Origin of the sequence: Aquiflexum sp. TKW24L (assembly GCF_023502205.1) — a bacterium.
Taxonomy (GTDB): Bacteria; Bacteroidota; Bacteroidia; order Cytophagales; family Cyclobacteriaceae; genus Cognataquiflexum.
On sequence record NZ_JAMFLG010000003.1, the window covers coordinates 57,672 to 173,014 of the forward strand.

Annotated in this window: 99 protein-coding genes, 1 tRNA gene and 1 pseudogene (2 of these 101 cut by a window edge); 57 read left to right on the forward strand and 44 right to left on the reverse strand. The window is 39.8% G+C overall.

The features are described from left to right. From pnp to bshB1, 5 genes are all read left to right on the forward strand, one after another. Nucleotides 1–1,872 carry the 3' portion of a polyribonucleotide nucleotidyltransferase gene (gene pnp / locus M3O96_RS03175; protein ID WP_249718699.1) on the forward strand. Its footprint begins 270 nt before the window's first position, so the window shows 1,872 of its 2,142 coding nt (coding positions 271–2,142); its start codon lies off the left edge, out of view; it ends in the stop codon at nt 1,870–1,872. A gap of 85 nt (nt 1,873–1,957) precedes the next feature. Next, nucleotides 1,958–2,821, forward strand: coding sequence for a sigma-70 family RNA polymerase sigma factor (locus M3O96_RS03180; RefSeq protein WP_113922161.1), 864 nt, complete (start codon nt 1,958–1,960; stop codon nt 2,819–2,821). 195 nt (nt 2,822–3,016) lie between these two features. Continuing rightward, on the forward strand, nt 3,017–3,961 hold the full coding sequence (trxB, locus tag M3O96_RS03185; protein WP_249718701.1) for a thioredoxin-disulfide reductase: 945 nt from the start codon (nt 3,017–3,019) through the stop codon (nt 3,959–3,961). A 9-nt stretch (nt 3,962–3,970) separates the two neighbouring features. Further along, nucleotides 3,971–5,005, forward strand: coding sequence for a peptidoglycan DD-metalloendopeptidase family protein (locus M3O96_RS03190; RefSeq protein ID WP_249718703.1), 1,035 nt, complete (start codon nt 3,971–3,973; stop codon nt 5,003–5,005). A gap of 37 nt (nt 5,006–5,042) precedes the next feature. Continuing rightward, nucleotides 5,043–5,759, forward strand: a complete 717-nt coding sequence (gene bshB1 / locus M3O96_RS03195) for a bacillithiol biosynthesis deacetylase BshB1 (RefSeq protein ID WP_249718705.1) — start codon at nt 5,043–5,045, stop codon at nt 5,757–5,759. A 22-nt stretch (nt 5,760–5,781) separates the two neighbouring features. Here bshB1 and pdxH read toward each other — a convergent pair whose 3' ends face one another. Then, nucleotides 5,782–6,417, reverse strand: coding sequence for a pyridoxamine 5'-phosphate oxidase (gene pdxH / locus M3O96_RS03200; RefSeq protein ID WP_249718706.1), 636 nt, complete (start codon nt 6,415–6,417; stop codon nt 5,782–5,784). A gap of 89 nt (nt 6,418–6,506) precedes the next feature. On the opposite strand from pdxH, the gene M3O96_RS03205 reads away from it, so the two are divergent. The 7 genes from M3O96_RS03205 to M3O96_RS03235 all read left to right on the forward strand — a co-directional run bounded on the left by M3O96_RS03205 (nt 6,507) and on the right by M3O96_RS03235 (nt 12,346). After that, on the forward strand, nt 6,507–7,076 hold the full coding sequence (locus tag M3O96_RS03205) for a YqgE/AlgH family protein (RefSeq protein ID WP_249718708.1): 570 nt from the start codon (nt 6,507–6,509) through the stop codon (nt 7,074–7,076). A gap of 54 nt (nt 7,077–7,130) precedes the next feature. Continuing rightward, nucleotides 7,131–8,984, forward strand: a complete 1,854-nt coding sequence (locus M3O96_RS03210; RefSeq protein ID WP_249718710.1) for a DUF349 domain-containing protein — start codon at nt 7,131–7,133, stop codon at nt 8,982–8,984. 183 nt (nt 8,985–9,167) lie between these two features. Further along, nucleotides 9,168–9,240 (forward strand) — tRNA-Thr (locus M3O96_RS03215). Nucleotides 9,241–9,291: 51 nt separating this feature from the next. Continuing rightward, nucleotides 9,292–9,588, forward strand: a complete 297-nt coding sequence (locus M3O96_RS03220; RefSeq protein ID WP_249718712.1) for a GIY-YIG nuclease family protein — start codon at nt 9,292–9,294, stop codon at nt 9,586–9,588. A 188-nt stretch (nt 9,589–9,776) separates the two neighbouring features. After that, nucleotides 9,777–11,357 (forward strand): phage tail sheath family protein, encoded by a 1,581-nt coding sequence (locus M3O96_RS22100; RefSeq protein ID WP_249718714.1) that lies wholly within the window; start codon nt 9,777–9,779, stop codon nt 11,355–11,357. Nucleotides 11,358–11,396: 39 nt separating this feature from the next. After that, nucleotides 11,397–11,849: a phage tail protein gene (locus tag M3O96_RS03230; protein ID WP_249718716.1), complete on the forward strand. Its 453-nt coding sequence runs from the start codon at nt 11,397–11,399 to the stop codon at nt 11,847–11,849. Nucleotides 11,850–11,854: 5 nt separating this feature from the next. Beyond that, the gene (locus M3O96_RS03235) at nt 11,855–12,346 is read left to right on the forward strand and encodes a phage tail protein (RefSeq protein ID WP_249718717.1); all 492 of its coding nucleotides are present in this window, start codon (nt 11,855–11,857) and stop codon (nt 12,344–12,346) included. A 34-nt stretch (nt 12,347–12,380) separates the two neighbouring features. Here M3O96_RS03235 and M3O96_RS03240 read toward each other — a convergent pair whose 3' ends face one another. Next, complete coding sequence (locus M3O96_RS03240) at nt 12,381–13,847, reverse strand: SLC13 family permease (RefSeq protein WP_249718718.1); 1,467 nt, start codon at nt 13,845–13,847, stop codon at nt 12,381–12,383. Between the two features lie 274 nt (nt 13,848–14,121). Continuing rightward, nucleotides 14,122–15,012, reverse strand: a complete 891-nt coding sequence (locus M3O96_RS03245) for an AraC family transcriptional regulator (RefSeq protein ID WP_249718720.1) — start codon at nt 15,010–15,012, stop codon at nt 14,122–14,124. Nucleotides 15,013–15,109: 97 nt separating this feature from the next. Between M3O96_RS03245 and M3O96_RS03250 the strand changes: the two genes are divergently transcribed. From M3O96_RS03250 to M3O96_RS03310, 13 genes are all read left to right on the forward strand, one after another. Further along, complete coding sequence (locus M3O96_RS03250) at nt 15,110–16,042, forward strand: alpha/beta hydrolase (protein WP_249718722.1); 933 nt, start codon at nt 15,110–15,112, stop codon at nt 16,040–16,042. Nucleotides 16,043–16,046: 4 nt separating this feature from the next. Next, complete coding sequence (locus M3O96_RS03255) at nt 16,047–17,345, forward strand: MFS transporter (protein WP_249718724.1); 1,299 nt, start codon at nt 16,047–16,049, stop codon at nt 17,343–17,345. A 3-nt stretch (nt 17,346–17,348) separates the two neighbouring features. Next, on the forward strand, nt 17,349–18,317 hold the full coding sequence (locus M3O96_RS03260; RefSeq protein ID WP_249718726.1) for a VOC family protein: 969 nt from the start codon (nt 17,349–17,351) through the stop codon (nt 18,315–18,317). 18 nt (nt 18,318–18,335) lie between these two features. After that, on the forward strand, nt 18,336–19,055 hold the full coding sequence (locus tag M3O96_RS03265; RefSeq protein ID WP_249718728.1) for a PIG-L deacetylase family protein: 720 nt from the start codon (nt 18,336–18,338) through the stop codon (nt 19,053–19,055). 11 nt (nt 19,056–19,066) lie between these two features. Then, nucleotides 19,067–19,684 (forward strand): 4-carboxy-4-hydroxy-2-oxoadipate aldolase/oxaloacetate decarboxylase, encoded by a 618-nt coding sequence (locus M3O96_RS03270; RefSeq protein WP_241143561.1) that lies wholly within the window; start codon nt 19,067–19,069, stop codon nt 19,682–19,684. Then, nucleotides 19,684–20,460 carry an NAD(P)-binding domain-containing protein gene (locus M3O96_RS03275; RefSeq protein ID WP_249718730.1) on the forward strand — a complete coding sequence of 259 codons (777 nt, stop codon included), beginning with the start codon at nt 19,684–19,686 and terminating at the stop codon, nt 20,458–20,460. Before M3O96_RS03270 ends, M3O96_RS03275 begins: the two co-directional genes overlap by 1 nt. A 5-nt stretch (nt 20,461–20,465) precedes the next feature. Then, on the forward strand, nt 20,466–21,551 hold the full coding sequence (locus M3O96_RS03280; protein ID WP_249718732.1) for a 4-oxalomesaconate tautomerase: 1,086 nt from the start codon (nt 20,466–20,468) through the stop codon (nt 21,549–21,551). 334 nt (nt 21,552–21,885) lie between these two features. Continuing rightward, complete coding sequence (locus tag M3O96_RS03285) at nt 21,886–22,116, forward strand: hypothetical protein (protein WP_249718734.1); 231 nt, start codon at nt 21,886–21,888, stop codon at nt 22,114–22,116. Between the two features lie 310 nt (nt 22,117–22,426). Next, nucleotides 22,427–25,873: a 1,3-beta-D-glucan phosphorylase, GH149 family gene (locus tag M3O96_RS03290; protein ID WP_249718735.1), complete on the forward strand. Its 3,447-nt coding sequence runs from the start codon at nt 22,427–22,429 to the stop codon at nt 25,871–25,873. Between the two features lie 69 nt (nt 25,874–25,942). After that, entirely contained in the window at nt 25,943–27,685 is a 1,743-nt protein-coding gene (locus M3O96_RS03295) for a glycoside hydrolase family 3 protein (protein ID WP_249718737.1), read from the forward strand. A 47-nt stretch (nt 27,686–27,732) separates the two neighbouring features. Further along, a complete protein-coding gene (locus tag M3O96_RS03300; RefSeq protein WP_249718739.1) occupies nt 27,733–28,998 on the forward strand; it encodes a glycosyl hydrolase family 17 protein in 1,266 nt (421 codons plus the stop codon). 74 nt (nt 28,999–29,072) lie between these two features. Continuing rightward, nucleotides 29,073–31,415: an MFS transporter gene (locus M3O96_RS03305; RefSeq protein WP_249718741.1), complete on the forward strand. Its 2,343-nt coding sequence runs from the start codon at nt 29,073–29,075 to the stop codon at nt 31,413–31,415. A 2-nt stretch (nt 31,416–31,417) separates the two neighbouring features. Further along, a complete protein-coding gene (locus M3O96_RS03310; protein ID WP_249718743.1) occupies nt 31,418–32,302 on the forward strand; it encodes a glycoside hydrolase family 17 protein in 885 nt (294 codons plus the stop codon). Nucleotides 32,303–32,523: 221 nt separating this feature from the next. Here the strand turns inward: M3O96_RS03310 and M3O96_RS03315 are convergent, their stop codons facing one another. After that, a complete protein-coding gene (locus M3O96_RS03315) occupies nt 32,524–32,757 on the reverse strand; it encodes a TSUP family transporter (protein ID WP_249718746.1) in 234 nt (77 codons plus the stop codon). Between the two features lie 120 nt (nt 32,758–32,877). Here M3O96_RS03315 and greB point away from each other — a divergent pair, with 120 nt between their 5' ends. Beyond that, nucleotides 32,878–33,393, forward strand: a complete 516-nt coding sequence (gene greB, locus M3O96_RS03320) for a transcription elongation factor GreB (RefSeq protein WP_249718748.1) — start codon at nt 32,878–32,880, stop codon at nt 33,391–33,393. A gap of 131 nt (nt 33,394–33,524) precedes the next feature. On the opposite strand, the gene M3O96_RS03325 is transcribed toward greB, so the two are convergent. From M3O96_RS03325 to M3O96_RS03335, 3 genes are all read right to left on the reverse strand, one after another. Then, nucleotides 33,525–34,409, reverse strand: coding sequence for a sulfite exporter TauE/SafE family protein (locus M3O96_RS03325; protein ID WP_249718750.1), 885 nt, complete (start codon nt 34,407–34,409; stop codon nt 33,525–33,527). A gap of 188 nt (nt 34,410–34,597) precedes the next feature. After that, nucleotides 34,598–36,346 (reverse strand): adenylate/guanylate cyclase domain-containing protein, encoded by a 1,749-nt coding sequence (locus M3O96_RS22105; RefSeq protein WP_249718751.1) that lies wholly within the window; start codon nt 36,344–36,346, stop codon nt 34,598–34,600. Between the two features lie 97 nt (nt 36,347–36,443). Further along, nucleotides 36,444–36,866: a hypothetical protein gene (locus M3O96_RS03335; protein WP_249718753.1), complete on the reverse strand. Its 423-nt coding sequence runs from the start codon at nt 36,864–36,866 to the stop codon at nt 36,444–36,446. 718 nt (nt 36,867–37,584) lie between these two features. On the opposite strand from M3O96_RS03335, the gene M3O96_RS03340 reads away from it, so the two are divergent. Then, on the forward strand, nt 37,585–37,905 hold the full coding sequence (locus M3O96_RS03340) for a hypothetical protein (protein WP_249718755.1): 321 nt from the start codon (nt 37,585–37,587) through the stop codon (nt 37,903–37,905). A gap of 23 nt (nt 37,906–37,928) precedes the next feature. Here the strand turns inward: M3O96_RS03340 and M3O96_RS03345 are convergent, their stop codons facing one another. The 9 genes from M3O96_RS03345 to M3O96_RS03385 all read right to left on the reverse strand — a co-directional run bounded on the left by M3O96_RS03345 (nt 37,929) and on the right by M3O96_RS03385 (nt 46,158). Further along, nucleotides 37,929–39,566: a M1 family metallopeptidase gene (locus M3O96_RS03345; RefSeq protein ID WP_249718757.1), complete on the reverse strand. Its 1,638-nt coding sequence runs from the start codon at nt 39,564–39,566 to the stop codon at nt 37,929–37,931. A 210-nt stretch (nt 39,567–39,776) separates the two neighbouring features. Further along, complete coding sequence (locus tag M3O96_RS03350; RefSeq protein WP_249718759.1) at nt 39,777–40,184, reverse strand: GAF domain-containing protein; 408 nt, start codon at nt 40,182–40,184, stop codon at nt 39,777–39,779. 154 nt (nt 40,185–40,338) lie between these two features. After that, complete coding sequence (locus tag M3O96_RS03355) at nt 40,339–41,853, reverse strand: serine hydrolase domain-containing protein (RefSeq protein ID WP_249718761.1); 1,515 nt, start codon at nt 41,851–41,853, stop codon at nt 40,339–40,341. 67 nt (nt 41,854–41,920) lie between these two features. Then, nucleotides 41,921–42,370 (reverse strand): RES family NAD+ phosphorylase, encoded by a 450-nt coding sequence (locus M3O96_RS03360; protein ID WP_249718763.1) that lies wholly within the window; start codon nt 42,368–42,370, stop codon nt 41,921–41,923. 23 nt (nt 42,371–42,393) lie between these two features. Beyond that, nucleotides 42,394–42,960, reverse strand: a complete 567-nt coding sequence (locus M3O96_RS03365; protein ID WP_249718766.1) for an antitoxin Xre/MbcA/ParS toxin-binding domain-containing protein — start codon at nt 42,958–42,960, stop codon at nt 42,394–42,396. Nucleotides 42,961–43,046: 86 nt separating this feature from the next. After that, nucleotides 43,047–44,150: a hypothetical protein gene (locus tag M3O96_RS03370; RefSeq protein ID WP_249718768.1), complete on the reverse strand. Its 1,104-nt coding sequence runs from the start codon at nt 44,148–44,150 to the stop codon at nt 43,047–43,049. Nucleotides 44,151–44,309: 159 nt separating this feature from the next. Further along, entirely contained in the window at nt 44,310–45,149 is an 840-nt protein-coding gene (locus M3O96_RS03375; protein WP_249718769.1) for an amidohydrolase family protein, read from the reverse strand. A 24-nt stretch (nt 45,150–45,173) separates the two neighbouring features. Then, entirely contained in the window at nt 45,174–45,659 is a 486-nt protein-coding gene (locus tag M3O96_RS03380) for a hypothetical protein (protein ID WP_249718771.1), read from the reverse strand. A 37-nt stretch (nt 45,660–45,696) separates the two neighbouring features. Next, on the reverse strand, nt 45,697–46,158 hold the full coding sequence (locus M3O96_RS03385; RefSeq protein WP_241143632.1) for a cold-shock protein: 462 nt from the start codon (nt 46,156–46,158) through the stop codon (nt 45,697–45,699). Nucleotides 46,159–46,430: 272 nt separating this feature from the next. Between M3O96_RS03385 and M3O96_RS03390 the strand changes: the two genes are divergently transcribed. Together M3O96_RS03390 and M3O96_RS03395 are read left to right on the forward strand one after the other, a co-directional pair. Further along, on the forward strand, nt 46,431–47,549 hold the full coding sequence (locus tag M3O96_RS03390; protein ID WP_249718774.1) for an XdhC family protein: 1,119 nt from the start codon (nt 46,431–46,433) through the stop codon (nt 47,547–47,549). Next, entirely contained in the window at nt 47,546–48,145 is a 600-nt protein-coding gene (locus M3O96_RS03395) for a nucleotidyltransferase family protein (RefSeq protein WP_249718776.1), read from the forward strand. Before M3O96_RS03390 ends, M3O96_RS03395 begins: the two co-directional genes overlap by 4 nt. On the opposite strand, the gene M3O96_RS03400 is transcribed toward M3O96_RS03395, so the two are convergent. Beyond that, the gene (locus M3O96_RS03400) at nt 48,142–49,287 is read right to left on the reverse strand and encodes a cysteine desulfurase family protein (RefSeq protein WP_249718778.1); all 1,146 of its coding nucleotides are present in this window, start codon (nt 49,285–49,287) and stop codon (nt 48,142–48,144) included. The genes M3O96_RS03395 and M3O96_RS03400 overlap by 4 nt on opposite strands. Nucleotides 49,288–49,375: 88 nt before the next feature. Between M3O96_RS03400 and M3O96_RS03405 the strand changes: the two genes are divergently transcribed. Continuing rightward, on the forward strand, nt 49,376–49,732 hold the full coding sequence (locus tag M3O96_RS03405; protein WP_249718780.1) for a hypothetical protein: 357 nt from the start codon (nt 49,376–49,378) through the stop codon (nt 49,730–49,732). Nucleotides 49,733–49,790: 58 nt separating this feature from the next. On the opposite strand, the gene M3O96_RS03410 is transcribed toward M3O96_RS03405, so the two are convergent. Then, a complete protein-coding gene (locus M3O96_RS03410) occupies nt 49,791–51,953 on the reverse strand; it encodes a xanthine dehydrogenase family protein molybdopterin-binding subunit (RefSeq protein WP_249718782.1) in 2,163 nt (720 codons plus the stop codon). Between the two features lie 2 nt (nt 51,954–51,955). Beyond that, complete coding sequence (locus M3O96_RS03415; RefSeq protein ID WP_249718784.1) at nt 51,956–52,414, reverse strand: (2Fe-2S)-binding protein; 459 nt, start codon at nt 52,412–52,414, stop codon at nt 51,956–51,958. Between the two features lie 339 nt (nt 52,415–52,753). Between M3O96_RS03415 and M3O96_RS03420 the strand changes: the two genes are divergently transcribed. Genes M3O96_RS03420 through M3O96_RS03435 form a run of 4 tightly spaced genes read left to right on the forward strand, consistent with a single transcriptional unit; the run spans nt 52,754 to nt 58,075 of the window. Further along, nucleotides 52,754–53,578 carry a DUF5675 family protein gene (locus M3O96_RS03420; RefSeq protein ID WP_249718785.1) on the forward strand — a complete coding sequence of 275 codons (825 nt, stop codon included), beginning with the start codon at nt 52,754–52,756 and terminating at the stop codon, nt 53,576–53,578. Further along, nucleotides 53,575–55,302 carry an N-acetylmuramidase family protein gene (locus M3O96_RS03425; RefSeq protein ID WP_249718787.1) on the forward strand — a complete coding sequence of 576 codons (1,728 nt, stop codon included), beginning with the start codon at nt 53,575–53,577 and terminating at the stop codon, nt 55,300–55,302. The genes M3O96_RS03420 and M3O96_RS03425 overlap by 4 nt, the downstream gene beginning before the upstream one ends. Beyond that, a complete protein-coding gene (locus M3O96_RS03430; protein WP_249718789.1) occupies nt 55,299–55,937 on the forward strand; it encodes a DUF4230 domain-containing protein in 639 nt (212 codons plus the stop codon). The genes M3O96_RS03425 and M3O96_RS03430 overlap by 4 nt, the downstream gene beginning before the upstream one ends. After that, nucleotides 55,934–58,075, forward strand: a complete 2,142-nt coding sequence (locus M3O96_RS03435) for a hypothetical protein (protein ID WP_249718791.1) — start codon at nt 55,934–55,936, stop codon at nt 58,073–58,075. Before M3O96_RS03430 ends, M3O96_RS03435 begins: the two co-directional genes overlap by 4 nt. A gap of 6 nt (nt 58,076–58,081) precedes the next feature. On the opposite strand, the gene M3O96_RS03440 is transcribed toward M3O96_RS03435, so the two are convergent. From M3O96_RS03440 to M3O96_RS03475, 8 genes are read right to left on the reverse strand one after another with little or no spacing between them, the layout of a single operon-like run. Then, a complete protein-coding gene (locus M3O96_RS03440; RefSeq protein ID WP_249718793.1) occupies nt 58,082–60,427 on the reverse strand; it encodes a GMC family oxidoreductase N-terminal domain-containing protein in 2,346 nt (781 codons plus the stop codon). Next, nucleotides 60,424–62,139 (reverse strand): metallophosphoesterase, encoded by a 1,716-nt coding sequence (locus M3O96_RS03445; protein WP_249718795.1) that lies wholly within the window; start codon nt 62,137–62,139, stop codon nt 60,424–60,426. The genes M3O96_RS03440 and M3O96_RS03445 overlap by 4 nt, the downstream gene beginning before the upstream one ends. Continuing rightward, nucleotides 62,129–63,559 carry a patatin-like phospholipase family protein gene (locus M3O96_RS03450; RefSeq protein WP_249718796.1) on the reverse strand — a complete coding sequence of 477 codons (1,431 nt, stop codon included), beginning with the start codon at nt 63,557–63,559 and terminating at the stop codon, nt 62,129–62,131. The genes M3O96_RS03445 and M3O96_RS03450 overlap by 11 nt, the downstream gene beginning before the upstream one ends. Beyond that, nucleotides 63,546–63,965: a DUF4345 family protein gene (locus tag M3O96_RS03455; protein ID WP_249718798.1), complete on the reverse strand. Its 420-nt coding sequence runs from the start codon at nt 63,963–63,965 to the stop codon at nt 63,546–63,548. Before M3O96_RS03455 ends, M3O96_RS03450 begins: the two co-directional genes overlap by 14 nt. Then, on the reverse strand, nt 63,962–64,339 hold the full coding sequence (locus tag M3O96_RS03460) for a patatin (protein WP_249718800.1): 378 nt from the start codon (nt 64,337–64,339) through the stop codon (nt 63,962–63,964). The genes M3O96_RS03455 and M3O96_RS03460 overlap by 4 nt, the downstream gene beginning before the upstream one ends. A gap of 51 nt (nt 64,340–64,390) precedes the next feature. After that, nucleotides 64,391–64,873, reverse strand: coding sequence for a hypothetical protein (locus M3O96_RS03465; RefSeq protein WP_249718802.1), 483 nt, complete (start codon nt 64,871–64,873; stop codon nt 64,391–64,393). Between the two features lie 26 nt (nt 64,874–64,899). Further along, nucleotides 64,900–65,784, reverse strand: a complete 885-nt coding sequence (locus M3O96_RS03470) for an acetoacetate decarboxylase family protein (protein ID WP_249718804.1) — start codon at nt 65,782–65,784, stop codon at nt 64,900–64,902. Between the two features lie 11 nt (nt 65,785–65,795). Then, on the reverse strand, nt 65,796–66,812 hold the full coding sequence (locus tag M3O96_RS03475) for an alpha/beta fold hydrolase (protein ID WP_249718806.1): 1,017 nt from the start codon (nt 66,810–66,812) through the stop codon (nt 65,796–65,798). A gap of 421 nt (nt 66,813–67,233) precedes the next feature. Here M3O96_RS03475 and M3O96_RS03480 point away from each other — a divergent pair, with 421 nt between their 5' ends. The 6 genes from M3O96_RS03480 (at nt 67,234) to M3O96_RS03505 (ending at nt 74,445) form a co-directional block, all read left to right on the forward strand. After that, nucleotides 67,234–67,677 (forward strand): hypothetical protein, encoded by a 444-nt coding sequence (locus M3O96_RS03480; protein WP_249718808.1) that lies wholly within the window; start codon nt 67,234–67,236, stop codon nt 67,675–67,677. Between the two features lie 211 nt (nt 67,678–67,888). Next, nucleotides 67,889–69,034, forward strand: coding sequence for a Gfo/Idh/MocA family protein (locus M3O96_RS03485; protein WP_249718810.1), 1,146 nt, complete (start codon nt 67,889–67,891; stop codon nt 69,032–69,034). A gap of 72 nt (nt 69,035–69,106) precedes the next feature. Continuing rightward, a complete protein-coding gene (locus M3O96_RS03490) occupies nt 69,107–69,610 on the forward strand; it encodes a DUF2911 domain-containing protein (RefSeq protein ID WP_349630829.1) in 504 nt (167 codons plus the stop codon). 93 nt (nt 69,611–69,703) lie between these two features. Then, the gene (gene hrpB, locus M3O96_RS03495) at nt 69,704–72,184 is read left to right on the forward strand and encodes an ATP-dependent helicase HrpB (protein ID WP_249718814.1); all 2,481 of its coding nucleotides are present in this window, start codon (nt 69,704–69,706) and stop codon (nt 72,182–72,184) included. Nucleotides 72,185–72,589: 405 nt separating this feature from the next. Beyond that, complete coding sequence (locus M3O96_RS03500) at nt 72,590–73,579, forward strand: NAD-dependent epimerase/dehydratase family protein (protein ID WP_249718816.1); 990 nt, start codon at nt 72,590–72,592, stop codon at nt 73,577–73,579. Next, complete coding sequence (locus M3O96_RS03505) at nt 73,576–74,445, forward strand: SDR family NAD(P)-dependent oxidoreductase (RefSeq protein ID WP_249718817.1); 870 nt, start codon at nt 73,576–73,578, stop codon at nt 74,443–74,445. The genes M3O96_RS03500 and M3O96_RS03505 overlap by 4 nt, the downstream gene beginning before the upstream one ends. Before the next feature lie 23 nt (nt 74,446–74,468). Here the strand turns inward: M3O96_RS03505 and M3O96_RS03510 are convergent, their stop codons facing one another. Next, the gene (locus M3O96_RS03510; RefSeq protein ID WP_249718819.1) at nt 74,469–75,086 is read right to left on the reverse strand and encodes a hypothetical protein; all 618 of its coding nucleotides are present in this window, start codon (nt 75,084–75,086) and stop codon (nt 74,469–74,471) included. 559 nt (nt 75,087–75,645) lie between these two features. Here M3O96_RS03510 and M3O96_RS22180 point away from each other — a divergent pair. Together M3O96_RS22180 and M3O96_RS03520 are read left to right on the forward strand one after the other, a co-directional pair. Continuing rightward, the gene (locus M3O96_RS22180; RefSeq protein WP_502798897.1) at nt 75,646–76,089 is read left to right on the forward strand and encodes a VLRF1 family release factor; all 444 of its coding nucleotides are present in this window, start codon (nt 75,646–75,648) and stop codon (nt 76,087–76,089) included. A 61-nt stretch (nt 76,090–76,150) separates the two neighbouring features. Next, complete coding sequence (locus M3O96_RS03520) at nt 76,151–76,741, forward strand: hypothetical protein (protein ID WP_249718821.1); 591 nt, start codon at nt 76,151–76,153, stop codon at nt 76,739–76,741. A gap of 224 nt (nt 76,742–76,965) precedes the next feature. Here the strand turns inward: M3O96_RS03520 and M3O96_RS03525 are convergent, their stop codons facing one another. Further along, entirely contained in the window at nt 76,966–77,136 is a 171-nt protein-coding gene (locus M3O96_RS03525; RefSeq protein WP_249718823.1) for a hypothetical protein, read from the reverse strand. 261 nt (nt 77,137–77,397) lie between these two features. Between M3O96_RS03525 and M3O96_RS03530 the strand changes: the two genes are divergently transcribed. Next, complete coding sequence (locus M3O96_RS03530) at nt 77,398–79,278, forward strand: CocE/NonD family hydrolase (protein ID WP_249718826.1); 1,881 nt, start codon at nt 77,398–77,400, stop codon at nt 79,276–79,278. Nucleotides 79,279–79,467: 189 nt separating this feature from the next. On the opposite strand, the gene M3O96_RS03535 is transcribed toward M3O96_RS03530, so the two are convergent. From M3O96_RS03535 to M3O96_RS03545, 3 genes are all read right to left on the reverse strand, one after another. Then, on the reverse strand, nt 79,468–82,104 hold the full coding sequence (locus tag M3O96_RS03535; protein ID WP_249718828.1) for a DNA gyrase/topoisomerase IV subunit A: 2,637 nt from the start codon (nt 82,102–82,104) through the stop codon (nt 79,468–79,470). Nucleotides 82,105–82,192: 88 nt separating this feature from the next. Continuing rightward, entirely contained in the window at nt 82,193–84,088 is a 1,896-nt protein-coding gene (locus tag M3O96_RS03540; protein WP_249718830.1) for a DNA topoisomerase IV subunit B, read from the reverse strand. A gap of 24 nt (nt 84,089–84,112) precedes the next feature. Beyond that, complete coding sequence (locus tag M3O96_RS03545) at nt 84,113–84,613, reverse strand: DNA topoisomerase IV (RefSeq protein WP_249718832.1); 501 nt, start codon at nt 84,611–84,613, stop codon at nt 84,113–84,115. Between the two features lie 124 nt (nt 84,614–84,737). Here M3O96_RS03545 and M3O96_RS03550 point away from each other — a divergent pair, with 124 nt between their 5' ends. Continuing rightward, on the forward strand, nt 84,738–85,988 hold the full coding sequence (locus M3O96_RS03550; RefSeq protein WP_249718835.1) for a sterol desaturase family protein: 1,251 nt from the start codon (nt 84,738–84,740) through the stop codon (nt 85,986–85,988). Then, nucleotides 85,981–86,376 (forward strand): hypothetical protein, encoded by a 396-nt coding sequence (locus M3O96_RS03555; RefSeq protein WP_249718838.1) that lies wholly within the window; start codon nt 85,981–85,983, stop codon nt 86,374–86,376. The genes M3O96_RS03550 and M3O96_RS03555 overlap by 8 nt, the downstream gene beginning before the upstream one ends. A gap of 239 nt (nt 86,377–86,615) precedes the next feature. Here M3O96_RS03555 and M3O96_RS03560 read toward each other — a convergent pair whose 3' ends face one another. After that, nucleotides 86,616–87,545 carry an ROK family protein gene (locus tag M3O96_RS03560; protein WP_249718839.1) on the reverse strand — a complete coding sequence of 310 codons (930 nt, stop codon included), beginning with the start codon at nt 87,543–87,545 and terminating at the stop codon, nt 86,616–86,618. Nucleotides 87,546–87,929: 384 nt separating this feature from the next. On the opposite strand from M3O96_RS03560, the gene M3O96_RS03565 reads away from it, so the two are divergent. Next, nucleotides 87,930–88,289: an arsenate reductase family protein gene (locus M3O96_RS03565; RefSeq protein ID WP_249718841.1), complete on the forward strand. Its 360-nt coding sequence runs from the start codon at nt 87,930–87,932 to the stop codon at nt 88,287–88,289. Here the strand turns inward: M3O96_RS03565 and M3O96_RS03570 are convergent. Continuing rightward, nucleotides 88,286–89,113, reverse strand: a complete 828-nt coding sequence (locus M3O96_RS03570) for a CvfB family protein (RefSeq protein WP_249718843.1) — start codon at nt 89,111–89,113, stop codon at nt 88,286–88,288. The genes M3O96_RS03565 and M3O96_RS03570 overlap by 4 nt on opposite strands. Before the next feature lie 151 nt (nt 89,114–89,264). Between M3O96_RS03570 and M3O96_RS03575 the strand changes: the two genes are divergently transcribed. After that, nucleotides 89,265–90,155: a 3-hydroxyacyl-CoA dehydrogenase family protein gene (locus tag M3O96_RS03575; protein ID WP_249718845.1), complete on the forward strand. Its 891-nt coding sequence runs from the start codon at nt 89,265–89,267 to the stop codon at nt 90,153–90,155. Between the two features lie 53 nt (nt 90,156–90,208). Then, on the forward strand, nt 90,209–90,826 hold the full coding sequence (locus M3O96_RS03580) for a deoxynucleoside kinase (RefSeq protein ID WP_249718923.1): 618 nt from the start codon (nt 90,209–90,211) through the stop codon (nt 90,824–90,826). 12 nt (nt 90,827–90,838) lie between these two features. Here the strand turns inward: M3O96_RS03580 and M3O96_RS03585 are convergent, their stop codons facing one another. After that, nucleotides 90,839–91,483, reverse strand: a complete 645-nt coding sequence (locus M3O96_RS03585; protein ID WP_249718847.1) for a DUF7255 family protein — start codon at nt 91,481–91,483, stop codon at nt 90,839–90,841. Nucleotides 91,484–91,491: 8 nt separating this feature from the next. Next, on the reverse strand, nt 91,492–91,953 hold the full coding sequence (locus tag M3O96_RS03590) for a DUF2452 domain-containing protein (RefSeq protein WP_249718849.1): 462 nt from the start codon (nt 91,951–91,953) through the stop codon (nt 91,492–91,494). A gap of 380 nt (nt 91,954–92,333) precedes the next feature. Between M3O96_RS03590 and M3O96_RS03595 the strand changes: the two genes are divergently transcribed. From M3O96_RS03595 to ggt, 3 genes are all read left to right on the forward strand, one after another. Beyond that, nucleotides 92,334–92,666: an Hpt domain-containing protein gene (locus M3O96_RS03595; protein WP_249718851.1), complete on the forward strand. Its 333-nt coding sequence runs from the start codon at nt 92,334–92,336 to the stop codon at nt 92,664–92,666. Nucleotides 92,667–92,765: 99 nt separating this feature from the next. After that, nucleotides 92,766–95,141 carry a S9 family peptidase gene (locus M3O96_RS03600; RefSeq protein WP_249718853.1) on the forward strand — a complete coding sequence of 792 codons (2,376 nt, stop codon included), beginning with the start codon at nt 92,766–92,768 and terminating at the stop codon, nt 95,139–95,141. Continuing rightward, on the forward strand, nt 95,131–96,837 hold the full coding sequence (gene ggt, locus M3O96_RS03605) for a gamma-glutamyltransferase (RefSeq protein WP_249718855.1): 1,707 nt from the start codon (nt 95,131–95,133) through the stop codon (nt 96,835–96,837). Before M3O96_RS03600 ends, ggt begins: the two co-directional genes overlap by 11 nt. A gap of 169 nt (nt 96,838–97,006) precedes the next feature. Here ggt and M3O96_RS03610 read toward each other — a convergent pair whose 3' ends face one another. Together M3O96_RS03610 and M3O96_RS03615 are read right to left on the reverse strand one after the other, a co-directional pair. Continuing rightward, the gene (locus M3O96_RS03610) at nt 97,007–98,392 is read right to left on the reverse strand and encodes an NAD-dependent epimerase/dehydratase family protein (protein ID WP_249718857.1); all 1,386 of its coding nucleotides are present in this window, start codon (nt 98,390–98,392) and stop codon (nt 97,007–97,009) included. A 1-nt stretch (nt 98,393) separates the two neighbouring features. Next, nucleotides 98,394–99,644, reverse strand: coding sequence for a protoporphyrinogen/coproporphyrinogen oxidase (locus M3O96_RS03615; protein WP_249718859.1), 1,251 nt, complete (start codon nt 99,642–99,644; stop codon nt 98,394–98,396). Nucleotides 99,645–99,794: 150 nt separating this feature from the next. On the opposite strand from M3O96_RS03615, the gene M3O96_RS03620 reads away from it, so the two are divergent. Beyond that, nucleotides 99,795–101,024, forward strand: coding sequence for a serine hydrolase domain-containing protein (locus M3O96_RS03620; protein ID WP_502798898.1), 1,230 nt, complete (start codon nt 99,795–99,797; stop codon nt 101,022–101,024). A 184-nt stretch (nt 101,025–101,208) separates the two neighbouring features. Here M3O96_RS03620 and M3O96_RS03625 read toward each other — a convergent pair whose 3' ends face one another. Both M3O96_RS03625 and M3O96_RS03630 read right to left on the reverse strand, forming a co-directional pair. Continuing rightward, nucleotides 101,209–102,588, reverse strand: coding sequence for a DEAD/DEAH box helicase (locus M3O96_RS03625; protein ID WP_249718861.1), 1,380 nt, complete (start codon nt 102,586–102,588; stop codon nt 101,209–101,211). Between the two features lie 11 nt (nt 102,589–102,599). Further along, nucleotides 102,600–102,944: a DoxX family protein gene (locus tag M3O96_RS03630; protein ID WP_249718864.1), complete on the reverse strand. Its 345-nt coding sequence runs from the start codon at nt 102,942–102,944 to the stop codon at nt 102,600–102,602. A 167-nt stretch (nt 102,945–103,111) separates the two neighbouring features. On the opposite strand from M3O96_RS03630, the gene M3O96_RS03635 reads away from it, so the two are divergent. Both M3O96_RS03635 and M3O96_RS03640 read left to right on the forward strand, forming a co-directional pair. Continuing rightward, complete coding sequence (locus M3O96_RS03635) at nt 103,112–104,140, forward strand: carboxypeptidase-like regulatory domain-containing protein (RefSeq protein ID WP_249718865.1); 1,029 nt, start codon at nt 103,112–103,114, stop codon at nt 104,138–104,140. After that, nucleotides 104,137–105,978 carry a gamma-glutamyltransferase family protein gene (locus tag M3O96_RS03640; RefSeq protein ID WP_249718867.1) on the forward strand — a complete coding sequence of 614 codons (1,842 nt, stop codon included), beginning with the start codon at nt 104,137–104,139 and terminating at the stop codon, nt 105,976–105,978. The genes M3O96_RS03635 and M3O96_RS03640 overlap by 4 nt, the downstream gene beginning before the upstream one ends. 28 nt (nt 105,979–106,006) lie before the next feature. Here M3O96_RS03640 and M3O96_RS03645 read toward each other — a convergent pair whose 3' ends face one another. Continuing rightward, on the reverse strand, nt 106,007–108,370 hold the full coding sequence (locus M3O96_RS03645) for an ABC transporter permease (RefSeq protein WP_249718869.1): 2,364 nt from the start codon (nt 108,368–108,370) through the stop codon (nt 106,007–106,009). A 266-nt stretch (nt 108,371–108,636) separates the two neighbouring features. Here M3O96_RS03645 and tyrS point away from each other — a divergent pair, with 266 nt between their 5' ends. After that, nucleotides 108,637–109,932, forward strand: a complete 1,296-nt coding sequence (gene tyrS / locus M3O96_RS03650) for a tyrosine--tRNA ligase (RefSeq protein WP_249718871.1) — start codon at nt 108,637–108,639, stop codon at nt 109,930–109,932. Between the two features lie 131 nt (nt 109,933–110,063). Here the strand turns inward: tyrS and M3O96_RS03655 are convergent, their stop codons facing one another. Beyond that, entirely contained in the window at nt 110,064–110,834 is a 771-nt protein-coding gene (locus tag M3O96_RS03655) for an SDR family NAD(P)-dependent oxidoreductase (protein ID WP_249718873.1), read from the reverse strand. Between the two features lie 396 nt (nt 110,835–111,230). Here M3O96_RS03655 and M3O96_RS03660 point away from each other — a divergent pair. After that, a pseudogene (locus M3O96_RS03660) lies at nt 111,231–112,244 on the forward strand (IS4 family transposase). Between the two features lie 157 nt (nt 112,245–112,401). On the opposite strand, the gene M3O96_RS03665 reads toward M3O96_RS03660, so the two are convergent. Further along, entirely contained in the window at nt 112,402–113,373 is a 972-nt protein-coding gene (locus M3O96_RS03665; RefSeq protein WP_249718874.1) for a YheT family hydrolase, read from the reverse strand. A 94-nt stretch (nt 113,374–113,467) separates the two neighbouring features. Between M3O96_RS03665 and M3O96_RS03670 the strand changes: the two genes are divergently transcribed. Then, nucleotides 113,468–114,811 carry an amidohydrolase gene (locus M3O96_RS03670; protein WP_249718876.1) on the forward strand — a complete coding sequence of 448 codons (1,344 nt, stop codon included), beginning with the start codon at nt 113,468–113,470 and terminating at the stop codon, nt 114,809–114,811. 145 nt (nt 114,812–114,956) lie between these two features. Here the strand turns inward: M3O96_RS03670 and M3O96_RS03675 are convergent, their stop codons facing one another. After that, on the reverse strand, nt 114,957–115,343 hold the 3' portion of the coding sequence (locus M3O96_RS03675) for a TIGR04283 family arsenosugar biosynthesis glycosyltransferase (protein WP_249718878.1). It continues 300 nt past the right edge of the window; the window shows 387 of its 687 coding nt (coding positions 301–687); its start codon lies beyond the right edge, outside the window; its stop codon occupies nt 114,957–114,959.

Sequence of the window (115,343 nt, forward strand, 5' to 3'; positions counted from 1 at the left end):
ATCTTGATCAGCCGAATCGTCGACAGAGCGATTAGACCTATTTTTCCAGATGATTACCATGCCGATACCCAAATCGCTATTACCTTAATGTCTGCTGACTCTGATGTTCTACCTGATTGCTTGGCAGGTCTTGCAGCATCAGCCGCCTTAGCTGTTTCTGACATTCCATTCAATGGACCGATTTCAGAAGTTAGAGTAGGTAAAATCAATGGAAAATTAGTTATCAATCCAACACCTACCCAGCTAGAGACAGCTTCATTGGAGTTTATAGTAGCCGGTTCTGAGGAATATATTCTGATGGTGGAAGGTGAAGCTAATGAAATCTCGGAAGATGAAATGGTGGAAGCCATGCAATTTGCCCATGAAGAAATCAAGAAACACTGCAAAATCCAGAAAGAATTGACTATTGCAGTAGGCAAAGAGAAGAAAAGAGAATATAGCCACGAAAAATCAGATTCAGGATTGTATGAAAAAATGCATGCTGAAGTATATGGTAAGTGTTACGATGTCGTTGGTAGATTAATAGCCAATAAGTCAGAAAGATATGATTTGATCAAAGCTGTTAAAGAAGAATTCGTTGCTTCTTTGGGCGAAGAGCATGGTTTTGAAGCAAGTTTGATAGGACCATATTTTTCCAAAATCCACAAAGAAGCTGCCAGGAACCTTACTTTAAATGAGAAAAAGAGATTGGACGGAAGAAGGCTGGATGAGATTAGACCAATTTGGTCAGTCATTGATTACTTGCCATCCGCCCATGGATCTGCAGTATTTACACGAGGTGAAACCCAATCCATTACCACTTGTACTCTTGGTACCAAGATGGATGAGCAGATGGTAGATGGCGCGATGATTTCAGGTTATAACAAATTTTATTTGCACTATAACTTTCCAGGATTCTCTACTGGTGAGGTAAAAATCAATAGAGGAGTTGGAAGGAGAGAAGTGGGTCATGGTAACCTAGCTATGAGAGCTTTGAAGAAAGTCCTTCCTTCAGGAGATGAAAATCCTTACACCATCAGGATAGTTTCTGACATCTTGGAATCAAATGGTTCATCTTCCATGGCTACTGTTTGTGCGGGCTCTTTGGCATTGATGGATGCCGGTATTCAGATCAAAGCTCCTGTCACAGGAATTGCAATGGGAATGATATCCGATGCCAAAACAGGAAAATATTCTATCCTTTCAGATATCTTGGGTGATGAAGATCATCTTGGAGATATGGATTTTAAAGTAACCGGAACGGAAAAAGGAATTACAGCTTGTCAGATGGATTTGAAAGTAGAAGGTCTTGACTACAGCGTTTTGAAAGAAGCTTTGTATCAAGCCAAAGAAGGTAGGCTTCATATTATGAATGAAATCAAAAAGACGATTTCAGCTCCTAAGCCGGACCTCAAGCCACATACTCCAAGGTCATTTATGATGAGTATCCCTAAAGAACTTATCGGAGCAGTAATCGGCCCAGGTGGTAAAGTCATTCAGGAAATCCAAAAAGATACCGGTGCGACTATCATCATTGAGGAAAAAGATAACATGGGAAAAATCAACATTTTCTCAAACAACCAAGAATCAATGAATGCAGCTATTTCAAGAATCAGGGCTATCGTAGCCATGCCTGAAATAGGTGAGGTTTATACCGGTAAAGTGAAAAACATCATGCCTTTTGGCGCATTTGTTGAATTCATGCCGGGTAAGGATGGACTGTTACATATTTCTGAAATCAAGTGGGAAAGACTTGAAAATATGGAAGGTGTTCTCGAACCGGGAGAAGAAATACAGGTTAAACTGATTGACGTAGACAAAAAAACAGGGAAGTTTAAGCTTTCTAGAAAAGTATTATTACCAAAACCAGAAAAATCTGACAAAAACGACTAAGTTCAATAGAGTATTTATTATTTTGAACTTTGTTTATTTGGATTCCTGTTATAAATCGAATAGTAACTGAAAATTATATTATTGAATGAGGCAGCTAAAAATTAGCAAACAGATCACCAACAGGGAAAGTCAGTCCCTTGATAAATATCTACAGGAGATTGGAAAAGTAGATCTATTGACAGCCGATGAGGAAGTGGTTCTTGCAAAAAGAATCCGAGAAGGCGACCAACTGGCATTAGAAAAACTTACAAAAGCCAACCTCCGATTTGTTGTTTCTGTAGCCAAACAATATCAAAACCAAGGTCTTTCATTGGGTGATTTGATCAACGAGGGCAACCTAGGTCTGATTAAAGCAGCCCAAAGATTTGATGAAACCAGAGGTTTTAAGTTTATTTCCTATGCAGTGTGGTGGATTAGACAATCGATTCTTCAGGCATTGGCTGAACAATCCCGAATTGTTAGGCTTCCTTTGAACAGGGTTGGATCTCTGAACAAAATCAGCAAGACATTCAGCGAACTTGAGCAAAAATTTGAAAGAGAACCTTCTCCAGAAGAATTGGCTGAAGTCCTCGAAGTGACTGCTGCTGAAGTGGTGGATACCATGAAAATTTCTGGTAGACATGTTTCCATGGATGCACCGTTTGTGCAAGGTGAAGAAAACAGCTTGTTGGATGTCCTTGAAAATGATGGGGATGAGAAGCCGGATGATGGCTTGATGACAGATTCCTTGAGAAAAGAAGTTCAGAGAGCGCTATCAACTCTTACCCAACGAGAGGCTGATGTCATTACACTATACTTTGGATTGAATGGAGAACATGCGATGACTTTGGAAGAAATCGGTGAAAAATTCAACCTTACAAGAGAGAGAGTGAGGCAGATTAAAGAGAAGGCTATCAGGAGGTTAAGACATACTTCTAGAAGTAAAACTTTGAAACCATATCTTGGATAATTGTCCACATTGGATTTGAATAATAAAAAAAGGGGATTTGTCCCCTTTTTTCGTTTAATTACCCCTATGAAGGGTTCAGAAAATTTAACTCTCTGAACTTCATGGCATAGACCACAATTAGGGAATTTTAACACCCATTAACTTTGTTGTGAAGGGTATTTTAACAAAATTTGCCAACTTCAAAAATTCAATCTAATGACATCTGAAATTGAAAGAATCAAAGTATTGATAATTGGATCTGGACCGGCAGGTTATACTGCGGCCATCTATGCATCAAGAGCTGGATTGAACCCCGTGCTTTACACAGGTGTACAACCTGGTGGCCAACTAACAATCACTACTGACGTTGAAAATTATCCGGGATATCCGGCAGGAATACAAGGTCCGGAGATGATGGAGGACTTTAGAAAACAAGCTGAAAGATTTGGTACCAAAGTCAGGTATGGGGTAGTGACCTCTGTTGATTTTGATTCCTTTCCACATAAAGTGATAGTTGACGACCAACTTGAAATCCATGCCGATACAGTTATAATTTCTACCGGTGCTTCGGCCAAATGGCTTGGACTGGAAAGTGAAACAAGGCTAAATGGGAGGGGAGTTTCCGCTTGTGCAGTTTGTGACGGGTTCTTTTTTAGAGGTCAGGAGGTAGCCATTGTAGGTGCAGGAGACACAGCCTGTGAAGAAGCTTCTTATCTGTCAAATATATGTAGCAAAGTCTACATGATCGTCCGAAGAGACGAAATGAGGGCTTCGCAAATCATGCAAAGAAGGGTTTTGAACAATCCTAAGATCGAAGTTCTTTGGAATACCGAAACGGAAGAAATCCTTGGCCAAGACGAGGTGACAGGAGTGAGGATATTTAACAATGTTACCAAAGAATCAAAAGAACTTAAAGTGACCGGGTTTTTTGTGGCAATAGGTCACCATCCAAACACTGATATTTTTAAGAATATTATTGATACGGATGAAAATGGTTACATCAAGACAATTCCGGGTAGCACTTGGACCAATAAGGAGGGTGTTTTTGCCTGTGGTGATGCCCAAGACCATATTTACAGACAGGCAGTAACTGCCGCAGGAACCGGTTGCATGGCAGCTTTGGATGCAGAAAGATACCTTGCTGCAAAAGAATCTGCATAATTTGGAAAAATGAAAATAAAAGGTCTCGGGATATTGATAGTTTTGTTTTTGGGCATGGGATCTATTCAATCCCATGCCCAAAATTTCCCAAAAATTATCAAGAAAAAATCTACCGAGAAACCCAAAACCAATCCATTAGCAAGAGATTTAAGGCTTTTTGACCCTGATAAATACCTTCAGGATATTACCCGATCTACGGATTCATTACTCTTCAAAGATTATGTTGAATTAAAGAAGCGATTGAGCATTATCGCTGAAGATACTATTTCACTGGATTGGGCTCCCACAAATCAATTGATTCAGATTTCCGAGCAGGTATTGATAGACAGTATCTGGGTTACAGCTTTTGAGTACTACTCATCTTGGGACAGTAAAAAAATCAATATTTATGATTTCAACCCCAAGGAATTCAAAGATACGGTTCAGATAAAATTATTTGATCCTTTTTTTGGAACTGATTGGAAAATGCCTTTAGATGAAACCCGAATCACATCCGAATTTGGATTTAGGAGGTACCGTTGGCATCATGGAACTGACCTTAAGCTGAATATCGGAGATCCTGTGTATAGTTCTTTTGATGGAATCGTTAGGATTAAATCTTATGATAGAAATGGTTATGGCTACTATGTCGTAGTCAGACATAAAAATGGACTAGAGACTCTTTATGGGCATTTATCCAAATTCAGGGTTGAAATAGGGCAGGAGGTAAAAGCAGGAGAATTAATAGGTTTGGGAGGGAGTACAGGGAGAAGTTCAGGCCCGCATCTTCATTATGAGATCAGGTATCAAGGCTTGTCCATCAATCCAACCGAGGTTTTTGATTTCAATCTGGGTAGCATCAAAGGGCAATATTATGACATTACCTCATCAAGTTTTGATCATGTGATCAAAACCCAACAGGCTGCATACCACAGGGTTCGAAGTGGCGAGACATTAAGTTCTATTGCCAGAAGATATGGAGTGAGAGTCAGTACACTGACCAGATTGAATGGGATTTCTGCCAATTCAGTCCTGAAGGTTGGGAGAAATTTACGTGTAAAATAGTCTGATACTTCATTTTGAAATTCCTTAAATAATACCTATGAAACTTGATATTCTAGTTGTTGCCGCCCATCCCGATGATGCTGAGTTGGCTTGTTCAGGCACGATTGCAGCGCAAATCGCTAAAGGTTACACGGTGGGAATTCTTGATCTCACCCAAGGTGAAATGGGAACAAGGGGAACACCCGAAATCCGATTGCAGGAATCTGAGGCGGCTTCGAAAATATTAGGGATTGCTACAAGGGAAAACCTTGGTTTCAAAGATATTTTTTTCAAAGATGATGACAGCCATCGTATGGAAATAATAAAGATCATCAGAAAATATCGTCCTGAAATTGTATTGGCAAATGCCGTGTCTGACAGGCATCCAGACCATGGTAAAGGTGCTTCTTTGGTTTCTAATTCCTGTTTTATGGGTGGTTTAAGAAAAATAGAGACTACTTTGGAAGGTACCATTCAAGATCCTTGGAGACCAAAATATGTTTACCATTATATCCAAAACAATTATATCAAACCGGATTTTGTTGTTGATATCACTGAGTTTTGGGATAAAAAAATTGAAAGTATCAAAGCATTCAGATCTCAGTTTTTTGATCCCAACAATAAGGAGCCACAAAGTTTTATATCATCAGCAGAATTTTTGGATTTTATAGAAGCCCGTTCAAGGGAATTTGGACACAGTATTATGGTCAAATATGGTGAGGGATTTACTATTGAAAGAACTTTGGGTGTCACTGATTTATTTGATCTCAAATAAATCAGTGGAATAACCCCAATCCTCAAGGTGCAAGTCTTTCGATTTTCCATACACTATCAGCTGACTTCTGATAGTGAATCCGGTCATGAAGCCTGCTTGACCTACCTTGCCAAAATTCAACTTCTTCGGGGATTAGCCTATATCCACCCCAATGTTCAGGCCTTGTAATCGACTCTTGACTGATTTTTTGGAGTAATTCTGACTCCTTTTCCTCAAGATAGGCCCTGTCTCGAATCACCGTGCTTTGAGGCGAGACCCATGCACCGATCTGACTTGCAAAAGGTCTTGAAAAAAAGTATTCGTCAGATTCTTGTGAAGAAATTTTGGAAACCTTACCCATAAATCTCACTTGCCTTTCCAAAACGGGCCAAAAAAAAGTGATTGCCGCAAAAGGATTTTGCTCAAGTTCATTTCCTTTGGCACTATTGTAATTGGTAAAAAATACCAATCCGGTATCCACGTCCTTCAAAAGTACAATTCGGGAATTGGGCCTTCCATCGGGTCGAACTGTTGATAGATTCATTGCATTCCATTCATCAACCTTGGATTGGTGCGCTTCTTCGACCCATATTTTAAATTGATCAATCGGTGACTCATTTACATCTTTTTCATCTAGGGATTTAAGCGTGTAATCAATACGGATATCTGCCAGTTTCATGTGATTTTAATTTTTCTTCTAAAATTACCATACTTATTGCATTTATAAAATTTAGACATAACTTAAGAAAATTATCAGACACATTTTTTATGAGCCAAAGCTTCAAAAAAACGCCATTAGCAGGTCAGCTATTGATATCTGAACCTTTTTTACAGGATGAAAATTTTGTGAGGTCTGTGATTCTCATATGTGAAAACAATGAAAAAGGATCATTTGGTCTTGTCTTGAATAAATTATCAATTTTGAAGATCAGTGAACTGGTGGAAGATTTGTTTTTTCTTGACCTAGATGTCTATGTTGGTGGTCCTGTTGAGCAGAATACTCTGCATTTTGTTTATTCAGGAGAGCAAGCCATTTCAGGTAGTATTCAGCTTGGTGATGATCTTTGGTGGGGCGGGGATTTTGAAGCCCTTATTTTAAAGCTTAAAAGTGGTGAGCTTAACAATGATAATATACGCTTTTTTATCGGTTATTCAGGTTGGACCGAAGGTCAACTTGATGAGGAATTGGAAGAGAAGACATGGATAGTGTGTGAAAAAATTGAAACTGATCATATTTTCAATGATTCTCCCGTCGAATTATGGCGCAACATTCTTAAAAACATGGGAGGTGAATTCCAACTGTTGGCAAATTATCCAATTGATCCGAGGCTAAATTGATCCAATTTTATTACTTTTGTTCTAGACGTCCTGCAAAAAAGTATCAGTTTTATTATGAGCAATGAAAAAGAAGTGTCTGAAGAAGACAAGGTGACCCAAACCAATGAAGCAATTCAAGAAGTTCAGGGTAGTGTAATTGAAAGTGAAAAAGTTTCAGAACCTGAAGTGGTCGAACATGATCATGAAGAAGAAATATCAGAATCAGTCGATTATTCAAATTTTTCCAAAAAAGAACTTTTAGCTTCTTTAAAGCAACTTTTGGAAACAGGAAAATACCTAAAAATAGACAGTCAGGTAATAGAAATAAAGTCCCATTTCGACGAGATATTTCATAAGGAAAAAGGAGCTGCTTTGGAGGATTTCACCAAAAACGGGGGATCAGCTGATGATTTTGAATATAGGCCTTCAGAAGAAGACAGGTCACTGTTTGCTGCCTTTAATGAATTCAGAGAAAAAAAATCAGAATTCCTGAAAGAGCAGGAAAAAAATAAGGAGAAAAACCTTCTAGCCAAAAATGCAATTCTGGACAAACTCAGGGAACTTGTAGATAGCGAAGAGACCACCCACAGCATCAATACCATAAAGCATATCCAAGAGGAATGGAAAAAAATCGGGCCCGTTCCTGCTTCCCAAAATAGAAACCTTTGGGCATCTTTTAACGCACTGATGGATAGATTTTATGACAATAGAAGCATTTATTTTGAGTTAAAAGAGCTTGATAGAAAGAAAAATCTGGAACAAAAATTAGAAATCTGCGAAAAAGCAGAAGGCTTGGTAGGTATGCCGGATTTGAAGGATGCCATCAAAATTCTAAATGATCTCCATGAGGAATTTAAGCACATGGGTCCTGTCCCAAGAGACGATCAAGAGACGTTATGGAGTCGCTTTAAAATCGCTTCTGATGCTGTTTATTCCAGAAGGAAGGAGTTTTATGATGGTCAAAAAGAAGGACTAAAAGAAAACTTCCTAAAGAAGGATGCCTTGATCAAAAAATTGGAGATTGACTCAGATTATAAAGGCTCAAAAATAAAGGATTGGAACACCAAGACAAAAGAAATTTTGGCTTTGCAAAAAGAATGGGAAGCCATCGGCCCTGTTCCAAGAGAAAACGGAAAAGAGATAAACAAGCAATTTTGGGGATTATTCAAGCACTTCTTCCAAAGCAAAAACCATTTTTTTAAGGAACTTGACGAAATCCGTCAGACCAATAAGAACAAAGCAGAAGAACTGATTGCAAAAGCAGAATCCCTGAAAGAAAACACAGATTGGCAGCAGACTGCTGGTCAAATGATTTCCCTTCAGCAGGATTGGAAGCAAATAGGACCTACACCTGAAAAGGTTAGGGATGACCTTTACCAAAGATTCAAGACTGCCTGTGATGCCTTCTTCGAAAACAGAAGAAATTCCAACAAACAGGTTAATAAAGAATTTGAACAAAACCTGCAAGCCAAGGAAGATCTCATCAAAAAAATCAAAGAGGAAGCCAAAGGAACTGGTCTTTCTGAAAGTGTACTTCAAGAGTATATCGCTAGGTTCAATTCATTGGGGTTTGTTCCAAGGAAAAACATGAAAGAAATCGTCCACAAGTTTAATGAGGCTGTAGATGAATATGTGAAAAACCTTGGTTTTGGCGGAGGAGAGAAAGATGATTTCTTGTTTAGGCTCAACTTGAACAAACTTCAGTCAGATCCAAACAGTAACCGTGTACTCAACAAAAAAGAACACGGGATTAGGAAGCAAATCACTGACTTGGAAAACAATGTGACTTTGTGGAAAAATAATATTGAGTTTTTTGCTTCCTCAAAGACTGCAGATAAGCTCAAAATCCAGTTTGAAGACAAAATCCAAAAGGCTGAGAGTGAAATTGAGAAGTTGAAGAAAAAACTGACTATCCTGAAGGAATTTTAATTCACTCAGAAATAAGGAGATAAGTTTTATCTCCTTATTTTTTTTAAAATCTTTTTGCAGGAATGCATGATACGGCTATATTTGCACCACGATTTCAGACAACGGTCTATTTCGAATTACAAACCTTCTTTATAATCGCCTCCTTATCCCGATAGCTATCGGGATGGTAGAGCAAATGAAAATGCCTCCTTAGCTCAGCTGGTAGAGCAACTGACTTGTAATCAGTAGGTCGCTGGTTCGATCCCGGCAGGGGGCTCAAAAGGCAACAGCAATGTTGCCTTTTTCTTTTTTATCAATTTTTGGTTTTATGGGAAAATTTTGTGTTTACATCCTTTATTCCAAGGTCATTGACCAATATTACATTGGTTACACTGAGAATTTGGAAACTAGACTTGATCAGCACAACCAACATATTTTCCAAGGTGCCTTTACAAAAAAGGCCGAAGATTGGGAGGTTTTTCATATAATTGAATGCCAATCAATAGTACAAGCATTGAAAATTGAAAAACACATCAAAAACAATAGGTCAAGGAAGTATTTAGTGGATTTGGCTAAGTATCCCCAAATTAGTCAAAAGCTCCTTGAAAAATATAGAGAACTGTAAAACTTGTAATCAGAAGGTAGCTGTCCGCGATAGCTATCGGGACGATCCCGGCAGGGGGCTCAAAAGGGTAGTAATAGCTACCCTTTTTTCATTTCGGCCTATTTCAATTTTTTGTAGATAATTGATATATTGAATACTGGTAAAAAATCAGCCAAAAGTTTTTTCAATCCGCCAATTTCAAATCTGTCGTGCCTCAAAATCTTAAAACTCCTGGAATTTACATTGAAGAAAAAAATGCCTTTCCCGGTTCTGTCGTAGAAGTCGCGACTGCAATACCCGCATTTATCGGATATACCGAAAAGGCCTCTCGCAACGGTAAATCTCTTATAAATATCCCCACAAGGATTACCTCCTTTGCGGAATATGTAGAATTATTTGGAGGTGGCTTTAATCCATTATTCAAACTTGAAACACCACAAGACGGAGATCGAAGTAAGGTTAATTTTGGAGATACTGAATTTGCTATAAAATATGCGGAGGACAACCATCTACTTTTTTATAACAGCATTAAACTGTTTTATGCCAATGGGGGAGGGACTTGCTATATAGTATCAGTGGGGACTTATGAGGGAAAAGATTCCCTAAAGATTAATAAGGATCAGCTTTTGGGTCATGGAAAGTATGAAAATGGTAAACCTATTGATGGGGGTTTGCGCTCATTGGAAAAAGAACAAGAACCTACTATGGTAGTTATACCGGAGGCGGTTTTATTGGGGGTGGAATGTTATGAGATTTACAGAGAGGTGTTGGCGCATTGTAATCACATGCAAAACAGAATCGGGATTTTTGACCTCTTTGATGGATATAAAAGCAGAGAGAAAGGATACGATCCGATAGATTTTTTTAGAGATAATATAGGTATAGATTTTTTGAGTTATGCGGCTGCCTATTATCCATGGCTTTATACCACAGTGGTCCAAAAAGGTGAAGTGAGTTTTAAAAACCTTGATCCTGAAATAGATTTGGAATCAATACTTCCTGAGTCAAATGCTCAAAAATTGATATTGGAATTTCCAAAAAATGAAGTTGATTTTAGAATTGCCTTTCAAAAGGAATTTCCCAATATTTCACAAATACCTGAGGTTGCTTTCAATGACTTTGTCAATCAGAAAAAAGACCACTTACACTTGGGCTTGATGGCAACAAGTCCAACGTATGCCTCGATTTTGGAAGAAATAAGGAGTATGATGAATTTATTGCCATCCGCTGCGGCTTTGGTAGGAGTATATACGATGGTGGACAATAACAGAGGAGTTTGGAAATCTCCGGCAAATGTTTCCCTGAATGCCGTGATTAAGCCTGCTGTGGAGATATCCCATGAAGAGCAGGAGAACTTAAATGTACATGTCTCAGGAAAATCAATCAATGCGATCAGGACCTTTCCTGGAGTCGGAACTTTGGTATGGGGTGCAAGGACCCTCGATGGCAACAGCTTAGATTGGCGATATATCAATGTCAGGAGAACCATCATCATGGTCGAGCAATCAATCAAACTTGCACTCAGAGCTTATGTCTTTGAACCTAATGATGCCAATACTTGGATTACGGTCAAGAGTATGATTGTCAGTTTCTTGACAGAAAAGTGGAAGCAAGGCGCATTGGCAGGAGCTTCGCCTGAGGATGCTTTTGATGTGCAGATCGGATTGGGAGTTACCATGACCGGGTTGGATATTCTCGAAGGTAATTTGCTGGTGTCAGTGAAATTAGCCATTGTCAGACCTGCGGAATTCATTGTGGTCACTTTCCAACAACAAATGCAAAAACTCTAAATAAAAAAGGTAACTTAAATAAAATTAATCCCATAAAACATGGCAGGAGAAGCACAAGATAGCGATTGGCCTTTACCCAAGTTTTACTTCAAAGTAGATTTGGGAAGTTCCACAGACGTTCCTTTTCAAGAAGTAAGCGGTCTGGAAGTGACTGCACAACCTAAAGAATACAGACACGGAAATAGCCCGGTATTCTCAACGATTAATATGCCCGGCATCGTCAAAAACAACAATGTGACGATGAAGAAGGGTGTATTTGTGAAGGACAATAAGTTCTTTGATTGGTACAATAAGATCAAAATGAACACTGTCGAACGTCAAAATGTCGTCATTAAATTATGTGACGAAGGAGGAAATCCGACGATGACATGGACATTAGCCAATGCATGGCCTACAAAAATCAGTTCTACTGACATGAAGTCTGATGCCAATGAGGTGGCAGTGGAAACTATCGAGATTTCACATGAGGGTCTTACTATTGCTAACGGTTAATCAGAATGGATACCTCAAGTTTCTTTACGCAAGGGTATGTACCACCAATTGCTTTCTATTTTGAAATAGTTTTTATAGGAAACGGAAACTCCAAGATGGACAGCAGTTTTCAGGAGGTTTCGGGATTGAAAGAGACGATTGAAACGACGGAAAAAAAGGAGGGCGGTGACAATGTCTTTGTCCACCAAATACCCAAATCGATCAATTATCAAGACATAGTCCTCAAAAGATGCCTTTCAAAAAGCGAAGATCTTGAAAAATGGTGTAGAGATACGATAGAGAATTTTGAATTTAAGCCTATGGAAATCAAATTGAGGTTATTATCCTCCAAATCAGAAGCAGTGGAAGGAGCCAATATTCCGATTCAGCTTGCGGCGTGGTCTTTTGAACAGGCATTTCCTATTTCTTGGGGTCTTGCAGCCGTAGGATCTGGAAAAAATGAATTTGCGATAGAGACCTTAACATTGAAGTATAGAAAGTTTATTAAAACCTTTTAGATTATTTTTCAAATTTTCGGATGAGCAAAAAACTCTAGAAAGGATAAACCTTTAACTCAATCCCCCAAATTAACGGCAACAGGTAATAAGTAAACAATGTGATCACAAGGATAGAAACGATATTCATCCACAAGCCAGCTTTGACCATGTCGGGAATCCTGAGGTAACCCGAACCAAATACCACGGCATTTGGCGGTGTCGCTACAGGAAGCATAAAAGCACAACTCGCAGCCATCGTTGCACCAACCATCAATCCAAAAGGATGGACACCCATAGAGTAGGAGACTGCCGCCAAAATTGGAAGGATCATAGATGCAGTAGCTACATTGGAAGTGATCTCAGTCAGGAAATTGACCGCTGCGATGATTACCAATAAAAACAACCCAAAGGCTATAAAATCTAGGAATACAAATTGATTTCCGATCCAGGAAGCTAATCCCGTAGATTTGAATCCTTCAGCCAAAGACAAACCACCACCAAAAAGGAGCAAAATTCCCCAAGGAATGCTTTCTGCAGTTTTCCAATCTAGTAGTTTAGTTTTCGGTTTGGAAGAGGGGAGTACAAACAGTACCAAAACCCCTGCAATGGCAATAATCGTGTCGTCCAAGGCAGGAATTAAATCTTGAAGTAAAAATGTCCTGCTGATCCAGGCGAAACTTACCGAGCCAAATACCCATGCAACCCGCTTTTCTTCAATTGACATCGGGCCCAAAAGGGAGAGTTGACGTTGGATTTCATCTTTACCGCCGGCCATCTGAAAGTTCTTTTCAAAAGGGAAAGCAAATTTGACCAAATAAATCCAACAAAATGCCAAGAGGAGTAACGCTGCAGGTAGGCCATACATCATCCATTGGGAAAAGCTTATTTCATAGCCATACATGTCTTTGATAACACCAGCCAAAATGATGTTGGTAGGCGTGCCAATTAAGGTAGCCATACCACCTATGGATGCACTGTAAGCAATTCCCAACATCAGCGCTTTGCCGAGGTTGTTTGGCAGGACTTCTTTGATGGATGCATTGGGAGTCAACTGTGTCACCACGGCCACACCGATGGGTAACATCATCAGGGAAGTAGCCGTATTGGAGATCCACATGGAAAGGAATGCGGTCGCCACCATAAATCCCAAAATGATCTTTTGGATATCAGTGCCGATAAAAGATATGATACTCAAAGCGATCCGCTTGTGTAGACTCCATTTTTCTATCGCCATCGCAATCATAAACCCACCCATATACAGCAACACCATCGGGTGGGAATAGGATGCGGCTGTCTCAGTAATAGGAAGTATATTCAAAGTCGGTAAAAGCACCAAAGGCAATAAGGCCGTAGCCGCAATCGGAATCGCTTCAGTTATCCACCAAGTCGCAATCCAAGCCGTCACAGCCATCATGGCCAAAGCTTCAGAAGACATTGCTACAGGCTTTACAAAAAATAAAATAAGCAGAAATAAAACCGGTCCAAGAATAATACCGATGCGTGATGTAAGGTCTGGGTTCATGTCACCAATTGAATCCTATAATTACCAAAAAAATCAAGCAATTCAAACCTTAATCATGAGAGTGGTGGATTATGCTCAACGATCTTGTAAATAAAGAGATATCGTATTGTGCTCGATTTTATTTAACATAATGTAAATTATATAACTTTCATTTTTCTAAATTCTTAATCCGAAGTTATATAATCATATTTTGATCACCATATGGCAACAGCCATTACGCTTATCCACCGGGTAGTGTTATTTTTACGGCAGCAATTGCATCTAATATTAGGAGTTACCTCCTACTTCTTCTGTACACCAAAGGTGCTACTCCGGTAATTTTTTTAAATACGCGCGCGAAATGATTTTGATATTCAAACTGTAAGAGATAAGCAATCTCTGAGACAGAATAACTGGTATGGGCCAAATAGATTTGTGCTTTTTGAATAAGCACTTCATGTACAATGGTTAATGTTGACTTGCCACTCACTTTTCTACAAATACGGTTTAAGTGTGCCGGTGTAATGCCGATGTCTTTGGCAAGGGAGGGAATGCCTCTAGTCTGATTTTCGTTCTTTAGCATTTTCTGAAACCGTGCGTAGTAGTCCAGACTTTTATTTTGTTTGGAAAAATTGGCATCATTATTTTTACCAATTCGATAAATAATTAATAATAACCTTTTTAAAACAGCCTCGAGCATTAGTTTCTTTTCCGCATGGTCAGAGAACAACTCGTGACTAGCGGTTCTTATCAAATTCATGACTTCAGCAAAATTTATAGATTTTTCTTCAGGAAATGAAATCAATTGCAGCTTTTCCAATACCATCATTACGGCAGAAGATTGGGGGAAAAGCATTTCAACTACATAGTCCGACAGCGTTAATATCTGGCCATTTACATCCGTGCTATAATGCAATCCATGGAGCGAACTCGGTGGAACAAAAAGAATACACGGTGCTTCCATAGACGTTTCTTGTGATATTCCGATAAACTTCACACTGCCTGATTCAATAAAAAAAAGTTGATACAAGTGAGAGTGAATATGGGGGTCAATCACCCAATCAAATCCCTTGCTTCGCGTTTCAATAGCTTCCAAAAACACATACTCGGCATCGAGCTTATGACTTATATCTCCATAAAGTCCTTCGTAGTGCCTCAGTTTGGGAGATGTTCGAATTGTATCCATATAATTCTAAAATGTAGCCATTTTATAAATGAGAATCATGCTTTTTTATGAAATTATTCGAATAGTTTCCAAGTTGTTCCAGATTTATAAAAAAACTATGATAAAACTAACCAAGCTCTACGTCATATTTGCGCTTTTGCTGTTCGTGAGTCACAGCACTCATTCACAGCAATCAGGCAAGATCAACACTGATCATATAAAAAAAAAATGGCTGGATTTGGAGTATGCAACGATATCACCCGCACAAAAGCTGGACATTTATTTACCTGATGAAAAAGGCAAAGGCCCCTATCCTATCATCATCAGCATACATGGAGGTGCTTTTATGTTTGGTGATAAAGCCGACAGCCAACTCAAACCAATGCTTGAAGGTTTGAAGCATGGCTATGCCGTTGTATCTATCAACTATAGAATGAGCGGAGAAGCATTGTTTCCTAAAAATATTAATGATGTCAAAGCTGCTATTCGTTGGATAAAAGCAAATGCAAACCAGTATAACCTCAATGCGAATAAGGTCGCACTATGGGGAGGTTCTGCCGGTGGAAATTTATCGGCATTGGCAGGTACTTCTGGGGATGTGAAAGAATTAGAAGACATGAGTTTGGGAAACGCCGATCAATCCAGTCGGGTCGAAGCTGTGGTCAATTGGTTTGGTCCTACTGACTTTTTAGCTATGGATGATCAATTAAGAGAAACCGGCAACGGTACACCAGATCATAGCGAGGCGAACTCGCCAGAATCTAAAGTATTGGGGCAAAAAATTACTGAGATACCCGAAAAGGTAAAGGAAGCAAATCCTGAAACTTATATTACCAGCGATGATCCACCATTTTTTATACAACATGGCACAAAAGACCATCTTGTGCCTACTCAACAGTCTATCAATTTTGCAAAAAAGCTTGAAGCAGTTTTAGGCAAAGAAAAAGTCACGCTTGTGTTATTGGAAGGCAGTAAGCATGGTGGTCCTGCATTTGAAACTCCAGAAAATATAAAATTAGTCTTTGTCTTCCTGGATGCCTACTTGAAATAAGGCGATGGCTTCAGGAGAATTTCCATTGAACTACAAATCAAAACTGACTTCAACTCATTATGGAGTAATCTTGATTTGTTTCCTGATGAATATGTGTGACGGCATGAATGTTATGGTAATCTCATATACGGCTAATTCCATTACTTCATCGTGGAATATAAATCCATCCAGTTTTGGTATTGTGTTTAGTGTTGGATTATTAGGTATGGCTTTGGGCGCCATGCTGTTGGCACCAAAGGCTGATGTAATCGGGCGAAAGCCAATGATTCTATTATGCGCCTTGTGGATGGGCTTGGGTTCTTTTGTTACGGCTTACGCACTTTCCTTGGAGCAATTAATTTTCTTGCGATTCTTTACCGGCATTGGGATTGGCAGTATGCTGGCATGCACTTCCACCCTTGCTTCAGAATATGCACCCCAGCGTACAAAAAATTTCTGGGTTAGTTTCGTCATGTCTGGTTATCTTGTTGGTGCGGTACTTTCGGGACTTGTGGCAACCCAACTGATTGCGCACCAAGGATGGCCTTCCATGTATATCTTTTCAGGGATCATTACGCTGTTAACCATTCCTTTAGGATATTTTTTCCTGAGAGAGTCCATCGATTTCCTTTTAAAAAAACAACCCACACAAGCTCTTCAAAAAATTAATTCAATTTTATTAAGCATGAAGTTGAAAAGTATTTCAACGCTGCCCACCTTTGACCAGAATCAGGCCAAGACAAACGTAACGATGCTCTTCAATGCCGATCTAAAGAGTGCCACCATCCTTACTTGGACTGCCTTTCTTATGTGCTTCGCTGCACTGTATTTTCTAACAAGTTGGATACCTAAGTTAGCCTCTATTACTGGGCTATCAAATTCACTTTCCATCTATGCAGGAATCCTTTTTAATCTGGGAGCTTTTGTAGGTATCCTTACACAAGGCTATCTTTCAGCAAAGTTTGGATTGCGAAAAGTGATTTGTTTTTTTTTATTGGCCACTGCCCTACTCATGTTGCTTTTCGGATTTTTTACAGGTACAGCACTTACTTTGATCTTCTTTGGACTTATAGGATTTGGAATTCAAGGTGGCTTCATTGGATTATATTCTGTAGCAGCTCGCGTTTATTCCACCGAGATTCGAAGTACTGGTATAGGTTGGGCAATTGGCTTTGGAAGATTAGGAGCCATCATCGGACCCTTTGTGGGCGGCCTTTTAATCAACATTGGCTGGTCCGTAGACTTAAACTTCATCGCTTTTGCTTTGCCATTAGTTGTTGCCGGTGTTGTTACTCTTTTTATAAAATCATCTGAACTAAGTTGAAAAATGAAGAAAGAAATCATTTGGGATATCGCTCATTTGGCGCATGTGGAATTGCTAACGCCTAAACTCGATGAAAGTGTCCGCTTCTTTACCGAAATTATGGGCATGTCGGTAAGCGATGCTAAAGGAGATTCTGTTTATCTTCGGTCATACGATGATTACGAACATCATTCCCTGAAGCTAACAGCATACAAATATGCCGGCATGCGCCACTTTGCCTGGCGCGCCAGAAGCGAGCAAGCTTTGCAACGAAGGGTTGATGCTATTCAAACCACTAAATTGGGAATAGGTTGGCACGATGGCGACATCGGGCATGGTCGTACTTTTAGTTTCCATACCCCCGATGGACATCTGGCCGAAATATATTTCGACACGGAGAAGTATAAAGCATCAACCAAGAATATGTCAGCGCTAAAAAATACTGCGAGCAAATTCCCCGGCAAGGGCATAAATGTAAGGCGCATTGATCACTTAAATTTATTTGCTAAAGATGTACGTGCGTTCCGTGATTTCCATTTGCAAAACCTAGGTGGTATGCTTACAGAAACCATTGTGGATAACACCACCGATATGAACCCAAAAGCTGTTTGGTTTGCCGTTAATTCCAAGTCATACGACTTGGCTGTTACCGAAGACCACACAAACTTGAACGGTCGGTTTCATCATCTTACTTTTGCCACTAACAGTCGCGAAGAAATTTTGATTGCTGCTGATATATTTTTGGAAAACGGAATCACCATAGAAACTGGTCCACACAAGCATGCCATTCAGCAAACATTCTTTTTATATGTTTACGAACCGGGCGGCAACCGAATTGAAGTAGCAAATTCAACAGCACGACTTGTTCTTGATCCGGATTATGAAACAATTATCTGGACAATAGAGGAACGTAAAAAGGGTCAGGCTTGGGGTTTAGCTACAGTACCTAGTTTTCACACCCGAGGTACACCGATGCCAGAAGATTTGATGTAATTATTAAATTTAAATAATATGAATAAAAGACTTTTGATAGTGGGCGCACATTCAGGTGATTTTGTTTGGCGTGCTGCCGGAACGATTGCTAAAACAATTGAAGAGGGAGGGACCACATTAGTAATCGCAATGTCATATGGAGAGCGCGGAGAATCAGGTGAACTATGGAAAGAAGATCCGAATCGCACTGAAGAGAGCGTTAAAATCATTCGACACGAGCAAGCTTCCAAGGCTGCGGCAATACTGGGTGCACCGATTCAATTTTTAGATTGGGGTGATTACCCGATGCTCCTCACGGATGATCGTATAAAGCAACTGACAACAATCATCGGTGATTTTGAACCCAACGTAATTCTAACCCATTCCGAAAAAGATCCCTTCAATCCCGATCATCCGGTGGCATTTCAGGCTGTGCAGCGCGCACGACTTCTTTCATCGGGAGCAGGAGTACCAAGTGCATTCAAAAATATTGATCCGCCAGCATGGTATTCCTTTGAACCACATCAACCCGAATTGTCAGGCTTTGTACCGGATACATTTGTAGACATCAGCTCTGTGATGGACAAAAAAAATGAGGCCATGAGTTGCATGGGCGCACAGAACTACCTGAAAGATTATTATGCTGAATTAGCCTCACGTAGGGCAAATCATGCAAGAAGAATTTCGGGCAAAAAAGACATCAAGTTTGCTGAAGCATATCAAAGTCAGGTGCCTCGGATTGTATCCAGTATTTTCTAACAATAATGAGCATGAACAAGATCGAAGAATTATGCAAGTTTTCCTCCGCTACTATTCATGAAGCGATGGGCCGGAATGGAAATCTACCCTCTGGCATTAAGCCTATTCATTCAAAAATGAAGGTGTATGGTCGCGCTTATACAGTCATGACAATGCCACGGGATAATGTTTTGTTGCATCGTGCCTACGCTTATGCGAAACCTGGCGATGTGATTGTTGCGAGTTGTTGCGGGTTTTATGAAGCGGGATATTGGGGTGACTTAATGAGTCTCGGAGCAAAGACAAAAGGCATTGCTGGTTTAGTAATTGATGGGTGTGTGCGCGATGCGGATGATATAGAAGCGATGGGGTTTCCGGTGTTCAGCCGCGGGTTATGCATACGAGGCACCAGCAACCATGGTGATGGTACGTTGAACGAACCGATTATCATTGGTGACTGCATGATTCATCCGGGAGATATTATAATTGGTGATCGTGATGGAGTTGTAGTTGTGCCTCAAGATAGAATGGATGAGGCGATTGAGAAATCGAGGGCACGAGAGGAAAAAGAAGAAAAAGTCAGAAAGCAATTGAGAGAAGGAAAAACCTCTATACAGATTTATGGATGGGATAAAAAATTTGGTTACTGATGGATAAATTGCATATTGCCATTCTTGGTTTGGGCGAAGCGGGAAGTCGATTTGCAAATGACTTAGTGAACTTGGGCGTTCGCGTTTCTGGCTGGGATCCCAATCTGATAAGAGAATTAAATGCAGCTGTTTTTGTTGCAAAGAGTAATCTGGAAGCATGCCGTGATGCTGATATTATTTTAAGTGTAAATCTTTCATCCGTTTCGGAAGCGGTGGTAAGGGAAGTTTTACCCGTCTTAAATAGCAAAAAGATTTATGCCGAAATGAATACGTCATCTCCTGAGATGAAAGTAGGAATCAATACTATTTTACAATCATCAGGAGTTCATTTTGTGGATGTTGCAATCATGGCCCCCGTGCCGCCTAATGGTATTTTTACTCCTCTGTTAACCTCTGGACCTGGAGCCTTAATCTTGAAAGAAAAGTTAAGCCATCTTAATCTTTACCTTTCGGTCTTAAATGAAACCGTTGGCGATGCATCCACCCGAAAACTACTTCGCTCGATTGTATACAAAGGAATTGCCGCAGTCATATGTGAGGCTGTTGAGGCGGGAAAAATTTTTGAATTGGAAGGCTACGTACGCGAACAAATTCAATCCATCATCGGTGGGAACGATGAATTGATTGACCGGTTTATTGAAGGTAGTGTTACTCATGCCGAAAGGCGCATGCACGAAATGGAAGCGGTAGCGAAAATGCTGGAGTCAAAAGGAATCGAACCGTTTATTTCAAAAGCTGTATATGATAATCTCACTAAATTGAAAAACAGAAAATAATTACCATGCAAACATCAATACCTTTTATGCTATTTCGTGGTGGAAGTTCCAAAGCACTTTTTTTTCATCTTGCAGATTTACCTGCTGATGTAGCAACTCGTGATAAGTACATTCTGGCAGCATTGGAGGGAGTTGGTCAGGGGGATCTGCGACAAATCGATGGAATGGGTGGAGCCACATCGCTAACAAGCAAAGTTGCGGTCGTTAGTCTATCTAAAGAAAAAAATGCTGACCTCGACTATTTATTTTTACAAGTTTTGATTGGCAAAGGAAAGATTTCAACGACACAAACGTGCGGCAATATTCTATCAGCAGTTGTACCCTTCGCCATTGAATCAGGATTGATAAAAGCGAATAGTCCATCAACAACAGCCACTGTCAATCTCGTAAACACAGGTGGACATTGCGAAGTCACGGTAGAAACACCCAATGGTATTGTGAACTATAACGGTCAGACTAAAGTGGATGGAGTTCCTGGGACTTCCGCACCCATACTCTGCAATTACCTTGGTGCTGAAGGTGCAACCTGTGGAAGTTTATTTCCTACGGGTAACTTGCTCGATATTGTAGATGGAATTTCTGTCACCTGCATTGACAACGGCATGCCCGAAATACTTATCCGCGCAAGCGATCTACTAATATCAGGAAATGAATCACCAATAGAGTTAAACTCTAATGAAGAATTAAAAAGAAAACTGGAGCTTATTCGATTGCAGATGGGCCCAAAAATGAATTTAGGTGATGTGACAAACCAATCTATTCCCAAAATATGTGTGGTATCCGGGCCTCTTCATGGCGGCGCTGTCAACACAAGAACCTTCATTCCTCATGTATGCCATGAAGCCATTGGCGTGCTCGGTGCGGTATCCACAGCAACGGCTTGCATCATAGAGGGAACAGTTGCTAATAAAATAGCTTCCCTCCCATCAAGTCATGAAGCAGGTTTATCTATCGAACATCCCACAGGAGAGTTTACTGTCCAACTAATAACAGAAAATACAGAGGGAAAAATCTCTATTAAGAAGTCAATTGTCTTACGCACTGCTAGGCTTATCAGCATGGGACAAGTTTATATCCCGAAGCATATATAAAATGGGCAATCCTATGGATTATAAAGGCACCTACAACACACATTGTCTAGGCCGCACATGCTGATACTAAGACAATAGCCTATTCAACCAAAGTTTCGATTGTATTTCCACCTTTTTACCTTTTGAATTTGTAATTCAAAACAATAAGCATAATGAAATTGCTCTCTTCAATTTCAATCAAAACCACCTTACTAAATAAAATACCGTTATTCGAAGTATCCAATAACTCTGAACCTTATGAAAAATATCCTCCCAATAGTTTTTGTAATTTTTGTACTTGGTTTTCTAAGCAGCTGCACTACAACCAGAAGTTTTCCTACTATGGAGGGAAGTTATGAGGGGTATTGAGGTATATACAGCAAAAAACCCTGGAAAAGATTTTAATGAAATCAAGTTTATTGAAGTTGGAGGTGGATGGTTTTCAGGTCCAAAAGGATTGATGAAAAAATTGGTACAAAGAGCCAAAGAATCTGGCGCTGATGGTTTAGTCAATGTTCAATACAATACACTACATGTCGGTAGCACGATTTCCGGAACTGCTGTCAAATTTGAGGAAGGTGTCTAATTCCTTTCTAGTCTTAATATTTGCAATTCCATTGTTACATTTTGACTTCAAAATTAAACTCTTTTTGCCTTCCCCTATTTAGATTTTTAGTAGCTTCTCCCCCACCATCCTTAAGTTAACTTATATCATTGTTTGGGATGACTATGCGAATTTAAAAATTTAGCATGACTGACCCATGGGAAAGAAATCCTTTAGTGCCTATCTATTAGCCTTTTGCTATTTGCAAAATACTTCTATCTTCGTATTAAGGCATAATTCTAAATTTTTCAGAATTATATTCCACTTGCCCATCATCAGTAATCATATCCCAATGCAAGAAATCACAGAAGACCGAAAAGTGCCAAAACTGAAGCAGGTTACGATAGATAATCAACTTTTTTTCCAAATCCTGAATGTCGATCAAATGCGGCCATTTTTTATGAGTATTGTAAGCAGCTCCAATCATTGGATGTTTATAAGCAGTAATGGTGGTTTGAGTGCAGGTAGAAAAAACGCAGAACATGCGTTGTTTCCCTACTATACGGAGGATAAAATTACAGAGTCTGCAGACATCACAGGATCGAAATCCATTTTTTCAGTCTCCCGATCCGGCCAATCTGTAATCTGGGAACCTTTTTCGATTAAGAGTTCAGAAAAGTATAAAATACAGCGGAACCTTTACAAGAATGTATTCGGCAATACGATCCTGTTCGAAGAAATCAACTTCGATTTGAACCTGATTTTTCATTACCAATGGAGTACAAGCCACCGCTATGGTTTTGTCAAAAAAAGCAGGTTGATTAATAATAATTCAACATCGGTTGACATTTCTGTTCTGGATGGGATCCAAAATATTGTTCCTTACGGGGTGCCAAGTTCAACCCAAAACCAAGTAAGCAATCTGGTGGACGCCTATAAGCGGAACGAACTCGATAAGGAAAGTGGAATTGGAATCTTTGCCCTCAGTGTGATTATTGTGGATAAGCCTGAACCAAGTGAGGCATTAAAGGCAAATATTGCTTGGTCTCTTGGTTTAGAAAACCCCAAGCACCTACTTTCATCCCTGCAGCTCGATAATTTTAGAAAAGGGATAGCAATCAGAGAAGAATCAGATATCAAAGCCGAAAAGGGAGCATATTTTGTGAATAGCGATATTTCAATTTCTCCCGGAAAAGAAAAGGAATGGCGGATCGTCGCCAATGTAAATAATAGTGTCACACAAGTTATTGAAATCGCCAATCAGATAAAAAATGATCCACAATTGGCTCAAAAGGTTGTTGGGGATATTGAAGCCGGAACAAGACAGTTGATCCAACTGAATGCCGCCGCAGATGGACTGCAATTGACCAAAGATACATTGAGGGATACCCGGCATTTCGCCAACTCCCTGTTTAACATTATGCGGGGTGGAATTTTTGATAACAACTACAGACTCGACAAGAAAGACATCACCGATTATTTTTCGAAGGCAAATAAACAGGTTTTAACTTATTGGCAAAAACTCAGTGAAAACCTTCCACTGCAGCTTTCACTCAGGAGTTTTAAAGATTTAATAATCAATTCAAAAAATTCTGATTTTAGAAGATTATGCATTGAATATTTACCCTTAAAGTTCAGCCGACGGCATGGGGATCCAAGCAGACCCTGGAATAAGTTTTCTATAAACACATATAATGAAACTGATGGGTCAAAAATTCTTGATTATCAGGGAAATTGGAGAGATATTTTTCAGAATTGGGAGGCATTGGTCCACTCCTATCCTGAGTTTATTGAAGGAATGATTTTCAAATTTCTCAATGCTTCCACTTTCGACGGGTACAATCCTTATCGGGTGACCATGGATGGTATTGATTGGGAAAGAATTGAGCCGGACGATCCTTGGTCATATATCGGTTATTGGGGCGATCACCAAATCATTTATTTGTTGAAGTTTTTGGAGTTTATTGTGAAATATTATCCTGGAAGGATAGAAAGCTATTTTGACAGGAGGGATTTTGTCTATGCCAATGTACCCTATAAAATAAAGAGCTACGAAGAGATATTAAAAAACCCAAAAGACACGATAGATTTTGATCATGAACTTGATACCAAGATCAAGGAACGTTGGTTGTGGCTGGGTGCCGACAGTGCCTTGCTTCAGGATAGACAAGGTTTGATTTATCATGTCAATTTTGTGGAGAAGATTTTAGCGACGCTGTTGGCAAAGATGTCCAATTTTATACCGGAAGGTGGTATTTGGATGAATACGCAGCGGCCCGAATGGAATGACGCCAACAATGCCTTGGTCGGAAATGGATTATCCATGGTGACATTGTATTACTTAAGGAGGTTTCTTACTTTTTTTGATGGAATTCTTGAAAATACAAAATCGAAAGAAGTTGAGATTTCAGAGGAATTGATGACTTTCTTTAAGGATGTGTCAGAAACGCTTATAAAAAACAAACACCTTCTTGAAGTCTCTTTTGCCGACAAGGATCGCAAAAAGGTTTTGGATGGTGTTGGATTGGCCGGAAGCAAATATAGAAATCATATCTATGAACAGTCCTTTAGCGGCAATCAGGAGGCTATTCAGATCCAAGACCTCAGGGATTTCACCCAGACATGCCTTGCCTATTTGGAACACAGCATTCGCGCGAATAAAAGAAAAGACGGCCTTTATCATGGCTATAACCTGATGACGGTTGAAAATCAGGATGAAATTTCTGTTTCTTACCTGAGTGAAATGTTAGAGGGTCAGGTTGCGGTTTTAAGTTCAGGATACTTGTCATCTTCAGAGGTGTTGGATTTATTAGATGTATTGAGAAGCAGTGCGCTGTATAGAAAAGATCAGAATAGCTACATCCTTTATCCCAATAAGAATTTAAAAGGGTTTCTGGAAAAAAATAATATTTCTCAAACTGCAATTTCAAGTTCTTCGTTGCTCATGATGCTTATCAATGAGGGAAATAAGCAGATAGTAGAGAAAGATGTGAACGGAGGCTACCATTTTAATGGCAATTTTAAAAATGCTAATGACCTTCGAAACGAATTAGAATTTCTTGCCAAAACCAATTACAAACAGATCAATGAATCGGATATAAAGAAAGCCTTGGAGATATTCGAAGAAATTTTTAAACATAAATCCTTTACGGGACGATCAGGGACATTTTTCGGCTATGAAGGTTTGGGGTCAATTTATTGGCACATGGTTTCAAAATTGTCTTTGGCAGTACAGGAATGTTGTCTTGAAGCTATAAAAAGTAATGAAAAAGAGGACCTGATTCAGAGCATTCAAAATCATTATTATGAAATCAATGAAGGGATCGGACTGCATAAATCCCCTACCCTTTATGGCGCTTTCCCGACTGATCCCTATTCACATACCCCAATGGGGAAAGGTGTACAACAACCGGGAATGACAGGTCAGGTTAAAGAAGATGTTCTAAGTCGATTTGGAGAGCTTGGCGTGTCTGTAATAGATGGAAAGTTGGGATTTAATGCCTCTATGCTTAGAAAGGATGAGTTTCTTACTGAGGCGAAAATCTTTGAATATATTGACGTCAACTCAGAATGGTTGAAATTAAAGTTAGAAGCTGGATCTCTAGGCTTTACTTATTGTCAGATCCCAATCGTATACAAACTTGCTGATCATTCTGAACTTGATGTAATAATGAAAAATGGCTATATTTCAAATAGTCCAAATCTTACTCTTGATACTGATTTTAGCCAAAGTATATTTGGAAGAACCGGAGAAATCAGTCAAATTATTGTTCATTTGGATAGAAAGGCGTTTAAATGATACTTGACCGTCCTACTTAACTTAAGAATTTTGGATTATACTTAATCAGTTTTTTACAGAACCGACCGGATGGGTAAAAAAGAAAAGACTTTTCAAATCATTGAAAAAAAAATCGACTCATTGCTTGAAAGGATGACCATCGATGAAATGATAGGTCAGATGACGCAAGTAAGGCATTTTGATGATATCTCCGGGGATGATATTAAAACAAAGCTTATTGGCTCTGTCATCCATACCCAGGGTCCGCTTCCCGGCCTTACTGCCACAGAATGGCAAGCCAAAGTAACTGATCTGCAAAAACAAGCCCTTTCCACACGCTTAGGAATTCCATTGTTATTTGGTGTAGATGCTGTGCATGGCCAAAATACATTTGAAGGCGCTACGATTTTTCCACATAATATTGGTCTTGGTGCTTCAGCAAATCCAGGCCTTGTCCAGCAGGCCGCTAAAATAACAGCCTTAGAAACGCAGGCAACAGGGTTTAACTGGGTTTTTTCGCCCTGTGTGGCTATTCCATACAACGAAAAATGGGGAAGAGTATACGAAGCTTTTTCTGAAAGCACGGATATAACCGTGGAATTGACTAGAGCTTCGGTCCGTGGACATCAAGGTGATCTCAGACAAAGTGAAAATGTACTGGCAACAGCAAAACACTTCATTGGTGATGGTTCTACTGATTTTGGTGTAGAAGGAGGAAACTCATCTTTATCCCTTGATGAGGTTAAAATAAGACTCCTTCCCCCCTATCAGGCTGCAGTTGATGAAGGGGTGGGTGCGATTATGGCCTCTTTTAATAAGTTAGATGACATTTCGATGCACGCCCATAAAGCGTTGATCACAGATCTATTAAAGGGCGAATTGAAATTTGATGGAATCGTGGTTTCAGACTGGAAAGGATATTCGAGGTTTGGGGAAAATGATATCATCAATGCGGGCATTGACATGGTAATGGCTGTAGATGGTGATTTGGAAGGATTTCAAAACGGACTGAAAGAGGCGGTTTCAAGCGGAGTTGTTCCGCTGACTAGAATTAAGGATGCCGTGCGTAGAATATTGAGACAAAAATTCAGACTTGGGTTATTTGACAATCCCTTCCCCGATAACAAACTCATCATTAAAATAGGCCTTAAAAAGCACCGGGAAGTAGCGAGACAAGCGGTACGGGAGTCACTGGTTTTGTTAAAAAATGAAGACAATATATTACCTCTAAAAAGAGATGCTAAAATAGTGTTAGTGGGTGAATTTGGAGATAACTCAGGATTGCAGTCAGGTGGATGGACGGTCAACTGGCAGGGAACCAATGAAAACTATCGAGGAGCAACAACCATCTTGGAGGGCTTTAGAAAAATTTCATCAGTTGAAGTCGCTTTTGACAAAGAGGGAAGTGGAAATGATGATGCCGATATCGCGGTGATTGTCGTCGGGGAAACCCCCTATGCTGAGTTTTTTGGAGATATAGGCGGAGAAATCAATGCTTATCAACTTACGCTTACTGAAATCCATCAGAATTATATCGATACCTATATTAAGCTAGGTAAAAAAATAATAGTGGTACTTGTTTGCGGTAGGCCCTTGGTCGTGACGCCCCAAATTAAACAATCGGATGCATTTGTTGTGGCATGGTTGCCGGGGTCTGAAGGTCATGGCATTGCTGAAGTACTTTACGGTGAGCATGACTTTAAAGGAAAACTACCCCACTCCTGGCCAAAATCTGTAGATGATTACAATGGGAAATACGGTCCTAATTTTTGGGATGATTCGATAAAACCACTGTTTCCACTAGGGTTTGGGTTACGTTATTGGGAGTCTTGATTTAATGAGAAATGAAGTTGAAATATCCATAAACAAAAGAAATTAGTATGAAGTCATCATCAATAATACTCAATGCAGTTGCAGTCTTAGCTTTTAGCTTTGGCTGTAACCAAAAACAAAAAGAAGAAACGAATCAACTAACAAAAAAAGAAGTGACAGCAAAAGAAATCTTAGGCAATCCTGAATACCCGGCAATATCCTATGGAGGATACCGTGAAAAATCAAGAGAATTTCAGCCCACCATTGAGGAACTTAAAGAAGACATGAGGATCTTATCCGCCATGGGAATTAAAATTTTGAGAACCTATAATGTACAGCTCCCCCACGCTTCAAATGTACTCAAAGCAATCAGCGAGCTGAAGAAGGAAAATCCGGATTTTGAAATGTATGTGATGTTGGGTGCCTGGATAGACTGTAAAAATGCATGGACTGATGAAAACCCTGACCATGACTTGGAAAGCGAACAAAATGAAGGTGAGATTGCAAGGGCTGCAGCACTTGCAAATCAATATCCTGACATTGTTAAAATATTGGCAGTTGGAAATGAGGCAATGGTTACCTGGGCCGCCAGTTACTATGTTAAGCCTGCTGTAATCCTAAAGTGGGTTACCCACTTACAATCCCTGAAAACTGAAGGCAAACTTCCCAAAGACTTATGGATTACCTGCTCTGATGATTTTGCTGCATGGGGAGGAGCTGATCCGAGCTATCATACCGAAGATCTTGAAAAATTGATTAAAGCCGTGGATTATATTTCCATGCATACCTATCCCTTTCACAACACCCATTATTACCCTGTTTTTTGGCATGTGACTCCTGAAGAAAGCCAATTTTCAGATGTAGAGAAAATTGATGCAGCGCTGTTAAGGTCCATAGACTTTTCCAAAGCTCAGTATGATGCAGTGAAAAATTATGTCAATAGCCTTGGAGTGGAAAAAGCGATCCATATTGGTGAGACAGGATGGGCTTCCGAATCAGATGGGTTTTATGGACCTGAAGGGTCAAGGGCAGCAGATGAATATAAGCAGGGATTATATTATAAGCACATGCGTGAATGGACCAATGTATCTGGTATTTCATGTTTTTATTTTGAGGCTTTCAATGAGCAATGGAAGGATGCCAAAAATCCAATTGGTTCAGAAAACCACTTTGGACTTTTTACCCTCAAAGGAGAAGCAAAATATGGGCTTTGGGATTTGGTGGATAAGGGCACCTTTAAAGGCTTGACAAGAAATGGCAATCCGATTGTAAAAACATTCAATGGCGATAAAGATCAGCTCATGAAAAATGTGTTGGTAAATCCCAATAAGTAAGTCCCGGAAGATAGCATTTTATAATAACCACTAAAAATAAAAATTTCCAAAACCACCAACAAACCCTAATAACTATGTCAACTACCTCGAGTAAAGTACCGATGGGCCAAAAAATTGCCTTCGGCGTTGGTATGTTAGCCAACCAAATGTTTCCTGCTTCACTAGGGATATTTATGGTGGTGCTAGTGCAAAACCTGGGATTCCCCGGTTGGATGTGGGGAATCGTTTACTTTATTCCGCGTGTCCTCGATGCTATAACAGACCCCATCATGGGCTTTATCTCAGATAATACCAAATCCCGATGGGGAAGGCGGAGACAATATGTATTTATCGGCGCTATTTTAATGGGGATTACCTTTTCGGTAATGTGGCAACTTTATGGGGATAACAGTGTGAGTTATAACTTCACCTATTTCCTATTTGGCTCTTTTGCCTTCTACATCGGGCTTACTATTTTCAGTGTGCCCTATGTAGCCATGGGCTATGAGATGAGTGAGGACTTCCATGAGCGTACCCAAATTATGGCCATAGCCCAATGGATTGGGCAGTGGGCTTGGGTGATTGCTCCATGGTTTTGGGTCATTATGTATGAGCCAAGTTGGTTCCCATCCCCGGAAGCTGCTACACGTGAATTATCAATTTGGGTCGGAGTGATTTTTGCTTTATGCGCTATGGTTCCTGCTTTTTTCATTCCCAGTAAATCTACCAAAGATGAGAATTACTCACCGCTGACATTCAATGCTATAGGAGATAGTATTTCCCAAATCATCAGAGGGTTCAAAGAAGCCTTTTCCTCAACACCTTTTAGAAAATTGTGTATTTCCACATTTTTTATCTTCAATGCTTTTAATACAGTAGCTGGCTTTGTCTTTTTTATAGTGGTTTGGCATTTGTTTAAGGGCGATGCTGGGGCAGCCGGCTATTGGACACCCTTGTTCGGAAGTATCGGTGCGTTGGTCACTACCTTTATTGTCATTCCTGTGGTAGCTAGGATGTCCAGGAAGATTGGCAAGAAAAACGCTTTCATGGTATCCCAAGGCATAGCCTTGGTAGGCTATCTTTCTTTGTGGTTTCTTTTTGTGCCCGGCAAGCCTTGGATGTTCATCTTTTCCCTTCCATTACACTCTTTTGGAATCGGTAGCCTTTTTGTGTTGATGATGTCCATGACTGCCGATGTGATCGACTTAGACGAACTGAATTACGGAAAACGAAGGGAAGGAGTATTCGGTGCCATTTATTGGTACATGGTGAAGTTCGGATTTGCCATAGCAGGCGGTTTGAGTGGTTTGATTCTGACTATAGTAGGTTTCGATGGAAATGCAGCGGTTCAGCCCGAAGGTGCTGTGGATGGTCTGAGGATTTTCTTCTCGGGGCTTCCGATGTTGGGAACCATAGCGGCCATGTACCTCATGCATGACTACGATGTGGATGAAAAAAGGGCCAATGAAATCCGTGAAGAATTAAAAAAGCGGGCAGAGGCCAAAAAAAGCCTGGAAAACCCGTATTCGCAAAATGAAAATTCAGCGGTATTGACCAAAGTGCAAAATGAATTTTCTCCTAAAACAGACATTGATTTTTCAAATAAATCCAACACCGAAATAAAGCAACTCTTTTCCAAATCATTTGATTCGGGCATTCATGGCCTATGTTTCAGTCCCTATTTGGAAGGTCAGAATATAGGTGATCAATTATCCGAGAATCAAATCCGGAGGAGAATGGACTTGGTTTCAAAAAATGTCAAATGGGTTCGCTCTTTTTCATGTACTGACGGAAATCAATACATTCCCAAAGCAGCCCATGAAAAAGGACTTAAGACGATGGTGGGCGCTTGGATTGGAGTCGATAAAGCGAAAAATGAACAGGAGATTAAAAATCTGATCAGCTTGGCACAACAAGGATTTGTGGATATCGCCGTGGTTGGCAATGAGGTTTTGCTTAGAAATGAATTGACAGAGCAAGAAATAATAGATTACATCAAGGAGGTGAAAAAATCCTTACCCAATACGCCTGTCAGCTACGTGGACACCTATTTTCAACACCAAAAGCATCCCCTACTTGTGGATGCCTGTGATATCATTTTAGCAAACTGTTATCCTTTTTGGGAAGGAAAAAGTATTGAAGAAGCCTCTTCCCATTTGCAGCATATGTATGCGTCAACAAAAGACATTGCAAATGGTAAAAAAATCATGATTACAGAAACAGGATGGCCGAATCAGGGAGATAAAGTCCAAGACGCCGAACCTTCTGAAGAGAATGCAATGAAGTACTTTATTAATGCCAATAGTTGGTCCCAACAAGAAAAAATAGACATGTTCTATTTTTCATCATTCGATGAGTCATGGAAAATACACCATGAAGGTGATGTCGGTCAACGTTGGGGAATTTGGGATAAGAATGAAAACTTAAAATACATCTAGGAATGTCTTCAAAAGCTGAAAAATTATTATCGTTGACCGGTGTTTCATTTGAGGGTGCTTCTTTTGAAACCCTGAAAGAATTGTATAGAAAAGTCCTGGATTTTGGGATTCATGGGATTGGCTTCAGCCCATACATAGAAGGACAAAAACCCGGAGACATCATTTCAGAGGAGCAAATAAGAAGGAGATTGGAAATCATTAGGCCTTATACAACTTGGGTTCGCTCTTTCTCCTGTACGGATGGGAATGAGCTGATTCCAAAAATCGCCAAGGAATATGGGATGAAAACTTTAGTGGGTGCATGGCTCGGCAAGGAGGACAAAATCAATCAGATGGAGATAGAAAATCTGATCAAAATCTCTAATGAAGGATATGTCGACATTGCCGCAGTTGGAAATGAAGTCATGTACCGCGAAGACCTCACCGAGGACGAGCTTTTAACCTTCATGCAAAAAGTAAAATCGGCAATTAAGGGGATTCCTGTTGGTTATGTAGATGCCTATTATGAATTTGAGGATTATCCAAAAATAGCTGAAGCCTGTGATATTATTTTGGCCAATTGCTATCCTTATTGGGAAGGATGTCACATAGACTATTCATTGTTATACATGAAGGAAATGTATAACAGGGCAAAGCGTGCTGCCAAAGGAAAACCAGTTATCATCAGTGAAACCGGTTGGCCGAGTCAGGGAACTAGCTTAGGAGCTGCCATGCCTTCTGATGAAAATTTTATCAAATATTTTATCAATACACAGAAGTGGTCAAAAGAAGAGAATATTGAAATTTTCTATTTTTCATCATTTGATGAGTCATGGAAGGTTGGAGTCGAGGGAGATGTAGGTGCCTATTGGGGGCTTTGGGACAAAGATGAAAACCATAAATATTAATCAAATTAGGAATTGAAAATATCCCTGTAATTTCAAGGAAAGGTTTAATTTCTAACATTTACTGTTCGGTGCTGTATTCACACATTTTGTGAATTCAGCACCGCTTTTTGTTTATAAATGGATATCATTTCTTCATTAGGCCGATTTGAAAATCACTTCAATGTCATACGTGTCCTACAAATCAAGTCTGATTTCAAGGTGACTAAAAAGAAAACAAAAGATCAATTACTTTTAGAATAAGCCGCTCTCAGCATCACTGTTGAGGTATAAAGTATTACAACTATCACAAGCCATCTGAGAATATCCAATGGCAATGATTTCACTATAAATGCAGCAATTAATACTGCTAAAATTCCCGGAATTGCCATGGCTACTGCAGCTTTCCTATTAAAGGCTCCTTCACGGATAAATCGAATAGATGCGGGTGGCATCAAAAATGCACATGAGCCCATCATGATTGGAAAAGCAACCTGAGGTGACATTCCAAGTGCAAAACCAAGGCCATACAAGGAGCATACAAACCTATCCCATCATTATATTATCTTGTGAAAATTTTCAAAGTAAGATCATTTATCATGAGGCGAAAAATCCCAGAGTCAACTCTACCAAAACTCAATCGCTCACAATTTATTACTTCCGAAGGTTTACAAAAATTAAAGGAAGAACATGATCATTTATGGCGAGTTGAACGTCCAGACGTTACCGCTAAGGTTGCATGGGCCGCAAGTTTGGGAGATCGTTCAGAAAATGCCGATTACCATTACAACAAAAAACGTCTTCGAGAAATTGATAATCGCCTACGTTATTTACGAAAGTGTATTGATGACTTTAAAGTTATTGACTATCACCCCAACCAAGAAGGAAAAGTGAATTTTGGTGCTTGGGTAGAAATTAAAAACGAAAAGAAAGGTCTTCAAAATCGTCTTCGAATTGTTGGTTACGAAGAGTTAATAGGTAACAAAAATTACATCTCTATGGACTCTCCCATGGCTGAATCGCTTCTTGGTAAAACTGTTGGAGATGAGGTGATAGTTAAAACCAAAATGGGTGATTTTGTATGGAAAATTCTTAAAATAGAGTACCAAAAGTAGTTTTGCTAATCATAGCTATAAGGAATTGCTTAGCATAAAGTAATATATAATACACCGTTTTTTCTTCGTGTTGGTAAACTGCAGTTCTTCTAATTCATTTTTCCTGATTGTAATTTCAAAATAATTCCAAATCACTTTTTCTCCAAATCCATACTCAATTCCTTTTGAACCAATCCAGCTCTCAGCATCACTGTTGAGGTATAAAGTATAACCACTATCACAAGCCATCTAAGAATATCCAATGGCAATGATTTCACTATAAATGCAGCAATCAATACGGCTAAAATTCCTGGAATTGCCATGGCTACTGCAGCTTTCCTATTATAGGCTCCTTCACGGATAAAACGAATAGATGCGGGAGGCATCAAAAAAGCACATGATCCCATCATGATCGGAAAAGCCACCTGCGGAGACATCCCAAGTGCAAAAACCAAAGCCATACAAGGGGCATACAAGCCAATACCGGCAGTCATCAATGCACCCAAGAAAAAGTTGGCAACTATTGCAATAATAAGTTTACCTCCTTCAAGGCCGATAGCCTCGCCACCTCCTTGAATCCAATCCAAGTTGCGGGCAAGCATAAAACCGGCTGTAATAAGCAATGCAAATCCCATAGTCAGCCTGATCTTTTGTTCGGATAGCTTTGAGACTACGCCTGCACCAACGATGGCACCTATTGCAGCCGAGACAAGCATTAGAATAAGTGTTTTTGGCTCGACTTCAATGATCGTGATAAAAATCAGGGCCTGTAACAATACAGGAAGTGTATTGGCAACATTCATAGTACCCGGAATGAGCTTGTCCTCAGTTTGTTTGGTAAATTTTAACAACGCTGTTTGAGGAGCAAATGCACCAATACCCAACACGTCAAAAAAATTGACCACAAATCCAATAATGGAAGTTTTTCTCCAGCTGATGGGTTCCAACCTGTTTTTATGTCTGAGAAAATCCCTCGTCAAAACAATAGTAAACCAAACCATTAGAATGCCGAGTGAAATCCAAATAAATGCCACCATTGAGTCCAGCTAATTAGAAATAATTATGTTGCTTATCGAGTGAATGCTTCATTCCATCAAAAAGTGGGAAATTTTCCAAGAAATATATCAATAAATTGAATAGAAATTCAGCTTTTACAATAACCCAGGGCATTACCTCTACCGAATACTCCCCTCCTAATAATCCAAACTACTTGTACAATAATCTGCTAGGAAAAATCTTCAATTAAATAATACATTTTCCAAGTACCTCTATTCTTTATTTCGAAACTTCCTCTGTATTCACATTCAAACTCCTCGCTGATGAGATCATAGGTCGATTCGGAAAGGTTGATTTTTCCCGGGACTGAATTAGATTCCATTCTGGAGGCAATATTGACAGTGTCTCCCCATATGTCATACTGCCATTTTTTAATTCCGACTATTCCCGCTACAACAGGACCTGTATGGATCCCTACCCGCATTTCAAAGGCACAAATTCCTTCATCTGATTTACTATTTACAAACGCCATCATCTCTTTGGCTGCGAGAACCACGTCTCGGGGATGCGTTTGGTTTTCCTTTGGAAGTCCTCCGACGCACATATAGGAATCACCGATGGTCTTGATCTTTTCTAAATTATTCCGGGAGCATATCTCATCAAATTTTTTGAAATAGTAATCCAAACTTTTAACCAGGACCTCCGGTGAAATATTTTCCGCGGTAGCGCTGAAATTTTTGAAATCAGTAAATAAAACGGTGACTGATTCATTTCGCAGAACTTTGACTGAACCATATTCTTTCAGTTCTTCCGCCGTTTCTGCGGGCAAAATATTCAATAGAAGTTTTTCCGACCGATCTTTTTCTTTTTCGATAATCTGTTTGGCCTGTTTCTCATAGAGGAAACGTCGGTAAACTACAAATGCCAGCAATGCAATCAATATCATCGCGATTATCACTCCATAAATGATAAATCTTTGTCTTTTAGTCTGGAGATCTTTGATGAAAGCTTCTTTTTCCAATAAGTCTACTTCTATTTGTTTCTGAGAAACTTCATAATCAGTCCTAAGATTTGCCATCTCCTGCACGGCGCTGATATTATTGACACTGTCGCGATAAATGATGTGCTTTTTGTAGAATTCCAGTGCTTTTTGAGGAAGGCCATCCTGCTCATAAATTTTGGAAAGGGTCAGGTTGGAATTGCTGATTTGGTCTTTAAGTCCGTAGTGATTGGCGAGTTCCAGGCTTCGATTGGCATAATTCAAAGCGCGAATCCGATCGCCACTTTCCAAATAAATGGTGGACATGAATTCGAGGTATACCGATATGGGATAGAATTCATTGTAAGCTTCAAGAATGGCAATTGCCTTGTTGATATTTTCTTCCGCGGCTGTATTATTACCGTTTTGAGCATTGATCATCCCGAGATTCCCAAAGCAATAAGCCTCACCAATTGGGTAATTAACCTTCTTAAAAATGGCTAAGGCTTCTTCGGTTAAAAGTAAAGCAGAGTCAAGTTTCCCTAGATTCAGGTACTCATCGCCGGCATTGAATATGCCACTTGCCAGGGCTAGTGAATCATTTACATTTCTGAGGATTTCTATGCTTCTGCCATAGTAAATGGCAGCATTCTGACTGTTTTCACTTTGTGAGTAAGTATCAGCTATTGCCAAAAAAACTTTTCCCCTACCCTCTTGGTAATTGGCTTTCTCGACGTAAGCGAGACTTTGAAAGTAAAAATCCAAACCCTGTGAAAGTTCACCTTTCAATACATGTCCGTTTCCTACTTGTAAGTAGCCGTAATAAGCACCTTTATAATCCGATTCAACCACCGATTTATCTATTAAGATCTGACCATATTTTAGAAGACTATCCGGATTCGGGTCTTTTTGAAGGATAGATTCCAAAAGTCCCTTGTCACCATTTCCTTGGAAATAAAGCTTTTTCAAACTATCAAGTAAAGCAATATTCTTTTCCACATCCATTTCTGATTGCGAAAAAGCGCAATTAAAAGAGAAAAAAAATAAAAAGAGAATCGGGAATTTTTTCATTTCCACGTAACAAAATCATGGAAAATCATATAACTCGAATCTTTGGGTCGATCTTAAATTTTCTTTCCAAACCACCGGAATTAACTAGAAAGTGAATTCTATATTCTTCTTCCGCCCCATGCTTTGCCTTACCGACATGTCCATCTTTGTGTGTTTTCCCGGAGCTTTTCCCATCATCATAGAGTTTGATCAGAGATTTCTTTTTATTTACTACGATCTTCGTAATAATGACAAAATCTTGGACACTTTCCATGATATGCATGGCCGCTCCCACCCAAGCCAATTTTGACTTATCTCTGATATTGCTCACAAAATTTTCCTTTTTTGGTGAATCGTTGTGATTGTCTCCGATAAGAATGCATTCCATGACCTCTTCTTTGCTTGGTTTTTCATTTAAAGCAATGATCTTTTTGGTGTTTACATACAGCGTGATGATGGTATCTTTCATTTTTCCGGGGGTTTTATTATTGCATTGTCAAAATTTTGCTTGGTAAAAAATTGGTTGAAGGCAATTCAAATTAAAACTAAAATTGGTAAAATACAATATGTAATATTCAATATGTTAAAAGTTATACACTCAAGCGTTTCTACTTTTATCTCACTTTCAAACTCTCCTTTGCTAGGTTTAAATTGTTACTACACCATTTTATCCTCGGAATTTGTAATTCCTTTTTCTACATGAATCTATACCAATAAGCAAAGATTGAAAATTTGGCTTTTGTCTGAATCTGATGGACAACAGAATCATGGTTTTAAAAGAAGATACTTACAAATTTTTTTTCATTATGGTATTTGTAGGGTTAGTGATAAGACTTATTTAATAAAAGCTCCATTTGCTCAGCAACCCATTGGGCAGAAGAAGCAAAAGAGCCAGTTACAATCCGATTAGGTTTATCAATAACAAGGGTGAGCTCTGGTTCATTTCGGATATCGAAGGAGTTCACAACCAGTTGGAGTTGTTGAACCGGAATCCAATGTAATGACATTACCAGGATGAATTTAATCAAGATATTTTTGGGAGATGATTTCTTTTAACTTAAGATTATCCTGATTGATAAGAGAGAAGTTTCGGACTTGACCTTCCATATTTTTGAGGATTAAAGGGTAAGATTTTAATAACCTTGGACCTAATTGAACGTTAACCCATTAACTAAATCTTTTATTTTATGAGAAAATATTTTTCAATTTCAGTCTTATTGGTTTTTATATTCCTTTTTGCAAGTTGTACATCCTTGAGAACTATCCCAATTTCAGAAAACAGGTATGATGGCATGGAAATTTTTACCTCTAATGTGCCTTTGGGCAGAGATTATCAAGAAGTCAGAATAATTAGAGTCACAGGTGGCTGGCTCTCAGGGCCAAGAACGAAGATGAATAGACTGGTAAGGCAAGCAAAAAGAGCAGGTGCAAATGGTTTAGTGGATGTCAAGTATGATATCATTGATGGTAAAAATAGGTTGACTGGGACAGCGGTGCGGTTTATGTAAGATGTCGAATTAGATTCCGAAAATCATCTCAACCTCAAGCTCCCTACGTAATAATCCACATCAACCGTCAGGTCCGACTTTTTTTCCAAGGTCACCTGAGTCCATTTCGTAGTTGGTTGAATTCTTACTTTCTTATCTCCCAAGTGCAAGTCCACCGGCATATCAAATGATAAAATGCAGTTTGCCCATCGGAAATTAAAAGTCAAATCGTCTGAAAAATAGTATTCCAAAATTGGAACAGCGCTATTTCTAAGGTACTGGTCAAAAAAGCTTGAAAGGTCTATTCCTGCTTCTTGGGAAATGTAATCTTCCACCTGTGCAGTCGTGACCGTCTGATGGTAAAACTCGCTGTTCAATCCCCTAAGGATCTTTCTCCATTTTTCATCGTCATTCACGATTTCACGGAGTGTATTCAGGATATTCCCACCTTTGTAGTACATATCTCCCGAACCTCGGCTGTTGACGCTGTACCTACCTATTATAGGAAGTTTGTTATCTATTCGGGTTCTCGTACCCCGCACATATTCCTGTCCTGCTTCTTTTCCATAGAAATAGTCGACATACAGGCTCTCAGAATAGTTGGTAAAGCTCTCGTGGATCCACATATCCGCCACATCCTTGTAAGTGATGTTGTTGGCAAACCACTCGTGACCGGATTCATGGATGATGATAAAGTCAAATTTCATCCCCCAACCTGTTCCACTCAGGTCCGCACCGCGATAACCGTTTTGGTAGCCGTTGCCATAAGTGACCGAACTCTGATGCTCCATGCCGAGGTAAGGCGCTTCCACCAGTTTGTAGCTGTCTTCGTAAAATGGATAAGGCCCAAACCAATGCTCAAAAGCCTCCATCATCCGACCAGCATCTGAAAAATGCTTTTTCGCTTTCTCCAGATTTTCCCGCATTACATAGTATTCCATATCGAGAAGCCCTTTTTCACCCTGATATTTTTCTGAAAAATGGACATAGTCGCCAATGTTGATATTCACTCCGTAGTCATTGATGGGATTGCTGACAAACCAATGAAAGGTTTTGGTCTGTCCATTGGTCTCGGTTTTCCTCAAACGCCCGTTGGAAATGTTCATCAAGTTTTTGGGAACAGTCACGCTGATCAGCATGCTGTCCACCTCATCCGCCGGGTGGTCTTTGCTTGGCCACCAGATACTCGAACCGATTCCCTGATTGGAAGAAGCGATAAAATGATTCCCATTTTCATCTTTTTGCCAGGTGATGCCGCCGTCCCAAGGTGGCCGCACCGCTTCTTTGGGTTGGCCTTCATAAGAAATTACAACTTCTTCAAATTCCCCCACAACCTGCTTTTTGGGGAGGCTGATAAAATGGGCTGCTCCCTCCTTTCGGATTTCAAGATTTTTTCCGTCCTGTTTTGCATTGATAATCCGTAAAGGTTCCTGCAAGTCTATCTGCAATACTTGATGTGCCTTCTTTACTTGGTACCGAACTGTATTGGTTCCTTTGATGGATTTGGTTTCAGGAAAAACTTCCACGGCAAGGTGGTAGTAATTTAAATCCCACCATTCCCTTTCCGGTGTGATGCTTCCCCGCAGCGTATCTGCCCGGGTGAAAATCATCTCTTGGGAATAAGAACCACTTGCAATGAAAAAAAAGGACAGCGTAAAAAGGAGTTTTATGATTAAATTCATAAGATGGGAATTAGCAAAGGAGACTGAATATCGGCAATTTTTTGGAAATGGGTTTGGGAAATTATATGAACAACCTCTTTTATGAAATCAAAAGACTTCCTTAAAACCACCTTAAAATGATTTAAATCCGAAGTAAGTTAGATCCTGAGCCAATATCTATCAATATCCAATATCCATAAATATCAACTTGGATAGAAAATGATTCGACGTTTAAAATTCCTTCCTAATCAACCTTCTCCCAATCTCCCCTCCGATTTGCATCAATGCCTCACTTTCTTCTTTGGTGAAATCATAAGGAACAGGCTTGGCTATTCCCAGCGTCCCATACAATTCGCCTCCAAGCAACATCGGTACTGCAATGGAACCTTCGACTTTGGTTTCCTTTGCGGCAGGTCTTGCCACTCCGGAAGAATCTGTCTGCAGGTTGCACATCTCTACAGGCTGCTTCCGCTCCGCTGCAATTCCCGCCATTCCTTTGCCGATCGGAATCACCGACATCTTGGGCAACAAAAAATCAGGAATGCCTTTCTGCGATTTCAGCATCAGCAAATTGGTCTCTTTGTCAAGGGTGTGGATTGTTCCCGTGGTACAATCAAAAGCTGCAATAATGGTTTCCAACAATTCTTACCAATTGATATCTCCTTTTGTTTGCTTAATGGATTTGATGATTGATTCTGTGTTGTTCATAATATTTTTTTTCTAATTATATCCTTAAATTCCTTCCACCTTTCACTTTTAACCTTTTACTTCCGACTTCGGTCTTCCGTCCCGTTCAGTCAACTTTCGCCTCAAAACTCACCTTCTTCCCCTCTCCTTCAAAGCTGTTTATAAATGTGATGATCGCCTTTTCTCCTTCAAACTTAACCCGGATGATTTCAGAATGCGGACTTTCGATGTACCGCAGGTGAAGTTCCACGGTATTAAGATCAAGCCAAGCATAACTTCCTGCAATTTTAAAAGGAGCCAATCCTACTTGCTGGTTCATAGCAAAAGTAAAGAGGTTAGGCCCTATCCTGTCTGTTTCATCCTTGATCCATTTGCCTGATCCAAAGATCAATTTAAAAGTATAAGCCCCTTGAACAAGATTCAAAACACAGACTTCATCTTGAAAACCAAATGAAAAGCCATTAACATTTTCAACTTTAGATGTGATGCTATAATTTTTTCCAGAAACTGTTTTTTCCAAGATAGGGTTTTCTGCACTTTCCATTGGAGCAAAAGAAAGCATGTTGAGTCTTTCTTTCAATTTTGTGTCTTGATCAGAGATTGTACCAAATGCGGGCAACAAGTTACTCCAAACCAAATCAAGCAATCCTTGCATATCGGTGGTCTCCGAAGTGAGGATAATGACGGCATCTTTTTCTGGTAGGATTAAAATATACTGTCCAAATGCTCCATCAGCGCGGTAAGAATTATGTCGGCTTCTCCACATTTGATAAGCATACCCCTGAATCCAATCATTGGAAGCCATTTTTTCCGCAGAAGCATTGGGTTCTTGCATGATTTTCAAAGTACTTGCTTCTTCGATCCAGGATTCAGCCAGTATTTGTTTTCCGTTCCATTTCCCTTTTTGCAGAAATAACTGACCGAGCTTTGCCATGTCCTCAGTCTTGACCCGGATACCCCAACCACCAGTTTGGGTCCCCTGTAAATCCGTCTCCCAATCCAATCCTGTAATCCCCAAGGGCTTCAATAATCTTGGTTCCAAAAAGTCCAAGAGCGTTTGACCGGTTACTTTTTGGATAATGGATGAAAGCATGAAGCTGGCGGAGGTATTGTACAGGAATTTTGTTCCCGGTTCATTGGCAATGGGCATATTCAGAAATGCTGCTACCCAGTTTTCAGTGGTAAATACTTCTTGGTTAAAGCTTTTATCATGGCCTACGCTCATCGAAAGCAAATCTTTGATTTCAAGATTCGCCAGATTTTGTGAAATATGATCAGGGAGAGATTCAGGAAAAAAAGAAATAACCTTATCTGTTACTTTGAGCTTTTTCTCAGCTACTGCAAAGCCAATTGCTGTGGCTGTGAAAGTTTTACTGACTGAGTACATGGTATGTTTGAGTTCCGGCTTATAAGGATCCCACCAACCCTCGGCGATCACCTTCCCATGTCTAAGCACCATCATACTATGTACTTCATGCTTACTTGCTTCAACCTCATGGATAAAATCAATAATCTTTTGGGAGGAAACCTTTTGGGCCTTTGGGGTACTTCTGGGAAGGGAGTTTTGGGCAAAAACCGGTAGGTAGATTAAAAAAAGCAATATAATTATAATGGGTTTCATTGTCTGATAGGATAGGTTTGAAATGTATTATAATGGATTGAAGCATAATTAACTTACCTATTTTTCTTCAATCAGAATTCATAAGATAATCAAACCTAACCTCATCCACAACCTCGATATGGTTTTTGAAATCAGGAAAATCAGGGTTGATCAGAAGGTTATGTTCTAATGGATAGAACGATAAGTTCAGTCTTGCCGAAGGTACTTTCAAAAAGGGAAATTCCTTTTCCTGTAACCAAGCTCGCCCAAAATCTTGTGTAACCTTTGCATGAGCCAGCACATTCCAATTTTCAGGCAAACTGTCTTTCTCCAAAGTACCAATCAAATTGGGATCTTGAATACCAAATTCAATCATATACCATGATTTCCCGGAAACAGCATTCCCCTTGATACAGAGGTATTCCAATAAAGATATGGCAGGCCCACTTCCGGCACAAATCATCCCCATACCTTTTGGATTCCATCTCCCTGCATTATAGGAACAACTAAAGGGAGCTTTGTAATAGGTTTCTGACATGATTCTAAAATAGCGCATAGACCCTACATGACATTGCCAAAATGAAGTGCATCCAAAGCCTCATCAACCAATTCCAAACCAATCATCGAGGTCAAAATCTTGACAGGGGCTTCATTACCTAGGGCCATATTAGGACTGTCCAACCATTGCTTGAGATGGTTTGTATTACCAAAAAGATCCACTCCTTTTTTGATAACTTCATCGATTTTAAAAAATTGATATGAACCCGGAGTACCTATTGGGCTTTTATTGTCCCACCTAGAAACCGTGCTAGGAGACACAGAAGCTGCCTTGGCAATGTCTTGTATCTTCAAGCCCAAATATTCAATTATCGGAAAAATATCTTCCGAAAGTAGATTTTTGTCCAATAACTCCCCTACTTCGTCCATTCCTTTTGCTCTAGTAAATGCGGGTACAAAAAATCCATAACCACTAGGGATCTCATATGACTTTAACTGACCTGACCTGCTTACCTTAAATGTCGGAGGATTACCATATTCTGGACTTTGAAAATCTGACACCAGATTTTCTTCCTTTGAATCAGGCTCAGGATACAATTTAGGTTTTTTGGAAGATTTATTTGTGAGCATAATAATGAAAGGGAAGTTGATTAATTTTCATTTGACTATAAAAAAATAGTCATTTGACAATTGTAAAAAAAGTTTTATTTCCTTTTTTACTTTCCTTTCAACAATTCTTTTTCAATTTCATCCATATTTCCATTTAAGGCTTGATCAATGATGGAATTCCATCGGGATTGGGTATCCTTGTCCAAACCGTGCCTTGTTCTAGCATCATAGATTTCCTGAAGCTTGTTCATCTCTCGGTATGAATCAAAAAATGCATCATTGACCAAAGCTTGATAGTTTTCCGGAGTTACCTGCAAAGCTTTCAATCTGTCGATGAGCCGGTTGCCAACTACCTTGGTGACATCAAAGTGCCTTTGTTCGTGGTTCAATGCATAATCATTTTTTCCTTGGGCTTTGGCCCAAGAAGATCCTGGAAGCATATAAACTTTGACTTCTACGGGAAGCACCAAAACACCTTCTTCCATAAATGGAGAGCCTTCCATAGCCAAACTGGTAAAAATCGTGGCGTTATATCCACTTGTCCTGCTTGGTTTTTCCCGAAAATCACTCCAAGAAAGTGGTCGGTTGAAATCATAAAAAACTGTATCCTGATCACTTTTTTTCTCCTTTTCAACAATTTCCAACCTGACAGCTTTTGCTAGCTTCCTATTGTGAGTGGCATGATCATTTATCCAATCATTTAAAAAAACAATGGAATTTACTAACCCTCTATTCAAAATCTGATCAATCAAATCAGTACGGTGGATGGACCTTTGGTAAGTTATCCCAGCTTCATAATCCACCAAATGAACAGGTTCAAATGATGTTTTAAGGAAATAGCTGAATTTAATTTTCAACTCTCCTGAAGCTACCTTGCTGCTTGTTTGTGTCTCCGCAATTTTAAATTCCAGAACTCTCATTTGAATGGCCCTATCAGAATCTGCATTTTTTATTGAGTTTTGATAAAAAGTTCTAATACCTTCAGCTAATCCAGCTTTTATTTTTGCTTTATACTGTTGGTTATTAGCTATATATACTTTTCCGATTAAAGTGATGTCGTCTTGAATATCCAAGACTTCAGACAACTCAAAACTGGCTTGATTTAAGATGATTTTTTTTGATGCATTCAAATCAAATATTCTTTCTTGGGCACTTACATTCCCCGATAGGATTAAAATCAAGAAACCTAAGGCTAATAATTTTCTCTGCATAACGGCTTAACGCAAAGCCAAAAACAACAGTTCTGATGGAGGAACAGAATTATACTGTACCTGTAAATGATGACCTTTGACGCTCTTTCAACTAAACCTCTTTTTTAAGGTATTATTACCCTACCAAAAGGATCCAGCGAAATTCTAATAATCATTCATCTAAAGCTTATAAAAAGAGGAAGCATTCGACCCAAATAGTTTGTTTTGTTCCGATTTAGAGAAGCTGGAGAAAAAATCTTCAACAATCCAATAAGCATCTTTATAAGTTGCAGATAAAGTACATACCGGCCAATCAGAACCATACATCAATCTGTCGATTCCAAAAGTAGCCAAAGCAGTTGCGATATAAGGCTCAAATTGCTCTTTCTCCCAACTTTTCCAATCCGCCTCAGTCACCATTCCTGAGATCTTACAGTGGACATTTTCAAGGGAAGCGATTTTTTCCAAACCTTTTCTCCAGAATTCCACCTCTGGGCCTTTAATATTGGGCTTGGCAAGGTGGTCAATCACAAAAAGTTGATTTGGAATTGATTTGGCCAAAGTATAGGCATTGGGAAGGTGTTGTGGATAAATCAAAATGTCATATGTAAATCCAAACTCCTGAAGCTTGCTTATTCCATGAAGAAAAGTCGGACGAAGCATAAAATCTAAGTCAGGTTCATCTTGAATGATATGCCTGAATCCTTTGATTTTTGGATGCTGTGAATAATAATGCAAACGATCGGTAAGATCTTTTGACTGTAAGTCAATCCATCCGACAATTCCTTTGATAAAATCATTTTGCTCTGCAAAGGAAAGTAAAAAGTCGTTCTCTGACTCGGATTGGCTAGCTTGTACTGCAACACAACCCCCGAATCCAGTTGCCTCCAACAATGGCTTCAAATCTTTAGGAAGAAAATCTCTTTGTATCCGAAGCATCGACTCATCCATCCAAGAATGGGATTCAGCTGAATAATTCCAAAAATGTTGGTGGCTATCGATTCGATTTATGAGATTCATTTATATCAGGATCAAAAATGATGATCACTTAAAATTCTCCTTCAATAAAGCAAGTTTTTCTTGATAGTCATATTGAAGGTCCTCATGAAGCCCGAGGATCAATTTTTCAATTTTGCCTACCTGAACCCGATAAAGGTTATCAATAACAGGATGACGGAAATCCAAGAATCCGTAAAGTTTAAATTGCTCACAAAAGTAAATGATTAATTCGATAAGGGTTTCTTTGTCTTTGGTAAGCTTAAGGCTTTTGTTCATCTTCCTTCTGATTACTTGAGCCGACTTTTTCGCAAAATGGTAATTGCGGGTATTGGATTTTTGGAATTCGAGATCGATTTCCTCCTGAACCAATTGAACAAATAGTCTTGGATTTTCCCTTTCAAAAAGTTTGAAATATAAAAAAGCTTTATTGTCCGTACTGAACTTGGCTAAATCCAACAGCAGGACGGACAATTCTTTTGTATCAAGAAAGGTTAATTCTTTTTTTATATCTGAAAGGCTGCCGATTTTCATGATGATTTAACCGTCAATTTGGTCAGCAAATCCTTAATCAGGGAGCTTTGAAAAGCTTTACATCTACCGCACTCAATCCTTTGGGAGATTTTTCAGTTTCAAAAATAACTTTATCATTTTCCTGAATGGGATCTATACATTTGTTGATGTGGACGAAAATGCTGTCTTGGGACACCTCATCTTTAATGAATCCATATCCTTTAGAAGCATTAAAAAATGTCACTTTTCCTTTTCTAAGATTCTCTCCGGGAAGTGGATCAGCGTGCTTTGAAACACCTATTTCAATGGTGTCAGCATCAAAGACTCTTTTTTTGGATGGATCAGGGGGGGTGGAAGTAATGTTCCCAAATTCATCCACGTAAGCAATCATATTTTCGAAATCCGTAACTTTGGCAGTGTTGGACTTTCTGTCATCTTTCTTTTGCTGCTTCTCCTGTTTTTTCTTCTGTCTCAATTTTTCTTTTTCCTTCTTGTCGAAGGTGTCTCTTGATTTTGCCATATGTTACAAAAATCCGGGAATTTTTGGGTATTTCCTATTTTATAGAAAAAGTATTTTAACAATTATTAACTCTCAATGAACCACAGGCTAATAAATTACCAAAATCACCCAATCGCCAATGGGATTTTCCCCTTAAATAATTTTCTGCCGCACTTCTTTAGAAATAATTAGATTGAGGATAATTTTATTGACAAGTTTTCTTAAGCGAAAAGGCTTTAAAGAAATAAATCTTTGCCAATTTTGATCAAAAGCCCATAGCCAACCAATTATACATGAAAGACCTTCAACAGATTTTGCACGCTTACGAAAATTGTAAAGTCCGCAATCAAAAAGCAGCTTTGGCCACCGTTGTAAAAGTCGATGGGTCTGCATACAGGCGCCCCGGTGCAAGAATGCTTGTCACGGAAGATGGAGAATTGACCGGAGCAATCAGTGGCGGTTGCCTTGAAGGTGATGCACTCAGAAAAGCCCAAATGGTCATTTTTCAACAAAAATCAATGCTTGTGACCTATGACACTACTGACGAAGATGACCAAAAATTCGGCGTGGGTTTAGGATGTAACGGTATCATTCAGGTGCTGATCGAACCCTTGGATTTTGAGGACGATTCCAATCCTATTGAATTGTTGAAAGTGGCACTAAGTGACCGCCTTCCAAGTGTTTTGGTTACTGCTTTTTCTTTGAAAAATGCCCGTGGAGAGCAAATAGGTACAAGAGTGCTATCTAAAGTGGGTGCGACATTTGGCAAAATCGAAACTTTAAATCCTGTTCTGTCAGAGAAAATTCAGCTTGAAATCAATTCCAAGTCTGAAAACCGAACTAGCACAATAAAACAATATCTTGACCCGGATGAAATTTGGGTCTTCTATGAAGCCATCAACCCTCCAATCCGAATTTTATTATTTGGTGCAGGTAATGACGCCATCCCGGTTGCCAAATTAGCTTCTCTGTTGGGTTGGGAATTGACTTTGATTGACGGTAGAAAAAACCACGCGACAACGGAAAGATTTCCTACCGCTAAAAAGATCATCATCGAGCCGGCTGACAGGGCTGTTTCAGGTTTGAATCCTGACAAAAATACGGTTGCATTACTGATGACCCATAATTTTGACTATGAGGCAGTGGTGCTAAAGGACCTGATACTTTACGCGCTTCCCTATATCGGTATATTGGGACCAAAAAAGAAAACCGACAAATTGATAGCACGGTTGGAATCAGAAGGGACCAAAGTCCCCACCGAAAACATCTATGCCCCAATTGGTTTGGATATCGGGGCTGAAGGATCTGAGGAAATTGCATTATCCGCCTTGGCTGAAATCAAAGCCGTTTTGGCTAAGAAAAACCCTGATTTTTTGAAAAATAAATTGGGTCCAATCCATGAACAAAGATGAACAAGGAGATAAGAACCGGTGTCATTATCCTTGCCGCCGGTAGTTCTTCCCGATTGGGACAACCGAAACAATTGCTCGAATTCAAAGGAAAAACCCTCCTTGAAATTGCGGTCGAGGCTGCACAAAATTCACTAGCCGATTCCTGTGTAATTGTCTTGGGTGCAAATGCGGATTTAATTGTTGAAAAAATCCACCACACCAAAGTAAATCAAGTCATCAACGAAAATTGGGAAAAAGGGATGGCCTCTTCCATGCAAAAAGGGCTGAATTATCTATTGGAAAATTCAGATCCTGATCTGGTAATCTTGATGCTTTCAGACCAACCTTTTGTAGATTATAAAATTCTTAACTCACTGATTAAAAGTAAATTAAATACTGATAGTGAAATTATAGCTTGCCGTTATAATGAAACCTTTGGCGTTCCTGTTTTATTCACCAAAAAGTATTTTCCGGAACTACTTTCCCTAACAGGGAATGAAGGTGCTAAAAAATTATTAATGGCCCACCAAGATGATTTACATACCATTGATTTTCCTCACGGAGCCATTGACATCGACACCATGGAAGATTACCAAAAGCTGAAAAGTGGCAGCTAAGATTTCCTCAATGTTTCCACCACTTTTTTGATATACTCAGCAGCAAAAATAATTTCAGACTCGGTAGTATTTAAACCCAAACTGAAGCGGATCGACGCCCTTCCCAAATCGGGATCAATGCCCATCGCAGCCAAAACGTGTGAGGGTTTAGGCGAAATACTCGTACATGCCGAACCTGAACTTACGGCAACTTCTTTGTTTACTCTTTGAAGTAGCTCCACTCCCTCCACCCCACCAAAGGAAATATTCGAAACATGCGACAACCTGTTTTGAAGGTTCCCATTCACGGTTGTTCCTTCTATTTCTAAAATCTTGCTTTCTAATTGATTTCGGAGGTTTTCTAAGCGACTAGCTTCTACAATCTGATTTTTTGACCGAAGTTCAGCAGCCTTTCCAAAACCTACAATTCCTGGTACATTGAGAGTTCCGCTTCGGAATCCCTTTTCGTGTCCTCCCCCATCGATTAATGCCAAAGGCTTTGGAAGTGGATGATTGTGTCTTACATACATTGCTCCGACGCCTTTTGGTCCATACATTTTATGGGCAGAAATAGCCATCAAGTGGATACCTTTTATGTCCAAAGGGATTTTTCCTACCGCTTGTACTGCATCCGTAAAGAGGATAATATTTCGTTCTTCGGCAATTTCCTTGATCCGATCCATTTGATGGATAAGCCCGGTTTCATTGTTGGCCCACATCAAGGCAATCATTTTGGTATGTGGCAATATGCTTGAATTCAGTAGATCAAGATCAATCTCACCGAATTGATTGACAGGAAGATAAGTGACCTCTGCTCCTTTGGATTGAAGGTGGTCCAAAGTATCCAATACTGCTTTGTGCTCCGTTGTGCAACTGATATAGTGTTGCTTTTCTCCGCGATAATGCTCGAAAATCCCTTTTATAGCTAAATTGATGGCTTCCGTTGCACCTGAAGTAAAAATGATTTCTTTTGGTTTTGCACCTATCAGGTTGGCGATTTGCTCCCGTGCGGTTTCCACGGCATCTTCGGCCATCCAACCATAGGGATGACTTTTGCTTGCCGCATTGCCGAAGTGCTGCCCAAACCAAGGTATCATTTCTTCGATTACCTCAGGGGAACATGGAGTAGTCGCATTGTAATCCAAGTAAATCGGGTATTTCATCGAATTTTAAAGTAAATTCCAATGTAAAACCTTTAGCCAAAAGCCGCAAACCAAACCGGATTAATGGTAGAATTAATTAATTTTAGAGATGCAAGAAACCTGGAAATTCCCCCTCTCTTCTCAAAATCAGCCAAAGAATCCTGAATTTTTTTTGAAGGAATTATTGGAAGCAAATGAAAGAGACTTGGGGATTTTTCTTTCCTACTATTTCAAAAAAGAAGGCGCTGTAGCTGAAAAAGTCAAGTTGAAGGGGGAAATTGAATTTATTAACGATTTGAAAGGTAAGTTGATGTTAGACTTTGATTTGGTCCATTTTAATGCCTGCCTCAATATCCATGAACAAAAGCGGGATGAAATGCCCATTCAATTTGAATTTGATCTATTATTCCAAAATCTTTCTTTGACCGGACCCTATTGGCCTGAAAGAGAGATGGATGAGATATAAAAAAAGCCCACCGTGAATATAATTCCAACGGTGGGCCTGTACTATTACCTTGCTGTTTTTAAGCTCTTTTAATCTGCAATTTGATATCTGAGAATTCTTTTTGCTCAATAAATGGCTGACTTCTAAGTCTCCTTCCGGTTGCTTTAAAGATTGCATTGGCCACTGCACCACCTGTTGGCGGCAAAGCTGGTTCACCTAGGCCGGTTGGATCGATGCCGTTTTGGACGTAGTGGACATCGATTTCAGGAACTTCCTTCATCCTGATCAAACGATAAGTGTCAAAGTTCTTTTGTCTTGGAAGACCGTTTTCGAAGGTCAGGTTTCCATACATTGCATGTCCCATTCCGTCTACAATACCGCCCCGTACCTGATGGTTGGCACCTGTTGGGTTCACGACGATACCACAGTCTGTGCATGCAACAATCTTCTTAAGGACAGGCTGGTTATTTTCCATTTCGATGTTTGCCACCTGAGCGACATATGATCTGTGGGAATAGTACACACTGAATCCTTGCATCACATTTGCATCTTTTCCCCAGTTGGACTTTTCAGCGGCTAGTTTGATCACACCGATCATTCTGTCCACATCATATTGAAGTTCTCCGACAGGTGAGGATTTTGCTTTAGCTAATAAATCTAATCTGAATTGAACCGGATCTTTTTTGGCGGCCAAAGCCACTTCATCTAGAAATGACTGCTCTGCATAAGCCAAGAAATTGGTAATCGGAGCTCTCCATGCATTGGTGGTGATGGCAGATTTATGGTCTACAGATTCGATCAACACATTTTCTACAGCACCTGATGGGAAATTATTTTCTCTCGTGGAATTACCAGCATTGATTCCCACTCCCCTTAACTTATACCCAATCATGTTTCCACTTTCATCCAAAGCCGCTTGGAATCTATATCGAACAGCAGGTCTATATGCTCCTCCCGTCATGTCATCTTCCCTGCTCCAGGTTAATTTGACGGGTGCATTCATCATTTTGGATAGTTCCGCTGCCTCGACTACAAAGTCGGCTCTCAGCCTTCTGCCAAAACCTCCTCCTAATCTGGTGATTTGGACGGTGATGTTTTCTGGCGGAATGCCCAACAATTGTGCTGTATCATTCCTAGCCCTGTCAGGTGTCTGCGTCGGTCCAACCAATTCAACCTTGTCTCCCTGCACATGCGCAAAGAAGTTTTGAGGTTCCATGGGAGAATGCGATAGAAATGGGCATTGGTACTCACTGGTGATGACTTGAGCAGCATTTTTAAAGGCTGCATCTACATCCCCATCCTTTCTTTTGACTTCAGCATTCTTGGTGTTGAGCAATTCTGCAAAAAGCCTGTCATGGTCAAAAGTACTTTCTACAGCGCCATCCAGTTCATATTCTATTTTCAGCAATTTCTTTGCTTTCATCAGCGGCCAAGTGGATTTACCCACCACAGCCACATTATTTTTGAAACTCACTACGTCGACAACACCGGAAATAGCTCGGGCTGCGGCATCATCCACGGATTTGATTTTCATGCCAAAAGGTGGCCTTTGGATCATAGCATGAAGCATGCCTTCCCTATAAAAATCAAGTCCATAAAGTGGCTTTCCTGTAAACATGGCGTTGTTTTCCACATTTTTGACAGGCGTGCCAATGATCTTAAAATCTTTTACATCTTTTAAAGCGACCTCTTCAGGAGCAGTCAGTTTGGATGCATCTGCAACCAATTCACCATAACCCAATTTTTTACCGCTCTCTTTATGTATTACTTCTCCATTTGCTGTGGAAAGCGTACTTACATCCACATTCAGTTTGGTAGCTGCAGCAGCCATCAAAAGATGTCTTGCAGTCGCCCCGGCTTTTCGAAGTCTTTCCCACGAATGTGGCATAGCCCCAGAACCACCGGTCAACTGCCGGTCATACTTTTCAGTATCGAGATTGGCTTGAAAGACCCTAACTTTCTTCCAATCCGCATCTAGCTCTTCGGCTACGACCATTGGAAAAGAAGTGATAATATTTTGGCCTAGTTCCGGGTTGGGAGAATAAATCACCACTTCGCCTGTTGGAGAGATAGTAAGATAGCTGTTAAAATTATGTGCATTGAGAAGCACCTCTTCATTGGTCAAAACCTTCATCTTGGGAGAATCGCATCCTGACCAATAGAAACCGATAAACAACCCCCCTGAAGCAGTGGCTGCTGTTTTGAGGAAATCCCTCCTATTTGTTTTCGTTAGATTTGCCATGATTATTTAAGTTTTGCTGCTAAGGCTACTGCTTCTCGGATTTTGTGGTAAGTGCCACAACGGCACAGGTTTCTGTTCATTGCATTTTCGATTTCCTCCAAATTTGGGTTAGGATTTTTTCTCAAAAATGCGGCTGCAGTCATGATCTGTCCAGCCTGGCAATATCCGCATTGGGCGGCATCTACTTCGTCCCAAGCTTTTTGGACTGGATGGTCACCTTCTTCGGAAAGTCCCTCAATGGTGATGATTTCGTCTGATCCAATACTTGAAACAGGCAATGTACAGGAATAAGCTGCTTCTCCATTGACGTGGACCATACAAGCACCGCATTGGGCTATTCCGCAGGAATATTTGGTTCCCACCAAGCCGATATGGTCCCTCAACACCCACAGGAGTGGCGTATCGTCTTCAACGTCAACGTTATACTCGTTTCCATTAATTCGAAGGTTGTAGTTTGCCATTTGATTGATATTTGATTGATTAGATTCAAAATTTAAGTAAATCCTACCATTTTCAGAGAGGTTTGCCCTCCTTTTTTTGAGCTTTCTTGATAAAAAGTATATAAATGATTTGAACGGGGAAGGTCTAAGTATGAAATTCTCTTTTGCAGAAGTAATGATCCCTCTAAATGATATTTTTTTTTTGTGTATTTGTGATAGGTCCTCTATCTATAACAATTAAGATGAAATGAAAAATCAGTATTTTCTTGATTTTGAGATAGTAAATATTTAAATTTTAAAATTATTTATAGCCTTTTTCGAGTACATCGATAAAATTCATGTTTTCCTCTACGAATTTCCATGAAAAACTTGGCAGCACTTTTAGTCATTGCATGCATAGCCGTCTTGGTTCTCATCTTTGTGACCAATCCTGATTTACTGAATAAAATCTGGCTATACATTATTGGATTTATTGGCTATGTAGTGGTATTGGTTGAAAAAGGCTATAAAAAAATTGCCTCGGCTTTAACTCCCAATAAAGAAGTTCCAAAAATACCCTTAGCTCTTTTACAAACTTCCCCTCCCACTTCCACTTCTATATTCCCTGAAAAATTAGCTGAGGAATTAAAACCTGAACAAAAAATCAAGGATTTGGAAATCAAGCTGCAAGAAGCAAAATCTGTTGGGGATACAGTTTTGGGGAAATCCACATTAACTGTATTGAGATACCTTGATGATGGTGAAACTACCCTCGGGCTGATTTTTTTGAGAAATAAGTTTTTTGCATATACCCTTGAGGATACTCATAATTACGTGAAAATAGAAAAGCTAACACGTATTCCTTCAGGTATTTACACTATTAATTTCAATAAAAATGAAATTGACCTGACCGAAAAATATAAAAATCTTTACGGTAGTTGGTTTGATTTTCATCTTGAGATTCAGCACATCCCAAATTTTCAAAATGTCTTTATACATGTCGGTAACACCCATCAAAATACAGATGGCTGCATCTTGATTGCAGATGGCGTTTCGGCGGGAACAACCAAATCCCTTCAGTATTCAAGAGATGCATTCGAAAGATTTTATAAAACAGTAAGTGCCCTGCTCAAATCAAATGAGCCTGTCACTATTCAGATACTCAATGAAGATTGGTTTGAAAAAAGTAAACTATCATCACTATGAAAAAACAAAGCGCCTTTTACCAGCTGATCATTAAAATTGCAGCGACCATTTTGATGGCTGTGGCCATAGGGTTTTTGATCAGAAATTTCTACACAGAAGAAAAGGATGTGATGCTGGCTATGACCATTCCGTCTATCATTGCTGTAGGTTTGATCTATGGGATTTTGATCCGGTACTTCAAAACCGAAGAGCAGATTAACTCCTATTATGTCAATAAGTACCATGACATATTTTTCAAGGGGACCATCGTATTTGCGATTACTCTGGTATTGATCACAATTTTCTATAGCATTCTAATGTATATAGAAAAGAAGAATCTCTTTTCAATAGTTGGATTACTGATAATTGTGATTTGGATCGCTGTTTTTATGATATACTTCGTTTGGTCAGTTTATCATTTCAATATCAATTTTGGGATCACAGACGGTGAATGGGGCAAAATTGCGGAAGCAAAGAGAGAAGCTCGGGAATTTGGAATGGACCTCCCTGCAAGCGGAGTCCGCGAACCCTTATATAACCCTTACAGGAGTCAGACATTTGGTTTGCCGCCCGGAACGGTTCGGGGGATGATTGCATTTACCTTATTATTTGGAGGTATTTCCTTATTGATCAGCAGTATGGGATCTGAAGAACTCAGTTCGGATCTTGTTGCGCTACGCATTCAGCAGTTTGAGTTTTTTGAGACAGCCTTCCTGATGATGATCGCTTTTTACTTTGGGGACAAATCTCTTAAGTACTTCAGGGAAAGGTGGAAAAATCCGAATCAGCAGGCGGATGGCAGTATTCCTCCAACCCCACCGACAGCCCCACCTAACTCCCAACTTCCAGAAGGAGTCATGCCAAGTGCAGGAACCCCTCCGCCCAGTTTGGAACAGGATGATTCTTTGGGTGATGATGATAGGGAATTTATGGAAGGTGAAGAAACCGTCGGAGACGTGCAGCCACCTCCGGCTACAGGTTCTCCGGTCACAAACCTCAAACATGCGCTTTTAGAATCAAGAGAAGAACAACTTCCTGTGGCCAGTAATTTTGCCTTTGTCCAGATCATAGACAATATCAACAGCAAAATCCTGAATGACGAAGAGATCAAGGAAGTTCTCGAAAACCTTGCAGAAAAAGAGAACATCATCCTTTCACTTCCTGTATTAAAATCGGTCATTTCTGTGGAGTCATCCGGAAGAGGCCATCTCAGCGATGGACGGGCGAAGATTTTGTTTGAAGGTCACCTGATGTGGAGACTTCTCAGCAGCGAAAGGAAAATGCCTGAAGAGGAAATACTGAAGCTCCAAAAAAGCAATGAAGATATTCTTTATAAAAGCTGGACTCGAAAATACTACAAAGGTGGAATCGCTGAATATGACAGGCTTGACCGTGCTAGGAAAATCGATCCTGAAATCGCGGTTTTCTCGGCCTCTTGGGGCTTGTTCCAAATCCTTGGAGAAAACCTGAACCACAATATTAAAGGCCGAAAATACGCTGATTATAAAGAGTTTGAGGAAAAGCAAAATGAACATGAAAAGTTTCATTTAATGGACTTTTTGGAGTTTATCAAAATCAAAAAGCTCAAAGGCGTGCCTTTGATCAATTTTATTTCGGAGGAAAAATCAGGAAATTATGATTGGGCTAGTTTTGCTCACGGCTATAATGGCAGCGGCTACAAAGTCAATAAATACGATACCAAGTTACAGGCGGCCTATGAAAAATTTAAAAAGATGCATTCATGAGGCTCGGTAAATTCGTACTTCGCCCGTTTTCTTTATTGACACTCTTGACGGTGGTGGTCATTTTATCTTCATGCAAAAAAAACGAGCGGGCCTTGGTAGTCGGCAAAATCCAAAACGCCTCTGATTTAGCCACTACCGAATTTGTGATTGATAAAATCGTATTCGGTACCAAAACCAAAAAACTTGCCCTATTGAAAATCAGCGAGGCAAGCTTTATGGCCTATTCTCAGGCTAGGGTCAAAGCAGGGATAGATCTCAGTAAAATCAAAGAAGCGGATATCAGGATTGAGGGTACTAAAATCCACCTTGAACTACCACCGATTGAAGTGATCAATTTTTCCTACCCTCCGGCAAGTTTTGTGGAAGATTCATTGATATCAGATCCAAAAGTATTTTTAAATAAAATCAATATCAGAGACCAAGAAGAATTTTTCAGGCTTGCTGAACTCGATATTAGAGAAAATTTACGCTACATAGGAATTGTCAAGACTACACAAAACCATACAAGGCAATTGTTTCAGATCCTATTGACTTCCCTTGGCTATAAGGAGATTTACATCACTTTCGAAAGCGATGATCTGATCATTTCAAAGGTTAATTTATTGGTAGATACAGATACAGTAGTAGAACAATGATAGGCCTATTCCTCAAAAATTGGAAGTTTCTTTTGGACATCCTCATCGTTTTGGGGATAGTGATAGGGCTATTTATCTGGAACCCATTTGGGATTTTTGGTGGCGGGATTAAATTAAATGACACTGCAAATATGGTCACTGAGGTACGGCAGATCGGACAATTGGTAACTGCTGAATATTACGGTGAAGTAATCGCTTCTATTGACGAGGCAAGACTTAACTTGATCGAAGATGAAAATATCAGAACGAGAGGCCAGATCCTTTATCAGGATATCAGATCAGCCATCAAAAACCTGAAGAACTTTCAGAACTTATCCAAGGAGGAAAGGGACGAAGAGTATAAAAAAATGACACCTGTCAATAATTGGAGAAGAATAATCAGATGGGAGGTCGAAAGCAGGAACATTATGGATAAGCTAAATTATCATGGATACCTTGATGATGTGGCTATAGATCCCCTATATGATGACATGCTGGAGTACCTTTATCGGATAAAAACCAATAAAAATAAAAACGAAAAGTGGAATCCAAGTGTGCGAAACAAAGAAGAAGTCTTGTTTCTGATGTATCAAGAAACTCCAACGGCCAATGATTCCCTCGCTTCTGTAGATTTTATGACTTTTTATTACCAAAATAAAGTGGCAGATTTTAGCCGGAAGGAGACTAGAAAAAAACTCGCCATGGTAGGAAGAGGATGGGTCAAAGCAGGATTTGATTTTACAAAACTAAACCCTTCCTCAGTCGTCATATACGATGATGTCCGTGAAGTGCATATTTTTGGATTGGCTCCAACTATCCTCAATGCAGACATCAATCCATGGTTTATCCCTGAGAAAGGAATTCCTGGGTTTGAAATCCTAGATTACAATGGTAAGGTGGACTTTAAAGATGCCAAACGGGTAAAGGAATACTGCGTGGAAAAACTAATGTCCTTTGCCCACCGCGCCGAAATTCTTAAAAATGCAGAAATCCAGGGAGCTGAAACCCTCAAAAATTTATTTTCCCTTATGACCGGAAAAGATGTTCAAAAGGTTGTTTTCCATCATGATAGGATTACAGACTTAGTGGCACAAATTGAATCTGATGAAGCAGTAAGTAGATTTGAACTAAGTTTATTTGATTCTTTGCTTAGAATGGAAATTGCCGGTTTGGATACCTTGGAACTAGCAATGACTCAAGACAGTAAGCTCTTTAGAACTGTGGAGCAAAAAAAGAAAAATATTTCTTTCTCTATTTCAAGGCTTCAAAAACTTCCCATGCTTGGGACTTCAACCAATTACAGCTATTTTTCAAAAATCATTTTGCAGATCTCAGGAGATGGTGTTTTGGATGATTCGGAAAAGATTTTGTTGGAAAGTTTGAGGCCCGATTGGAAATTAAAGGATAGAATTGATCAGTTTGCAACGCAGGTTCCCTCTCCGGTTTATTTTTGGTACAATGATCCGGTTGAATACATGACGGCATTCAATTTGAGTATAGAAAATCTTATCAAAAACAACCTCGTCGTGGGGAATGTGGATACCATTTCCATGCAGACGGTTGATGCGGATACAGCATTTTTTAAAACTCACAAAGTTTTAAATTATAATAAAATTAGTGATAAGAAGGTTATTTTAACTTTTGTAAAAAACCCCAAAAGTGCAGACGATTTGTTGGCAGGATTGCTTTACCCCTATAATTATGACCCAATATTAATAGCAGGTTTTATTGAAAATAAGGACATCATTGACATGTCGAATCCCAAATCGAGAAATGTTGCTGTTAAAGATTCTGCCTTGAATGTATACCAAAATGATAGTGTAAATCATGTCATTCCCGAGATGTATCTTGACCTTCTCAATCCAAAAGCTAAGGATAAATTGGATCAAAATGGCTACTTGAAAATTGGTAATTCCCGGTCGATATTTAAAAAAGACCAGGGATTTAATAATGATATTTTAAAGACTGATTCCTTATTTACCACAAGGCAAAACAATGAGCTGGAAGTATTTTTTGATTTGTTGTTTATTGCGAGATATGATTTTCATAATAAAGGTGTTTTGGAAAAAGCAAACAGGTGGGTGCAGACAAAATTAAAAGAAAGGAGGGCAACCCCTGCTTGGCTGACCTCCTTAAGAGAAAGTGTCGAAAAACCTTGATCCCGATTATCTTCCCAACTTTTTGAAATAGGTTTCGAAAACATTACCTGCGAAGAACTTTCCAAAGGTGCCGATCGCTTTCAACTCTTGAACTTTCCCTTTAGTATTCAATGCCTTCATGGTTGTCAATTGTTTTGCGAAATCAGCCGGTTGGATGATAAGTTTCCCCTTCCCAATCACTTTACCTGATACTGAATCTCCTTCATGAATTGTGATGAATAAGGTCGTGGTGTCTTTCCAAACATCAAACCCTTTATTATTAAAAACATCTTTGAATCCTATGAAATAGTATTTTTGACCTTCCTGACTTAAAAGAAGCGCATTGTATTGCATTGTTTTCCTATCGGGTTCTTGGCTGTCTTTTATGAATAAGTTAAAAATTCCGTTGACTGCCGAAAGTGGAAATTTGGACAAAGCCGGAGCTAGCATTGTCCCAAACATCCCTGCTTCATGAGTGGCTATTCCTACAAGTGAATCCACATCTTCTGATTTGATCGTCAGAGTAAATTCAAAAGGCGAATTCGAAGCCTTTCCTTTTTCAAATCCTTGGTTATAATCTTTTGTTTCGTCCAAGGAAAAGAATCCTTTCATCGATTCAGTGAATTGTACTCCGGGTTTAAGATTCGGGAACGCATCTTTTTCTAGGTTTGGTTTCAAATCATAATCCAATACGTAATCAAGATCTTCGGCAATTATTTTACAGCTTCTTTCAGCCAAAGCACTGATAGTCAGCAAGGGATTGGTGCCTACAGGCCTTGGGATGACTGCACCATCCATCACATACAAACCTTTGTGTAATTCTGTTCCTGATTTGCCTGCAAAAACCTGCCCTTTATGGTCAACGACACCTTTGGCAGCGTCATCTCCCATGTTGCAGCCACCTAATGGGTGGACCGTTACGAGGTCATAATCCGTATGTTTGTTCCAGGTTGGATTTGGAATTTTGGTGCCGCCAAGTGCTTCGGTTGCACTATATAATTCTCCAGACACTTTTTTGAATATCTCTTGTTTTCCAACACCTTTCCATTTGATTTTCAGGTTGTCTTTCTCCATCACCATTTCTCCGTTGCCATCGTCATGAGTCATCACCAGGTAAATCTGGGTATGGTTGACCGCACCGAAAAAGGGACCTCTGATCATGCTGGTTATTTCCCTGATTTTTTCTTTGAAAAAATCTCCCCAGCCTCGGTCTGTGTTTTTTCCAAATAACCGTGAGGTAGTGACGAGCATCCCTGCCATCAACCCCCGTATCGGACCGGGAACAGTTCCTTCCTCAAGGGTCATCCCATCTTCCATTTTCGTCCTATTTCTCATGTCAATCACACTAGTGATGCAGGGACCGACTTCGGCAATTCTATCAGTTGCCTTTTTTCCAAGTCCTATGCCATTGATGACTAAATCATTGTTATAGCCAAATCCGAGTACATCACCATTTCCCGTAAATCTTTTCCCAATGAAACCCGAAATTGAAAGTCCCTTTTGGGCCGACCTGAGTAAAATCTCAGTAGAACCAAGTGAACCTGCGCCAAGAATGACATTGTCTGCCTCAACAAACATGTCCGGCGCATCAAAAACCTCCCTGCCCGTACACATCGGATTGAAATAGACCCGCCAACCCTTCTCTGTCTTTTCGACATGTTGGACATTGATATTGGTAAAAATATCTGCCCCATGATTAAATGCATCCGGCAGGTAATTCATTGCAGTGGTGTTTTTGGCACCTACATTACAGCCAGTGACACAATCTCCACAATTGATACATTTTGGTTGGGAAATGCCCACATGGTTGTCATTTTTATTTTCAAAAGTAACATTGATATCCAAAAGCCTGAATTCTTCTGACATCCGTTCAGCCGATTTTCTCATGCCTTGGGTTTTGTGAAGGACAGGATAGCCATTTTGGTTTTCAGGATAGGGATTGGGTTTCAACATATCCCAAGCTTTATCCAACCCATCATAGAATGAAGCTAAATCTTCCCTAATAGCACTGGGCCATTCTGGCTGATTCATCACTCGGGGATCCGGTTTGATTGAGACATTAGCATTGATGAGTGAGGTACCGCCAAGTCCACAACCTTTCAGGACACTTATCCCGTCTCCCACCGTAAAGTCGTAAAGCCCATTTTTCTCTTTAGATTCTTTACCGATGCTTATGGTCATTTCTTTGGCTGCCTCTGCAAGTGTAGCAGGAAATTGCCCCGGCAAAAATTCCTTTCCTTTTTCGAATAGACAAACTGATTTGCCTAATCGGGACATGCGTGATGCGGCAATGCTTCCTCCATATCCCGAACCAACTACGACAAAATCATAATGGCTTTTCAGGTCTGACAAGTGTTTGGATAGTTTCTTCATGATTTATTAGGGATAGGAATGGGTTCTTCGATCAGTTCGTATTTGATTTCATCCCCTTCAAATCGGGGATTTTTTTCATCTCCATTATTTTTCCAGTTCTTCACTACTGTTCTAATGCCTACCGGATAAATAGTAATTCCTTTAGCAGAAATATGGATTCTAATAAAATTCTTGAAATCCTCCCCTTTAAATGAAGAAGATGCTTCGGTGATGTGATTATCTAGGAATCTTGAACTGAACCAGAGATAGAATCCAAATACAAATCCACTTAATAATCCTCCTACTATCCACATTTCAACAAATAAGATCAAACCATGATATGGAACCCCTGAAAGACTGTTGGCATTAAAAACTGGCAAATAGAACAAGCAGACATAAAATATCAACACATGGGAAAGCCCATGAATTGCACCTGTAATTTTATTGGCTGTTTTAAAATTCCCGGATTTAAAGTCGGTGAATATGAATATTCCGACTCCAAACAATAGGTTCAATAAAATCACTGAAGGTGTTAATATTGCTATTGACAATAAATCTAGGACTGAATCCGAGGAATCGGTGATATAAAAATTTTCAGTCTGAATGCCACTGATCATCAAGAAATAAAATGACAATGCATGTACCAAACCCAAAATCAGAACCATCCACGGGCCATGAATAAAAAACAGTAAGTTGTTATTGTTGAGACTCAGCGACTCACTTTTAGAAGGAAATGCTTTTTTGAAAGCTGCATCAAATCCCTCACTTGGTTTGATTTTTTCTTTGAGGCTATGGGTTGTATGCATAAAAGCTCCACCCCCACCTGCGGTTATTAACTGTCTGGTTTCATTTGGACCTACTTTTTCTTCATATCTTGAATAATGATGAAGGTCACCGGTCAGAATTGTTGTGATTTCTATGTCTTTGTTTTTCCCTTTATAATAACATTCGGGATCAGTTTTATCCTCAGTTTCTCCCTTTAAAATTCTATTAATAAAGAACTTAAGACGTTTATTTGAAGAATTTGATTCATCAAAAGATTCATATACCCAAGCAGGTTCTGCTGTGGCCAAAATGATTTTATCTTCAGCTTTAAGTTTTTGTGCAGCAAGATTCTGAAAGTAATTAAGTTGAGGAACATCAATGTCAGCATTGAGTTGGATGTCGATTCCGATCAGCCAATAATTATGAGGAAGCTTCACCGCAAAATAACTCCTGCTTTGCTGGGTTCTCCAATTTCCCAAAGAACGGCTTTGGCAGAAAATTTTCAAGAAATTGGTCAATCCATCGTACCAATCATGGTTACCGGGAATAACAAATAGTCCTGGTGGATCAGGATCTTCGTTATTTTTAGGCCAGGCAGCATGATAAGGGCCTTGGAGCCGGTTTCTGTATTCCTCCATTTCAGGTGTTGGATATACCTCATCTCCTCCCATGACCAAAATGTTCCCTCTTTTGGTCAGGACTCCTCCCAATTCCAAATGATCTTGAGCAAGAAGGCTAGCAATAGTGTAGGTTGGGTTAAATCCATCTCCCAGATCAGAAATATAATCCATCCATAAATCAGTTCTGTTTGAATAATCGTAGAATCCCTTTCCCGGATCCAATGCAGCTTGCATTTCTCTCCTATCTGCAAAGTTTCCGAAAACAGTCGAAACAACAGTCTTTATTCCTGTGGCAGCAAGTTGCTTTGGGTCATACCAGTCAACCATCGGTTTCATTTTAAAATCCATAGTTTATAAAATTTTTTAAAGTGGAAAATCTTTTTTTTAGACCTATTTTTTTTTCAAAAGTTGTTTGGAGACTGCTATAATAAACCGCCATTACTCGGTCTTTAATAGATTGAAATAGAGTTGTTTGAAATATTAATTTATCATTTTCATCCCACATTTTAAAGTTTAATTGCTTAAAATTCAATCCCATCAGGATTTCAATAGGATGTGTAAGCTTCGTTGTAACAAAAATTGTATGGGCTTTTCCGTCTATGAGGATTGCTGATTTGATTTCCAAATTATTCCCATTTATGGATTTGGAAGTAGTTGAGGTATGGTCAAATCCTGAAATCTCAGGATTGCCTCCCGCCAATTTGAGACTACTGTACACTTCCAGTTTATTGTTCTCCGAAAACTCTGCAAAGCGGAAGTAAAGAGAATACTTCAGCATTTTTGGGAAGGATTGATTGTTCGTTTTTCCTGAAAAAACAGCCCTCATACTATAGATGTACTCAGGTTCCCTGTTTTTAGTAGCACTTCCATCCATTACTTCCCCATTGGGAGGAATTTTGGAAAGGTATTTTTTGGCTTGCGCATAACCCATGTTGATGAGTTCTTTTGCATTTATCTTGTTAAAGAAAAAATCAGGATCAAGAGGTAGTGGAATTTCGGACTTGATAACAAAAATCTTAATATCATCTAAATCTGAAGGATTTCCGGATAGTTTGTTGAGTTGATTGGTCAATTTTATCTGATTGTATTCTTCCATAAGCGCTCCATTTGCGCTCATTTCGATCATGTGCACATATTGATTGAATGCTCCGCCAAGATATGTAGGGCTGTTTCCTATGGCCCAGACTAACCAAAGTTCTTTCGAACCTTGTCTCACTGCTTCCATTAAGTTGGCATCTTTGACCCAAACAGCATCTGTGTACCAGGTTCCGCCAATCTGGATAGCAGGCATAAAAATGGGTAATGAAACCCCTGCTATAAGGTGGTCCTCGGTGACATTTGTCGATGGTATTGCTTCAACCGTTTTGCTTGAAAAGTTGCTGACATTGAAAGTAGAAGTGAATTTATTCTGTTTGTTTATCGCTGAAATGGAAATTCCTAAATGGGTAAAAACTTTCTTTCTGATATTGTCTGCATCTGCAAATCCCTGCATTTTGAATGGCTTGAGGTAGCTTTTTGCACTACTTGCGGACATAAATCCTGAGAGTTTCAAGGTTCTCCACTTTTCTGCAATCTCCTTTGGCTTCCATCCGCTTGCGAGCATTCCTGCATTAAATATCCCGCCTGAGGTCCCGTCAACATGGTCAAACTGAATTCCGGTTTCTTCAAGCGCAACTAAAACACCGGCTTGATAAGCGACTCTCATTCCTCCTCCGGCAAGGATTAATGATTTTTTTGATTTTATGCTATTTAGGTTAGGATCGACCATTTTTGGAAAGAGAAGATTTAGAATATGCAAAAATTAAAACCCATCCTAAGGCTTCATAAAACATGAAAAATTTTGTCAATAACCCAGGATTTCCATCTACTATCCATGATACCACCCTAGCTAATATTCCAATTCCCATGATGGTTAAGAATACTGAATTGAATTTTCTTTGGGTAAATATTTCCTTGAAAAATGTCAGGGCAAAAATTCCAAAACCCAATTCCAAAGCTCTCAAGAATCTATATTGACTTAGTATGTTAATTCTTTCAAAGTCATTTAAATCGTTGATTTGGAATTGGAAAAGCATCGCGAAATCCCAAACGGGATTTATAAATGCCCCCCAAATGCCGGCTAAGACGACCAAACCTATATAAGTATAGAAAAAGAAATAGCTGATTTGTTTCATTCCTTAGGTAGAGTTTTCATGTAGTACAAAAATAAAAGTCCCGAAAAGAGGTCAAATGCCGCTACACTCAGCGCCATCCATGAAAATAATCCATTGACTACACCTAAAGTGACAGCTACAAAAGCCCCTAGCTTTTGCAAGGCACTCCAAAAAACCACAACTTTACTTGTATGTGTGCCATATACAGTATGGACCATCATTCCCCCAAACAAGGCCATAAACATGCCCACTATCCCAAATAAATGTTGGGTAGAATCTGTAATGTCGGCGCCGATTACTTTCAGGACAGTAGCAGGCATCACTACTTGCGTCAATCCCGAAATGATGGTGATGACTGAAATGGCAATTACAATCAAAGTGAGGTTTTTCTTCATCCTTTTTCAGGGTTTTAGAGGTAAAACTGAATAGGTATTGTGGAAATGGTTTTATTTCCCTTTTGCTTTAGCAATAAAAAAGTACATGGTTATGCACCACATTACAGTAAGAATTATCCACCTTAAGTCATTGAGATACATCCAGTCAGCCAATAATGTTTGAAGTGTGGCTTCATCAGTGACACCTGCTGAAAATTGATCATTAATATCCTCAATGAATGCCTGTTGGATGACAACAGGTGCCAAAAGCCCCGGGATCCAAGCGATAGGAACCCACATCAATTTTTTCTTCCATTCGGATATCAACATGATCACAAGGCAAACTGCCATGATGGGGATGGTGATGAAAAAAAACTTAGTGGCTAGAGTGGTTTGGGGAATGATGGCATCGTAATAATTGTCCAATGTCAATGTCGAAGGGTAATTGGGAAACCAGAAGTAGTGGAGAGACCAGAACATACCCAAGTAAATGGATGCACAAAAGAAAATATAGGCATTGCTAAGGTCAACGATGGTTTGTTTTAGAGGGCTCATAGTATGGTGGTTTTTTTTGAAAAGGACTAGATTCTATATTTTTCGTAATCAGTAATCGAAGGATCGGGAAGCCAATCTTCACTCAACCCCAAATCATAAATACTTTCAAGTCCCTCAGGCATTTCCTTCTGAGGCTCATTATAGGTCATAAACCAACTATCAAAATGGTCATCAAGTATGCCATTTGCTTTGGGCATAAACAAAGTGAAATAGGGATCAGGATTGATCTCTATATCCCTCAGGAATGAAACATTGGGGTGGTTACCGATATAAAGTTTACCCCTCGCTTTTCCAAAAAGGTTGACTCCGGCTTTTGTATCAAAATAGATATATGAAGCCATAAGCATATTCCGAAACCTGCAATAATTGGTTGCTCCTATTTTCAGCTTTAGTGATGCACTTTTTGGTCTATCTATTTCTATTCTAAAGGCAAATTGGCCATCTTTTTCATATTGGCTGGTAACGTGCTTTTCGGTCACTTTAAAATCTAAATTTGCTTTATGCTTAGGCATTCCCCAGATGCCTTTCCCTCCTTTAACAGAAACTTCGCTGCTCACCGGAAGGTCAAGGATGTATTGGCCGGTGCCATATGTTTTTAGCATCATAGCATTCATAATTCGGGGAGCAGGTTTGGGGCCGTGGGTGCATCCGATCGCAATACTGTATTCGATGTATTTGCCAATACTTGTGTCCAAATAATTGATCACAGTAATCAGCAAAGTTGCTTTTCCATTAGGCAATCTGAGCGCGTGAATTTCATTCCCTGGAAGTAGGGCATTGGCTTTTTCCCAATCGCAGGTAAATCCCGCCATCAAAGCAGGTGAATTTTTGGCGCTGACCGGCATAACATAGGGTATGCCATCAACCAAAGCATGTCTACCGGTATAATTTTTTATTCTGCTAGGTGGCATGACAGTAATTATTAGGGTTTGTTCAATTCCGCAATCATCAAAGGAAATACATCGACATGGGAATTTTTGCCAAAGAATACATCCAAATGGCTATAATTCTCCAATAGGTACAATTGATGGACACCAGGATCCACCTTTTCCAGATAATCGAAGGTATTTTGTTGGCTATCCGGTAGAAAGCATAGGTTTTTCATACCTCCAAAAAGGATAATTCTTGCTTCCGGGTTAAAATTAACAGAGGCATAGTTTTGTCCATTATTACTATTATATGGTATCAGGACTCCTTTTCGGATACATTTTTGGATATGCTGAAAAAATGTCAAAGGCACATTGGCAAACTCTTGCTGTATCCAGTTTTTGGTTTCCTCATTGAGATTTTCCAGTAGCCAAAGCGCGGGAAAACCCGAACCGTAGGTAAAACTCACAAACTTACCCACCATGGTATCATTTTCAGGATGGGTGAATTTGACAAGATTTCGAAGCATTTTTGTTTTGAAATCCGGCGCGTGAAGACCCCATTGTGGATTGAGATAGTCAAACATCATTTTGACTATCGGAACAAGAACGTTGATTTTGAAAATTGAAAATTTTGGCACCACAGGATGAAGTGATACAGCATTGCTGATGATGGTTTTCACTTCGGGAAGTAAACCTTTGACGTAGGATATCATGAAGCTGGTACTTCCCTGACAATGTATGATAGCTTTGATTTCTTTTTTTCCTGTCAATTCCACAATTTTCCTGACAGCAGCCGGGTGGTCATTGTCTGCGACAACATCGAGATTCCATTCATTTGGCTCGAGGTCTATACTTGCCCTCCAGTTTTCCAGCCACACATCGTAGCCATCCTCTGCCAATGCCTGAATTATGTTTTTTTCTGTAGGGGCATTAAAAATATTTGCCCTCACTCCTGCTCCGTGAACCAGCAATACAGGACCTTTAGTAGTTCCTGATTTTTTAAAATGCCACAGATTGCATTGGAATCCATCCAATGCATCAAATTTTATTATATCAAATTGATCTTGCATCTTTTCTTATAAAAACAGCATTAATTTAATATAAAAAATTGCTAATTCCTTATTTTTCGAAATTAATTATGTGATTATTCGCGTTTTTGGCAGTAATCCAATTTCCATTTAAAAATCTGGATGGAAGATTTGATCCTCCATGCAATGATAAAATCAATTTTAATTCTCGGGGCTGAATTTTCACAACAATTAGTGAATTTAAAGGATGATTTGGCCAGAAATCATACTCACACAAAAAAAATTCACCTATATTCTTATTTTAAAAAAAATTTCACATCGAAAAAATAATATTTCATCCTGTATATTTTGTAATGTACATTTTTTTGATAATAATATTTTGATAGTAATTTTTTTCTTACTTATTTTCAATCAGTTAGGTCACCCAATCACCCAACAAATCTCACCCTTTACTCCATTTGAAATGAGAAGATTTCTGAAAGGCACATTGGCTATTTTATTGGTTTGCGTTTCGATTATGTCCAATTCTCTATTGGCCAAAGAAGCAGTAAGCCCGATCTTTGAACCGCTACAAAATGAGGTGAAAGTACGAGAGGAATCAACTCAATTCACACAAGCTAACATTTTCCCTTTTTTGGGAGATAACTCCGAATTTCCATGGGAGTTTAACAAATCAAACCTTTTATTGATCAGTATAATTTTATCAATCACCCTGTTGGTTTTTGCTCACAAGAATAATTTTGAAACTGACATTTATGCCTTTTACCATACCAATAGGGATGGAAGTGTCACCTTTGAAAGCAACGAAGCACAGCGTGCATATGAATTAAGAAGCCTTTTAGCAAAAACTTTTAGGATTCTAGGAATATTGACCGCTTTTGCATCTGTGATTATGATATTTTTATAAATAGACTCTCCGATTTTCCAAGACATTGACTTTGGCTAATTTTTTTATCTATTCATAATTGGTGAAGAGGTCCACTGCACATCGTGTGGTGGCCTTTTTTCTTTTATTGGGTTTGAGATTTACATCTAGGGATTGCCTTTTTGTTTTTTATGTTTTTTAAAATTGAATTCTTGACCCTATCTTTATTTTTGATTTCAAACCAAATTAACCGATGAAAAAAATAAAAACAGCCATCGTAGGGACAGGCTTTATTGGGCCTGCCCACCTTGAAGCTTTGAGAAGATTACCCTTTATTGAAGTTACCGCAGTGTGTGAAGTTAATATAGATTTGGCCAAAGAAAAGGCAAATCAGCTTGGTATTCCCAATGCATTTACTTTTGAAGAAATGCTCAAGCAAACTGATATCGATGTGGTTCATATCTGCACACCCAACTTCCTTCATTTCTCACAATCCAAAGCAGCATTACTAGCAGGAAAACACGTAGTATGTGAAAAACCTCTTGCTACCAATATCGAAGAAGCTGAAGAATTGGTGGCTTTGGCTAAGGAAAAAGGACTTGTCAATGCAGTCCATTTTAACCTCCGCTACTACCCTCTTGTCAGACAGATGAAAACAATGAGAGAGAATGGAGATTTGGGTGAAGTCTACAGTGTGATGGGATCTTACCTTCAGGATTGGTTGTTTTTGCAAACAGATTATAATTGGAGATTGGAACCTGATAAATCAGGTGACTCAAGGGCAATTGCTGACATTGGATCTCACTTGTTGGATATTACAGAGTACGTCACTGGATTGAAAGTCACAGAGGTAATGGCAGATTTTTCCACAGTCCATAAGACGAGATTGAAGCCCCTGAAGCCACTAGAAACTTATTCAGGCAAAATGTTGGATGCTTCAGATTATGCAGAAGTACCGATCAACACAGAAGATCATGCCAGTGTTTTGTTGAGGTTTGATAATGGAAACAAAGGTTCCGTGACCGTAAGCCAGGTTAACGCAGGAAGGAAAAACAGGCTCAATATTGAAATTTCAGGTTCGAAAGCAAATTTTGAATGGTGTTCAGAAAGACCCAATGAACTGTGGATCGGTAAAAGGGAAACTGCTAACCACCATTTGATGAAAGACCCTTCCCTACTCGCCAAAGAGGCTTCCGCTTTGGTCAGCTTTCCCGGAGGGCACAATGAAGGGTTTCCTGATACCTCCAAGCAATTGTTTAAGGAGGTTTATGCTGCCATCAGAGAAGGAAAGCAGCCCGAGAAGCCAAGTTTCCCAACTTTCGCCGATGGCTTGAGGGAACTATTGATTTGCGAAAGGATCATCGAAAGTCATAGAAAACAGGCTTGGGTCAAGATTTAACAAATTATTGACAACCAAAATAAAGTAAGGAAGTTAAACCCATACAACTAATCCAATCTAAAAATGAAAAAAATGAGCTTAAAAAAATTTGGTTTTTTTTCCATGGCTTTAGCAATGATGTCTATTGTGGCGATAGCCCAAGAAAAAGCAAGTCCGGCAAAAACCGCTGAAGGAACTGTAAAAGGTTCTAAAATCACAATCAATTACGGTAGTCCTGCGGTCAAAGGCAGGGAAATTTGGGGAGAATTGGTTCCGGTTGGACAAGTTTGGAGAGCAGGTGCTGATGATGCCACCACTTTTGAAACCTCCAAAGCCATTAAGATACAAGGTCAGACACTTCCGGCAGGAAAATACAGTTTCTTCATTATTCCAGGTGAAACCAGCTCGACTTTCGTATTCAATAAGGAAGCCAAGCAATGGGGAGCTTATAAATATGACCAAAGCAAGGATGCTTTGAGGGTTGAAGTTCCATCCATACAAACTTCCACTTTAGAAGAAAGATTAGTCTATGAAGTAAAATCTGACAGCTTTGAGATCCGATGGGAATATCGCAAAGCCTCAGCAAAAATTGAATAAAAAATAATTCCATTTGATAGCAACACCGCTGCTTTGGATTTCAATATCCCGGAAGCAGCGGTTTTTTTTTACCTTTACACCAAAACCTGAATTTTGAAATTCGACTACCATTCCATTGATCTTCCAATTAAGGAAATCATTCCCGAAGTAAAATCCCTTCTTGGTTCTAGTAATACTTTGATTGTGAATGCTCCTCCCGGAGCGGGAAAGAGCACACTTTTGCCTTTGGCTTTATTGGGTGAGCCATTTTTGGAAGGTAAAAAAATCCTGATGCTCGAACCACGTAGACTTGCTGCCAAGACAATAGCTTGGAGAATGTCAGATCTTATCGGAGAAAATGTTGGAGAAACCATAGGATTTAGAATCAGGTTTGAAAATCAGATTTCCTCAAAAACAAAAATCGAGGTGGTCACAGAAGGGATTTTGGCTCGCATGCTACATTCTGACAGTACTTTAGAGGATGTGGGAATGGTGATTTTTGACGAGTTTCATGAAAGAAATATCCATGCAGATGTGGCTATGGCACTTTGCCGTGAAGTCCAACAGATCTTGAGACCTGACCTTAGGATCCTGGTAATGTCAGCAACATTGGATATGCCACAACTGACTGCTTTGCTCCAAGCTCCTGCCATCACAAGTGAGGGGAAATCCTATACTGTTTCTCAATATTATATCGGTGACATTGATTTTGGGATTTTGCCTGAGATAGTTTCAAAAACTGTAATTGAGGCTTCTGTAAAACATCAGGGCGATATTCTTGTTTTTTTGCCCGGTCAGGGAGAAATAAAAAAAACCGAGGCGATCTTAAGAAGACAACTTCCGGGTTTTTCGATTCACCCATTGTATGGAATGCTTAGTCCACAAGCACAACACCAAGCTATTTTTCCCAATAAAAATGGAAAACGAAAAGTTGTATTGGCCACCTCCATCGCAGAAACGAGTTTGACCATAGAGGGCGTCGAAATTGTGGTGGATTCAGGTTTTGGACGTACTTCCAAATTCAACCCTAGAACCGGACTATCAAAGTTAGAAACCATCAGGATTTCTAAGGATTCTGCGGATCAAAGGTCAGGAAGAGCAGGTAGACTTGGACCGGGGGTTTGCTATAGGATGTGGTCCAAAAACACCCATGGATTGATGGCGGATTATAGAACGCCTGAGATTTTGGAAGCAGATCTTGCATTTTTGGTTCTCGATATGGTTCAGTGGGGAATCAAAGACTTTCAGCAACTTACCTGGCTGACTCCTCCTCCAACGGGACATATTTCCCAAGCCTTAGATTTATTGCATGAAATCAATGCATTGGAATCGGGAAAAATCACCTCCCATGGTCGAAAAATCCATGAGATACCGGCACATCCAAGGATAGCGCATATGTTGATCATGGCTCAAAGGATCAATAAATCAGGTTTGGCTACTGATATCGCTGCCTTATTAGAGGAAAGAGATCCTCTGGATATTGATGCCGGTGTGGATATCAACCTGAGAGTGGAAGCATTGAGAAGAGCTCGAAAAGAAGGGCTGAATATAAAGGGGATCAATAAAATCGAAAAAGTTGCCCGTCAATATCGGAAAATGTTGCAAATCGATGAGGAAAACGGATTTGTTGACCCATTTGAAACAGGCTTGTTGATTGCCTATGCATATCCTGAGAGGGTTGCCTGTTCGAGACCTGGGAATAATGCCCAGTTCCAATTGGCAAACGGAAAAATAGTCATGATGGGACACCGGGATGACCTTGCCCATGAGTCGTGGCTAGCGGTCTCACATGTGGATGCAAGGGATGGGGTTGGAAAAATTTTTATGGCTTCACCTTTGAATCCCAAGGATTTGCTCCCGATGGTGAAAGAAAAAAAAATTATCAAATGGGATAAAAGAAATGGTGAATTGATGGCTGTCAAAAACCTTTGTCTTGGGTCCATCATTCTAAAATCAACGCCTTTAACTTCTATATCAGAGGAAGAAAAGTCAAAAGCCATTTTGGATGCCATCAAAACAGACGGTTCAGCGCTACTGGATTTTAATGAGGATACCAAGCAGCTTCAAAACCGGCTCAACTCCCTTAGGGTTTGGAATGAAAGTCAGAATTGGCCTGATTTTACCATTGAAGCACTTTTAGAAAACTCGGATAAATGGCTTTCGCAATATCTGTCTGGGGTTAAAAATGAGGATGATCTTTTTAAATTGAATCTCAAAGAAATATTGATCAACAGTTTAGATTTTGAGCAGCAAAATCTACTCAAAGAACTTGCTCCGGAAAAGATAGCTGTACCAAGTGGAAGCTTGATTACAATCCATTACGGTGATTCCGGGGAACCCCCTGTATTGGCTGTGAGGCTGCAGGAAGTATTTGGTTGGGTAGACACACCTAAAATCAATGCGGGTAAAATACCTTTGGTGCTTCATTTATTGTCTCCTGGATTCAAACCAGTTCAAGTTACCTCCGATCTGAGAAGTTTTTGGATGAATACCTATTTTGAAGTGAAAAAAGAATTAAAGCGAAGGTATCCGAAACATTCTTGGCCTGAAGAGCCTTTACAAGCTGTGGCCGTAAGCGGTGTCAAAAGACGATAACCGATAATGATCACATATAGGATTTAGATTTTTTGATCCTTGGATTGGTTTTTGTTCACTTTTACCTTGAAAACCAAACAGGGGAATACAGTTATAATAAATATTTAATTTTTGATTTCGGCGCATTATGAGTTTCAACATTGGTAATAAAATTCACAAATTGGGGTATAAATAACACGCCAATTTCATTATGACTATTTGCAAATGCTAAATATTAAATAATTGAAAATTAATTTTCTTTCCAATAAGAATAAAAAATACGGGATTAAAGCGTAAATGTAAACTCAACACTTCATATTAAATTATATTCCACACGATTTAGCATTTTTTCTTTGTCTTTTCCGTTTTAGTTTATCCCTAACTGATTGTAGATTTGGTTTATCACTTCATTTTAAAACCACCATTATGATATCATTTGTCACAGGAGCTTCAGGATATTTGGGTCAAAGATTGGCCATGAAACTTGCGGAAAACGGAGATAAGGTACATGCACTGATCAGGAATCCTAAATCCGCTGCTGACTTGGACCACCCCAACATCAAGATTTTTTATGGCGACCTCATGGATATAGGTAGTATCCAAAAAGGAATGCAGGGATGTGACACTGTTTTTCATGTGGCTGCACTTGCAAGGGTTTGGACCAAAGATCGGAACGACTTTTATAAGGTCAACCTAGAAGGGACTTCTAATATGATCAAGGTCTCCAAAGAAATGAAGATCTCAAAGTTTATTTTGACAAGCACCACCGGTACCATAGGACCTTCATTGAACCTTCAAAACAATGAGGAAACCCCAAGATGGAGTAGTTTTAACAATGATTATGAAATCAGCAAATCTTTGGCAGAGAAGGAATTGATGAAATCCGTTGATAACGGCTTTCCTGGTTTGATCGTATTGCCTTCGAGGATTTTTGGTCCCGGCATTGACTCTCCAAGCTCGGGAGTCAATAGGGTTATCATAGGTTTTCTAAAAAAGAGAATGGCTATCATTCCGATTCAAAGCCACATTATAGGCAATTATTCCTTTATAGATGATATCGTCGAAGGCCATATTTTGGCTATGGAAAAAGGAGAAATAGGTGAAAAATATATATTGGGAGGAGAAAACAAAACCCTTTTCGAACTATTTGAGGTAATCAAAAATAGTATAAATCAAAAAGGAATAATCCTTAAAATACCTTTATGGCCGATGATGCACTTTTCCCTCCTCTCCCAATTTTTAGCAGATCGATTTGGTATCGAGCCCAAAATTACTCCTGATTTTGTCAAAAGGTTAAATGAAAATGCTGCTTTCGACTGCTCAAAGGCCATTTCAAAACTTGGATATTTCATCACGCCTTTTGATCAGGCTATCACTTCTACCATTCAATTTTTATCTAAAAAACATCAATTATGAAGCATTTTGTGTTGATTACCGGTGCAAGTGAAGGATTGGGAAAATCTTTTGCCATCGAATCTGCAAAAAGGGGGATGGATCTATTTTTAGTTTCTTTACCCGAAACAGGATTGCCGGAATTGTGTGGTCTTATCAAATCCAACTTTGAAGTCTTTGTGGATTTTCTAGAGCTTGATCTGACAGATGTCCAAAATTGTATACACCTCATAGACTATGTAAAAGCAAAAAATTACCCCATTTCGTTTCTAATAAACAATGCCGGTGTTGGGGGTAACTACCGGTTTGCGAATGAGAGTTTTATAGTATTCAATCGTATGATCCAACTCAACATTACGGCCCTGACGCTAATTACCCATAAGCTGATGGATACACTTCAAGATCAAGAAAGTGCTTTCATTCTCAATGTAAGTTCTATGGCTGCACATTTTGAAGGTCCTTATAAGCAGGTATATGGTGCTACCAAATCATATATTTATTACTTTTCAAAAAGTCTTGGGCAAGAATTGGAAAACACAAACGTGCACGTTAGCGTGATGTCCCCCGGCGGTATCAGTTCTAATATCAGCCATATCAGGAAAAGTCAACTTTTGAATATATTTTCAAAGTCGACTTTTTTGGATCCGGAGTTTGTAGCAGAATATGGTATTCAAAAATGTTTAGAAAAGAGAGTTGAGATAATTCCCGGAAGGTTGACGAAAGGATATTTTATGTTTTCAAAACTGCTACCAAAGTTTATTAAGAAAAAATTGATTCAAAATACAACTACCGAAATTTTTAATGCGCAAACCATTTTACATAATAAAGGAAAAAATGGAGAGGCTATCAGGGAAAGGCTTAAGGAAAGAATTGTTAAAAATGCATTTTAATTATAGACTCTCAATCTTTGAAATCAAAGATTATCCAAATATGCCAAAAGATTTAAGAAACAGGCAACAGTAAAAGGGGTTACCTGCATTTCATCCATTCTAGCTAAATAAATGTCCCTAACTTCCTTATATTTTGTCGGATTATAGAGTTTTGCCAAGGCAATACCTCGTGATGACCTATAGGTGAAATTTTGAGTGACTATATTTCTTTCAGGATCTTCGTTGAAAAACCTTTCAAGACTAATACCCTTGGAATAATGATCCATCCATGGGAAGCCATCTTTTACCAGAAATTCTTCTACTTTCTCAATGGTTGGATTGATCTCCATATCATTTTCCAAAAAGTATCTTTTTGGCATACTTGGATCAATTTTGTCTAACGTTTCTACTAAAGTGATGCTCCTATCCTTGTAATCACCCAATGTTGGCAAAAATTTGTGGATGATTGATTCTACCAAATCAAACCTTAAACCTAAATGGTACTCCAAGTATGAAGCATCATTGAAGTGGGTATGGTGAAAAAATATAATCTGCTTTCCTTGATTTATTGATTTGGAATAATGCAACTGCTTTTTTTCTAAGCTAAAACCGAAGTCAGCTAAGAATTCCTCATGCAGTAAAATCATTTCTTTAATTTTCATGGATTATTCCAAGTTTTTTATTTTATATAACGATTACAGGTTGGTCATATTATAAACTTTTAAATAATGTTTATGTTTTGGAAGATAATCAAAGACTACAATTTTCCCAAACATTACTAAATATATTTGCCTATCAAAAACAACAGAAGTTGTCTTATATATATTAAATTATGATTGATTGAAATCTTTTTGACACATTTGATTCATTGGACCAAAATGAAGCTACGGTATTTTTTTGTATGTAAGTTACAAATATTAGACCATTTCAATTCTGAAAGAAAAAAAATTTATGTATTGGGTAAAAATAAATGATGAATTGACAAATAAAATCCTTGAATATTGTAAGGTATCATCGTTTTCTATTTCATATGATCTACAAAAAAAAATTATATGCGGTATAAATCCAATTTTACCATATGAATTAAAATTCAGGCATTCTGTCCATACCTTATTTTCTACGGAGGATCTAAATCTTCGTCATCAGGATTTTCAGAATCATGTCATCATCTCCATCAAATCGGGAATTGCTGCTGTGGCATTTTATGAGAATTTCCAATTGATGGATCATAAAGTTTTCCGCGCCTACATGGTGAGGAAAAAACAGGGGAAAAGTCAAATCAAATACCTGAAAACAAAAGGAAAGTCAAGGGCAGGTTCAAGGGTAAGGCTTCAGGAAACTCTTGATTTTTTTGAAAGCATCAACGAAAGACTTCAATCCTATTTTGAGGATAAAAGAGTTGACCTGATTGCATTCGGCTGTTCTCCTACCCTATTTCCCTATTTTTTTCAGGGAAAAAAGATTCCCCCATTTGAAAAAAACGATCCAAGAATATTCAAAATCCCTGTCCATATCCCTTCTGCTACTTTTGAAAACCTCGAAAAGGCATATAGGTCGATTTCCCAAACTAAGGTTTGGGTGGATGAAAACAACAAAGAATTTATTAATTCGTTTATTAAGTTTCCTGAAAATCCTGATACGGGAAACCAAGGTGAGGATTGGTAAATACAGAATTCATTATTTGGAACAATAATTGGGGATTATTCAGCTCACCTAATTTATCTCTATGATTCGCAGCTATTTGGTATTGATTGTTGTCATCCAATCTATATTTGTTCAGGATATTTTTGCACAGCGATATGGTACTGCTGTTGGTCTGAGAATGGGAAACAATTCTTACAGCAGGACTATTGGCATCACAGCGCAGCAGCGTGTATTTAAACATGTGACGTTAGAGGGAATCATTCAATCTGATTTTGACAGAAATACAACTCTTCACCTGCTCATACAAAAACACAATCCAATCATATCCAAGCGGTTCAATTATTATCTGGGTGCAGGGTTGTCCTCTGGATGGGAAGAGAGCTTTCTCAAGGTTCCCGAAACAAACCAGATTATCCATACTTACGGCAATCCCACTACCGGCGTAGACCTCGTAGGAGGGTTAGAAATGACACTTGCCAATACAGTGATCTCGGTAGATTATAAACCTAACTTCAACCTATCAGGCCGTGAAGAATTTTACCGCAGTCAAGTTGGTATTTCAGCAAGAATGGTTTTGGTCAAAAGCAAAGAACAGGATATGAAAAGAAGGAAAAACAAGCGGGAAAAGAGGAAAAAAGGAAGGACACCTATCTTTCAAAACTTTAGGAAGTAGGAAATTTTTTAGGTAACTATTTTCAGACTTTCAAGTTGAAAATGATGTTGTGGTTGTATTTGTTGTTAAAATATTTGTTTTACGTTGTCTAGTTGAAAAGGCGCAGTTTGTTTAATTGGTTTTTTTGTAAACAATAATTCAGGATTATTAGAGTTTGATGTAAAAATACAGGCTTAGATGATATTACACCTAAGCCTATAAATCGATATCCTAATCTCAAGTTTTTAAATCCCTTTTAAGGAGGTTCCAAGTGCCAAAGCAATAAAACCAACAAGTATCAGGGTAAAGCTATGCTCAGATATAAACTGAACTTGAGCAAAGTGACCAATGATACCTAGGGTACCACTAACCAATCCAATTATCCATGTAATATTCTTCGGTGCTGAGGGTTTCATTTGTTTAATTGTTTTAGGGGGTGAAAAGAATAAATAAGCGTTTGATCAAACATAACTCACATATAAGGATATCCAACACGAATGCTGAAATTAGAACAATAATTACTCATCTAACTGATACTATAAGCGGAAATTATTCATGCATTACTAAATGCACCTCAGCCGAATCTTTCAGATATATTTTTCCATTTGAATAAAATATAAGGTGCAAAGAGACTTTTTGATTAATTTGAATCCATATAAAACTTACCCCCATTTATTATGAAAAAGACACATTTCCTTTTTTTGATTCTCTATGTTTTTCTGCATGCAAACCTATTTGCACAAGAAAAATCCATATTGGTCCAACTGGAAGAAATAGCCATCATCGACCAAAAAGTTATGATGCCTATGCGCGATGGCGTAAGGTTGGCCACTGACATTTACAGGCCCAAGACAGAACAGCCCGTTCCGATAATTTTTTCGAGAACTCCTTACAATTTCAATGTATACCGTGATGGCGAAATCCAGGAACGCAGCCTTCAGACTGCCTTAGAAGCGGTAAAACGCGGTTATGCTTATGTGGTTCAAAATGAGCGTGGTAGGTTCTTTTCTGAAGGAGAATGGGATATACTTGGACTTCCACTGACAGATGGATATGATGCTTTTACCTGGATGGCAGCACAGCCTTGGAGCAATCAGAAAATCGGAACCATTGGTTGTTCATCCACCGCCGAATGGCAGATGGCGGTGGCTTCTTTAAATCATCCTGCGCATGTGGCCTTGGTGCCACAGGCATTTGGTGCGGGAGTGGGCCGAATCGGTAATTATTATGAACAAGGCAATTGGTACCGCGGCGGTGCAGGTCAGATGTTATTTACAGCATGGTTATATGGCACTCAGCATGATCCCATGGCACCAAAGTTGCCGGAAGGAATTTCTCAGGAGGATTTGTTAAGACTCCAAAAGTTCTATGACATGGCACCAAGATATCCCAAAGTAGATTGGAAAGAAGGGCTCAGCCATCTGCCTGTGCAGGATATCATCAAAAATGTAAACGGTCCCCATGGAATATATGAGGAAATGATTACCAGAAAACCCAATGATCCAAAATGGTATGAAGGTGGGTTATACCATGACAACATGGAATTTGAAAAGCCGGCTTATTGGTTTGTTTCTTGGTATGATGTTTCCACGAGTCCAAATCTGGCGATGTACAACCATATCAGGACCAATGCAAAAGATCCCAAAGTGAGGGATAACCAATACCTCGTCATTGCTCCTACCCTTCATTGTGCATTTACCCGGGCAACTGAAAATACCAATGTGGGTGAAAGAAGCATGGGTGATGCGCGTCTTCCATATAATGAAATGACGTATGCTTGGTTTGACTTTTGGCTCAAAGGAGACGAAGGCAATGCCAAGAAGGAAATGCCTAAGGTGACCTATTTTACCATGGGCTCCAATAAATGGCAAACCTCAGATACTTGGCCACCTAAAGAGGCACAAATGACGACTTATTACCTGAATAGCAGCGGCAAAGCCAATTCTAGAAATGGTGATGGAATTTTGACCAATAAAAAACCAGGCAAAGACAATCCTGATACCTTCAAATACGATCCTATGAATCCAGTGACTTCCTATGGAGGTAATGTCTGCTGCACGGGAAATGCGGTGCAGGGAGGGTCTTTTGACCAACAAGAAATGGAGCTTCGGGACGATATCTTGGTCTATACTTCTGAAGTTTTGGCTGAAGGCATAGAGGTAAGCGGATTTATTGAATCTAAATTATACCTATCCACTGATGTAAAAGATACCGATTTGACTATCAAGCTGATCGACGTTTATCCTGATGGAAAAGCATACAATCTCGATGAAACAATCCAAAGGGTACGTTACAGGGAAGGGTATGAAAATGAAGTATTTATGGAAAGTGGGAAAGTGTATGAAGTGAATCTTACTCCTATGTCCACTTCTAATTACTTTGAAAAAGGACACCGCATCCGAATTGAAGTTTCAAGTTCCAACTTCCCGAGGTTTGACAGAAATATGAATACAGGAGGGAACAATTATGATGAAACACATGGAATTATTGCTACAAATAAGATTCACCATTCAAGTAAATTCCCGAGTTTTATCAAGTTACCTGTGGTTAAGAAATGAGTTTAGAATTAAGATTTACGAAGTACGATTTACGAGTTGGGAATTCCGAGATGGGGAGTAAGAGGTAGGAAGTAAAGTATAGGATGGTGAATGAATAATTCTGAATTGGTTCATCATCATACACAATGAAAAAAGGCACAAAAGATGGATTTCTTTTGTGCCTTTTTTTGTGATACATAGCAAATCAAATCAGAACAAATCGAGCTGGTCTTTGTCGTCTTCCTCTTTTTTGATTTTAAATTCGATGGTAGATCCGATTTCTAAATCCTCCTCCCCTGTTTCTGTTTCTTCGATGGCTTCTGATGCCACTTCCGTTTCTTCAGTGATTTTAGGTGAGCTTTCTATTAATCCCAACTCCAATACAGGAAAGGAAGAAAGTTTATTTCCGATGGCTTTCCATCCCTTGACATCAATCAGGATATCAAGGTCAAACTCCTGTTCTTCTTTCTCCTTGCCTTTCTGAAGGACTGCTTTTACCTGAGGTTGCTTCTCGGTAGAGACGATTTTAAGATATGATTGCTTGTGGTCTGAGATGATATTGAATTTCTTATTGACGGTGGTGGTTTCTATCAGGAACCTCTTAACAAAAAAGGATTTGCTTCCTCCATCAAAATAGACCGCTGAAATCACTTTTTCCGGATCAAATTTTTGGATCAAAACCACCTCATTTGACTCATATCTGTTGGTCAGTTCAAAGGTGGTCAGTTCATAATCCCCGTTTTTATAGAAGACGATAATCCTGTCTTCGCCAAGGAAATTACCGATTTTACGGCCTCTTTGGTCTGTATTGAGTCTACCGATGGAGGCGTCAAAATAGATATCAAGTCCTCCCAAAGTGGAAGTTCCTGCCATTTTCCACTGGATTTTGCGGACGGGATATTTGGTCAGAATATTTCCACCTGCTGCACGTCCTTTGATCTCGATGGTACTGAAGTCAAAGTCAAATACTTTTATTTTGGCTTTGGCACCTTGGGTCAGAAATATGGTAATGATTTCTGCTTCGCCATTTGGATTTGCGGTCAGGTACATGACTTTGGAACCTTTGCTGCCTTTGGTCATGTCATATTCACGGTCACGGGTAACACCAATTACCTGAAAACGCTTCACCATCGCCTTGCCCGATTCACCATCCAAGTAGACCATATTGTACACCATTCGCTCATCTCCTTTGCGGAAAATGGCGACATGGAGAATGTCTTTCCCCACAAAACCTTTTTCCTGGATTTTGGTCACGACGCAATTTCCATCTCGTCTGAAGACAATGACATCGTCCAAATCAGAGCAATCGCATATAAATTCATCCTTTTTCAATCCATAACCCACAAATCCATCAGCCCTGTTTACATAAAGTTTGGCATTGTTGGCAGCGACGACAGTGGCTTCGATGGTGTCAAATGCCCTGATTTCGGTTTTCCTTTCACGGCCTTTTCCATACTTATCCAAAAGGTTTTGGTAGTATTGGATGGCATAGTCGGTCAAGTGCTTCAAATGATGGTTGACTTCTTTGAGCTCTTCCTGCAGCCTTCTCATGAGTTCGTCAGCCTTAAAAGCATCGAACTTTGAGATACGCTTGATTTTGATTTCTGTCAGCCTGACAATGTCTTCTGTGGTGATTTCTCTATAAAAATCCGGCTTGAAAGGTTCCAAACCTTTGTCGATCGTTTGAATGACTGCATCCCAAGTTTCACATTCCTCGATATCCCGGTAAATCCTGTTTTCGATGAAGATTTTTTCCAGAGAGGAGAAAAGCAATTTCTCCATCAGTTCTGCCTTGCGGATTTCAAGCTCTCTTTTCAGAAGTGCTTTGGTCTGAATTGTGTTGTATTCAAGTATGGTGTTGACCGAAAGGAAAACAGGCTTGTCACTATTGATGACACAGGCATTTGGAGAGATGCTGACTTCGCAATCTGTGAAGGCATAGAGCGCATCGATCGTCATGTCAGGAGACTGACCCGGAGCCAATTGGATCTGAATCTCTACATCTTTGGCCGTGTTATCGACCACCTTTTTGATCTTGATTTTGCCTTTGTCATTGGCTTTGATGATGGATTCTATCAAAGAATTGGTAGTGGTACCAAAAGGTATATCCTTGATTAATAATGTTTTATTATCTTCTTCTTCGATCCTTGCACGAACTTTAACTCGTCCCCCTCTAACGCCTTCATTGTATTCCGAAAAGTCTGCCATTCCTCCTGTTGGGAAATCCGGCAGGATGTGTGTTCTTTCTCCTTTGAGGATCTGAATGGATCCAAGAATCAGCTCGCAAAAGTTGTGCGGGAGAATTTTGGTTGATAGCCCAACAGCAATCCCTTCCACTCCCTGCGCCAATACCAAAGGGAATTTGACAGGAAGGGTGACAGGTTCTCTTTTTCGGCCATCATAGGAAAGTTGCCATTCAGTGGTTTGGGGATTGAACACCACTTCCAAAGCAAACTTCGACAATCTCGCCTCAATATACCTTGCCGCCGCAGCACCATCGCCAGTCCTGATGTCTCCCCAATTGCCTTGGGTTTCTATCAGGAGGTCTTTTTGGCCCATGTTGACGATGGCATCTCCGATAGATGCATCACCATGTGGGTGGTATTGCATGGATTGACCGATGATGTTGGCGACTTTGTTGAATCGGCCGTCATCCATTTCCTTCATGGCATGCAGGATACGGCGTTGCACCGGCTTGAGGCCATCTTCAATCGCCGGGACGGCACGCTCCAGAATTACGTAAGAGGCGTAATCCAAAAACCAGTCTTTGTACATTCCTGTTACTGGAATGGATTCATGGAGGCCTCCGTCTTTTCCTTCCGGAGTTTCGTTGGTTGTATCGCTCATGCTATATTTTGAATGATTTGATGGAGATTAAGCCATCATTATTGGGTAAACTGTAATTGAATCCACTACTTAGGTCAAAAGGCGGCCTTTAGGCCGCTTCAATCTCTTCTTCCTGTTTTTTGGAAGGGTCATCAAATACGATGTCTTTTTCTATTTTGAGGTTATCAATGATAAATGTCTGTCTATCCGGAGTATTTTTGCCCATGTAGAAGTTGAGCAGTTCCACGATTTTGGTTTCTTTGCTGAGGATGATCGGTTCTAGGCGGATATCATCTCCGATAAATTTCCCAAATTCTTCAGGAGAAATCTCTCCCAAACCTTTGAAGCGGGTGATTTCGGCGGTTTTTCCTATTTTATGGATAGCGCGCTGTCTCTCTTCATCAGTGTAACAGTAGATGGTTTCCTTCTTGTTTCTTACCCTGAAAAGCGGTGTGTCAAGAATGTAGAGGTGACCATTTTTGACCAAGTCAGGGAAAAACTGGAGGAAATAGGTCATGATGAGCAATCGGATATGCATCCCATCTACATCGGCATCTGTGGAGATGACAATCTTTCGGAAACGAAGGTTTTCAATTCCGTCCTCAACGTTTAATGCATGCTGCAACAGGTTGAATTCCTCATTTTCATAGACCACTTTCTTGGTCATTCCATAGCAGTTCAAAGGTTTGCCACGGAGAGAAAATACCGCCTGAGTCTGTACATCACGGGATTTTGTGATGGAACCGGAGGCTGAATCTCCCTCGGTGATGAAGAGCATAGATTTGTTCTTTTGTTCTTCGTCGCCTTTTGCGTCGTCATAGTGAACCCTGCAATCTCTCAGTTTCTTGTTATGCAGGTTGGCTTTTTTTGCCCTTTCGTTTGCCAGTTTTTTGATGCCTGAGATTTCTTTTCTTTCTCTTTCAGACTGCAAAATCCTTTTGAGCAAGGCATCTGCAACAGCCGGGTTTTTGTGCAGGTAGTTGTCAAGTTCTGTTTTGACGAAGTCATTGACAAAAGTCCGAAGAGTAGGTCCATCAGGCCCAATGGTTTGGGAACCTAACTTGGTTTTGGTTTGGGATTCAAATACCGGTTCCATGACTCGGACAGCCACAGCTGCTACCACGCTTCCCCTGATATCTGAAGCATCATATTCTTTCTTGTAAAACTCCCTGATGGTCTTGACAATAGCCTCTCTGAATGCAGCAAGGTGTGTTCCTCCTTGGGTAGTAAATTGGCCATTCACGAAGGAATAGTATTCCTCCCCATATTGGTTGGAGTGCGTAATGGCTATTTCGATGTCATTTCCTTTGAGGTGGATGATCGGGTACCTGATGCTTTCCTCATCTACTTTTCTCATCAAAAGGTCATATAGTCCTCTTTCTGAGAAAAACTTTTTACCGTTATAATTGATAATCAGGCCTGCGTTGAGGAAGGCGTAATTCCAAATCTGGTTTTCTAGGTATTCAGGGATAAAATGGTAATTTTTGAAAACTCCGGCATCTGGGGAGAAGACGACTTTTGTACCATTGCGCTCAGTGGTTTTTTCAATAGGACGATCTTCGACCATAATGCCTTTTTCAAATTGGGCAACTTTGGTTTCTCCATCTCTATATGACTGAACTTTGAAAAAGTCTGAAAGGGCATTCACTGCTTTGGTACCGACACCGTTCAAGCCCACAGACTTTTGAAAGGCTCCTGAATCGTATTTGCCCCCTGTATTGATTTTGGAAACGCAGTCAATGACTTTGCCCAAGGGAATGCCCCGGCCATAATCCCTAACTTCTACTTTGTGTTCAGATATTTTGATGTCGATGGTCCTCCCATATCCCATCATGTGTTCATCGATACTGTTGTCCAGGACTTCTTTGACCAAAACATATATCCCGTCATCTTGGGCACTTCCGTCTCCGAGTTTCCCGATATACATACCCGGCCTCAGCCTGATGTGCTCCCTCCAATCTAATGACTTGATGCTGTCTTCGTTGTATTTAACGTTTTCTGCCATGAAAATTTGCTAATGGTAATTTGGTTAAATGGTGCTGTTACTTCTGATTGAATTGAATTTCTGCAACAATATCCAAAACAAAGCGATAATCCAAACCACAAAAAGAATTGGAATCAGATAAAAGAATAGTGAGTAGCTACCGGAACTGATCTCATTCTGGTTGTTGATCGTGTGGATAAAGAGGGTCAGGATCGCAAGTGAGATATTGATTATCGCAGTAAAACTATAGGTCCAGGTCAGCATGTAATCTCTGAAAATATCCCCTGAGGGGAAAAGTTGCCTGAAGGTTTTAGTGCTTTTGTTTTCGATCAGTTTGGAAACAGTTACCATTACCAGATTCAAAACTGCAAAGAGGATGATGCCAATATAAAAAAACGTGCTTTTCGAAATTTCCTTAGAATTATAGCCGTTTTCATCAAGTTCATAAGCCACGACATCTGGCATGGCAGAATAGAAATAAAGAAAGGTGAATAAAAACAAGAGTACTGAAATAAAATGAAATACTTTTCCGAATCGGTAATACATAAATGAAGTTGATTTTGGACGCTAATATAAAGATTAATGATGGTACAAATCAGATACTGTTTTTTCCTTTTTGGGTTTTTATAAGTAGATTTCCAAACCCAAATCCCAAATAACTGATAGTAAGATGAATTTGAGCCCAGTTGTCATAGCGATCCCGATGTACTTTATTTTGATGGGGATTGAATTGCTTGTTTTGAGGTTTAGAAAAAGCCCGACATACAGGCTCAACGATGCCATTACCAACATCAACCTCGGAGTGGTATCACAAGTTTCAGGAGTTTTTCTAAAAGTACTTTCCATTGGAATTTATACTTTCTTTTTTGAAACATGGGGGGTTTTTCAGATTCCAAACAATGTCTGGACATTCTTTCTCCTCTTTTTCCTTTATGATCTGTGTTATTATTGGGCACATCGGCTAAGTCATGAAATCAACCTTTTTTGGGGGGGCCATGTAGTGCACCATTCCTCTGAGGAATACAATCTTTCTGTAGCCTTAAGACAAAGCTCTACACAGACGATCTGGACATTTATGTTTTATCTGCCTTTGGCGGTAATCGGTTTTGATCCCATAATGCTTGTCCTCGTCTCAGGTATCAATCTTTTGTACCAGTTTTGGATCCATACTGAGGCAATTGATAGGATGGGTTTTCTGGAAAAATTCATGAACACTCCCTCCCACCACCGTGTCCATCATGGCCGAAATCCAAAATATATAGACAAAAACCATGGCGGTACATTTATCATCTTTGACAAATGGTTTGGTACGTTTCAAGTCGAGGAAGAAAGACCAATTTATGGCATCACCACGCCTGTCAAAAGCTGGAATCCAGTTTGGGTGAATATTTCCCATTACGCTACGATGAAGGAGGAAATGAAGATGATTCCCAATTTGAAGGATAAAATGAGATATTTATTCAACAAGCCAGGATGGCTGCCTGAATATCTCGGAGGCTATCGTCCAGTGAAGGATGTAGGCCCTGATTATCAAAAGTTCGACACCACAGTTCCACTGCCGCTGAATTACTATGTCTTCTTTCAGTATGTTATTTTGATGGGTCTGACAGCCTTTTTCCTTTTTAACCTTGACAAGTTTGACTGGATGCTCAAAGTTGGGCTTTCAATCCTGATTATCTGGAGTACTGTAAGTTTCTCCGGGATTTTTGAACAAAAGAAGTGGTATCATGTTCAGGAAATTCTTAGGATCGCAGTTTTTGTGGTTGCCAATTGGTATATCCTTCAGGAATTGGCTTCTGCGAACATATCCTTTGTTTTCCTTTCTATTTATGCCTCTCTCTCCTACTTTTGGCTTTGGTTTAATTTTGGAACAGTCAAAAACTTCCAAAAATCAATCAACCAAACTCCTCAAAATGTATAAAATTTTCATAGCCTCATTTAGATTCATTGCCTTTACACTATTAATTTCTTCCTGCTCCAGTAAAGTGGATCTCAAAAATGTGAACTTGGAAAACTGGAAAAAAGACCGTGACGGATGTATTGGATTGAGGACTCAAGAATTAGAATCATTTCGTGTTGTAAAAAATGATTTGTTGGGAAAAGACAACCAATCAATCATAAAAACCTTTGGAAGGCCTGACAAGGTTGAATTGACGGACAGGAGCCAATCCTTTTTCATCTATTTTATCGATCCGGCACCATCCTGTGAGAACTTTGATTCTGCTGCAGAACAACCTATGAAAGTCATGCTCAGGATGAATGCCTACAGCAGGGTGAGTGAGGTGGTGATTAGTAGGTTGGATCCGTGAGGAAATGGTTAAAGGTTAATTGGTTAATTGTTAAAAGGTTGGGAAAGAATTAAATTTTTGAATTATTGATATTCATTGATATTTGATATTGATGGATATTGATTCAGAAATTTGCGTTAGCTTATATTTTACCCTCAATAGGTCGGATTGATAAATTTGAAATTGAGAAATTATCAAAAAAAAGGTTTTAAGGTTTGATCAAAACCTTAAAACCTTCTAACATTTTAACCTTAAAACCCTTAGTCCTCCTCCATAAAGCACAAAGCCGCCGCGCCAAGGGTACCGGCATTGTTGGCTAAAGTCGCCCTGACCAATTGCAAATCCCGGACATAATATGGGGTGAGATATTGTCTGACAGTCTTATCCAAAGAAGGCATCATATATTCCAAACCTGCTGATATACCTCCTCCAAAATAGACATGGGTCACGTCCAGGATGCGGATGGTTGACACGATGGCTTCTCCCAATATCCTTCCCACTTCCTCAAATACCATCAGGGAAACTTCATTTCCGGCTTTTGCTGTATCCACAAGAAGGTGCGTTCCCAATTCTTTATCTATCAAATCATGTGCAAGTCGTGGGTATCCTTGGATAAATCGCTCCATAATTTTGAGAATCCCATTTCTTCCGACCAACTTTTCCAATCCTTCATTTCCTCGGGAAAGCATGTGGCCCATTTCCATGGCATTGCCTCGCGATCCCTTGAAAATTTCCCCATCTAATACCAATGCACTTCCGATTCCTGTTCCCATGGTGATGAATAGGAAGTTCTCAGGTGGATTGTTTTTACCATAACGGTATTCTCCAATAGCTGCGGCGGCAGCATCATTTTCCAGGTAAAAAGAGATGCCGGGATATTTTTTTTTGAGTTCACCTTTGAGATTGTACCCGTTCAAATCAGGGATAGCCGGGATCTCAAGCGTCGTGGTTCGGTTTTTGGAAATCAATCCAGGTAATCCGATTCCTACTTTTTTGACCTCAGGATATTTTTTCAGAATATCTACCATGTTATCAGTAAAACAGACACTGAATCCCCGAGGGTCGTCTCTATATGGTGCGGTATCAATTTTTTCAAACGAAACAATTTCCCCTTGTTTATTTACCAAACCGATTTTTAAATGGGTTCCTCCCACATCGACTCCCAAAAAATGCTCCTCTTCTTTGCTCATGGTTATTTTTCAATAGGTTTTAAATGCTAAAATAATAAACAGATTAGCTCACTTCCTACAATCTTTGATAAAGTCTTAAAATATTTCGAAGGCAAACAGACAAATCAAAGTAGTTCTGAGGGTTATGCTATCCAAAAATTTACGGAAAATCCTATTGAAATTAAGAAAAGCTCTATTTGAACCCCTTGCATATGCAAAATAGATACAATGCCCACTCTTAATTTCTAGTCCAAATGAAATTCTGTTGCCACATTATTGATGCAATTTCCTTTTATTAAATTAGACAAAAGAAATATAAAGCTTGGATTACATGAAATTATAGAGATAATTATTTTGTTATTTTGTTTAAAAAAAGTATATTAAGTGTCTCTAAACCAACAAACTATGAAAGCACATCCAAGCGAATTGTTTTTCTACTACAATCCAAGCCATAATGTAGACAAGCAAATGAGGGCATATGCCAAGTCAATATCCCGTCATGTCAATGAAATCAACATCGAAAAAGAATCCATCACGATGACAGGCTGGAGGACAATTTTGGATAAGTTAAACCTACGGCCAAAGGACCTGATGAACAGGGCGCATCCGGATTATCAGAAATTTATAGCGGGAAAATCATGGGATGATGAAGGTTGGCTTAATATCCTTATCAGAAATCCACACCTGCTTAAGGCTCCGATCGCAATAAAAAAAGACAAAGCAGTGCTTTGCCTTACTCCTAATGTAATTCTTGAATTAGACTAAGCGAGTCTGATGCCGTCTTCCTGTATTGTTATTTTTTTAGCTTTATATAGTTGACCAATTGACTGTTTAAAGTGCTTTTTACTCATTCCCAGCAACTCTTTGATAGACTCAGGGGATGATTTATCTTGAAGGGGCAAAAATTTCTGGACTTTTAAAACTCCAAGGATTTTTTCAGCCCCTTCTTCATATTTTTCACGCCCGATAGGCAAAACCTGCAAATCAAGTTTCCCATCCTCACGTCTTTTCTTTACAAATACCTTTATCCTATCTCCCACTTTAATGGGCTGAAACACCTCGTTTTTATAAATCAATCCTTCATAACTTCCATCAATGAGCGTTTTGAACCCAAGATCAGTCTCCTCAAAAATCAATGCATCCACCTCTTGCCCTGCGACATATGCCTCGGTATCCATGAGAATAAAATCTTCATATTTAGAAACCCCAATCAACCTATTGGTTTTGTAATCCTGACATACCATCACAAGGTATTTTCCACCAACCTCCATGGTTTTTGCCATTTCAGATTTGGGAACAAAAAGATCTTTTGGAAGACCCCAATCCATAAAAGCACCAAAATCAGTGATTTCTTTGGCTTCCATCACTGCAAATTCATCCAATAAAGCAACAGGTCTATTGGTGACTGCCACGGGCCTATCTTCACTGTCGGTGTAAACAAAAACTTCCAATTCCTCCCCTTCTTTTTCCTCGCCTTTTAGGTAGCTTTTTGGTAACAAAACTTCCCCGCCTTCCCGCAGGGCAAGATATGCCCCATTGGCTGTGAATCGGTTTATTAGCAGTGAACTGATTTTTCCTAATTCTCTCATCGTTCAAAGTTAGCCATTTTAAATGATTGAGAATTGGATTTACTTCCGAATCAAACTAGATTTGGTCAAAAATAGATCAAAAAAACCTGCCCGTAATTGGGACACTTTTCATTTCAATTGTTAACTACTTGAATACTAAACCCAAATCAAAATGAATAATATTTCTGTAATTGGTTCCGGCACAATGGGAAACGGAATAGCCCATGTTTTTGCTCAATTTGGTTACAACGTCTCATTAATTGATGTCCAACAATCAGCTTTGGACAAGGCATTGACAACTATTTCGAAAAATTTTGACAGACAGGTTACCAAAGGAAATTTGACTGAGAATGAAAAAAATGACGCTCTAGGCCGGATCCGGACCTTCACTTCATTGGGCGACGGGGTCGTAAATGCGGATTTGGTGGTTGAGGCTGCTACAGAAAATCTGCAGGTCAAATTGGACCTTTTTCGTCAATTGGATGAGCTGTGTCCAAAAAACACAATTCTGGCTTCCAATACTTCATCCATATCAATTACTAAAATCGGATCGGCTACAAAACGGCCGGAAAAGGTTATCGGAATGCATTTTATGAATCCGGTTCCCGTAATGAAACTGGTAGAGGTAATCAAAGGGTATTCTTCTTCCCAAGAGACGACAGATCATGTCATGCATATTTGTGCCAAGCTGGAAAAGATACCTGTTGAGGTGAATGACTATCCCGGATTTGTGGCCAACAGGATTTTGATGCCAATGATCAATGAAGCTATTTACACCTTATTTGAAGGAGTAGCGGGAATTGCAGAAATCGATACCGTCATGAAACTCGGTATGGCGCATCCGATGGGGCCACTTCAGCTTGCAGATTTTATTGGTCTCGATGTCTGTCTTTCCATTCTGAAGGTTTTACATGACGGTTTTGGAAATCCAAAATATGCCCCATGTCCATTGTTGGTCAACATGGTGGAAGCCGGGTATAAAGGTGTTAAATCGGGTGAAGGTTTTTATGAATATTCTCCCGGAAGCAAGGAATTGAAGGTTTCGGGAAGATTTAAAAAATAACCTTTTCTTATTTCGTGCAAAAAAAATCAGAAGAAAAAGTAAAACAAAAAGACATGCACATAGCGGTATCAGGAAATATAGGAAGTGGGAAAACGACTTTGGCCATCAAATTGGCGAAGCATTATGGATGGCATGCAGAATTGGAAGCTGTGGAAAATAATCCCTATCTAGCAGATTTTTATGAAGATATGAAGCGATGGTCTTTCCATCTGCAGGTTTTCTTTCTCAATAGCCGATTCAATCAAATCAAGAGAATCCGAGAAGATGGATTGTCAGTGGTGCAAGACAGGACGATCTATGAGGATGCCTATATTTTCGCAGCCAATCTTTATAAATCTAAATTGTTTTCTGAAAGGGATTATGAAAATTACTTATGCCTGTTTGATTCGATGATCAATTATGTCAAAGCCCCGGACTTGCTTATCTATTTGAAGGCAGACATTCCAAAACTGGTGGGTCAGATTGAGAAAAGAGGCAGGTCCTATGAAAATGCGATCAGGATTGATTATTTAAAAAACCTGAATTCCCACTATGAAGAATGGATCGGTGGCTATGACAAAGGGAAATTGCTGATTGTGGATGTCAATCAGATGGATTTTGTAGAATATCCTGAAGATTTTTCATCTATTGTACAGCGTATAGACCGGGAGATGTACGGGCTGTTTTCTTAAAAACCCAAAATTTTAAACCAATTTCCTTGAAAACCAATTGAGTATGCCTTGTTGGTACTCTTCTTTTGGATGTAACAACAAATCATCAATTTTTTTGAGACTACCTCCTATCATCAGGTTTTCATACAAGGGTATTCTTATCAATTTAAATCCATGAAGCCTGCTGACAAGGTCGTATTGGGCATCGTTGTAAGCATTCAGCTTCCATCCCGAAGATCCATTTCCTGAGAGATCGCCCGGAATTTCGCTTTTGCCAAATAGTTTGTCTGCTATCGGTGGGCCATTCCAGATTCTTTCCTGCAAACCTGTCTTGAGACATTCTTTTTCATAAGTCCTGCAAAGTCTGAGGTAGGATTCTACCCAAGGAAAAGTAAATACTTCATAAATCGAAGCCTTCAGAGATGTCAAACGATACCTATTGAAATGGACTTCATCGTCATAAATGAATACATGACGGTTTATCTTGAAGTCAAACTTTAATCTTTCCAAGACCGGTAAGTGGCCTTTTCCTCCAAGTTCTGAGAAAACGCTACCCAAAAGCATTTCTCCTTTGCCTTTTAAATAGCTTGGATTGACTTCAAGGGTATGACTGAATTCTACCGGGATGTCTGAGTTTTTTAATACCCCAAACAGATTTTCCACTTTCAAAAGATGCATGGACAAAATTAACCTTCTTTACGGATGATTTCCCAAGTATGGTCAGCAAGCAATTTTATTTCTGCGATGAATCTTGAAAATCTATTCTTTCTCCCCCACTCTTCAGGCGCTATCAAACTGAGAAAATCACCGCCATCCTCCTTTTCATACAAAAAATAATGATGGTTGATCAAAGGCTCAAAACCCATGGAGGTTTTGTAGATCCTTTCGGATATTTCCACCCTGTTTTGGATCAATTTTGCCTGTTCTGCCAAGAGCTGCATCTGCTGATAGATTTGTGCCATCTGCATATCGGTTTGAGAATGCATGGCAGCTACAGCCCTACCGGTAATTTTTCCTGTATCTTCAGGTCTGATGATGGCACTACCTGACTGATGGGCATAGGGTAAAAGACCGGGAATTTCTGTGGTCTTTTCCTTCATTTTATCAAGGTCAATCAAGCTGACATCAATCTTTTGTTTCTTTGACATTGGTTTTTACTGTATCTGATGGGGCGATTCTTTCTTTCAAATTCTTTTTGGAACCAGGAAATGTGGTTTTACTTGACATATCGATTCCTATCCAAAGCATGCACAGACCAAATATGAAAGCTAGAACCAAGAAAATAATTTTATTTTTTTTCATAGCAATAATCAAAGAAACATTAATAACTTAGAGTTGTTCAATTTGTCAAAATTAGAAGATTATTTACTGTTATAAAATTTGAAACTACCGCAGAATGAACACCTTACAAATATTGTAGAGAAAGGGTAATTTTAGGTCTTAAAAAAAAACCATAAAACCACTTTTTTTTATTTTGAAATACATAAATTTGATTGTTATATACAACCTACAGCTATTCGAATATTTTATGTATCAACTTATTAGCCCACAAACTATTTTTCAGTATTTCGGCGATGACGACAAAGAAATGTTGCAGGAAATGATTCAGATAATTCTGGATTCAAATCTTCATGACTTGAAGCAAATGGATGAACTGTACGATGCACATGACTGGGCGCTTATCAAAAGAAGATGTCACAAGGCAAAACCAAGCCTCAGTTATATAGGAGCTATCCAAACAAGAAAAATTTTAGAATCAATAGAGGCTGATCTAGAAAATTCCCATGGTCGTTTCAATGACCTACTTCGTGACATAGAAATTATTGAAAAAGAACTTCACACTTTCCTTGATTCTCTGTAATCAAAATAATTTTTTTACCTATCCCCATTTTTTTATTCCCAAATCAATCCTATTCTTAGACCTTTATTCAAAAACTAAGTTTTAGTAAATTCATTTCCTATGAAAAAAAGCCAATTCCTGTTCGCTTTTCTCTGCCTACTCTCCTGTCACTATGCATTTTCCCAAAGTATACTTTCAGTAGAAAAAATCATGAAAGACCCAAAATGGATGGGAAGCTTTCCATCTGATGTCCAATGGGATGACAAAGGTCAATCGATCTATTTTAAATATAATCCTGAGCAAAATCCGGCTGATTCCCTCTATAAACTCTCTCTTTTGCCTGGAGCCATACCTGAAAAAGTGAGTCTGGCTGAACTGAAAAGCCTAGTACCCCGCAATGCGAAAACCAACATTGCCAAGACAAAAAAGATCTACTCAAAAGACGGAGAAATTTTCATTTACGACCTTAATTCAGGCAACAGATCATCGCTAATCAATCTGGGAGACAGAATTTCTAATCCCGTTTTCCTCGCCAATGAAAATAAAGTGGCTTTTGAATTCTCTAACAACCTTTATTTGCTTGATATTCCTACCGGAAAATTGCAGAAAGTGACCCGAATCCAAAACGGAAACAGACCCAAAGAGAAAGAAGAAAAACAAGCAGAAAGGGAAAAATGGCTGCATGAAGACAATCTAGGTCTCCTACAAGTGGTAAAGGAGAGAAAAGATAAAGCCGAAAAGTCAAAGGAATATAACGAATCCTTTTCTGATAAAGACCCATTTACATTCTACACCGAAGGCAAGCAGGTCATCAATCTGCAGCTTTCACCGGATGAAAAGTATGCCACACTATTACTTGTAGGTCGGGCAGAAAATAAAAGAACGGAAGTGCCGGATTATACGGATGCATCAGGCTACACGACCAATTTAAACACAAGATCCAAAGTCGGAGATCAGCCCCAAACCATTGAACTTGCAGTTTATAATTTTGCAAAAGACACCGTTGTTTTTGTCACCACCGACAGCCTTCCTGGCATCAAGGAACTTCCGGATTATGTAAAAGATTATCCTGAAAAAACATGGGAAGAAAAGTTGAGGAAAGTAGCGATAGCAGCTCCTGTATATTCAAATGATGGCAAGCATGCAATTGTCAATATCCGCGCAAATGACAACAAAGACAGGTGGATTACCCTTCTTGACCTTGAGTCAGCCACTTTAAAATCTGTTGACAGACAGCGTGATGAAGCATGGATCGCAGGTCCCGGCATCGGATGGGGATTTGGAGGAGGAACATTGGGTTGGTTACCGGACAACAAGCACATTTACTTTCAATCTGAGGAAAGTGGCTATTCTCATCTCTATATATTGGATGTAACCACAGGAAATAAAAAAGCCTTGACCTCAGGAAAATTTGAAGTCTTTGATCCATTTCTTTCGAGAAATGGCAAGTATTGGTACCTCACCACTTCTGAAGTCCACCCCGGAGAAAGGCACTTTTATATGATGCCACTCATGGGTGGCAAAATGGAAAAACTGACTACGCTTACCGGAAACAATGAAGTATCGCTTTCTCCGGATGAGAAAAACATGGCGATTCTTTACTCCTACAGCAATCAGCCTACAGAATTATTTATCCAAGCCAACACACCCAAATCACAACCAAGGCAATTGACTTTTGGTCAAAGTGATGCGTTCAAATCCTATTCTTGGCGCGATCCCCAATTGGTCAACTTCAAAGCCGCTGACGGTCAGATGGTTCCTGCAAGATTATATGTTCCTGAAGCCATCAACAACAATGGAGCTGCGGTGATATTTGTCCATGGGGCGGGTTATCTGCAAAATGCCCACAAATGGTGGTCAAGCTATTTCAGAGAATACATGTTCCATAATCTTTTGACGGATTTGGGTTACACTGTTTTGGATATTGATTACAGGGGAAGTGCGGGATATGGCAGAGATTGGCGAACAGGTATTTACCGTCACATGGGCGGAAAAGACCTTTCGGACCAAGTGGATGGTGCTAAATTTCTGATGGAAAACCATGGCGTCAAACCCGGAAAAATCGGGATTTATGGCGGAAGTTATGGTGGATTTATTACCCTGATGGCGCTGTTCAACGAAGCTGAAACATTTACCTCAGGTGCTGCTTTGAGGTCCGTGACAGATTGGGCACACTACAACCACGGTTACACAGCCAATATCCTGAATGAACCCTTCAACGACCCCATTGCATACAAAAGGTCCTCCCCTATTTATTTTGCTGAGGGTTTTAAGGGAAATCTTTTGATTGCCCATGGGATGATAGATGTCAATGTCCATTTTCAGGATGTGGTCCGATTGGCACAGCGGCTGATTGAGTTGGGCAAAGACAATTGGGAAATGGCTGTTTATCCAGTGGAGGACCACGGCTTCGTGGAACCAAGCAGTTGGACAGATGAGTATAAAAGGGTTCTAAAACTATTCAATGAAACGCTACTTGAAGAAAATGAAAAATAAAAGGTATTCCGTTATTCTACTGTTTCCTGTGCTCCTGTTTGTTTTTTCATGCGGGCAAAATGACACGGTTTCATTAGAAAACCGTGGGTTAATCATTGAAAAAGCGATGGTGGTAACCGCAAGAGAAGAATCTTCCAAGATTGGTTTGATGATCATGGAAAAAGGTGGGAATGCTTTTGATGCCATGGTCGCCACGGAATTGGCATTGGCCGTCGCGTATCCTTTTGCAGGCAATCTTGGAGGCGGTGGATTTATGGTATTCAGGTTGGAAAACGGTGAAACCGGGTCTTTGGATTATCGGGAAAAAGCACCTTTGGCAGCCACGAGGGATATGTATCTGGATGAAAATGGGGAGGTTATACCTGAATTGAGTACCATGGGAGCTTTGGCTGTGGGCGTGCCCGGAACAGTAGCAGGAATCTTCGAAGTTCACCGAAGGTTTGGGACACTCCCCATGGAGGAAATCCTTGCTCCAGTGATTGCTTTGGCCGAAAAGGGAGTAATTGTTACCGCAAACCAAGAAAAGAGACTCGCCTCCAACAGGGATAATTTCATCAAGGTAAATGGAGAAAATACTTTTTTTGCGAGGGAATTTAAAACCAATGACACCATCAAATACCCGATTCTTGCCGAAACATTGAAAAGAATTGCCAAAAACGGAAAAGATGAATTCTATCAGGGGGAGACTGCCCAAAAATTGGTGGATTTCCTCCAAGCAAAAGGAGGAATCATCACCATGGAGGACATGTCCGGTTATGAAGCCAAATGGCGTGATGCTATTTCCTTTGATTATAAAGACATCAGGATTATTTCGATGGCACCACCTAGCAGCGGTGGGATTACTTTGGCCCAAATCTTTGGAATGCTCGTGGGTTTTGACTTGAAGTCAATGGGACACAATTCTGCCCAATACATCCAAACATTGACGGAAGCAGAAAGAAGGGCCTATGCAGACAGAAATTTCTATTTGGGTGACCCTGATTTTGTGGCAGTTCCGGTAAATGAATTGATTGACAAGGATTATCTGAAAGATAGGATTTCAGATTTCAACCCCGGCAAAGCCACTTTGTCGAGTGCTGTATCTCAGGGAATGATTCAATATGTAGAAAGTGATGAAACCACCCATTATTCCATTGTCGATCCCTTTGGAAATGCTGTGGCGATAACGACCACATTGAATGGAGCTTATGGTTCCAAATTGTACAGTGATGAACTTGGCTTTTTTCTCAACAATGAAATGGATGATTTCAGTGCCAAAGCTGGTGTTCCAAATATGTTTGGACTTGTCGGGGCCGAGGCCAACAGCATTGCTCCCGGAAAAAGGATGCTCAGTTCTATGACTCCTACCATTGTAGAAAAAGATGGGCAGCTTCTCATGGTGGTGGGAACACCGGGAGGTTCTACGATTATCACCTCCGTATTGCAGACCATTTTGAATGTAGTCGAGTTTGATATGACCATGCAACAGGCTGTTGATGCGCCCCGTTTCCATCACCAATGGCTTCCTGACCTGATCAATTTTGAACCTGAGGGATTTCCGCTAGGTATATTGGATGAATTAAAATCCAAAGGTTACCTTATCAATGAAGGCTTCACCCCCATTATTGGGAAAGTCGACGCCATTTTAAAACTTCCCAATGGGAAATTTGAAGGAGGCGCTGACAAAAGAGGAGATGACAAGGCAGTAGGCTATTGAACTCCTATTTATTGATATATTTATTGTACGTACGGATTGATCCCTGTAGATTGGATATCCATTATAATTCTTGTTTCCTGACAGAATGCCCGGGGCATCGGTCTTCCGTCTTCCGTCCCGACTGCATAAGAATAAGGAGTTGAAGGCAAAGAAGCGCATTTCCATTTATTTAACTTCCCTTGTACTTTTCTAGGTATTCCCTAAATCGGTTCATTACCCAAAGGTGAATTCTAGCTTGGGTATTGACATATACAATCCATGGCAGTCTGGGTACAAATTCATGTATCGCCGTGATCATATATTTTCCTCCCAAAACCTCCCTGAACTCCAGCCATCCGTAGTCAAATCTTTTGACCAGCCATCCTCCTGTGATGTAAAACAATTGCCGTTTGATGTCACTTCGATCCGGAATAAGGGTCAGTTGCAACATCGGTTTCGATCCTTTCAATATGTAAAAGCCTATGTCCCCACGACTGTTTTCTTTGGCAGTGATCAGAAATCTAAAAAAAGTCGGTAACCATCTTTTATACCTGTTAGCTACCCACAAGGCACTTTTATGTCTCGTATTGGGCATCCTTTGGATACTTCTGACAGTGTTTTTTACATCCCTGTCATTTTTAAACTTTGGAATTGCCGGAAGTTTATTGGCAGGATCAAGGGCTTCCTTGACGCTTTCCTCATATGTCAAATAATCGATTTCTTTTTCTTTGAATTTGAGCTCCTCTGATACTGTCAAAGTATGTTTGAGACTCTCTACCAAAGGAGAAACCAATTTCGCTGGAGTTTCTCCAAAATAGGAAACCCAAAGTTTTGAAAATCCCACGGAGAAAACCGGCACTGTGAAAATAAATCTTTTCTTTCCCATCACCCTTGCGGTCTCTTCCAGCATGCCTTTGTAGGACAGAATTTCGGGGCTTCCGATTTCGATGGCTTTCCCAAATACATTTTCATTTCCAATGCAGGAATCCATGATAATCAATGTATCACGGAGAGAAATGGCTTGCGTTTGAGAAGTAGTCCATTTTGGACACATCAAAATCGGGAGTTTTCGGACGAGATTACGCACCATTTCAAAAGAAGAACCTCCTGGACCGACTATGACTCCGGCCCTAAGTGCAGTGACAGGTACTCCCCTTTCACCAAGTGTTTTTTCTACCTCCAGCCTGCTTCTGAGATGAATTGACATTTTTTCCTCTTCTACTTCTTTGGGAAGAATTCCACCTAGATAAAGTATCTGTTTGATATTATTGGCTTCTGCAGCCCTCGAAAAGTTATCCGCCAAAAGTAGGTCAGTATCCTCAAAACTACCTTGGTCGAGCCGTGTCAAAGCACTCATAGAATGGATCAGGTAGATGGCATAATCCACACCCTGTAAGGCTTCTATTGTAGAGGTAATTGAGAATAGTTCTACTTTTCTCCATTCTACTTCTGGATTCGGATTTTGGATGGCATCCCTTCTGCTAAGTGCAATAATCTTGTATTTATCTTTGTACTTATCGATAAACCACCTTCCGATATATCCTCCTGCTCCTGCAATTGCTATGGTCTTTTTCAATTTAGTGGGTGGGTTGAAGGCTTAACATAACTGCTTCTGCTGCTTTTCTTCCGGCAGTCATGGCAGCATTAATGGAACCATTGAGCAGGTAATCTCCTGCAAGGTATATATCGTCCTGAATCTTGGTATTCGTCGGAGAGAAAGTGTATTGCATGTCATCTACCTGAGGAAGAGCTTCCAAAATTTCGTAAGTTTTGATATGGTGGAAAAAGGAGGCTGAAATGCCTGTGAGGGATTCAAGTTCCACTGTGACTAATTTGATCAGTTGATCATCGGCTTTGGAATCCTTGGTGACTGTGACAGAAAGCAATGCTTTGCCGGAACTGCTATAAGATTTAGAGACATCTGTCATAAACACCAGATTATTGATCAGAAACTGAGCATCAGGTACCAACCCGATCATGGGTTGGGCGATGAAGGATTTTTCAAGGGAAAAATATAGATTGATGACCTTTCTATATTCTTTAAACTGACCATCTAATTGGGTAAGAATTTTGTCCGGTCTTGAAGCGATGATGATTTTATCGGCCTGCAGTTGCTTACCTTCCTTTAAATGAATCGTCTTACCTTCTACCCTTTCGACAGGAGAATTGAAATGGAAAATAGTCTTTTGGAGTTTGTTTTTTAACTGATTTGGGATTTCCTGCATTCCATTTTCCGGAACAGCAGCATTTCCTATTGAAAACATCTTGAAAACAAAGTTGAACATTCTTGAGGATGTCTGCAGCTCGTTTTCAAGGAAAATTCCTTTGAAAAAAGGTTTGAAGAAATTGTCAAGGATGGTTTCAGAAAAGCCATAATTCCTCAAGAAATCAATGGTGGGAATGGATGGTGCGGCAAAAATATCTTCTTCAGTTTTCTTTTTCAGGCCATTGGTAAGACTCAATATTTTGAACTTGTCTTTGAGGGTTCCCACTTTAGAAAAAGCCATTCCCAACAACCTCATAGGATTTCTCAAAGGATCATGGATAGCAAAAAAGTCACCCGGTTTGAAAACCAACGCTCCGGGATCAAACATCTTGAGGTTTAATTTTTCATAATCTAAATATCTTTTGGCCTCAGGATAAGCAGTCAACAAGACCTGAAACCCCCTATCCATCAGAAATCCCTTTTCACTGTCCGTTCTGACCCTTCCGCCTACACTTTCAGAAGATTCTAAAATAATGGGGCTGTATCCCGCTCTTTCAAATTCATAAGCTGCTATCAAGCCGGAAATTCCTGCTCCTATTATATAAATTTTTTGTTGATCCATTTCAGCTAATATTCAATAAGACAAATATTCTTCTCAATTGTTTTACGCTACAATTTAGTGCATTATTACCAACCTTTTAAATGTTAAAAGGGCTAATCCTGTAATTTGATTTTCAAGAACCCTAGATTGCCGATACATTCGAAAAAAAATATGATGAGAAAGATATCCCAAATCTTCTTGGCCTTGACGGTGACTTTAATCCCCTTTTCAACTTTGGCCCAAAAGGATTATTTCCCTGCTTCCGGCGATTGGCAACAAAAAAAGCCTACCGAAATGAAGGTGGATGCAGGCAAACTTCAGCAAGCGATTGATTTTGCCATTGCTACCGAAAGCGAAGCTGACCCCAATCTGAAAATGGCACACTATCAAAGTGCTTTTGGGAGGGAGCCTTTTGGATTTCCTGTCGGCCCAATGAAAGAAAGAGGAGCAGCAAACGGTTTGATTATTTATAAGGGCTATATCATTGGACAATGGGGAGACCCGGACAGGGTTGACCTGACCTTCAGTGTGGCCAAAAGTATCCTTTCTTCCACTGTGGGGATGGCTGTAGACAAAGGACTGATCAAAAGTGAAAAGGACTTGGTTTATCCTTATGTGGGGCCGATCATTCCTTATGATCCTTATAAAGCGCTCAAAAACAAAGCAGACCACTTGAATGAGGAAGATGTTTTTGACCTTTTTGCAGGTGAGCACAATAGAAAGATTACATGGGAACATCTACTGCGTCAGACTTCCGATTGGGAAGGGACACTTTGGGGCAAACCTGATTGGGCAGACAGGCCACAGGGGAATTCTTCTGAATGGCTCAACAGGCCAAGAAATGAACCGGGGACAGTTTACAAATACAATGACACGAGAGTGAATGTCTTGGCTTTGGCGATTTTGAATGTGTGGAGAAAGCCACTTCCGGTGGTTTTGAAAGAAAACCTGATGGACAAAATCGGTGCTAGCCCAACATGGAGATGGACTGGTTATGAAAACTCCTTTATCATTCTCGATGGACAAATCATGCAATCTGTCAGCGGAGGTTCACATTGGGGTGGTGGCATGTTTATCAATGCCTACGATCAGGCAAGGTTTGGATACCTTACCTTAAGAAAGGGAAACTGGAACGGCGTACAAGTGCTATCTGAAGCTTGGATCAAAAAATCAAGAACGCCAACATCCGTCCAACCAAATTATGGATTCATGAATTATTTCCTGAATACCGACAGAAAAGAAATTCCAGCTGCTCCGGAATCTGCATTTTTCCATCTAGGTGCAGGAACGAACATGGTCTATGTGGATGAAGAAAACGACTTGGTGATCGTGGCAAGGTGGATCAAAGACAAAGAAAAAGGGGAATTGGTCAGGATGATATTGGAAAGTTTGCCTAAGTAAAAGCCCTACTAATGTCCCTAACAAAAAAACGTCAGTGGAAGCTGACGTTTTTTCTTTATTGTATAGTTCTTCAAATTGAAAGATTGAAATTTCAAGTCTGCAACTTCCAACTTCCTTACTTCGGACTTCCATCCCATATAAAGTGTAATAATGGGAATCCAACAAAGAAGCTGATTTAAATGGATTACTCAATCACATTGGTCCTTCTCCCATAAGGAGTGTTTTTTTCATTATTGCCATCGGCAGGTTTTTCTCTCGGAGGCCTTGGGGCTTGTTTTGGTTCTGCAGGTTTGGTTTGACCCGTGTCTTTGGCCGCAACGTTTTGATTATCTCTTGGTTTGAAACCCTTTTTCTTTCCGGAATTTTTAGAGAATTTTTTCTTATTCTTAAAATCTCCGGATTTCTCAGAATTATGACTTTTACTTTTATAATCAGGTCCTGATTGAAAACCTTCAGGAAGCGGAAACTTCTCTATTTCCATCGCGATCATCTGCTCGATTCTGGAAAGTTTGTATTGGTCCTTGTCACTTACAAAAGTGATAGCTTCCCCGTTGCTGTCGGCCCTTGCCGTACGGCCTACCCTGTGGACATAATCCTCGGGATCATTAGGCGTGTCATAATTGATGACTAACTCAATACCGACTACATCAATTCCCCTTGAAATAATATCAGTCCCTATCAAAATTTTAAGTGATTTATTCTTAAATCTTGACATGATAATTTCTCTTTCAACCTGCTCTAAATCAGAGTGAAAAGCCTCTATGTCAAAATCTTTTTTCAACAGCTTGAATAAGTTTTTTACCTTCTCTTTGGTGGAAGCAAAAATGATAACTGCCTCATAATCCTTTTTGGAAAGGATTGCTCTCACAAGCGCTTCCTTTTGGGTTTCATAGACGAGATATACACCTTGCGTCACATTAGCGGCAGTTTTACCGATAGCCAAACTGATCTCTTCAGGATTATTGAGAAGTTGTTTGGAAAATTGCCTGATCTTCGGAGGCATGGTTGCAGAAAAAAGAATGGTCTGTCTCTTCTTTGGAAGGTAATTGACAATTTTCAAAATGTCTTCCGAAAAACCCATATCCAACATCCTGTCCGCTTCATCCATGATGAGGTGCTCCAATTTGTCAAAATTGATTTTCCCTCCAGCCAATAAGGCTATTAACCTGCCGGGGGTAGCAACGATAATTTCGGCACCGACTTCCATGGCTTTTTTCTGTTGTTCCCATGCAATACCATCACCACCGCCATAGACAGGAATCGAGCTTATTCCTAAGAAATAGGCAAATCCCTGAATTTGTTGGTCAATCTGAATGGCCAATTCCCTTGTGGGAGCCAAAATCAATGTGTTAAGGTCTGTTTGACCTTCTCTAGCCATTTTATTCAAAATGGGTAAAATAAATGCAGCAGTTTTTCCGGTTCCTGTTTGGGCACAGGCGATTAAGTCTTTGCCCTGCTGGATCACAGGGATTGCAAACTCCTGGATGGGGGTAGGTTTATCAAAACCCATGGCATCAAGTCCTTCATTCAGGCTTGATTCAAAATTAAAATCACTAAAATTCAAAGTCAATCAGTTTAGACATACAGATAGGCCCAGGCGATAAGTACAAATTGTAATGGCAATCTCAGGAATAGGGCCCATTTTGGTATTCCTTTGGCGCCTTTTTGAAACATATAAATATTTGCAGGGAACACAGCCAGGAGAAGAAGTATTATTCCAATGGCCGATATTGTCCTAGTAAGATCAAATAACAGTCCAAACCCAAAAACAATTTCAAACAAGCCCGAAAGCGCATTCAACAGTTTTGGATTTGGAAGATAAGGAGGAATGATTTTGATATACATCCAAGGTCTAACAAAATGCATGATCCCCGCAAACACAAAAAGCCCACTCAGTAAATAAAGAAAAAATAAGTACATGGGTTTTGTTCCAGTTATTCCAAATCAATATTTATATTCAAAGTTTAAATGTAGGTTAACATACCCATATTACAAAACAATTGGTGCTCTTACCTATTTACAGTCAGTACATTAATTTTTGGAAAAACATTATGATGAAAGAATACACAAAGCCCTTTATCCTTTTAATGATAATGATTTTCACTGTTGGCAACCTCATGGCCCAACGTTTTAAAGTCACCGGGATGCTTAGAAACGGAGCCACCGAGGAGCTTTTAAGCGGTGCTGAAATTACCATGAAGAATTTTGCATACTCCGCACTTTCTGACGAATCAGGTAGGTTTTTTATTGACAGTGTTTTTTCCAATAACTATGTACTCAACATAAAAATGAATGGTTTTCAATCCTATCAAGCACAGATTCAGGTATCTGATAATTTGAACCTTGGACTGATTACCTTATTTCCAATTGGGTATGAAGATGAATCAGGTGCTGCCTTGCAAAAAACAATTAGGGCGACCAATATTGCCGAATTGTTCAGTAAAAGGCCAAATTTCATCGGGGGAAATTCCATCTATGGGATTCCCCCTGAGCCTAAACAACTCCAGGGAAACTTCTACTTGGATACAAAGTGGAATAAGGCTTCTATCTTACTTTATAAAAATGAAGAGTTGATAGAAGGTTACTTCGTAAGGTATAACATCAACAGTAACAATTTAGAACTGAGGTCAGAAAACTCCGATGATGCCACCACTATTCCCGGATTGAGGGTTAGGAACATGGTATGGATTGATTCTGAGCATGGTGTGCCGAGGTATTTTGTCAATGGAATGGATTTCAAAGATGAAGGTTCGCCGATAGCAGGATTTTTTGAAGTTCTTGTCGATGGCAAAATGCCTTTGGTCAGAAGAACAATCGCCTCCATCAAGGAATCGAACTACAACCAAGCTTTAATGGTGGGTGAGCGGGATGATCGTGTGGTAAAAAGGTTTGTTTATTATTACATAGAAGGAAAAAATGTCATTGAAATCCCTTCAAACAAGAAAAAAATATTCCCGATTTTTGGTGATAGCCAAACAGAAATGGAAGCATTTGCAGATGCTAACGACCTCAACCTCAAGGAGCCATCTTCCCTATTCAGTTTATTCACCCAATACAACAGTAATTATGAAGGCTTTGATGCTTTACTTCCCAAATTAATCGAAAATCAGCCATGATAAGGAACTTTACGATTTTAATAATCTGTCTTTTCACTTTCAATGTTTCGGCTCAGACGCAAAAACCCCCACTTCATGGAAAACATTGGATGGCCATCACTGGAAAACCACTTGGTGCTACGGCCGGTGCCATGATATTCAACCAAGGAGGAAATGCCATAGACGCTTCATGCGCCATGCTTGCGGCAGTTTGTACCATGTGGGACGTATTGAGTTGGGGTGGCGAAACACAGGCATTGATTTACAATCCCAAAACCGGAAAGGTCATTGCCATCAATGCCATGGGAATCGCCCCGACAGGAGCTACAGTCGAATTTTACAAAGAAAAGGGAATGGCCTACCCACCTGAGTTTGGACCATTGGCCGCTACGACTCCGGGAACACCTGGTGGATTGATGACCATGTTAGCCGAGTATGGCACGATGAGTTTGGAACAAGTGCTCGCTCCAGCCATGGAAATGGCAAAAGGATATCCCATCGAAGCCCAAACTGCAAACATGATCGAAAGGAATAAAGACAAAATCAAAGAATGGCCTTATTCCAAGAAGGTATTTTTGCCACATCTTGGAGAAGAAAGAGAAGCGCCATATCCGGGAGAAGTTTTTGTGCAGGAGGATCTGTATCAGACTTTGAAGAAATTGGTGGATACCGAAAAAGCCGCGCTTGCAGCCGGTAAAAACAGAAAAGAAGCCATTTATGCAGCCTATGAGCGTTTTTACAAAGGAGATATTGCCGCCGAAATTGTAAGAGGAGCAAGAGAACAAGGTGGACTTTTTACGATGGAAGACTTTGCAAAATGGAAAGTTAAAATCGAAGAACCGCTGAAAGTAAATTACAAAGGCATTGATGTATACAAACTTCAGGAATGGACCCAAGGACCGGCATTGCTCCAAAGTCTGAATATCCTGGAGAATTTTGACCTCAAGTCAATGGGGTATAATTCAGCCAATTATATCAATACAGTATATCAAAGTATGAGTTTGGCATTTTCAGACCGGGATTTCTATTACGGCGATCCTGATTTTACTCCAAAAAGCCCGATGAAGGGTTTGCTTTCCAAGGAGTATGCGAAAGAGCGGGCAAAGTTGATCAAAGAAAAAAATGATCCTGAAATGGGTCCCGGTGACCCCTACCCTTTCCAAGGAGAGACCAATCCTTTTTCACATCTCTTGGCCAATAGGAAAGAAGCCTTGGTGTATGACCGACCTGAGTTGCCGATCCAAGGCCTAGACGATCCTTTTCTGGACCATTTTCTTGCAGGCACGACTTCCATCCAAGCGGCTGATGCCGAAGGTTGGGTGGTTTCCATTACCCCTTCCGGTGGTTGGGTTCCTGCGACCATTGCCGGAAATACCGGTGTTGGCATGAGTCAGCGGATGCAGAGTTTCGTTTTGGATGAAAGGCTCAATCCCTTCAATGTCCTGCAACCGGGGAAAAGACCAAGGGTAACCTTGACCCCAAGTATGGCTTTGAAAGATGGTAAACCCTTTCTCTCCTTTGCCGTGCAGGGCGGAGATACCCAAGACCAAGATTTGGTGCAGATGTTTTTGAATATCGTAGAGTTTGGGATGACTGTGCAGGAAGCCGCAGAAGCTGCCAACATCCATAATTACCAGATCCAATCTTCCTTTGGCGCTCATGAGTCAAAACCCGGTTCCATCACGCTCAACAGTCAGGTTCCTGCTTGGGTAAGAAAAGACTTGCAAAACCGGGGCTACAAGCCAAATATGCTTGACAGAACTTCAGGTCCACTCAATGCCATTTGGTTTGATTGGAAGCATGGGACATTTTGGGGAGGATCGAGCAATCATGGAGAGGATTATGGGATAGCTTGGTAGGGGTTGGGAAAGCTTATTAATTCCTGATTTATTCATTTCTCAAGGAATCAACCGGATTGGACAAAGCAACTTTTATGGATTGATAGAAAACCGACAGAAGGGCAATTCCCAATAAGGACAATGTGGTAAACAGGTATGCCCAAACTGTGAGCTGGGTATGAAAAGCAAATCCTGCCAAATACATTTTGGAGAAATACCAAGCCAAAGGAAAGCCTAAAAGAACACCAAGAAAAACCAACGTGAAAAAATCCCTTCCCAACAATAGGACCAATTGGCTGGAGGACGCACCCATTACTTTTCTTATACCCATTTCTTTGACCCTTTTGGAAGCAGAAAAAGAAGAAAGGCCGAACAATCCCATGCATGCAATGAGGACTGCTATTCCTGTAAATCCCATAGAAAGCTTGCCGATAACTTGTTCCATTTGGTACTCCCTTTGAAATGCTTCATCCAAAAAAGTATACCCAAAAGGATAATCAGGGCTGTATTTTTTTATTATTCCCTCCATATGGCTCAGCGTTTCTTCCATACCATATTCCGGATTGGTCCGGACATAGTAGTGGAATCCAACATTTTGGCTATACATAAAAACCATCGGTTCGATGTTTTCCCTCAGGCTATTGTTGTGAAAATCTTCCGTGACACCGATCACCTGACCTAGACCATGCCAAGCCTCTATCTCAGACCCGATTATTTCATCTTTGGGAATCCCCATTGCTTCCATTGCTCTTCTATTGATGATATATTTTGGATTTTCGGGGTTTTGGTCTGGAGAAAAATTTGAGCCCGCCACAAATGGAATTCCCATCGTTGGTAGGAAATCTTCATCACATCGGAGAATTTTGAAGGTAATGTTATCACTTTCAGACTTTCCATTCCAAGTAATATCGTTGGCAGTAATGGGGATTGAAAGAATATCACTTCCTCCAAAGCCCACACTTTCTATCCCTCCAAAATTTTTGAGTTCATTTTTGAATGCTTCGTGATTTTTAATTTGTGATTCTTGGGCATCAATTACAATAATTTGTTCCTTTTGGTAACCCAGGTTCTTGTTGCTGATAAACTCAATTTGCTTGTAAACAGCCAAGCTGCCTATGATCAAAATAGTGGACAAAGCCAGTTGACCCACTACAAGGGATTTTCTTATAGCTGTACCTTTTAATTGTGAGCCCGAATCTCCCTTTAAAACAGCAACAGGTTTGAAGGAAGAAAGGAAAAAAGCAGGGTAAGAGCCTGCCAAGAGACCACAGGCCAAAGTCAATAAAACTACTCCGAAGAGGATTATTGAATCGGCATTTTCCAATGAAATATTTTTCTCTGTCAATTCATTGAAATAAGGCAAAATCAAAATGACCAAAACTATGGCTACGACAAGGCCAAAAAAAGAAAGTAGAATAGATTCGAGGAGAAACTGCTTAATCAAACCAGCTTTTCCTGCTCCAATTGCTTTCCGTATCCCAATCTCTTTACCTCTAGTCGTTGACCTTGCAGTGGCTAGGTTCATGAAGTTGATGCAGGCCATGATGAGAATCAGCATACCTATCACAGAAAAAAGCCATACCTGGTCAATCCTTCCTCCGGCAATTTGTCCGTTTTCAAATTTGTTGTACAGCCTGTATTTTGTAAACTGGAATAAAAAGGGGTTACTGATACATTCAGGACAGTTTTTTTTGATCAAGTTGGAAATTTTTTGATTTGCCGCATCCAGATCGGCGTCCTTATACAAAGCGACATAAGTTCGTGATCCCCCACTCTGCCAATTTTTTGTCCAAGGGTTTTCTTCTTTGAATAGGTCAAAAGGCAAGACAAAATCAAACTGCAAACTTGAATTGGATGGTAGATCCAAAAAGACACTGCTTACCATCATATCATGCTTCCCCTCTACAAGAATGACCCTACCTATTGGATCGGAATTCCCAAATAATTTTTGGGAAAGGTTTTCTGAAATGGCGATGGCTTTCTTGTTGGCAACGGGATTCATATTGTCTCCCTTTACAATGGGAAAACTAAAAATCTGAAACAACCCTTGATCACTATAAATACCATTTTGAAGGAATGCTTTTTCTCCTGATTTTAAAAGAAGCTCCGTATCCATGCTTGTTTGTGAAACAATCTCCACCTCGGGAAGATCACTTTGAATCACCTCAGCCAAATTCACCGGGGTAGCGCCATAGGAGGTTATTGATCCGTCTGAGAATGTATTGTTGACCATCACTTTAAAAATCCTATCCGAATTGCTGTGGAACCGGTCAAATTTCCATTCGTCATGGATCCATAGAAAAATGAGCAAGCAAGTTGCCAAGCCAATACCCAAGCCGACAATGTTGATAACAGAATAGCTTCTTTGGCGAATGATATTTCTCAGTGAAACCTTAAGGTAATTTGAAATCATTTTGAATGTTGAATTGAGTGGAATGGATCAAAGAAATAATGTGGACAAGGATCAAGCCAAAGAAAGACCTGAAATTATTGAAAAAACGACATTTATTAATTCCCCTTTGTCCGATGACGATCTTAAATGTCCACTTGCGACCAAAATCATTTCTTATCCTTCACGAATTAGAGTGAATTCAATATCTGATTCAAGAATTCACAGTATTTCTCTGAATGAGGAATTCAAAAAACTATATTTACACCTTCAAAAAATCAGAGTTTCCCATGAATAACTTTATTGAAGAGCTGCGCTGGAGAGGAATGCTTCAGGATATGACCCCTGAAATCGAAGAATACCTGAAAAAAGGGTCAGCCGCTGCCTACCTTGGATTTGATCCAACATCTGATTCATTGCATATCGGTCACCTCGTCGGCGTGATGACTTTGCTCCATTTCCAAAGGGCAGGCCACAAGCCTTTTGCACTCGTGGGAGGGGCAACCGGAATGATCGGCGATCCAAGTTTCAAGTCAGCAGAAAGAAATCTTTTGGATAAAGCCACTTTGGACCACAATGTAGCTTGTCTTCAAAAGCAATTGTCACATTTTTTGGACTTCAGAGAAGGGACTTCCAACAAAGCGGAGCTTGTCAATAATTACGATTGGATGTCCCAATTTTCGTTTTTGGAGTTTATCAGGGATGTAGGCAAATATATTACGGTAAACTACATGATGGCCAAGGATTCGGTCAAAAGAAGGTTGGAAGATGGAAATGGCCTTTCATTTACAGAGTTCTCCTATCAGTTGATCCAAGGATACGATTTCTATCATTTGTGGAAAAACAAGAATGTAGCCATCCAACTTGGAGGTTCGGACCAATGGGGAAATATCGTTACCGGGACTGAATTGATCCGCAAAATGGAAGGTGGAAGTGCCTATGCCCTTACCGTCCCATTGATCACCAAAGCTGACGGCACAAAGTTTGGAAAGACTGAAAGCGGTTCTGTTTGGCTGGATCCTGAGAAGACTTCCCCTTATGCCTTTTATCAGTTTTGGCTGAATGTCTCTGATGAGGATGCATCCAAGTATATCAGGATTTTCACGGTCTTGGATCAGGAAACTGTGCTAAACTTGGAAAAAGAACAGACCGACGCTCCTCACCTCAGGGTAATTCAAAAAGAAATCGCCAAGCAAGTTACCATCATGGTTCACGGCGAAAATGAATACAATATGGCTGTAAAAGCCTCTGATATTCTTTTTGGGAAATCATCCACAGAGGATTTGGCAATATTAGATGAACGAACCTTCTTACAGGTTTTTGAAGGCGTTCCTCAAGCGACAATTTCACGGAGGGAATTTGAAGAAATCACAAACGTGACCGATTTGCTTTCTGAAAAAACCAATAGTATCATTTTCCCTTCCAAAGGAGAAGCAAGAAAAATGATCCAAGGTGGTGGCGTAGCCATCAACAAAGAGAAAGTTACAGACCCCAATCAAAGTCTTTCTTTTTCACTGCTTCAAGGGAAGTATTTATTGGTCCAAAAAGGCAAGAAACAGTATTACATCATATCTGTAATTGCTTGATATAATAAATCTTAAGATTAATCGAGATGGTTAGGTAAGGTTATAATAATCTTACCTGACTATTTTGGAAGCTCGGTACTTTTTCTTTCCCGGGTAATTCCAAATCTATTTCCAAATTTGATTAAACCAGATCAGCTTATTTCTTTCCTCGCTATTTTAGTCATCAAGGGAGTTTTGATCCAGGTCGGCAAAATCTTAATGAGGAACCAAACCATCGGGTTTACTATGATTTCAGCTTTCTTTTCAAAAAGTTGCCGAATACATTTATTTGCGATCACTTCAGGTTCCAACATCATAAATTTGCCAAAGTATCCCTTTCCGGTTCTTATTATCACATCGCCGTTCGTTTTGATAGGGCCGGGACAGACAACACTTACAGAAACGTTAGTATTTTCCAACTCCTGATTAAGTCCTCTTGAAAATGAGTATATAAAAGATTTTGATGCCGGATAGACAGTTTTAAAACCGATGGGAAGATAAGCAGCCAAACTTGCTACATTCAAAATATAACCTTTAGGCTGTCTCAAAAGATTTGGCAAAAGTTGGTGGGTGAGTACTGCGGTAGTTACAATATTCAGGTTCAAAATCTTATTGATGTATTCTATGGGAGCCTCGGTCATTTTTTTTGTACCACCTGTTCCTACATTATTTATCAAAATGAAGATATCAAAATGAAGGTTTATCCAAGCTCCCAAATCAATCACATTTTTATATTCTGACAAATCTGTTTCATAATACCTGCTATCGATCTGGTATTTTTCCTTCAATTCCTCACAAAGTATATTCAACCCGTTGTTTGGCCGGCTTACGAGAATGGTATTGATTTTTCTTTTGGACAGTTCTATGGCGAAGGCCTTACCCAAACCTTGTCTAGCCCCTGTGATTAACGCATATTGGCTCATATATGAATTTTGAGATTAAAAGGGATGAATTGCAACGATTGAAGCATTGTAATTTATAACTAAAATCGGGAATCAATAACTTCTTCTTTGCACTCTAGACGAGTAAATAAAGTCCAAGTCTTTTCACGCCTAACCGTGCTTTAGATTGCAAAAATCATTTTATTATTTCAAGGAGAATTGATTTTTTCTAAAAAACGTAAAAAATATAAACCTTCTTCCTAAACTAAAACAATACCGTCCTAAATAAAAGTTGAGAGGCCCTACTTTTTGCCCAAAATAGCTATTTTGGGTTTGCACCAAAAACCTCAGACTTCCAAGGCCCCTTCTAAGTCGAGTATCAGCTACCAGAACAAGCGCAGGGACGCTGATTTGTTCAAGGATCTGTATTATTCACTTTTGAAACATTTAGGACAGCAGGCCTCCTTACGGCGAGTCAATCTCAGGATCAAGGCCCCTGTCTACCTGTTGGATTCCACGGTAGTCAGTCTATGCCTTTCGGTTTTTGACTGGGCAACCTTCCGTACCAAAAAGGGAGCCGTCAAGTTGCATACGCTCCTGGACTATGATGGAAAACTCACTGTCTATGTGAACATTACAGAAGGGAGTGTGGCAGACAACAAAGGGGCCTACGATATTCCCCTGGAGAAAGGATCCGTCATCGTGGCGGACAGGTATTAGAATGACTTTCCGCTGCTCAACGTTTGGGACAGCAGCGGGGTATTCTTCGTGATCCGGCACAAAGACAACCTGGCCTTCACCACGGTCAGGGAACGGGAACTGCCCGATCATACCGCCCAGCAGGTGCTCAAGGACGAAGAGATCGAACTGACCAACCCACAGTCCAAGGCAAAGTATCCCGGAAGGCTCAGAAGGGTGGCAGTATGGGACGAAAAAAACCAGCAGACCGTCGAACTGATCACCAACAACTTCAGGTGGGCAGCCCAGACCATCGGAGACCTTTACAAATCCCGGTGGGAAATCGAGATATTCTTCCGTGACATCAAACAGCTACTGCATATCAAAACCTTCATCGGAACCTCCAAAAATGCGGTAATGATCCAGATTTGGACTGCTTTGATTACCATTCTGCTACTCAAAGCCATGAAGGCAACAGCAAAATTCGGATGGCACCTGTCCAATCTGGTCGCTTTTATCCGCTTGAACATATTCGTCAAAATCGAGCTCCAAAAATGGCTGGACAGACCCTTTGAAGACCACGAAAAACCTCCCCAAAAGAGCCAACAGGGGGTTGTCATATTTGGCAATGACAGGTCATCTGAAAGTCAGATTTTTCCGCTATCAGTAAACAGGCTAAAAGATAAATGGCATATATATCTTGCTTTTAGTCAGGAGCAGACCAAGAGTGCTGAAATGCTACTCTCCGATTCGGTTTATTTGGGGTGGTTGTAGATAAATAAAAATATTATAACCCCCATCTCGATGCGAATTCTCGGGGCACTAGATGACAAATGCTTGAATTAGAATGGTCTAGCCATTCCATTAGGCATTAGTCGACAACAAGTCAGTGAGCTGGCAAAAGGGCGGTATTAATTTAACCTTTCTTCAATTACCCTACCGGCAAATTTAAAAACTCCAAAAACCGATACTCCGCCCAGGTAAATTCCTGACCGGGCACCAAAAAACCGGTGTGTCCTCCCCTAGTTGGCATTTCAAGGAAAATGTGGGGATGTTTTTCTGCAAGCTTGATGGGAAAGCAACGGTCCATAATCAGTGGATCATTGAGGGCATTGATGATCAAAGTCGGAATCTGGATATCAGCCATCCAATTGTCTGCACTGACACTTTGGTAAAAATCATGCGCATCTCTGAACCCATGAACTTTGGCAGTGAAGTGGGTATCGAATGTGTCAAAGTCTTTGACCATTTTCAGTAAATCCAAATCCACCAGATTTGGAAACTGATTTCCTTTGATTAGCATTTTTGCTTTTAGCTTTCCCAAAAACCGGTTTTTGTAAAAGGCATTTTTCTTTTCCTTTAATGTCGCAGCTGAGTCAGGAAGGTTACAGGGTGTGGAATAAACGGCAGCTCTTTTGATTTTTGAATTGAGGTCAATGCCGTTTTCTCCCAAATATTTCAAAGTCTGAGCTCCTCCCATGCTGATTCCTGCCAAGTAATAGGATTCATAGGAATGGGATTTTTCGACATGGTCAATGACTGTTTTCAAATCATAGGAAGCACCATGATGGTACAAAATCGGTGCATTGTTCATTTCGCCACCGCAGGATCTGTTGTTCCAAGCCAAGGCATCAAAACCGTGGTTGTTGAAAAGCTTGGCCAATCCCATGGCGTAATGTCTGTCCGAACTGCCTTCGAGGCCATGGGAAATGATGAGGAGTTTTTTGCTTGCGATCTGTGACCAATCAAGGTTAAGGAAATCCCCGTCCGGAGTATTGATCTTTTCACGCGAATAGTGGATGCCTTGGATTTTTCTAAAAATACTGGGTATGATTGTCTCCAAATGCCCGTTGAAAAGGAATTTGGGAGGTTTCCCATAGGTGGAGTTTTCAATCAAAGGCATAAAAAAGGAGAATTCAGATTAGTGAAAATAAAAACATATCCACAAAACAGGGAATAATTTGTTTTATTTGATTTACAAAATTAAATCAATCCAAATGAAATTGATAAAAAATACCCTTTTCCTTCTGAGTATGACCCTTTTTACCACTGATATTTTGATAGCGCAGACTGTTGATTCCTACATTGACGGAATTTATCCTGAACTCGATGGGCTTTACAAACACCTCCATCAAAACCCTGAACTTTCCCTTCAGGAGAAAGAAACTTCTGCCCGCATAGCAAAGGAACTCAAAGCCGTTGGCTATGAGGTAACCGAAAATGTAGGCGGATATGGCGTGGTGGGTGTTTTCAAAAACGGACCCGGGCCTGTATTGCTTATCCGCTCGGATATGGATGCTTTGCCTATGGAAGAAAAGACCGGCCTACCCTACGCTTCAGTCAAAAAAGGAATCAGCAATGACGGCAAGGATACTTTTATAGCACATTCTTGTGGACATGATATCCATATGACGGTATTTATCGGAACAGCCAAGATGATGATGGAATATAAAGACTCATGGAGAGGAACCTTGCTGATGGTCGGTCAACCCGCCGAAGAAAACGGTATGGGTGCTTGGAATATGATGAATGATGGCCTTTATGAGCGTTTTCCGCATCCTGATTTTGCGATAGCGCTGCATGATGACCCATTTCTTCCTGCAGGAACTTTGGGATATAAAGAAGGTGCCCTGATGGCTGGCGTCGATATGATGAATGTGACAGTTTATGGCGAGGGAGCCCATGGTGCTGCGCCGCACAAAGGAATTGATCCTATTGTTTTGAGCGCACAAATGATTCAAGCTTATCAGACGATTGTAAGCAGGAGAATCGCTCCAACTGAACCTGCAGTGGTTACTGTCGGATCGATCCATGGTGGTACGGTCCACAACATTATCCCGGATGAAGTGGTGATGCAGTTAACATTGCGGTCATATTCCATGGATGTCAGGGAAGAAATGATCTCAAGCATCAAAAGGATCAGTGAAAATCTCGCCAGAGCTGCAGGACTTCCTGACAACAAAATGCCTACTTATTGGATCAGAAACCCACACACACCGGCATTGATCAACGACGCCGACCTCACCAAGCAAATGGTGGAGGTATTTAAAAATAACATTGGTGAAGATAAAGTAGTGGAAGTCAAAGCCCAGATGATCGGTGAAGATTTCAGCCGATTTGGCATGCAGGAAAGGAATATTCCGATCACTATGTTTTACTTGGGGGCCAATGATCCTGTATTCCTAAAAGAAGCGGAAGAAAAAGGATTGGAGATTCCAGGACTTCATAGCCCTATTTTTGCACCTGTTCCTGAACCCACCATCAAAACCGGAATCAAAGCCATGAGCTTATTTGCAATGGATATCCTGAAAAATCAGGAAATCATGATGGACAAAAAATAATCGCATTGTTAGTAACCAATCGTTGATTGTAACTTCACACTGAGGTAACCGACGCCAATTTTATTGAAGATACATTTGCATCAGTAAATTTTCTTCATAGGTATTGATGATATATAAAACGGAATGGCAATGCTGTTCCGTTTTCTTATTTCAACAGTTTTGAATATGTTTTCTTCAGCTTTATGGGAGAAACTTTTAGATGAAAAAATACAATAAGGGTCAAATTAGCCAATTGAACCCTTAGCCAAGAGTTTTTTTCATATTTACGGGCGGAGACCAAAATCCTATTTGGAATTACTTTGAAGCTGTACTTCTTCTTAATTCTCCGAACCAAATCAAAGTCCTCCATCAGGCAATACTTGTCATCAAACCCACCCAATTCCCAAAAGGTATTTCTTTTGATAAAAAGCGTCTGATCGCCTCCTCCTGACAGCACTCCATTGAACTCGGTAAACCATGAATTAATCTGAAGCATTTTGTTGGTTGAATCAAAATTGTATGCAAAACAGCCAGCCTGAAAACCATCATCAAG

Coding starts and splice junctions, on each gene's coding strand:
- M3O96_RS03180 (WP_113922161.1), top strand. CDS start 1,958: ATGAGGCAGCTAAAAATTAGCAAACAGATCACCAACAGGGAAAGTCAG.
- trxB (WP_249718701.1), top strand. CDS start 3,017: ATGACATCTGAAATTGAAAGAATCAAAGTATTGATAATTGGATCTGGA.
- M3O96_RS03190 (WP_249718703.1), top strand. CDS start 3,971: ATGAAAATAAAAGGTCTCGGGATATTGATAGTTTTGTTTTTGGGCATG.
- bshB1 (WP_249718705.1), top strand. CDS start 5,043: ATGAAACTTGATATTCTAGTTGTTGCCGCCCATCCCGATGATGCTGAG.
- pdxH (WP_249718706.1), bottom strand. CDS start 6,417: ATGAAACTGGCAGATATCCGTATTGATTACACGCTTAAATCCCTAGAT.
- M3O96_RS03205 (WP_249718708.1), top strand. CDS start 6,507: ATGAGCCAAAGCTTCAAAAAAACGCCATTAGCAGGTCAGCTATTGATA.
- M3O96_RS03210 (WP_249718710.1), top strand. CDS start 7,131: ATGAGCAATGAAAAAGAAGTGTCTGAAGAAGACAAGGTGACCCAAACC.
- M3O96_RS03220 (WP_249718712.1), top strand. CDS start 9,292: ATGGGAAAATTTTGTGTTTACATCCTTTATTCCAAGGTCATTGACCAA.
- M3O96_RS03230 (WP_249718716.1), top strand. CDS start 11,397: ATGGCAGGAGAAGCACAAGATAGCGATTGGCCTTTACCCAAGTTTTAC.
- M3O96_RS03235 (WP_249718717.1), top strand. CDS start 11,855: ATGGATACCTCAAGTTTCTTTACGCAAGGGTATGTACCACCAATTGCT.
- M3O96_RS03240 (WP_249718718.1), bottom strand. CDS start 13,847: ATGAACCCAGACCTTACATCACGCATCGGTATTATTCTTGGACCGGTT.
- M3O96_RS03245 (WP_249718720.1), bottom strand. CDS start 15,012: ATGGATACAATTCGAACATCTCCCAAACTGAGGCACTACGAAGGACTT.
- M3O96_RS03250 (WP_249718722.1), top strand. CDS start 15,110: ATGATAAAACTAACCAAGCTCTACGTCATATTTGCGCTTTTGCTGTTC.
- M3O96_RS03255 (WP_249718724.1), top strand. CDS start 16,047: ATGGCTTCAGGAGAATTTCCATTGAACTACAAATCAAAACTGACTTCA.
- M3O96_RS03260 (WP_249718726.1), top strand. CDS start 17,349: ATGAAGAAAGAAATCATTTGGGATATCGCTCATTTGGCGCATGTGGAA.
- M3O96_RS03265 (WP_249718728.1), top strand. CDS start 18,336: ATGAATAAAAGACTTTTGATAGTGGGCGCACATTCAGGTGATTTTGTT.
- M3O96_RS03270 (WP_241143561.1), top strand. CDS start 19,067: ATGAACAAGATCGAAGAATTATGCAAGTTTTCCTCCGCTACTATTCAT.
- M3O96_RS03275 (WP_249718730.1), top strand. CDS start 19,684: ATGGATAAATTGCATATTGCCATTCTTGGTTTGGGCGAAGCGGGAAGT.
- M3O96_RS03280 (WP_249718732.1), top strand. CDS start 20,466: ATGCAAACATCAATACCTTTTATGCTATTTCGTGGTGGAAGTTCCAAA.
- M3O96_RS03285 (WP_249718734.1), top strand. CDS start 21,886: ATGAGGGGTATTGAGGTATATACAGCAAAAAACCCTGGAAAAGATTTT.
- M3O96_RS03290 (WP_249718735.1), top strand. CDS start 22,427: ATGCAAGAAATCACAGAAGACCGAAAAGTGCCAAAACTGAAGCAGGTT.
- M3O96_RS03295 (WP_249718737.1), top strand. CDS start 25,943: ATGGGTAAAAAAGAAAAGACTTTTCAAATCATTGAAAAAAAAATCGAC.
- M3O96_RS03300 (WP_249718739.1), top strand. CDS start 27,733: ATGAAGTCATCATCAATAATACTCAATGCAGTTGCAGTCTTAGCTTTT.
- M3O96_RS03305 (WP_249718741.1), top strand. CDS start 29,073: ATGTCAACTACCTCGAGTAAAGTACCGATGGGCCAAAAAATTGCCTTC.
- M3O96_RS03310 (WP_249718743.1), top strand. CDS start 31,418: ATGTCTTCAAAAGCTGAAAAATTATTATCGTTGACCGGTGTTTCATTT.
- M3O96_RS03315 (WP_249718746.1), bottom strand. CDS start 32,757: ATGATGGGCTCATGTGCATTTTTGATGCCACCCGCATCTATTCGATTT.
- greB (WP_249718748.1), top strand. CDS start 32,878: ATGAGGCGAAAAATCCCAGAGTCAACTCTACCAAAACTCAATCGCTCA.
- M3O96_RS03325 (WP_249718750.1), bottom strand. CDS start 34,409: ATGGTGGCATTTATTTGGATTTCACTCGGCATTCTAATGGTTTGGTTT.
- M3O96_RS03335 (WP_249718753.1), bottom strand. CDS start 36,866: ATGAAAGATACCATCATCACGCTGTATGTAAACACCAAAAAGATCATT.
- M3O96_RS03340 (WP_249718755.1), top strand. CDS start 37,585: ATGAGAAAATATTTTTCAATTTCAGTCTTATTGGTTTTTATATTCCTT.
- M3O96_RS03345 (WP_249718757.1), bottom strand. CDS start 39,566: ATGAATTTAATCATAAAACTCCTTTTTACGCTGTCCTTTTTTTTCATT.
- M3O96_RS03355 (WP_249718761.1), bottom strand. CDS start 41,853: ATGAAACCCATTATAATTATATTGCTTTTTTTAATCTACCTACCGGTT.
- M3O96_RS03360 (WP_249718763.1), bottom strand. CDS start 42,370: ATGTCAGAAACCTATTACAAAGCTCCCTTTAGTTGTTCCTATAATGCA.
- M3O96_RS03365 (WP_249718766.1), bottom strand. CDS start 42,960: ATGCTCACAAATAAATCTTCCAAAAAACCTAAATTGTATCCTGAGCCT.
- M3O96_RS03370 (WP_249718768.1), bottom strand. CDS start 44,150: ATGCAGAGAAAATTATTAGCCTTAGGTTTCTTGATTTTAATCCTATCG.
- M3O96_RS03375 (WP_249718769.1), bottom strand. CDS start 45,149: ATGAATCTCATAAATCGAATCGATAGCCACCAACATTTTTGGAATTAT.
- M3O96_RS03380 (WP_249718771.1), bottom strand. CDS start 45,659: ATGAAAATCGGCAGCCTTTCAGATATAAAAAAAGAATTAACCTTTCTT.
- M3O96_RS03385 (WP_241143632.1), bottom strand. CDS start 46,158: ATGGCAAAATCAAGAGACACCTTCGACAAGAAGGAAAAAGAAAAATTG.
- M3O96_RS03390 (WP_249718774.1), top strand. CDS start 46,431: ATGAAAGACCTTCAACAGATTTTGCACGCTTACGAAAATTGTAAAGTC.
- M3O96_RS03395 (WP_249718776.1), top strand. CDS start 47,546: ATGAACAAGGAGATAAGAACCGGTGTCATTATCCTTGCCGCCGGTAGT.
- M3O96_RS03400 (WP_249718778.1), bottom strand. CDS start 49,287: ATGAAATACCCGATTTACTTGGATTACAATGCGACTACTCCATGTTCC.
- M3O96_RS03405 (WP_249718780.1), top strand. CDS start 49,376: ATGCAAGAAACCTGGAAATTCCCCCTCTCTTCTCAAAATCAGCCAAAG.
- M3O96_RS03410 (WP_249718782.1), bottom strand. CDS start 51,953: ATGGCAAATCTAACGAAAACAAATAGGAGGGATTTCCTCAAAACAGCA.
- M3O96_RS03415 (WP_249718784.1), bottom strand. CDS start 52,414: ATGGCAAACTACAACCTTCGAATTAATGGAAACGAGTATAACGTTGAC.
- M3O96_RS03420 (WP_249718785.1), top strand. CDS start 52,754: ATGAAAAACTTGGCAGCACTTTTAGTCATTGCATGCATAGCCGTCTTG.
- M3O96_RS03425 (WP_249718787.1), top strand. CDS start 53,575: ATGAAAAAACAAAGCGCCTTTTACCAGCTGATCATTAAAATTGCAGCG.
- M3O96_RS03430 (WP_249718789.1), top strand. CDS start 55,299: ATGAGGCTCGGTAAATTCGTACTTCGCCCGTTTTCTTTATTGACACTC.
- M3O96_RS03435 (WP_249718791.1), top strand. CDS start 55,934: ATGATAGGCCTATTCCTCAAAAATTGGAAGTTTCTTTTGGACATCCTC.
- M3O96_RS03440 (WP_249718793.1), bottom strand. CDS start 60,427: ATGAAGAAACTATCCAAACACTTGTCAGACCTGAAAAGCCATTATGAT.
- M3O96_RS03445 (WP_249718795.1), bottom strand. CDS start 62,139: ATGGATTTTAAAATGAAACCGATGGTTGACTGGTATGACCCAAAGCAA.
- M3O96_RS03450 (WP_249718796.1), bottom strand. CDS start 63,559: ATGGTCGATCCTAACCTAAATAGCATAAAATCAAAAAAATCATTAATC.
- M3O96_RS03455 (WP_249718798.1), bottom strand. CDS start 63,965: ATGAAACAAATCAGCTATTTCTTTTTCTATACTTATATAGGTTTGGTC.
- M3O96_RS03460 (WP_249718800.1), bottom strand. CDS start 64,339: ATGAAGAAAAACCTCACTTTGATTGTAATTGCCATTTCAGTCATCACC.
- M3O96_RS03465 (WP_249718802.1), bottom strand. CDS start 64,873: ATGAGCCCTCTAAAACAAACCATCGTTGACCTTAGCAATGCCTATATT.
- M3O96_RS03470 (WP_249718804.1), bottom strand. CDS start 65,784: ATGCCACCTAGCAGAATAAAAAATTATACCGGTAGACATGCTTTGGTT.
- M3O96_RS03475 (WP_249718806.1), bottom strand. CDS start 66,812: ATGCAAGATCAATTTGATATAATAAAATTTGATGCATTGGATGGATTC.
- M3O96_RS03480 (WP_249718808.1), top strand. CDS start 67,234: ATGAGAAGATTTCTGAAAGGCACATTGGCTATTTTATTGGTTTGCGTT.
- M3O96_RS03485 (WP_249718810.1), top strand. CDS start 67,889: ATGAAAAAAATAAAAACAGCCATCGTAGGGACAGGCTTTATTGGGCCT.
- M3O96_RS03490 (WP_349630829.1), top strand. CDS start 69,107: ATGAGCTTAAAAAAATTTGGTTTTTTTTCCATGGCTTTAGCAATGATG.
- M3O96_RS03500 (WP_249718816.1), top strand. CDS start 72,590: ATGATATCATTTGTCACAGGAGCTTCAGGATATTTGGGTCAAAGATTG.
- M3O96_RS03505 (WP_249718817.1), top strand. CDS start 73,576: ATGAAGCATTTTGTGTTGATTACCGGTGCAAGTGAAGGATTGGGAAAA.
- M3O96_RS03510 (WP_249718819.1), bottom strand. CDS start 75,086: ATGAAAATTAAAGAAATGATTTTACTGCATGAGGAATTCTTAGCTGAC.
- M3O96_RS22180 (WP_502798897.1), top strand. CDS start 75,646: ATGGATCATAAAGTTTTCCGCGCCTACATGGTGAGGAAAAAACAGGGG.
- M3O96_RS03520 (WP_249718821.1), top strand. CDS start 76,151: ATGATTCGCAGCTATTTGGTATTGATTGTTGTCATCCAATCTATATTT.
- M3O96_RS03525 (WP_249718823.1), bottom strand. CDS start 77,136: ATGAAACCCTCAGCACCGAAGAATATTACATGGATAATTGGATTGGTT.
- M3O96_RS03530 (WP_249718826.1), top strand. CDS start 77,398: ATGAAAAAGACACATTTCCTTTTTTTGATTCTCTATGTTTTTCTGCAT.
- M3O96_RS03535 (WP_249718828.1), bottom strand. CDS start 82,104: ATGAGCGATACAACCAACGAAACTCCGGAAGGAAAAGACGGAGGCCTC.
- M3O96_RS03540 (WP_249718830.1), bottom strand. CDS start 84,088: ATGGCAGAAAACGTTAAATACAACGAAGACAGCATCAAGTCATTAGAT.
- M3O96_RS03545 (WP_249718832.1), bottom strand. CDS start 84,613: ATGTATTACCGATTCGGAAAAGTATTTCATTTTATTTCAGTACTCTTG.
- M3O96_RS03550 (WP_249718835.1), top strand. CDS start 84,738: ATGAATTTGAGCCCAGTTGTCATAGCGATCCCGATGTACTTTATTTTG.
- M3O96_RS03555 (WP_249718838.1), top strand. CDS start 85,981: ATGTATAAAATTTTCATAGCCTCATTTAGATTCATTGCCTTTACACTA.
- M3O96_RS03560 (WP_249718839.1), bottom strand. CDS start 87,545: ATGAGCAAAGAAGAGGAGCATTTTTTGGGAGTCGATGTGGGAGGAACC.
- M3O96_RS03565 (WP_249718841.1), top strand. CDS start 87,930: ATGAAAGCACATCCAAGCGAATTGTTTTTCTACTACAATCCAAGCCAT.
- M3O96_RS03570 (WP_249718843.1), bottom strand. CDS start 89,113: ATGAGAGAATTAGGAAAAATCAGTTCACTGCTAATAAACCGATTCACA.
- M3O96_RS03575 (WP_249718845.1), top strand. CDS start 89,265: ATGAATAATATTTCTGTAATTGGTTCCGGCACAATGGGAAACGGAATA.
- M3O96_RS03580 (WP_249718923.1), top strand. CDS start 90,209: ATGCACATAGCGGTATCAGGAAATATAGGAAGTGGGAAAACGACTTTG.
- M3O96_RS03585 (WP_249718847.1), bottom strand. CDS start 91,483: ATGCATCTTTTGAAAGTGGAAAATCTGTTTGGGGTATTAAAAAACTCA.
- M3O96_RS03590 (WP_249718849.1), bottom strand. CDS start 91,953: ATGTCAAAGAAACAAAAGATTGATGTCAGCTTGATTGACCTTGATAAA.
- M3O96_RS03595 (WP_249718851.1), top strand. CDS start 92,334: ATGTATCAACTTATTAGCCCACAAACTATTTTTCAGTATTTCGGCGAT.
- M3O96_RS03600 (WP_249718853.1), top strand. CDS start 92,766: ATGAAAAAAAGCCAATTCCTGTTCGCTTTTCTCTGCCTACTCTCCTGT.
- ggt (WP_249718855.1), top strand. CDS start 95,131: ATGAAAAATAAAAGGTATTCCGTTATTCTACTGTTTCCTGTGCTCCTG.
- M3O96_RS03615 (WP_249718859.1), bottom strand. CDS start 99,644: ATGGATCAACAAAAAATTTATATAATAGGAGCAGGAATTTCCGGCTTG.
- M3O96_RS03620 (WP_502798898.1), top strand. CDS start 99,795: ATGATGAGAAAGATATCCCAAATCTTCTTGGCCTTGACGGTGACTTTA.
- M3O96_RS03630 (WP_249718864.1), bottom strand. CDS start 102,944: ATGTACTTATTTTTTCTTTATTTACTGAGTGGGCTTTTTGTGTTTGCG.
- M3O96_RS03635 (WP_249718865.1), top strand. CDS start 103,112: ATGATAATGATTTTCACTGTTGGCAACCTCATGGCCCAACGTTTTAAA.
- M3O96_RS03640 (WP_249718867.1), top strand. CDS start 104,137: ATGATAAGGAACTTTACGATTTTAATAATCTGTCTTTTCACTTTCAAT.
- M3O96_RS03645 (WP_249718869.1), bottom strand. CDS start 108,370: ATGATTTCAAATTACCTTAAGGTTTCACTGAGAAATATCATTCGCCAA.
- tyrS (WP_249718871.1), top strand. CDS start 108,637: ATGAATAACTTTATTGAAGAGCTGCGCTGGAGAGGAATGCTTCAGGAT.
- M3O96_RS03655 (WP_249718873.1), bottom strand. CDS start 110,834: ATGAGCCAATATGCGTTAATCACAGGGGCTAGACAAGGTTTGGGTAAG.
- M3O96_RS03665 (WP_249718874.1), bottom strand. CDS start 113,373: ATGCCTTTGATTGAAAACTCCACCTATGGGAAACCTCCCAAATTCCTT.
- M3O96_RS03670 (WP_249718876.1), top strand. CDS start 113,468: ATGAAATTGATAAAAAATACCCTTTTCCTTCTGAGTATGACCCTTTTT.